The sequence below is a fragment of the Nostoc sp. DSM 114159 genome (genome assembly GCF_053470285.1).
Genome location: NZ_JBPFEH010000001.1, coordinates 2,424,701 through 2,540,043, shown reverse-complemented (window position 1 = coordinate 2,540,043; position 115,343 = coordinate 2,424,701). Strand labels below are relative to the sequence as shown.

Here is a 115,343-nt window from a genome sequence, read left to right as displayed (position 1 = left end):
GTACCCGTATCACTACAAAAATGGGTGTTAGTAGCAGAAACCATGCTGATAACTGGCACTTGTTTAACAGTAGTTTGGGAATTGCGATCGCGCTATGTGGAACTGTTAGTCTTGAGTGTGGCGCGGGGTCACTTGAGTGCAAGCAATGTCGGCTTGCGATTTTTCAAACAGGGTGTAGTCAAAGCTTTAGCAGAAAAAGGCTCTGAGGCTGATAAACGCTCTTGTATTGAACTTTTAGCCCAAATTGACTCCCAAGGCGCGGCGGAAGTTTTAGCCCCGCTACTAGTGAAGTTAACTCCAGATTTGCAGCGCCAAAGTTTGGAAGTGATGCTGATGGGAGGCGTAAACCCGGTTTATTTAGCTGCCATCCGTCCTTTGTTAGAAGAATCCCAAGAAACGAACCCCGAAGTTTTTGCTTTAGCGTTGCGCTACGTTTGGCTGGCTGAACCAAATCCCAATTTAAGCCTCTTAGAAGGATATTTACATCCCCGACAAAACTCACTCATCCGCGCCACCGCCGCCGCTTTAGTCTTACGCCAGGGAACGCCGATGCAAAAGGTAGCAGCTACTCAAACCATGCGTCGGATGCTGACTCATAAGCAAGAACGGGAACGGATGAATGGAGTCAGAGCGCTCAGAGAAGCAGTTTATTTGCAAGCATTGCGGATTCATATCCCGAATTTATTACAAGATGAGTCGTTACGGGTGCGCTGTGCCGTATTAGAAATGATTTCAGCCACTCATTTAGAAGAGTACTATTCGGCACTGATTGCAGCACTTTATTACAAATCAACCCGCAGCACAGCCATGTCAGCCCTAGTGCGGCTAGAAAATGAAGCTTTAGAAATGCTGTTGCGGTTGGCTACCAATATTTACAAACCAGAAGTAGTGCGGATGTATGCTTGGCGTACCATTGCTCAAGTCGGAACCCAGCAAGCATTGGAGACTTTATGGGAAAACTTGGAAATCTCTTGGGGTACTACTAGAGATCATATTCTCCGCAGCTTACTAAAAATCCACAAACAACCAGGAATTAAAGGTTTAGTAGATCGATTTTATGAAAGTCGGGTAGAAAATTTAATTAAGCAGGAATTAAAATTTTTAGGTGAAATTTACGCCGCATACATTGACTTCCAAACACTAGACCAAAAAGAAAATTATCAATCCAATCAAAGGATTGTGATTGTCTCGGAATTATTGCAACGCGCCCTTCTAGAATTGGAATTAGATGTCAAAGAGCGGCTGCTACTCTTACTGAAACTGCTTTACTCGCCAGAAAAGATGCAAGCAGCATCCTTCAATCTGCGATCGCTCTCAGTGGTAAACTTAGCGCGGGGGTTAGAAATCTTAGAGCATACCATAACTTTGCCTTCAAAATCTTTATTGCTGAATATTTTAGACAACCGACCACAAACAGAAAAATTGCAATATCTTGTCGAAGCCAAGATCGTAGAATATGAGAACATGATAGTTAGCGATCGCCTCCACAGATTGCTGATGTTAGGTAATTTTCTTTCTGATTGGTGTCTAGCTTGTTGTTTTCATTATGCTCAAGTGACACGCATCCGACTGACCAGTTCTGAGATACTAATGAGTTTGCGTCATCCCACCGGCTTTGTCAGAGAAGCTGCGATCGCATATTTAAATATGGTTTCATATCGCGTTCTCCTGCAAATCCTCCCCCAGTTACAAAAAGATCCACATCCTTTAGTGTCCGCTCAAGTTAAAGAGTTACTCGAAAAATACCAATTCAAAAATTACAATTGAAAATACCTTCTTTGGAATTTGTGAATTTGACATTTTAATGCGACTTAGATAAAAAGTAGTCAGAAAAAACGCTCAACTGAAACCCTCATTACACCGTTGCTTGATTTTGGGATATATTAACGTGCTTGTGTTGTTTTAGCTAGTTAGAGGTGAATAAACCTGACTTTTCCCGAACTGAGGTTATGGGAATAATAATTTTGAATTTTGAATTTTGAATTCAGAGCAAAGCGACGTGACTTTTGCAATAGGTCTAGTGTAAGAATAATGTGGCAGAACGGATGTGGGAGCGAAGATGATTTATGTTATTTTTGTTTTTTCTGTTTATGCTTCAGCAATAGACCTGTACCACATACACTAGAAGCTAATAGACTTAAAACAGAAGAGGGTTCAGGGACAGAAGCTGGGGGTTCAGTTTCAAGCTGGGCACGGAAAATCCCGAAGCTCCCATCAGCCAAACCAGCTGCAAACGCGAGTTGGTTAGAATTATTCAGCCCCTTAGTACTAAAAGCAAGATATGTCACCGTGGAACCGAAGAGAGAATCGCCAGTAGCGATAACTTTATCTGCCACTGGGTCTGAACCGATGAAAATGCCTTCGCCCCCGGTTGCTAGAGTAGCCTGAAAGGCTACTGTATTCCTGTCATTGATTGAAGGAGAAGTAACGCCTGTAAAGGCTCCATTGGAATTAACGATGGTAGAAATTGTATCACCGTTACTAGTAAAGATGCCATCACCAGTAAATACGGGACTAGCCACCGCATCTAGCGAAGCATTGAAGGCTACTGTGCCTTTGTTGTTTAAAGAAAGCTCCACTAAAAAGCTAAAGGGACCACTAGAGTCACCAATAGTAGTAATCGTCCCGTTATTGCTGAGGAAAATACCTTCAGCACCGTCCACAGGGACACCCCGAAAGGCAACTGCGCCGTTGTTGTTGATGTCGCTAATCCCAACGTCAGAAAAGCCGCTACTGTCAGCGATAGTAGTGATTGCCCCACCATCGCTAGCGAAGATACCAGCTCCTCCTGCATCTAAAGAAGCAGTAAATGTCACTATGCCTGAGTTGTTAATAGACGGAAACCAACCACCACCCCTACTGAGTCCATAGGGACCATTGGAATCAGCAATAGTAGTAATCGCTCCACCGTTACCGACAAATACACCATTAATGTCGTCTGTATTTAATAAAGCAGAAAAGGCGACTGTACCTGCATTGTTAATGGAGGGACGACGTTGGAATTCTTTAACTGGTAGATTGCGCGAGTCAGCAATGGTAGTAATCGTTGTGCCGTTACCAGTGAATATGCCACTGCCCCCCGCTTTCAGATTAGCCCGAAAGACCACTGTGCCTACATCGTTGATAGAGGGTTCTAACCCTTGATCGCCCTCCAGTAAGGAAAACGGGCCTTTAGTATCAGCAATTTTTGTAAAGGTGAAGGAGGCGGACAAGGCTTGGCCCGTGGTAAGCAAACTCAGGGAAAAACCAACTACTGTTGCCACTGCTAAGTGTTTGATTGCAGTCATAGACTTTTATGGCTCTTAAAGAGTTTTATTAAAAAATATACCGATACCGAATTGCACAGGCGATCGCAAAAATTAGCAATCACTGGAACGCAATGGTAATGATATTTAAGGATAATGCCATTACCAATGTCATTTGGTTGTCCTGATGCTCCTGCCACTCGGTGATAGGCTGTAGATGCGTGGATGCAGTGGGACTGTAAGGTTATAATCTGCATTTGTAAATCCCTGTTATAAAAAAGATTTACTGGGATTTTGTTCAGAGCAATTGGGAACAAAGCTACATCTTCATTTGCTTGTTAATCTATAAAGTGAAACAAGAAGTTACAGAGTATCAAGAACAGCTATGTACGTACTGATTGGTGGAGCGGGCTTAGTGGGCTTAAGTTTAGCGCAAAAACTGGTAGAACTAGGGCATACTGTTGCTGTAATTGACATTGACCCTATTGCTTGCCGCTACGCCCGCGAACAAGTAGGAGCAATGGCTTTTGAAGGCAGTGCTGTGAGTACAGAAGTATTGTTAGAAGCTGGGATTCGCAAAGCCGGTTCCTTGGCAGCAGTTCTGAGAAGTGATGCCTTAAACTTGGCAATGGTAACTCTTGCGAAACACTACGGTGTCACCCATATTTTGAGTCGGATGCGCCACCCCGATTTTGTCGAACCATTGCGGATAGCTGGAGCTAACCATATTGTCAGTACTGTTGAACTATCAGTTTCAACAATGGTGAACGCCATTGAGTATCCACAAGTAGAATCAATGATGCATTTTGAGCAGGGACAGATTGAGGTTCTGAAACTTTCCATCCCCAACAATTGCTATGTTGCTGGTCGTAGCGTTGCCGAAATTGCTCAAGATTCCCAATTCCCTACTGGTTCGCTAATTATTGGCTATCAATCCCATCCCCACGAAGATTTAATCATTCCTAACGGCAGTACAATACTGGAACCTCATTCAACTGTGCTGATTGTGACTAAACCAAGATGCTTACATCAAGTCATTGATTTTATTGAACAAAAATGTTGAGCGCAGTTCCTACCTAAACTGTTTATTAGGTAGGGTTAGCTACACATATAAAAAAATTGGTGAATTTTGATGAAGCTGTATAGATATATTTTTTTAGCGATCGCTGTTATTTTTCTTGTATCTTGTCAATCAACACCCAAGTCACAACCCAATGCCATTCCAGCAGTCCCATTGCAAAAAACAGTGACGCTGGATAAGAATTTTAAGATAGCAAGCGGTGAAACTCTTTATGTTCCGGTCTACTCTCATATCTATCATCACAATCGCCAAGAGATTTTTGAGTTAGCAGTTACGCTTAGTATTCGGAATACAGATTTGACTAATCCAATTATTATTACTTCTGTGCGTTACTATAACTCAGAAGGGAAACTAGTTAAACAGTATTTGGAGCGCCCTATTCAACTTGATGCCCTAGCTTCTACAGATTTTTTTATCAATAGAAATGACACCAGTGGAGGTTTAGGCGCAAACTTCATTGTCGAGTGGGTAGCCCAAACCGAAATATCCGAACCGATAGTAGAGGCAGTGATGATTGGTACTGACTTTCAACAAGGAATTTCTTTTATCAGTCCTAGTAGGGTAATTAAAAGTCAAAATAACAATAAGCGATCGCTTTTAAAATAATTCGTAATCACGCTCTCTACCAGACGCTAAAAGTGTAGCTTGCAACTCTTACAGAGTACGCGGACTCGCTTTACGGGACGTTAACGTAATTCCTAATCAAGTTAATTCCTCGTTCCTATGCTCCGCATGGGAATATATTCCTCTTGACATTGCTCGTTTACAGCAATTAAAGTAAGAAACTTTGTCCTGAATTTTCTTAATTTGAGCATTCAATATTAATTATTTACATATCTTCTAGGCGACACAGAATTGATAGCTTTCTCAGTCAATATATTTAGTTCTGATAGTACCGTCTGGCATGATGGTATCTTTGAAAAGAGTATCTTTGAAAACAACTCTTTCACAGAGTACAAGACTTTCGATATTATCGATGATTTCCAACTGAGTTCCTCTGAAGTTAACTCTAGTCAAATTAGCTTCGGAGAAGTCGGTCTGATAAAACCTGGCAAAACTGAAGTTAACTTCAGTCAAATCAGCACAAAGGAAACAAGTTTGGCTCAAGCTAGAACCGCTCAAATTAGCTTCCCTCAAATTAGCTTTGAAGAAAATAACCTCATCCAAGGTGCCGCCACTCAAATCGGCTCTACTCAAATTGGCGTTGTCAAAACAAGCTCGCCGCAAGTTGGTGTAACTCAAATCAGCCCCGCTCAAGTTGGCTCGTTCAAAATGAGCGTATTCCAAGTTGACACCTCTCAAGTCAGAGCCACTCAAATTGATTCCTTGGCTACAGGTAATAAGTCTTTGCAAGTTGGCATATCTGAAGTTAGCTCCACTCAGATTGATGCCATACATTCCTTCCTCCCTCAATTCCAGAAAAATGTCAACTCCAGTAAAATCTCTTTCCCCAGCAGCATACTGCTCCAACAACTCCTCAACAGTTATTCTCATCTATACACCTCCGCAATCACCAACATCCTCTAAGCTCGACTTTATCCAAAATTAAGAACTCGGTTTTCTTTATCCGACAAAAACCTTAGCTTTTCGGCAAATACTTTTTCAACGTCACAGATTATCGATGAAGTTAAAAAAGCAAAACTACTGTCCTACAAAGGTTTCAGCTTAAGCGATATCGCGTTGTGAAAAAAATGGATAAAGTCGAGCTAAGAGGATGTCTGAAAACTTTTTGGTACTGTTAAAGGTATTTATATTTCATGTGGTTAGAACACTTGAGAAGTTGCTTTCATATAAGTAAAAGTAATTACTCCTCACCTCCGATTTCAGATAGTTCAGCAAAAAATGTATCTCAATTTACAAAATCTTGACGTTCACTCTCTTGGAAAAAACTTTGCGATTTACTGATATTTAATCGTCTTCCAATTTCAACAATTGTTCATCAAGAATTTGTATCCGTCCACGCACAATTTCTTCTGATAGAATTCGCTTCCGCATTGCCTCATTGAGCGCTCCTTTTTCTGCCAGCAGTAAACGGCGGCGAATGGCTTCAAGTTTACTGCTCTTGCCACTTCTACCTTCCACCTCATCAGGGCGACGATTATATAATTCCCGCAGTGTTTTTTCTGCACTGGCAATTCGTACCTGATAAGCTGAACGCATCTCTTCATAAACGGCTTTTGGTAATACCCCTGATTTCAACAGACTATCTAATTCATCTTGTGCTGCTTTACCCGTCATCAATTGGGCTTGCAGCTCTTCAACTTGTTGTTGAATTTCGGAAAATTTAGATAATTTTAAACGTTTTACCACCCAAGGCAAACTTAAACCCTGTCCCACTAACGACACCAGCACACAGCCGAAGACTATAGCTATCAGGACTTCTCGCCCTGGCAGTGTTATAGGTAAACTCAATGCCAGAGCCATTGAGAGTGAACCTTTGATGTTGCCTAAAAACAGTAAATGTTGCCAGCGCAGCGGAATTGGGCGGTCAATCCAACGAACCACTGCTAGTAGCGGATAAACTGTAAGAACTCGCCCGACTTGAAAAGCCAAAACTGCAAGTAGAATTGCAGGTAAAGTTTTCCAAAGCGTTACCAAATTTATTTCTACACCAATCAACAGAAAAATAAAGGTGTTGACAGTGAAACTGGCATATTCCCAGAAACTCAACAAGGTGATGCGGCTAGAAGCAGAAATATTGCGAGAAAGCCCAAAATTCCCGAAAATCAATCCAGCAACAACTACAGCCACAGGGCCTGATACACCGAGAAATTGCCCAGCCTGAAAAGTTCCTAATGCAACTGCGACTGTCAGTAAAAGACTGCCAAGGGCATCATCTAAACGGGCGAATACAGGTATACTCAAGTAGCCCAAGACTAACCCGACAACGCAGCCTCCTAAAGAGATAAATAGCAGCTGTTGGATTCCCTCGATAAATGTGAGTGAGCCTGTTGAATATACTTGCACGATCAAGTTGAAGGAAACAAGGGCAGCAGCGTCATTGAATAAAGTTTCTCCTTCAACAATGGTGGAAAGGCGCGAGGGTACTGGTATCTCCTTAAATACAGCAATCATGGAAACAGTATCAGTGTTTGCCAGAATTACTCCGACAAATAACGCAGGTATCCAACTCAGTCCCAGCCCAAATTTCAATAGGACGGCAATAATCACACTGGAAATCACAGCCCCTGGGCCAGCTAGTAAGGCAATTGGTTTAAAGGTACTGCGTAAGCGGCTGACATCTGTATTAATACCAGCTTCAAAGATCAGAATTGGTAAGAAAAGATCCAAAACAAGGGTTGGATTTAAACCAATCCGACGAGACAATAACTCAGTGATGGGCAAACCTGCTAATACTAAACCAGTAACATAAGGGATTCCCAACCTTCGAGACAGCAAAGCTACTCCTGTAGCCACAACCAAGAGAATAATTGAAACTTTGACTAATTCGGTAACATCCACTATTGCGTTTTAGAGAGTTAGTTTGACTTGACTGATAGATTCTCTCTTCATTCATGCCAAATTAGCAAGTTCAGGGTGTGGGTTCAGAATTTCTAATTTCCTCCACTTGACCAACTTCAAAAATTAGAGTGAATGGTTGCCTCATCTCTCGTTTGATAAATTCTTCTAATAACTCCACTTGCCGAGGTGTGACAGGTTCTCTTGCTCGGACACTCAAACGCAGTTCCCGCTAAACTACCAGAGATTTTTGTCTCAATTTTCGCGTAGCCACTAATACCACCAGCCGCTATCGCAATTCCCAAATCTAACAGCGTTGGTCTCGATCGCGCTAACACTTCACTACCATAGCTGGGCAATCCCACCAGCAAACCCAGAATCAAGGCGATCGCCACCGCTAACATCGTGCCTACTGCTACAGCAATTATCCCCTTGCAAAGCACCAAAAGCTAACCCGCGAATTGGCAACATCAGAGGGGTAACGATCGTCGCACCGATAATAACGGCTGCACTGTTGGAATAAACCTAAAGTAGCGATTGCGCAGGAGCTAATAATCAAAATTATGTAATGAGTCTAGGGTAGATTCTGCCAGCAAGTCTGTTTGTAGCTCAGGTGCCAACCGAAAAATAAATGATGATGCGATCGCTCCCTTAACGGGAAAACATTTTCAACATGAATATCCAAAACTTAATGGAGAATATTTTCAACAGTTTTTGGACTGGTTATCTCAGCAATTAAGTAAGTCGATGCAATAAAACCAAACTATGTAAAGAAAAGTAAATAAGGCTCAAACTCTTTCTCCCCCTGCTTATTTCACGAGGATCTCACTTTTTCGCGTTGCTCCCGTTGTTCTCTTTCACTAGGAAGACGCGATCGCACTATTGCTTCCGTAGGATGGTAAGAGTTAAAAGCTTGTAATTTGAAGATTATGAATCAGACGTTGACCCGTCCCTTGGCCGTTGTAACAGGTGCACTGATTGTTGCCAAAGGAAATAGACAATGGCGTTGAATATCAAGGATTTACAGATTTCCAGTCCTGCATTTACTTCTGGTGAGCGTATCCCGAAACAGTATACCAGCGACGGTGAAAACATCTCACCTCCCTTGGAATGGAGTGGACTGCCAGCCGGAACCCAGCAATTAGCACTCATCTGCCACGATCCAGATGCGCCCCTGCCACAGGGGTTTACTCACTGGCTAATCTATGGGATTGGGCCAACGGTTAACCAGATTGCCGAGGCGGGTGGTAGTAAATTTACTGAAGGTATGAACAGTACTAATCAGCCAGGGTATACCGGGCCGGCTCCACCAAAGGGACATGGGCCTCACCATTACTATTTCTGGTTGTATGCCCTAGATGCAGAGCTTGACCTGAAGCCAAATATCAACCGCGAGCAACTGCTTAATGCGATCGCTGACCATGTGATTGAGCAAGCACGGCTGATTGGAGTCTATGAGTCCTGACATCATAATTCTAAAAATCCAAGGAGGGTGTAAGCATGGGGAAGATGATAAACAACTATACACCGCAAGAGCAGAAAAACATTGAGCTATTCAGGGTAGAGAACGGGAAATTAGCCGAGTTCATCAAGGAATGGAACAAACTTTCTATGTGGGAGCAGTTCGGATGGCCGATTGAGGAGTGTTTAACCCAGAAGGAATAAGGATGATGACATCAACAAATTTCTCTCTACCAACCGATCGCCTGCAAAGAGAAACAGTCTCAGTTACCCTCCAAATTAACGATCGCCTTTACACGGTCGAAATTGAACCGCGTGTGACATTACTCGATTTATTGCGAGAACGGTTAGAACTTACAGGAAGTAAAAAAGGCTGCGATCGTGGTCAGTGCGGTGCTTGTACGGTGCTGATTGATGGACGACGGGTGAATTCCTGTTTAACGCTAGCAGTGATGCAGGTGGGAAAAACCATTACCACGATCGAAGGATTGGCACAAGGAGACGAACTCCATCCGATGCAGGCAGCATTTATCCAAAACGATGCTTTTCAGTGTGGCTATTGTACGTCTGGGCAGATTTGTTCGGCAATCGGGTTGTTAAGTGAAGGCAAAGCAGACTCGGATGCAGACATTCGAGAACTGATGAGTGGCAATCTTTGTCGCTGCGGAGCGTATCCAAATATTGTCGCAGCAATTCAGTCTGTAGCAGCAAGCGTGAGGGCGGGGGATGCAACCATTTAACTATCTACGTGCATCAGACGCAGCGATCGCGGTGAGAACTGCGATCCAAGACCATCAGGCAAAATTTATTGCAGGTGGCACGAATCTGCTGGATCTGATGAAGGAAGGTGTGGAAACTCCACAGCAGTTGATCGACATCAATGATTTGCCGCGATCGCAAATTGAACGCTTACCCAACGGCGGAATTCGCATCGGCGCACTGGCGCGAAATAGTGATGTTGCATACGACGAGAATATTCAGCGACAGTATCCGGTGTTGTCTGAAGCACTTTTATCTGGAGCATCTCCCCAACTGCGAAACATGGCAACCGTCGGGGGAAACTTATTACAACGAACTCGCTGTTATTACTTCACCGATGCTGGATTTTCATCTTGTAACAAACGTATCCCCGGTTCAGGCTGTGCTGCCATTGGGGGTTACAATCGCATTCACGCCATTTTCGGCACCAGCGACTGCTGTATTGCCACCCATCCTTCTGATATGGCGGTGGCATTAGTTGCCCTGGATGCCATTATTCACACGCAAAACGCGGATGGAACTCGGCAGATTGCGATCGCCGACTTTTACCTATTGCCAGCAGACACTCCCGATCGCGAAACCGTCTTGGAACCCGGAGAACTGATTACCGCCGTTGAATTACCGCCGTTACCCTTTGCGGCTAGGTCACATTACCTGAAAGTGCGCGATCGCACCTCCTATGATTTCGCTCTGGTTTCAGTAGCTGCGGCTTTGGACGTTCAAGATGGTCAAATTACCGATGCACGGATTGCCTTGGGTGGAGTTGGTACAAAACCCTGGAAAGCAACTGAGGCAGAACGAGTTCTCATCGGTTCACCTGCGAATGCATCCACTTTTGAAGCAGCCGCTTTTGCAACAATCCACGATGCTAAACCACAGCAATACAACCACTTTAAAGTAGAACTGCTGCGGCGCACGCTAGTACAGGCATTCTTTAAGGTTACAGGAGGTGAGCAATGAATCCGGTAATTGGAAAAGCAGTCGATCGCGTAGACGGACGGCTAAAAGTGACCGGAGGCGCACATTACTGTGCCGAAATGCCGATTCCTAACTTAGTTCACGCAGTCTTAATTAACAGCACGATCGCCAACGGACGCATTGTGTCGATAGATACAAAAGCAGCCAAAGTTTCTCCCGGTGTACTGGCAATACTCACACATCTGAATGCGCCGCCAATTGCACCTGCAAGAGTTACATTAGATAGTGCCAGTCAAGGAGGAGGTGCGGGAGAGCAGTATATTCCGCTTCAAGATGACCGAATTTATTATAGTGGGCAACACATTGGGGTTGTGGTTGCAGAAACTTTGGAGCAGGCCGATCGTGCCGCATCACTAGTAAAGGTTCGTTATGAAGAAGAACCACCTACGGTAACGATGCAAGAAGCGATGGAACGTGCCTTTCCACCCGATAACGTTTGGGGAAAACCACCAGATATCGTCCAAGGTGATTCAGTAAAGGGACTGGCAGATGCCTTTGTTCGGATCGACCAGATTTACACTACCGCTATGCAGCACCACAACGCCATCGAACCTCATGGCACGATCGCAGTTTGGTCGGGTGATTTCCTGACGTTATACGAACCGACTACCTGGGTTTACGGCATTCGGAATGCAGTCGCACAGTGGCTGCAAATGCCGCGTGAAAAAATCCGCGTGATTCAGCAGTTTGTGGGCGGTTCCTTTGGCTACAAAGGCCCTGCTTGGACGCACGTAGTACTAGCAGCGATCGCTGCTCGTCAGGTCAATCGCCCGGTCAAGCTGGTTCTGACTCGCCGACAGGAATTTGCAGGTGTCGGCTACCGTCCGCTCATTCAACACCACATTCAGTTAGGTGCAACCTCAACTGGGCAACTGACAGCGCTGACACATCACGCGATCGCTCGCACTTCAACCTTTGATAATCGGGTCGTTGCACCAGTCGAGCGCACTAGCCGCAAAATATACGCTTGCCCGAACGTTACCACTACTTACCGTCTCGCTCCCAGCAATCTTAGCGGCCCCTATACTATGCGTGGGCCTGGAGAAACACCAGGGTTGTTTGCCATCGAGTCGGCAATGGATGAACTGGCATACGCCTTACAAATCGATCCAATCGAACTACGCTTACGTAATCACGCCGACGTTGACCCAGAAACGGGAGATCCTTGGTCTAGTAAGTCGCTCAAGGAGTGCTATCAGCAAGGCGCAGAGCGATTCGGCTGGCATCGGCGCAACCCACAACCCGGTTCTATGCGAAATGGCGATCGCCTTGTAGGTTGGGGAATGGCAACGATGGCCTATGATGCCCGCTTTTCTGGGACGACTGCCTCGGCTCAACTGTTTGCTGATGGCAATGTCCTCGTGCAGAGTAGTACCTGCGACCCAGGCACAGGTGCTTACACGGTCATGCAGCAAATTGCAGCAGATACCTTAGGGCTATCGGTGGCATCGATTCGGTTTGAACTAGGCGATACTCAGATGCCCGAAGCTCCTGTTGCAGCTGGGTCTAAGACAACTGCTAGCGTTGGGTCTGCGGTATATGCTGCTACCACATCCCTACAGCGTAAACTGCTCAATTTAGCATTCAACAATCCCAACTCTCCTCTTTACGGGCATACCGAAGCTGAGGTGACGGTGGATAATGGACGTTGCTACCTCAAGGATAATCCTACTCAAGGACAGACCTATGTAGAAATTTTGCAGCAGCACCAAATGGAATCGATTTCAGCACAGGAACAGGTTCAGCCTAATGAAGAAACCAAGAAATTTACTCACTACTCCTTCGGCGCACATTTTGCCGAAGTACAATTTCATCCAGGATTAGGCGAACTACGAGTCACCCGTTATGTCGGCGCATTTGCTGCCGGACGGATCGTTAACCCCAAAACTGCCCACAGCCAGTTGATTGGCGGAATTATTTGGGGCATCGGTATGGCATTGATGGAGCAGAGCATCGTCGATCCGCATTCGGGACGAATTGTGAACTCGAATCTCGCTGAGTACCTGATTCCGGTGAATGCTGATATTCCCCCCATTGATGCCTTTTTTGTCGAGGAAGAAGCTTTGCATCTCAACCCGATTGGCACCAAAGGAATTGGCGAGATCGGCACGGTTGGAGCCGCAGCCGCGATCGCCAACGCGGTCTATCACGCTACAGGCAAACGGATTCGCGATCTGCCTATTACATTAGACAAGCTAATATAACAAGGGTGCTTTCAAGATGACTTGGAGTTTTGATAGAAAAAACCAGCAAATAAGCACGCACAACCAATGACTAGTTCAATTAACCAACAAATCTTACTCAAAAGCCGTCCGATTGGAGAACCGAAAGAAAGCGACTTCGCCCTTGTCGAAACACCAATTCCAGAACCAGGGGAAGGCGAAGTTCTTAATCGGACGATCTGTCTGTCCCTTGACCCTTATATGCGCGATCGCTCATACGACCGCGAGTCTTATGCTGCTCCAGTAGAACTGGGGTCTGGGGTCTGTGATGGTCGGTGGCACAGTTAGCCAAGTGATGAAATCTAACCATCCCCAATTTTCAACCGGAGATTTTATGCTTGGTTATGACGGCTGGCAAGCCTATGGCATATCGAAAGGGCGTTGTTGCATGAATAGGGAAAATGGTAAATTTTACCTATCGCCTATGTTCTCTCGCCGCCTAGCCCAGTATGATTATATTTTGATTGATTGCCCGCCTTCTCTAGGAATTCTAAGCATTATGAGCTTAGTCGCTGCTTCACACGTTATTATTCCTGTTGAAACACAATACAAGTGCTATCTCGGCACCAACCAACTGCTAGAAACGACAACATAAGAAACCCCGGAATGGAGAATTAAGTGCAGAGCAAAAAGCCGAAAATAAAGTTTTTTCTAGTAATCGGATTTTTGTTGAACATCTGATTCGACTCCTCAAGGTTTTTCGGATAGCTTCTGAGAGATTTCGACTTCATTGTGATACCTACGAACAGATAATCCAGCACTTTCGGCAGAAATTGTACCGTTATGGAGTTCAACTAAGTGACGGGCGATCGCGCTAACCGCCTATGCCTCAGACGTTGCTCGGCAGCGGACACTGCAAGTCAGATTTCAAGCTCACCTGACCAAACCTGTCGAGCCAGAAGAGCTAGTAAGGGCGATCGCAAGCTTGCTGGAATGCAACTAACTTTCTGGCTTAGGCATCCAACTAGCGATGTTCGAGCGTTTTCGCAAAATGCTAAATGTGGATATAATTGTGGCAGCTTTCGTGGACGGCTATAAGGTTGTTTTGCCATCAATTCCTGGAGTCTTTTTCCCAGCGTTAAGCTGTGATACTTGACGGATTGCCAGTAATCTCGCTGAGGTGGATTTCAGAATGCTTGTTTGCAGTTTCGTTGCAATTATTGTGGTTTGGGCCGCAATTATTGTGGTTTTGAGACCACCTCTAGTTGCAATTTATTGTGGTTTCAAATTTGCCTTGATTGCAGTTTTGATGATTTATGTTTGCAGTTCGCCACACATAATGGTAACAGTCGTAGCAATAATTGTGATGCGGGCAGTTGGTATTTACATTCTCAGCAAATTGAGTACTAGCATCACCAAATCGGAAATTTTTTACCAAAACAAACTATCCTCTGGACTGAAAAAGATATCAAACCTATTCATGAATTGCCCCAGAGCGCGTATAGTTCCAATTTGAAAAAAGAATGCAACACATAGACCATTTGTAGAGACGCGATGAATCGCGTCTTTACCCAAGGATGTGTTGCAATCATCAATTGAATTGGTATTTAGTTTCGCGTCAGTCCTAATTTTACTCGAACCCAATAACTCCCGGAATTTCAAGGACAAAATCTGCCCCATATACAGATGCAGGAGTCTGGAATCCTACCTTAACTTCGCCTTTAATTACCCGTTTGATAACTGCTACAGCCGCCAATGCCGTAAAATCGTATGCTTCCGGCCCTAAGAGTTTTGCACTTACTTGTTGACCAGTTTCATCCTCAGCAATACCAATTACTCTAACTTGCCCCTTGGCTCGTTCTGCTGCCGTTGGCCCAGTGGGTAGAGTTTTAATTAAACTTGCTAAAGCACTTTGGAATAAAGACGAGTTAAATAACCATTCCAAATACTGGCTCAACTCCATCAGGAAGCGCACGGGATTAGGAAATACGGTATAAACCTCAATATTGGGAATACCCGTAGTCTGAAACGCAGTAATAATATCAGCACGCCAAGGGTTTGTTACTGCTGTCACGGGTCCATAACCAAAATCAACTTTACGTCTTTTCGATGCTGGACGAGATGGGATGAGCTTACCTGCTTCTCGGACTACCCCGATATGATGTAAAGTTGGCAGTACTGTATTTGCAGTTCCCTGAGATACACCGCCCACTGTTTCATAGATTAAAATCAGTCGCGTTGCAACTGCTAACTTATCTTTGAGGTAAGCAGCTACACAATCAGTAGGGACAACTCCAAATCCCACACCAGGGAGAAGCATTATCCCTGCACTTTTAGCCTCAGCATTTCGTGCTTGTAGCGCCTGAAATTCAGGTACTTCGCCAGCTATGTCTAAATAGTGAGTTTTAGTTTGGAGGCAAGCATCGACAAGTGGCTTTGAGGTTTTGGAGAAAGGCCCAGAGCAGTTGATGACAGCAATTATATCCTCAAGAGAGAGAGCGAGCGATCGCGGATCGTCTAAGCCAAAAACCCGAAAGTCCAAACTTAATTCATTGGCTACAGCTGCTAGTGAACTTTGATTGCGTCCAGCTAAAATTAATTCCAGTCCGTTATTTTTAGCAGATTCAGCAATGAGTTTTCCAGCATAGCCAGTTGCACCATACAATAACACCCTTGATGTCATTCTTATCACCAGCTAGGAATTAATTGTTCGCAATCTGCTGCCATAACCTGACTTCAGGTGGTTCAACCAAAAATTGTCCTGACTTTTCGTTCAAAGCTTTAATATACGGCTGCTCTAAGTGTTGAGCCAAAATTTCTTGGCTGACCCAGTTTTCATGCAACAGAAACAAAGATGGCTCTTCAACAGATTGATGTAAATCGTAATTAATACAACCTTCTTCTGCAAGTGTAAGAGCTATTACAGGTTGAAATTCCTGTTTGAATCCCTCCTCCAAACCTGGCTTTACTTTTAATCGAGCGGTGACTGTTACTTGCTGATTTGACATTGTTATACCTCTTTTTTCTGAGATTAATTCAACGGGCCGCCTTCAAGATTCTCCAATTTCAGCGAAGAAAAGTTTTGGATCGAAGTGTCCCCAATTCCTAATTCCCAATCCAATACAGTTCGGTTAAGGTTTTTGATGAAAATTCTAGCTCGCTAAACCCCCATCTCTAAAAAAATGATTGTAGAGACGGCGATTCATCGCGTCTGATGATTGTAGAGACGGCGATTCATCGCGTCTCTTGCCTTAACCAAAAAGTATTGATTCGCAATCCCCAGTTCAAGTATTAATGCTATTAATAATTTCCGAAGGTTTGAAGTAGTTATAAGGTATGGGACGAGTTTGATTTCTAATATCTATTTGCCGTTCTATTTCATGCAAGTTCTGTTGAAATTGCACCACAATTTCTTGCGCCAAGGGATCGGCAAATTCCTCATCATAAAAACCCAATTTGTCATAGTGGTACGATGTTAAAATCTCAGTCCACATCACCTGATCGGCAGCTTGTTTAAAGGGAGGAAGTATCTTCATGATAGTTTCCAAGTCCACACCCTTAGTTTCTGGAATTGGGTGGTAGGCTGCATAGGGCATATTGGGTACAAAAGCCATATATTCGTACTGAGAAAAATTCAAAGCAGAGTGTAGAGGAGCGCAAGTGAATACTACCACACTGATGATTTCAATCAGTTGTTCTAGAGTCTCAATCTTGGCTGGCATTCCCTTGACTCTACCACCATCTTGAGCTACTAATTCTCTAGCCCAATTTTGCAACTCATAGTCGTCACTGATATCCTGTGAGGTTTGGTAATAGAGTTGCAAGTATTCAGCCACAAACTTTTCGACGGCATTCCAAATTAATATACCATCGTCCCGGAAAGGAAAGTGCGGTAGAAGTTCTGGGTCATCCGTTCCGCGACTTTTTATTAACCGAGGGAAGGTAAATTTTTCAACACTCCATTCTTCATAAACCTTCGCCACAAATCCAAGAGACTCCGTTAATGAACCTGCCATAAACTCATCAACCGGGCCTCCAGGCTGTAAAAACTGAGTGCGTCCTAAATCGTTATCAAATAGCATGAAACGGAAGTGGGGTTTTAACAGTAAAGCGATGGGATGATTTTCTGCTAGTTGTCGCGCAGTAACAATCGCGAACGGAGCCATAACTGCATGGGTATAGGCGAAATGACTACCCAATTCTTGATGGTTGCCATCAGCAATTTGAACGCAGGTTTTTGCCAAAAACCAATCTAAATGGGGGTCATCTGGTGTATAAATTACGCTTTTTGCGCCAGAGTCATGATTAATCTGAATCGCAACAGGTACTAGAGAACCACCATTAGAACTATCATTACTTTGCCAGTAAAATAGAGCTTGTGGCTTGGGAAGGTACTTTTTAACATTCTCGTAGACACCACCTTTAATCTCAGATAACAAAGGATAATCTAAGAAATACAGCTTACCTTCCTTGAGGGCTTTTTCTAAAGTAAATTCTGTTCCTGCAACCTTCTGAAAATGTGCATCTGTGACAGCAAAATTCTCAGGTAATACATCAATTTTTTGGATAGCTAATGGGTTCGCTCCAGAGAGTCGTTGTTCTGCAAAACAAGAGTCTGTTTTGTAATTTTTTATGACATCGGGTTTTGGTAGGAGTGACAAAAGTTCTTCATATTCTTCCAATTCATCTAGTGGGTCTAAGAAGTTTCTGGCTTTGGCAGCTAGCATATTTGGCGCAAGAGTTGCCATACTTGCCAAACGTTTAGCAGTATATTCCGCCGAGAATATTTCCTTATGAGGAACTTTATCAATTACTGGTAGAGGAGCTAGATAATCGTAATTAAATTTGTACTCTTCTCGATTTTTATCTAGCCAATTGATTCGGACATTAACATCAGGGTCTTTTTGTGGTAAATATGGTTTCACGATGATCTCCAATTCGGTTTTTGAGCGATTGCTAGTAAATGATTAACGTCAGGATTTAGCAAACAAACTTCATTACAGAGTTTTCAGATATTCAATCAAAGCTTTTTTATTCTCATCAGATAAATCAGTGCCATAAATATGTCCCTGATTGGAATTAGCAGTTACCTTGGTATCGTATTTAAAACCTATAGTTTTGGCTTCATCTCCTTCAGTAATAAAACCAACTTTTTTCGGGTCGTAGACATCATATCCCCGATAGAAAACTTGAGGACGATTCTCTGGTTTTTCTAACAAATCTTGTAGAGATGGGACTGAACCATTGTGTAAATATGGCGCTCTTAACCATAATCCATCTAGGGAAACAGATACATAGCCATTGGTTTTGCGTAAGTTTTTGAAGTCCCAAGGATAGCCATCACCAAAATGATTGTAAGTATCTGCTCCTTCTTGCGTCCACATATCTAACCGATGGCGGTCAGTTCCCACTTCTTCCACAGGGATAACAGTACCCGTTCTTTCCCCACCAAAAGCGTGACAAGATGCACAAGTATTAGCAAAAATTTGGCTTCCTTTTGCAGCCACTTGCTCATCAATCGCAAATGGATATTTAGGAGGTGGTAGTTCTTGAATAAAATCTTCTACTCGTTGTAAATCTGCTACAGGAAGTGATTTTTTAGTAGCACCATCACCAATTGCTCCAGTTTGAACAGTTTCTGTTAGTGAAGTTTCTAACCCATCCCAATGGAGTGCAAACCCTTTGTGCATCTTTTGATTCCAAAGAGGCATCATATCAGAGTTGCCAATAGTGTTATCTTTGGGCAACTTTAAAGTATTGAATTTAACTGGATTAAAAGGATCAATTCGACCAGGGCCCCAGTTAGGACGAGAATCTGTCCAACTATAGTCTTCTTTTTGTTGCAGCAGTGCTTTCTTAGTTTGAGGAATTAGCAGATAGCGATAAAGTAAATTTTCTAGCCAAGAAAGGTTGTAATTATATTTGATTTCGTCAAGGATATAATCTGCTGTAAATCTGGCATCACCAGCAGTTGCACTCAAAAATCGTAAATAGCCTTGTGAATCAAACTTATTAGCAGGAGCAGCGGCCACAATTGTGGGTTTATCTTTCTCTGTTGTTCTATAGGTAGCAGTATGGCAAACAGCGCAAGTTATACCGACACGAGGGAAGCCAATGGTTTTTTTCGTAAACCCAACTGGCATTTCTTTACCCTCTTCCCATGTGATTCCCAAGGAAGTATAACCACCTGCTCCTGGTAATTTATCAGGGAATATTCGTGGTAATACCAGCCAAATCCAATAGGGAACACCTTGCGCTTCTTCTGTGCCAATAGAACCATATTTAAAGTGTTCTTCAGACGATTCATAATATGTGGGAACCTCTCGAAAAAGGTTGTACCATCCCACATACCCAACTACACCAGCTAAAAGAACCACAATTAAAACAATGCTTGTGATTACCCTACCTATTTTATTTTTGAGTATTGTCATGGCACTTTTTTGCTCCTTTGCAGAAGAATCTGTTTGTAGTGCAGGAAATATACCCACACTAGACTAGGGATAAAATTAGGAGAATTGCTTCACTGGAATTGCAGCGATTGCATTTTGCTACGCATTGCTAAGGTCAGAAGAATTAGTTCCGTTAATCCAAAAAACAGGTCTACAAAGGCAATGGATAAAAATCCTTTATCTTGCCCAAAGAAAAGTACTGCACAAATGAAAAATGTTGAACCAAAAGCTCTTGAAGGAAATATTGATATCCAGGCAGTTGCCTGATATCGGTACGGGTCAAGTGCCCCAGGAATATAAAATGCACTAATAATAAACAACAGCATTCCCGCAGCGCGAACCCAGATAATTGGCTCTGGTATATGCATTTTAAGGAACGTCAGCATTAATTCTGGAAAGAAGCAAGAAGGAATGACAAAAAGCATATTAACAATAATGCCAACCCAAGTAACACGACTAAACCATTTAGCGTAATTATTCATTTTTTTCTCCTTTTAAAGCTTTTTCATGTACTCAACTAGTGCATTTTTATCTTCTGTAGGAAGATCGGTACCATATAAATGACCGCTGTTACTATTTCCAGGTTTTGTAGTATCGAACTTAAAGTATTGCTTACCGTTTTCTACACCGACATCGGATACAAAGCCAACTTTTGCTCTATCAATCACATCGTAGCCACGATAGAATTCTTTAGGTCTATTTTCTGGTGTTTCTAGTAAATCCCGTAAGGTCGGAACTGAGCCATTGTGCAGATAAGGACTACGCAACCAAACACCATCAAGTGGCATATTTGCATAGCCATTCGTCTTGCGGAAATTTTTAAAGCGCCACGGATACCCTGTATACAGAGTATTTTGGTTAGACATCGTTTTGTAGGTATATGAGTCAAGACGATGAGGGTCTGTACCAATTTCTTGAATTGGGACAACTTTGCCTGTATATGCACCACCAAAAGCGTGACAACTAGCACAATTGCTTTCAAAAAGCTGTTCTCCCTTCGCTGCTGTAGTTTCGTTCACTTCGTAGGGATATTTTGGTGGTGGTAGTTCCCATAACCAATCAGCAACTCTCTGAATTCGAGGCAAATCAATTGTTGTCGGAGTAACTCCAGCGCCTAAAGCTGCACTCTTATTTCGTTCATCAACTGAAGTGTTATTACCATCCCAATGTAACTGCAATCCCTCACGGGGTTTTTGATTCCAAACTGAGGGAAAATCAGAAGTACCAATCAGTTCATCCTCACGCAATTTATCCATTGGGAAATGGAATTGAATTGCTTTATAAGGATTAAAAGTATCTACTCTTCCTGGCCCCCAATCTGGTTGTTTTTCAACAAACTTAAGTCGAGATGCCTGATTAATTAGTGCATCTCTGGTTTGAGGAATTGCAATGAAGCGATAAAGTAATTTTTCAATGGGATTAAGACCACCACTGATTTTTTCAATTTCTGGCAACATCCGGTTAGCAGTAAAGCGCTCATCTACACCAACTGTTGATAAGAATTTGATATATCCCTGCAAATTAACTACATTCGCAGGCATTGCCGTGATGACTTGATGTTCGCTATTAGGGGTATTTCGCAGCGTTCCTGTATGGCATACAGCACAATTCAACCCAACTCGGTCGATAAAGACTCGCCGTTGCGAAAAACCTATAGGTAAATCTTTGTCAGCTTCTTTGATAAATCCCAGAGAAGTATAATCTTTTCCAGGTAATTTATCTGGGAATAATTCGGGTAAAACTTTCCAAATCCAGTAAGGGATGCCATTGACCGGTTCGCTACCGATTGAACCATATTTAAAATGGTTTTCAATATCAGCATAATCCACTGGGGAGTTGGACAAAACAGGCCAAAGGAAAAATACTGCTACTGCTACAATACCTACAATTACAACCCAAATCCGCTGGAAGATTCCCTTGATTGAGGTTGGAAGTAGGGTAGGGTTTGTTTGTTCAGTCATGAAACACTCCCCATATTTTCGAGATTATTTGTAAGCGAAATTGTCGATGCGATACGCATCGCTTTTTTATCTAGATAAATTTGCAAACTGAGTTTCATGAAAGACTGACATTACTTCTTCCATCATCTCCTCATAGCTATTGAAGCGATCCTGCTCGTAACAACCCAAGGGATTTTCAATGACATTTAGCAGACATTTATTGCAATAAGTACAGGGTTTATCTGCCAAGTCTTTACCTGCTTGAAAAGATTTAACTAAGTCATTATTAGCAATTAGGGTACGAGCCATTGTCACCCCATCACAATAATGTTCGCTAATTGCCTGACGAATATAAGAAGCTTGCTGTAAACCACCTGTACATAATACCGGAATATTAACGTGCTTTTTAATTTCTCTGGAATCTAGTAAGTTTCTACCTTGGTTCTCTATTAGTAGCTGCTTGATTTTAGGGTCTTTTACATCGTCACCACTAAATGCTTGAGGAGGCAATTGCTTTTTCACGCGATTCCATAAAAAACTAAACAGTGGATGCAAAAATGCTTTGCGAAATAAAATGTAGTTGCGTGTAGTTTCGACACCACTTGACAACATGGAATCATAGGTTTTAGTAATGATATCGAAATTAAAATCACCAATGGGATTGAGTGGGTGAGGAAATAAGCTACCAGTTGACACATGCACGGCATCAGCCCCAGCTTCTTCTGCCCATTGACAAACTTGGATAGAATCTTCTATGGTATTACCTGGTTTTTCCCAAAAGGTGACGGCGTTGTTATAGTCAACGGCACTAATTTTGAATTGCAGATGAAAGTCGTTGCCTACTTCTTTGCGGATTGCTCTAATTACATCTAGCAAAAACCGCGCTCGATTCTCTAATGAACCACCATATTCATCTTGACGGTCGTTAATTCCAGAACTGAGAAATTGATTAAAAAGATATCCATTAGCACTGTGCAATTCCACCCCGTCCAAACCTGCTTCACGGGCACGTCTAGCACCATCGGCAAAATATTGAATTGTTTCTTTAATCTCTGTTAGTGTCATCGCTTGACACAAAAAGCCGTGGAATGGCTCAGTTTGGCTAGTGGAACTTAAGGCTTTTTTTCCTAAGTTTTCTACACCACCAATATCTTGCTGTCGCCCTGAATGACTTAATTGCAAAATAAATTTACAGTCATATTCGTGGACTCTTTCTCCTACTTTTCGCCAAAATGGAATGCGCTCATCACAGTTAATGGTGGCGTAATTGGGCATAATTCGTCCCCGGATGGCGACTGGGACAAAGGAACTAATAATCGCTCCTACACCACCACGAGCAAACTTTTCTTCCCAGTTGATTCGGGCTTGAGTACCTGAACCATCATAGTTATCCCATCTGCCAGAAATACTAGAGCGAAATATCCGATTTTTTACTGTGAGATTACGGAATCTCAATGGCTCAAATATAATATCGTTTTCCATGTGTTTCTCTGTGTTTCTCTGTTGTTTCGGCAATAAAATTACATATCGAAATTATTCGTAGCGCTAACAGTCTCGCCAGAGAACTATTATTTCTAGTGTCTCTGGGAGAGCAGTTTTTTATGTCTACAAATCTACAGTGGAAGTTTTCGGATGGGAGCGCTAAATATTAAGTTTTTGTTACTTAAATTTACTTAACCAGTTTCAGCATGGATATTTATCCTTATTGGTTTTTACAGTTATATAAAGACTTTTGCAATTTGTAAACCTACGGTATTTACAGAGCAATTCTTAAAAAAAGTCAAAATTTCCGTCTTTTATTTTTCTTAAAAGGTTAAGGCAACCTTAAAAGTAACTAAAAGTAGCTGCTAACAATTTGTTACAAACCTAACCAAGTAGGTAGGAAATCGATATAACCATAGCAAATTGGTTATTGAAGACCATTGTAAATTTACAAATTTTTAAAGTTTTGATTGAGAAATGTATAAAAGTTTATTGATGACGTTTTACAAATTTGTGTAGTAACTTCATATATAACGAACCTCAGTAAGGTACATTAATCATCAAAATATCCCAAGACTAAATCTGGAAAATGGGAAATTGGTGATGAAGCATTAGTGTACCTCTGCAAATGTGAGGTGCAATGGAAAAGGTTTAGGTGTTATAACCAGAGAGTTTTATGAAAAAGACAAGTCTAATTTTTAAGGGCTGTCTGCTCCTCCTATTCGTGACTGTGTTTATAGTCTGCGGCTTTTATGGAACGCCTACAGCTCTAGCCGATGAGTATAGTGAAATACCTACGTCCATAAGTACCGAGTATTCAGATACGGGTGTATCTGAATATCCTGATAACTGCGAGGGTATCGGTTATCTCCCAGAGTACACAAAGGAGAATTTGACAGATGCCGAGAAACGGGGTCGTTGCACTTGGTACTTATGGACTGGCGGTAATTCTAAGTACTATCGCGATTTAGCCAAGCGAACGCATGGTGGTGTCGATCTGTTAAAGCTGATTGACTCGCGCGTGCATGACGAGCGATTGCAACGTTATGGTGCAATTAACGATCCTGGATGTGAAAAGGCGACAGCACCAGATGAATACGGTTTGTGGCTAGATAAATGTAAAGATCCGCTCTCAACTGGCGTTATTGGGTTGCGTAAGTTCCAAAACCCCAACTTCGACTCGACAAAATGGAACCCTGTTGAATATGCCAAAACTTCACAAGTTGAGCCTCCATACGTAATCGGGCAGTCCTGCGCCATCTGTCACGTAGCATTAAATCCCCTCAATCCACCCAAAGACAAGGAACATCCAAGATGGGAAAATTTGGTACCAGCATTGGGTAATCAGTACATCAAGGAAAACAAATTATTTGGAAGCAGCGTTGCGGATAATAGTTTTATTAAGCAAGTACTTGACTCTCAAAAACCTGGTACATCTGATACTTCTCGGATTGCCACCGATCATATTAACAATCCGAATGCGATTAATGCCATTTTTAATTTAGGCGATCGCCCCAAATATCCAGAGGTAATGAACGATGGTTCAACCAAGGATGTTAATCATATTCTCAAGGATGGTGCGGACTCTACAGGAGTGGCAAATGCCTCACTACGCGTTTACGTCAACATTGGGATGTGCGGCGATTACTGGACAAGTCTCCATGAGCCTTTATTAGGCAGAACTCCCCAAAAACCTTTTGATATCGAAAAAGCGCGGAAGGAGTGCGAAGGCTGGAGACAGACAGAAGCACGCATGGCTGATGCCGAAGCATTCTTAAAAACCATCAAGCCGATGCACCTGAAAGATGCACCAGATGGTGAAAAGTTCTTGACTAAAGATGAAGAAGTTCTCAAACGTGGCAAGCTAGTTTTTGCCAGCACTTGTGCTAGTTGCCATTCCAGCAAAAAGCCACCTGCTGCGATCGCAGCTGACCCCGAACAGGCTCAAAAATGGTACGAAGAGTCTGTACTCAGTAGTAATTTCCTCGACCACAACTTCTTGTCTGATGACCAGCGTTATCCAGTTACTTTAATTGGTACTAATGCGGCGCGATCGCTAGGGACAAATGCCGCTAAGGGGCATATTTGGGATCAGTTCTCCTCGAAGACGTTCAAAGAACTGCCATCACCAGGGACTTTGACGTTGTACAACCCCTTCGATCGGGAAAAACCCATCGAATTTAAGATACCTGATGGCGGTTTGGGATATTACCGTACACCTTCACTAGTGAGCATTTGGGCAACAGCACCACTTCTTCACAACAACACACTAGGACTTTACAACGAAGATCCTTCAGTGAAAGGACGTGTAGAAGCCTATACGGATGCGATGGAAAAGCTGCTGTGGCCTGAAAAGCGTGAGGGAATTATCAGCAGAACATCTCAAGATACTAAATTAGAGCTTCCCCCAGGAGATCCGAATCCGAGATTTAAGCTTCCTGTTCCTAAAGGTACACCTGTGAATTTGCTGGCAAGCATCAATATGAGAGAAGCGATTACATCTCTCAATCTCGGCAACCTTTTTCAAGACTTGAAACCAGGCGGTGGAATTAAGGGTAAATTGGCACGCGTACTTTTAAGAGCCAACAAATCTCCTGACTTTGTAGAAGATGAGGGTCATTATTTTGGCTCAAATCTCCCAGATGAAGACAAGAAAGCCCTAATTGAGTTCGTGAAAACTTTCTAAGTACAGCTCCCATGTAATATCGTAGTGTTTTAAACGCAGAGAATTCGCTACGAATTAATAAAATGTTTGTACTAAGACAACTTGTCTTGATATTCTGCACTCGTTTCCAGGTTGAATCTGGGAACGAGAAAAAATATTGATTAAATAGCAAGGATATATATGCAGTATTTACCAATCGTCTTCGTTCGTGGATATGCAGGTACACAAAAAGACGTTGAGCAAACAGTCAACGATCCATTTTATGGATTCAATAGTGGTTCAACTCATATTCGAGTAGATGAGAAGGAAAATCCTCAGAAGTTTTTTTTCGAGAGTCCATTGCTGCGGCTAATGACCGATCATGGTTATCAACCGATTGTTGATAATCAGAATGTGAGCAATCAAATTAAAAGATTGTCCGATCGACTTCATAAAACTATTTGGATCTATCGATTTTATGATATATCTACACCTAGCTTTGGCTCCTCAAGTGTAGTCCGGCAGGAGATGGAGGAGATAGCTAAGGGTTTAAGAGACTTGATCCAGAATGTCAAAAAAACGACGGGTGCTGATAAAATTTATCTGGTTGCCCACTCAATGGGCGGCCTTGTTTGTCGCAGTTTGATTGAAAAGATTTATCCAGAACAAGGCGAGCAAGCTGGCGATAGCATTGACAAATTCTTTACCTACGCTACACCTCATGGCGGTATTTATTTTGAGGTCGGGGGTGGCTTAATTGAAAATCTTAGGGACAGGTTTCAATTGAATAATTCTGATGACTTTGGCCCTCAGCGGATGTACCAGTATTTAACACCTAATATTAAACCAACAGCTGAGTTACCCGATAACTTTCAGCTACAACAATTACAAAGTATAGATCCTGCATTTTCGCCAAGCCGCGTTTTTTCTCTAATCGGCACGAATGCACATGATTATGAAGAAGCTTTTGGTCTTTCACGCAATCTTGTTGGAGTGAAAAGTGATGGTCTAGTTCAGATTGATAAAGCTTATATCCTTGGATCTCATCGTGCTTATGTTCATCGCTCTCATGGTGGGCCTTATGGCATATTGAACTCCGAAGAAGGTTATCAAAACCTGCAACGATTTTTGTTTGGTGATATCCAGGTAAAACTCTCTTTGAGCAATGTTGAGTTAAAAGACCTGGACAAAAACTTTTATCAACTGGAAACTAGAGTGGCTTTGCGTGGTCTTCCTATTCCAATATATGAGCAAGCGATCGCTCATTATTGCCCAATTACACAAGAGTTAACCCGAACAGATAAACCTATTCCGCTATTTACAGCTTTCTTAATCCCCAGAAACTCAGTCAATGATGATAATACCTGTAGATATGCCCTGCGTTTAGCACTGCATTCCTTTACAAAACAAGAGACGAATTGGTTACGCGACCATCATCTCGACCAAGTACCTTTGTGGTCTGACTATCTAATTACTGATGTTGCCGAATCAAATAGCACTTATGAGGCTAAATACAGTTGGAATTCTGAAGAAAAAGAGCCAGTAACAAAATTAAATCCGACTTCAGAATCTAGTTCAGATGTATATGTTGCGTATGTTTCTTTACCTGAACGCGGTCAAAAAGTTTTAGGAACAAATGCAGCAGTTCGCTTGGAAATTTCCCAATGGCAATGAAGGGAGCAGGGGGCAGGGAGCAGGGAGCAGGGAGCAGGGGGAGCAGGGGGCAGGGAGCAGGGGAGAATAATAAATAACAAATGACAAATGACAAATGACAAATGACAAATAACAAATAACAAAAGGAAAAATTATGCAGACTAATCGCAAACAAACGGCTCTTATTACTGGTGCATCTGGCGGCATCGGTTATGAATTTGTAAAATTATTTGCTCAAGATGGTTACAATCTTGTGTTGGTAGCTAGAAGCCTGGAAAAGCTGAATAAAATTGCCGATGAATTGAAAAAGAAATTTGGCATTGATGTCAAAGTTATTTCCAAGGATTTGTCTAACCCATCAGCCCCAGAAGAAATTTTCGCTGAGCTAGAACAAGCATCGATTAATGTTGATGTGTTGGTGAACAATGCCGGGTTTGCTACCTACGGATTATTTAATGAAATTGACCTGAATGCTGAAATGCAATTGCTACAAGTCAATATCTTATGTCTGACACATTTAACCAAGTTATTTCTCAAAGGTATGGTTAAACGGGGGTCTGGAAAAATATTAAACCTGGCTTCCACGGCTGCTTTTCAACCGGGCCCGCTGATGGCAGTATACTACGCTAGTAAAGCTTATGTCTTATCATTTTCAGAAGCGATCGCAAATGAATTAGAAGGTACAGGCGTTTCTGTAACGGCGCTTTGTCCAGGGCCTACCGAATCTGGTTTTCAACAAAGAGCCGCAATGGAAGACTCAAAGCTAGTAAGCGGTCAAAAAATTATGACTGCGGAAACAGTAGCCGAAATCGGCTATCGTGGTCTATTTGAAAACAAAACTGTTGTCGTTCCTGGAATTAAAAATAAGTTACTTGCTGAATCTGTAAGATTTACTCCCAGAAAGCTAGTGACTAAACTAGTTAGAAGTATGCAGGAAAGTAAGTAATAAGTAGGTCGGCGTAAATAATTAAAGCAGGGGGAAGAGGACTTAGAGACAAGGAGAATTGGGGACAAGGGGAAAGACTTGTTGCAAGTTCTCACCTTTCGTCCCCTTATCCCCCTGTCCCCCTTGTCTCCCTTGTCCCCCCTGCCCCTCTGCCCCCCTGCCCCTCGTTCACTGAGCGTAGCCGTTCGCGGAGCGTCTCGCAGAGAAGTGCTGCTCCCCTGCTTTTTCACTAATCCCCCTGTGGATGCTCATCCCACAAGGTTGTCAGTTCCCGTAAACTTTGATGATTGCCATTGCCCAAAATCAGATGATCTAGTACCGGAATGCCCAAAAGCTGCGCCCCTGCTAATAACTGACGCGTCAATTCTATATCTTCCTGGCTGGGTTCAAGGTTCCCAGAAGGATGGTTGTGGGCAACTATTACCCGCGTTGCGCCTTGACGAATAACTTCTCGAAAAATATCACGGGGAGAGGCTAGGGTTTCGGTTGCAGTGCCAATGGTAATTACTTGCGTACCCAATAAGCGATTCTTGACATCTAATAACACCACTGCAAAACGTTCTTGTATCTGCCACATTAAATCTTGGCTGAGGGTAGCAGCAGCAGCGAGTGGGCTATCAATTAATGTGCCATCATTGGGACGTGATTGAAAGGCACGTTTACCCAATTCAATTGCTGCTAAGATACTTGTCGCCTTCGCCGGGCCAACACCAGAAATTTGCATCAATTCAGCAGGGCTAACTTCTCGCAGAACTATTAAAGGATCGCGTTGGTGTTTGGCTAATTCGCTCAAGATATATTGTCCCAAACCCACAGCAGATAGTTTTCCTGGCCCTTGACCAGTGCCTAAAAGAATTGCGATTAACTCCGCTGTGGCTAAAATTTTTGCACCATGCGTCATTAATCGCTCACGCGGACGCTCATTTGTAGGTAAGTCGGCAATTCTGAGGCAATAGGTCATATTAAACTAAGAAAATAGCACCACACATCGAACTATCCTTAGTTATCCCTCGTTTGCTCTCAAAATCATCTTTATTTGAGAAAATCTTTAATTTTACCCGCCTGCCGTAGGCGATCGCACTTCCACAAGCAACCAATAACAAGTTACTCAAGATTATTTGGGAAGAAAGCAGCAGGTGAAATATGAAAAAATTTCGCCAGTTCTTCAATGTGTCTAGTTGTTAATTTACGCTGCTTTTTCAATATGGCCGATATAATAGATTCTGTTTTGAAAATGGGTACTAAATCTTTTTGAAGTAGCCCATTTTCTTCTATCAAAACCTGAAGTAAATCTATTCCAGAAATATCAGGCACAGGCTCTTGTGTTTGTTCAAACTCGTAAACTAGAGTGCCTAAAATATTAAGATAATCTTTTTCATCTAATGTTAGCGGAGCGCTATCTATCAAAGAATTAATAACTTTTTGAGTAGCAAATAACTCATCCTCAGTCTTGATAGGACGAGGAGGAAATGCTTGCAGCAATTCAATGTAGGTAGGACGTTTATTTAAACCAAGGGTCATTTTTCCATTTATCTGTATCGTACTCTGTATGAGTTAATACGTTGCGAATAAATACTTTTTGACTTTGATAGTCAATATAGGTAATAAGGCGATACTTGTTTCCTTGAATATTAAAAACTGTAAGCTCACCTACTGGATCGGCAGAGTTAAAAGCTTGACGAACTTCAAGTATACTTTGCCACTTGGCTAATTTTGCAACTTTGTTCCAACCACGTAAACTAGATTCAGCATCGGGATACTTTTGATAAAAAAGTTTTAGTGCTGTATTGGAAATAATATGCATAATAAATGAATTTTTTCAAAATAAAGCTCATAATAATGTCTCTCGAAGTGTCAAATCGTAGTTATTCAAACTTAGCAATTTGCTAAGTTGATGTCAAGAGTTTAATGATTAGGTTTTTCGCTTTACCCCTAACGACAGTAGACTTTCAGTGAAAATATGCTTGTTACCAAGTTTAATAAGTGCAATTATGTACCTGCTGCCATAGGCGATCGCTATGTTCGATGATTTATTCAACAATCTCAAAGGTTTTATTGACGCTAAACTTCAAGAAGTCGGTAACGATCTGCAAAAACGCTTCGGCGTTCCCGAACCCGCAGAGCCATTTGTGCTGATTCGTCGATTCACACCTGCCGATTCCACAGTGACAAAGGGATGTATTGCAATTGTCGGAGAAAGCTGGCAAATTGAAGCTTATGACGATAATAATCAGAGCTTTTTTACGAATAGTGCAGATCCTTTGCGAAATGTCATCTTGTTTGAAGTTGCAGAACCCGATGTCCAAGAGTGTGTTTTTACTTGTCAATTTAATGCCAAAGCGCTAAACACAGAAAAACCAATTAAAGTTAGCTTAGGTTTTCAAAGAACGGGACAATGGGGCGGAAGAGCCACAACATCATGGTTTACAGAAGTTTTACTAACGGAAGATTTTCAGCCTTACGAAGTGCGTGCCCATTTTAAAAAAGAAGCAGATGTTGCCACAGTTCAAATCAGTGTGCAATTTGAGAGTAGTGGCATTCTTCAAATTAAAAATATTGAATTGTTGCAAGCGTCTGTAAAGTAACAATCATAAGCAATACTTGAAATTTAAGTAATTAGCAAAGTACGCTATGTTTGACGAGCTATTCAACAATTTGACAAGTTTTATTCTCTCTAAAGCTAAGGAAACCCTTAAGGAGCTAGAAAAACCCTTTGCTATTCCCGAACCCGCAGAGCCATTTGTATTGATTCGTCGATTCACATCTGCCGATTCCATAGTGACACAAGGAGGCATTGCAATTGTTGGAGAAAGTTGGCAAATTGAAGCTTATGACGATAATAGTCAGCGCTTTCTAACTAATAGTACAGATCCTTTGCGAAAAGTCATCTTGTTTGAAGTTGCAGAACCCGATGTCCAAGAGTGTGTTCTTGCTTGTCACTTTAATGCGAAAGCGCTAAACACAGAAGAATCAATTGCAGTAAGTTTGGGTGTAGCTAGACCACCAGAATCGAGCGGAATGAGAGCAATTTCATGGGGTACAGGAGTTTCACCAACGGAAAATTTTCAGCCTTACAAAGTGCGTGCCTATTTTAAAAAAGAAGCGAATGCTTCCAAGATTCAAATAGGCGTGCAATTTGAGAGTAGTGGCATTCTTCAAATTAAAGATATTGAATTGCTGCAAGCCCCTGTCAAGTCACAATTATGAGCATCTAAGTTTAGAATCACAATTATATTACTTTGTCAAGATAGTTTTGAGGGTTTGTAGTAAGCACTTTAGTGCTTAGAAGATAAGGACTTTAGTCCTTACTATGAACTTGCTTACCATCAATTAAAATTTGACAGATTAATAGTACGCTCGCATAATTTAATAGCCCAACACACACGCGATCGCAAACCATTTAAACCCCTTTCTTTTCGCTAATTACTGATGAATTTGCGTTGCTTTGAGCATGTGGTAGGTAATGATCAACTGAGTCAAAGCCAGAGGATAACTTTGCAGTGTTTCTCCAGTTGTACCAGCAATTTTACCCAGTTCTGGGTTACTTTCGCGATCGCAAATACTTCTTAAATGGGGCATATCAGAACAAATAATATGCTCTAGCTTATTCACCTGGTCTAAGGTGGCATGACCATCAACTTCTAAGACATCTACAGGCTTACTCATATCCCTGTCTAACCCTAGACGGATCGCTGAGTCAGAATTACCATAGCCAGAGTTGACAATCTGGGTAAAATCTGGGTGCGGAATTGTTGGACGAAGTACCAAACGTACATTCAGGTGTCCATTGGTTTCATCATCTTCCCCAGTGGGTGGATAAAAACTAATGACTATATCAGACCATTGTCGCTGCGGACGGATAAACTCTGCTGAGTCTGGTTCGCGCTTTTCTAATTCTGCTAGCACCTGTTCATCTGTGTAGCCGCGCTTTTGGGTATCCCGCTTGACTTTCCACTTTCTGCGTAGTTCTTCAGGGGGTGCAAGGTAAACTTTCACATCGTAGGAATCACGAGCACCACGGGTAGAATAACCGAGTAACCCCTCAATGATTACGAATTTATTGGGCTTGATATACTGCGGTGGCTCGAATGTGCCGGTTTTATGGCTGTAAACTGGCTTAAGAATTGGTTGTCCTGTACGTAGCAGCGACAGATGTTGCTGCATAATATCTAAATGATTGCAATCGGGGTGGAGAGCAGTGATGCCAATTTCTGCACGTTGTTGGCGATCGTAACGGTGATAATCATCTGTACAAATGAGCGTGACATTTTCTGGGCCGAGTACCTGAGCGATTCCTCGCGTTAGCGTTGTTTTACCAGCCGCGCTGTCACCGACAATACCAAGAATTATTGGACGGCTCATCATAACCTCCCACAATAAAAACAACTTTAGTAATAAAATTACCTACAATAGTTTTTATTCTAGAAGGGTTTAAGCAAGTAACTCAAACAAACACTTGGTATGCAATATCTCTACACATACATAGAATAGACCTCTTGCAAAAAGCACTTTTGCAAGAGGGGGAAAAGGGTAAAGGTTAAAGGGGAAAGGGACTTTTGCAGAACCTTTTCCCCCGCCCCTTATCCCCAGAGGGGACCCCACCTTCCCCTTTTCCCTTTTCCCGACAAATGCCAAGAAGTCTAATGTTTGTGAGATGCCTACGGCGGTAAATTACGCTTTTTGCATAAGAATTACAATCTAAATGATTGTTAGAATATCTGTAGGCATAAAAACTAAATATTCCCTGTTAATCCTACTCTCAGCCGCAGATATTCAATTTTGATACAAGCATCCATAACCACATTAAGTCCTGCATCTATAGCTTTTTGTGCTGATGGTTGATGCCAGATACCCAGTTGTGTCCACACAGTTTTAGCAGTGATGGAAATTGCTTCATCTACAATTTCTGGCAAGTACTCAGAACGACGAAACACGTTAACAATATCCACAGGTTCGGGTAATTCTTGGAGTGCAGCATAACTGGGTTGACCGTCAATTTCTTTAATTTGCGGGTTGACGGCATAAACTGTATAGCCTTTGTGCCGCAAGAATTGGGCGATTTGATAACTGGTGCGTTCGCGTTTATCAGAGTGACCCACAACAGCGATGATTTTGGCTTGGGTCAACACCTCGCGCAGAGCGTTATCATCTTCTTTAAGGTTTGGCATGATTTAAAATATCCTGAGCGTAGGCGTAGCCCGTTGTAGACATCGTTTTGTTTATCATACTGAGTTGCATTTAAATATAATTTTGGCTTTAAAAAAATCATTTACGAATATCAAAGACTCGTCTACGAGTAAAAAAGATTCGTCCACGAGTATCAAAGACTCGCCCACGAGTATCAAAGACTCGTCCATGAGTATCAAAGACTCGTCCACGAGTAAAAAAGACTCGTCCACGAGTAAAAAAGACTCATCCACGAGTAAAAAAGATTCGTCCACGAGTATCAAAGACTCGTCCACGAGTATCAAAGACTCATCCACGAGTAAAAAAGACTCATTCACGAGTATTAAAGACTCGTCCACGAGTATTAAAAACTCATTCGCTATTCTCCATGCCCAATGCCCAATCCCTAATGCCCAATCCCCAATTTCCATGACAACTAAAACACTAGGACTCGAACAAAACCTCCACGACTATTTACTGTCAGTCTCTCTTCGAGAACCGGAAATTTTAACCCAACTCAGACACGAAACAGCCCAGTATCCCATAGGTAGAATGCAAATTGCTCCCGAACAAGGGCAGTTTTTGGCATTACTGGTGCAGTTGCTAGGAGCTAAGAAAACTTTAGAAATTGGGGTATTTACAGGTTATAGTTCCCTGGTGGTGGCATTGGCGTTACCGAATGACGGTAAAGTAGTAGCCTGCGATATTAGTGAGGAATTTACCACGATCGCTAGACGTTATTGGCAACAAGCTGGAGTGGCGGATAAAATTCAACTGCATATTGCCCCAGCTTTGCAGACTTTGGATCGGTTACTGGAAACAGGAGAAGGAGAAACTTTTGATTTTGTCTTCATCGATGCAGATAAGAGCAACTATGATGGCTATTATGAGCGATCGCTGCAATTAGTGCGTCCGGGGGGATTGATTGCGATCGATAATGTTCTCTGGTCAGGTAGGGTTGCCGACCCCGAAGTGCAAGATAATAGAACTAAAAGAATTCGTGCCTTTAATCAAAAACTGCATCAAGACCAGCGAGTTAGTCTTAGTGTAGTAGCGATCGCCGATGGCTTAACTCTGGCATTGAAAAAGTAATACCAATAAAAAAAAGAATGCGACAAATACACCATTTCTTGTAGAGACGCGATTCATCGCGTCTTCACCCAAGAATGTATTGCAATCATTAATTGAATTGGTATGCGTTTAGCGAAAATAGCTCTTATTGCTCTAACATTTGGGAAAATCGGGTAAAGTAATCTGGAAAAGTCTTGGCTGTGCAACCAGGATCTTTAATTACAATCCCTGGAACCTTCAAGCCAGTGACAGCAAAAGCCATCGCCATTCGATGATCGTGATAAGTTTCAATCGCTGCTGGGGTGATTGGGCCAGGCTCAATTTTCAGTCTATCTGCGAATTCTTCAACTTCAACTCCTAGCCGCCGCAACTCTGTAACCACAGCTTTAATTCGGTCGGTTTCTTTATATCGAATATGTTCCACGTTACGAATGGTAATTGGTGAACTGGCGAAGGGGGCGATCGCTCCTAATGTTTGCACTAAATCCGAGATATCATTCATATCAATGTCGATGCCTTGCAATTGCTTCGGCCCCGTCACTTCGGTGTAATCATCCGCATCCTTAATTTCGCAACCCATCTGTTCTAAAACATTCAGCCAGAGAATATCACCTTGACAAGATTGTTTGGTCAAATGTTTTACCCGCACCCGTCCACCCGTGACAGCAGCGGCGGCAAAAAAGTAAGAAGCATTTGACGCATCGGGTTCGACTGTGTAATGTCGAGCTTGGTAACGTTGACCTGCTTTAATCTGAAACTTATTATCGCCAATTTGCATCACCTCCACGCCAAAATCTGCCATCAGACGACAGGTCATTTTCACGTAAGACTGAGAAACCAGCGTACCTTCAACCTCAACAATTGTGTCTTGTTGAGCATAAGGCGCAATCATCAGTAATGCCGAAAGTTGCTGACTTGTTTGGTTTGCTTTCAAGCGAAAATTTCCGCCAGCGAATTGCCGACTATAGACGGTGTAGGGCATAAACCCTGAGTGTCCTTCAAAGTTAACAGTTGCTCCACCCGTTTGCAGTACCGTCAACAAGTCGCCCATCGGTCGTTCTCGCATCCGGGGAACGCCATCGAGGCGATATTCACCATTCCCCAGTGCCACCAGCGCCGAAATAAAGCGTGCTGCTGTACCTGCCAAACCCACAAATAAATCTGCCTGTTTAGCTGGAATTTCGCCTCCTCTTCCCGCCACTTGAATTTGCGCCAGTTGAGGATTCAAAGTAATGGGAATGCCCAATTGCTCTACACATTTAGCAAAATACTCGCTGTCTTCACTAAATAAGGCATTTTCTAAAATGGAGTCACCTTGCGCCAAAGCTGCGACAAGCAACGCCCGATTGGTAAGACTTTTAGAACCAGGAATTTCTACCGTGGCATCCACTGGCCGATTTAGAGCAGGAATTGCAATGGTATCCACTTTAAACCTCTACGTAGGCAGTTAGCTACAACTTTATAATATTCCCATATCTTGAGCAAAAGGAGCAGGGGAGTAGGGAGTGTGAGTTACAAGTAAAGTAGTGAGGAATAAGATTTTAAAACTTATAATTTATAACTCGCCTATAACTTAGCACGGGCTAAACCCTAGCTATCCGCTAACAGGACTCTAGAAAGATGCAATTTATCGATCAAGCAAAAATTGAAGTTGAAGCTGGTAAAGGCGGCGATGGGATTGTCGCTTTCCGGCGAGAGAAATACGTGCCGGCTGGCGGCCCCTCTGGTGGTAATGGGGGAAGAGGTGGTTCGGTATTTTTCGTTGCCGAAGAAAATCTACAAACTTTGTTGGACTTTAGATACAACCATCGCTTCCAGGCAGAAAAGGGTACTCGTGGCGGGCCAAATAACTGCACTGGGGCAGCCGGAAAGGATTTAATTATTGAGGTTCCCTGCGGTACAACCATTTATGATGCTGAAACTGGCGAACTGCTAGGGGATTTAATTGAACCTAAGCAGACTTTGCTGATTGCCCAAGGTGGTAAAGGCGGACTGGGAAATCAGCATTTCTTGAGCAACCGTAACCGCGCCCCAGAATATGCCCTCCCAGGATTACCAGGAGAAATAAAGCAGCTGCGCCTAGAGTTGAAACTTTTGGCAGAAGTGGGGATTATTGGCTTACCAAATGCTGGTAAATCCACTTTAATTTCATCTTTATCAGCAGCACGTCCGAAAATCGCAGACTACCCCTTCACTACCCTGATCCCAAATTTGGGTGTAGTGCAAAAACCTACAGGCGATGGTACTGTTTTCGCCGACATTCCCGGACTAATCGAGGGCGCGTCTCAAGGTGCAGGACTGGGGCACGATTTCTTGCGCCATATTGAGCGCACGCGAGTGTTACTTCACTTAATTGATGCTACTAGTGATGATGTGGTTAGAGACTACAACACAATTAAGGAAGAATTACAAGCTTATGGACGGGGTTTAGCAGAACGTCCGCAAATTTTGGCGCTGAATAAAATTGATGCAGTCGATCGCGAAACTGTCGATTTGGAGGCGTTGGCCACCCAACTTAATCATCTTTCCTACGCGCCGGTTTTTGTGATTTCAGCAGTTACTCGCACCGGGTTAGAGCCGATGTTACAAGAAATCTGGGGAATTCTCGACCAAATGAAGGTTCCTGAAGAAGTGGAAGCATTTAGATAATTTGTAATTTGTAATTCGTAATTACTACTTTGATATGAATTATAAACGCTACGCAAATTTAGCTGACTGCCACCTTGGCTTGCTGTTGCCATACCGCGTCTGCATACAATAACGTGTCGAAGTCCGGCGAAATGTTGCCGCTAGCGATCCGGGCTTCGTGTAATGACCAGTCAGCGAAGAACAAGTCATGACTGATGCCTGCCACTACTGCTGGCACATCGCGTCGGATGCTGGGTACGTCGCCGATGGGCAGACCGAAGCTTACGAAGCCAGCAGGATTGAACACATGGATATTTTTCAGGTACGGGGCATTGCCAGGTACTTTCTCTTGGTATTCATGGGCGCTGCCAAGGTAAGGGTGGGTGCTGAGTCGCTCGTCACGTTGGTCGGCTGGGGCTTCATAGCGATCGCGCCAAAGTGCGATATGATGTGCAAATTCGGCGAGTTCCGGGCGCTTTGTCGGGTCAACAAAGTAGCCAGTACCAGCGATCGCAAAATCAAACTCGAAAACATCATCATTTACCTGAGCGACGATGCGATCCCCCTGGTTATGAGCAGATTTCCACGGTGCGGATAGATGCAGGTGGAAGTTAGAGAACGCTATTACCCGCTCGATTGCATCTGGTGGTGGCGTAGAGCCAACTTGATGAAAGCGCCAAGCTTGGAACCAGCGAGCTGCATCAGGTAGTTGCGGATAGTTATAGTAAGCGCCAGGATAACCTCGCACGCGATTCACTGCTACAGATGCGATCGCTGACCGTCGTGCGAACAAATGTACTGCTTTAGCGCCTGATTCAAGTGCCACTCCTGCCGCATCAAAGGCTGAGGCCGCAGCACCCAGCACTGCTACTGTTTTGCCACGCAGATTGTTGAAGTCGATTTCATCGGCGGTATGTGCATATAAGGTGCGTGGCAGAGATGCCAATACAGGCGGTATGTTTGGGCCACCAGTGCCAGCTACACCGTTGGCGAAGATAATTTTACGTGTGGTCTCCACTTGGGCGATACCGTTCACTTCTAGGTGTAGACGAAAGAAATCTGCGTCTGGCTCAATCCGCACCAACTTCGTCTGATACCGAACTGGAATGCTCAGAAAATGCCGATACCAGCTGAGGTACTCAGCCCACGCCACTCGTGGAATCCGGTCAATGGCTGCGTATGCCTCAACACCGTGCCGCGCCTCGTACCAAGCTTGAAATGACAGCGCCGGAATGCCCAGTTCTGGCCCTGGCAGGTTTTTCGGTGTGCGTAGCTTTTTCATCCGCGCCCGCGTCAGCCACACGCCTGCATGGGCTTCGTCAAGAGCCTCATCGATGACTGTCACGCGGCCAATGCCGACACGCCGCAGGGCAAATGCAAAGGTGCTGCCACTGCCACTACCGCCTACTATTGTCACATTGTGGTCAATATCTGCGCGATCGCTCACCCAGTTTTCGGGATCGGGGCCGAGTAGGCGCAACGCCTCACGTGCAGCAAAATCGAGGTCAGTCGTTGTTGTCATGTCGGTATTTGAAGATGAAATGAGATTTTATCGAGATTAGTAGATACTGAAAAGCATAATATCATGAGTAACTAATAATTAGCTTACCTAATATTCAGTTTTACGAATAAATAATGATTGACTGTTAGCGAAGCGGTGCTGATGTCATCCCAATACTTGAAAGAAGCTACCCCGGTAAAGGTGTACTGCACATTGCAAATTAGTTGAAATTTTCTATTAGTTTGAGTAGCTGATAATGCTTATCTTTATTTATTGGCGATAGCCTTTAAAGAAAAACTTTTTAGTTTGCTAAAAATCCCAAACTGTTTTATCTCCTGCTTAAAAACACGCTCGCGATCGGCAGATTCTTGTGGTGGAAATTCCCAAATATCACGGATCTCATGTTCTTGCTCATCTAATAATTGCAGATCATGTGGGAATTGAGACTGTTGCCCAAATAACCAAGGTACTCCATTTAATAATTCTCTTTCTATTCCATGAAACATATTTTTACCCTGATGAAAAATAAGGTGATGTTGACATTTAGCTTTTTACTTATTGCTGCAATTATTGGCATTTGGCGATATCTTCGTTAAAACTGCTGTCCCAAAGTTGTTTAACATCAACTTTTGTGGAAATTACACCCGCTTGAAAAAAGGTATCAGCAACCTTTTGCTGAGAAGCAATAGCCTCGTCAGAAACAGGAAGTAATTCTTGACGACGCTGTTGTTGTCCTTCCTTGGCATCCTGATAAACGATGCCTTCATCAACATCAATGGTATTTGCATAATTCTTCGACCATTGCTTGAGATTAGATTCCCGCCAAGTTTGGGATTTCTGCAAACGACAGAGAAAATCGGCGATTGCAACTTTCTTTTGGGGATCGGCGATCGTATTGGGTGAAGCAATAATTACGAAGTTACCGCTCAAAATATCTTTTGCAGATTCCAGCACCCGCGCCCCTTCTTTTTTGGCTTGGGGGATGGAGTAACCGTAGGTAGCCCAAGCATCAAGCTGTCCTTTACGAAAAGCAGCTAGTCCATCGGGTATCGATAAAGGAATTGTATTGATATCCTTCATCGTTAGCCCGACTTTTTCCAACATCTTAATCAGGAAGTAGTGGGCAGTTGTAGCTTTAACGTAACCCACTTTCTTACCTTTGAGGTCAGCGATCGTTTTGGCAGTCGAGTTTTTGGGTACGAGTACAACTTGACCAACCGTGGGCCCTTTGAGAGTGGCAATAATTTTTACAGATGCTTTCGATTCAATCGCAAAAATCGGCGGAATTTCACTAGCTGAAGCCAGGTCAATCGCACCAGCATTGATTGACTGTACCATCAAATTACCCCCAGTAAACTCAGTAAATTGAGTTGTGTAAGGGAAATTATCTAGTTTAGCTAACTTTAAATTTAAGTCCCAGCCACCTTTAAATTTAGCAACATGCAGTTGAGTTGTATTCGATAGTGCGACTTGGGATGCACTAGGATTAGTAGCGATCGTTGCCGGACTGGTAGACTTAACCTCTGAGCAAGCTGTTGTTGCTATTAACAAGCAACCCAAAGAGAAGAAAAAATTTTGCCGCAGCCAATTGGTAAACACGTTAATTTTTGGGTATAAAAAGACAATCAAGAAAAATAACCATCAACTACTCTAGTAAGCCTGGTTCTTCGCCTACAATTCGGTCGTAGAGCGGCTGAAAGCTAAACCAACCACCGGAATGGGTTCCTACTTGGTTATGAGTAAAAGTTGCTGTTTCGTGGTCAATGGGAAGTGGTTTACCAGCTGCTTCTGCAAGCAGTTGGGCTTGAGCCGATCGCTCAAAAGAAATGTACCAAAAAGCAGCTTCGTCTACTGTCTGTCCCACCGTCAAAAAGCCATGATTCCGCAGGATGACAGCTTTCTTATCTCCCAAAGATTCAGCAATTCTTTTACCTTCTGAAGTATCTAAAACTACTCCTTTATAGTCATCAAATAGAGCGTGGTCTTGATAGAAAGCACAAGCATCTTGAGTTAGGGGATCGAGCAGGCGACCAAGACTTGACCAAGATTTACCATGCAGAGAATGAGCATGAGCAGCTGCAACTATATCAGGTCGCGCCTCATGAACCTGGGAATGAATCGCAAAAGCGGCGCGATTGACAGGAGCATTACCTTTGACAACTTCGCCTTCTCTATCGACCAAAATCAAGTCAGAAACTCGGATGTGACCAAAGTACTTGCCAAGGGGATTTACCCAAAAATGGTCGGTAAACTCTGGATCTCTAGCGGTGATGTGGCCTGCGATTCCCTCACTAAAGCCAAAACGAGCAAATAGCCGAAATGCAGCCGCAAGGCGTTGTTTGCGATAGAGTCGTTCTTCTTCAACTCGTTCAAAGACTGGCGGTTGTGGTCTAGTGAAATTTGCCATGATTTTCTCTTTCTTGTTTTATAAGTACATTGGAATATCCAGAGCGTAAAGACCGCAGACTCTTTTGTTGGGGATGATAATAATGTCGCCAAATATTACCAGTATCATTACTTACGATATGGATCAAATACTGTATCTTTCCTACCTAGCGGCGGTAGTTTCTAACGGACACACTGCTGTCGCAATATCTACTCGTTGCGGAATAATTTTTTGCTCTAGTAACCAGTCAGCTGTTTTCTGAAGCTTGGCGATATCTTCAGTATTAGGAAATACGTAAGACTCTGGGCCTCGATTTTTAGTCACCTGCTTGGCTACCGCATCAGAGACTTTTAGCTCTTTAACTAAAAAATCTGATGCAGCATTAGTATGTTGATTTAACCACTCACCATCCTGACTCAAAGCAGTAAGAGCAGCTTTTACAGCTACAGGATTTTCTTTAGCTGCATCAGTACGAACAATCATAATGCCGTAGGTAGGAGCAGGGTGTGTAGTGGTAATTCTCCGTGCCTTATGCTCTAATTCTGCAATGGAAATATAAGGTTCCCAAACTGCCCACGCATCAACAGAACCTTGATATAGAGCAGGTGCAGCATCATTCGGTGATAGATAAACTCGCTGAACTTTATATGAAGGAATCTTTTCTTTTTCCAAAACTTTTAATAACAGATATTCGCCTGCACCACCTTGATTAACAGCAACTTTTTTACCTACTAAATCAGTCGGTTTTTGAATAGGAGAATCACCACGAACTAAGATGGCACTACTCAAAGAATCTGGACTAGGACGCTGTACAGAGCCAATACAAAGAGGTTGTCTGGCAGCGATTCCAGAAATCGAAGGAATATCACCACATCCACCAATATCTGCCCGATTCCCATTGAGAGAACTTAAAAGCGTAGCACAACGGTCAAATGGGCCACTCCATTCAACTTTGATATTTTGCGTGGCTAACTGACGCTCTAACTCACCTCGTTGACGCGCAATGGGAATAATCCCGCCTTTTTGGTAGCCCAAGCGAATCACATTGTTTTTCTCTGTAGTTTTGGTAGTGAGAGTTTTTGAGGAGGAATCTGAGTTTGCTACGACGTTGATAGCTTTTTGTTGACTGCAACCAGAAGCTATCAAACTCAGAAGAGACACTGCAACTACGAAGATTGTACTAGCAGAACATTTTTCTTTGTACTGAAAACGGTGTTCATTGAAATAATTCCCCACAATGGACTCCTTGATATCAATTATCAATTTTTAGGAGTTTAAGCAGCCATATCTATGATGATAGGGACTAAATTACACTAAGTCGACTGACTTACCGTAGTATAAGATATAAATACCACCTTTTAATGGGCTGTTCAAATCCAATCAATATTTCTTTATCTTTGACTATAAGAATTTAGTGCAGGTTAAATTTCAACCCCCAATTCCCCTTAAAATCTAAGTCCAGCCTGTTTCAATAGTGGTAGAACGCACTTACCGAAGAAATCCAGATCGGGTTCAAAATCATAAAAGGCAAGCTGGAAACCATCGACACCAGCTTTATTTAGTTGCAAAAGTTGTTCGGTGATTTGTTTGGGTAAACCGATTAACTGCACATTACCGCCGATCGCACTACCAAAGCCATGACGCAGATTTCCCTTTTGATGCCCCCTCCAGGCATGTGCATCGCTGCTAATGCTAGAACGTGCAGCAATTGACTGATAATCGGCACGATCGATAATCGCCTGAGCATATTCTTCTGCCTCTTTTTCAGTTTCCCGCACGACAATAAGCGGATTTAGGAGAGTGCGGACAAGTCTACCATTAGCGATCGCCTCTTTACTTGCTCTCAAAGAAGTAGTATCAATTGCACTCATAGTTCCTCTCAACGGTTTCGGTTGCCAGCAAGATCCCCGACTTCCGATCAATTGCTACAAGTTAGAAGTCAGGGGTCTGAACAAAATTAGAAGAATCCGCGTTGCGGCAATGGTGTACCGTTTATCTCGTAGTCGCCGATCGCACGAGCCTTAAAATGATTTGGGTTGTGTGAGGATAAAGTGCGGGCGTTGCGCCAATGACGATCAAAGTTGGAGCTTTTCTTTGTTGTAGAAGCCCCACCCACTTCAAACAACAAAGTAGCCGAACGTAGAGCCAAATCATCGACAATCAATTTGGCTTTGGCTGCACTCAGAGAAGCTGCCAGTGCCGCAGCCGTTTCTGCCTCTTCACCCTGAGCTTGGGCAGCAGGGAGGCGATCGAGAGCATCAGCTGCTGCCAAAACGATTGCTTCGGCAGCAAAGGCATTGGCGGCAATCTGCCCGACAGTCTGTTGCAAGATTGGGTCTTCTGAGGCTTGCTCGGATACAGCATGGTAGAAAGTCCTCTTTCGGGTACGGATGAGGGTTGTTGCATCGCGCAGAACGCTGCGAATAATGCCGGCGTTGATTGCTGTTAAAAATAATTGCGGGACGATGTTGTAGGGTAGGTTGTCTTTGTCTGTATCTGTCTCAAAAATTACTTCATCTGCCTCTACACGTGCATTCGTGAAGGTAGTCGTTCCCGTACCTGTGAGTCTTTGTCCAAAGCCGTCCCAGTCGTCCACAAGGTCAATCCCCTCGCGGTTAGTAGGAATCAGTATAAACGCTTTAGTGCCATCAGGTACTAGTACACGCACAAAAATCAAGTCTGCATAAAGGCTGCCAGTGCTGTAATACTTCGTCCCATTTAGACGATAGCCGTTGCCATCGGGTGTTAATTTTGTATTCGCGACTTGACCACCACCAGATCGCTTGACTTCTAGTTCGGTGGAAGCGAGTCCAATAATCGCGCCATCAGCAACGGCTTTGAGCCAGCGACGATTCCTTGGGGTGCGTTCTGAACGCAAAATCCGCTCTGTGACAGAGAAATGATTCCGCACAATGTGAGCGACGTTCGGATCGGCATCCCCTAAGCGAATTACGACCTCGAATAGTTCGCGTGCGGTGCTACCGCCACCACCTTCAGCTACGGGGATTCGCAATGCACCTAATCTGGAACGCCGGATCAATTCAACCACATTATAAGGAAGGATGCGATCGCGATCGCGCTCACTTGCTCCTATAGCAATGAAATCAAAAAGCTGCTGGAGTTCCGGCGAGTTTGCTCTCACCGGAGCTGAAAACTGAATTGTCGTATCTGCAAGTTTCTCTGGACTTTTAATCATTAGTTTCTATCTCCGAATATCCTGTGGAAAATCTATGTTGGTGAGTGGTGAGGCAATTGCTAATTTCTAGGTGACGCGACTTTAGCACTGCAAAATTGAAGAATGTTTCCAGCCTTGAGGCGATTACATCTGGTAACATATTCAAGCCACCGACTGCACTCGACAAAAACCAGCCCTCTGTAAGGGTTTTAGATGTATTTAAATCTTATAAAATACTAAAAATCTACCTACTTGCCGTAGATTGATACTCCCAAATTTTCCCCAAGTTGTCAATATGTTTTATGCCAAATTTGTGAACTTCTTCAAGGACAATTTTTATCCTACTCAAAGAAGTTTAAAATCCCATACACAATGGGTGTTTGTGTTGGGGTAACAGTGTAAAAAATGCACTTTTGTGCATACGCTGTTAAGTTTATCTCCGATAAGCTATTGAGATAAAGAAGAATTCAGTTATTCTGAATTCAGGAGCAAAGCCGGAGACGTTTCCGTTGCCCAGGTCAGAATCAATTTAGTATGGTTTTACACCACGCTTAATTGTATACCGTTATAGAGTCAGGGATATTAAACCCTTTTGTGATTTACTAGTTACACAGAATATTCAACTGAAATTTTTAAAGTAGGAGTATAAAATTTATGGTTGAAATTGGTGTGAATAAGTTAGCAAAGAACCAAATACAATTAGAGTCTCAAAACTTCAAATCCCAAAAAATCTTGGTTGTCGATGACCATCAAATGATTTTAACTGGGACCCTCGATGTACTGAAGCGACAATATCCAGACACAGAATTTCTTCAGGTGAAAACTGCACGAGATGCTTTAGAAAAAATAGCTCAAATACAAGTAAAACAGGAAGATAAAGAGCAGGAAAAAGCACCTTTGAATTTGATTGTGGTCGATTTATCGATTCCTGCGAGTGAGGGAATTACTGCGACTACTGATACTGGAATTGAACTGATCAAGCAGCTACTCAAACAATATCCAGAGCAGAATTTTTTGGTACAAAGCAGTTATGTTAAAGCTTTAGTGCGGATCAAACATGAAATCGACAATCATCAGGGGGGATTTGCGATCGCAGATAAAAATTTGCCCGAATCGGAAATGTTAATCCGCACGAATTTAGCACTCCAAGGTGGAACTCATACTAAAGATATTAAAACAGCGATTGAACTGAAACCGGACTGGTTGCAAGTTTTGCGTCTGGCATTTGACGAAGGATTAATGGATAAACCGATTGCCGACCGGATGTATAAATCGGAACGTGCTATTCGCAATTACTGGACGAAGATTCAGGATGTACTTGGTGTATACCCAGAAGATTGTAAGGAAGGTGGAAAAAGTTTGAGAATCCAAACAGAAATCCGGGCGCGTGAAGAAGGATTAATTGATTAGGAGATGAGAGTAAATGCGTAGAGGTTGGGATGAAATTATCACAGAATTAAAGATATGGCGCTATGCAGCACTGCCAGGAATTATTGTGTTGATACTGGTTATCCTTGCTCGTATGGTTGGTTCGCTACAAGTTCTAGAATGGATGTTATTCGATACATTTTTACGTCTGCGTCCACCCGAACCTGTTGATGAACATGTAGTAATTATTGGCATTGATGAAGACGATATTGCTAAAGCCGGAGGATATCCTATACCTGATGGTGAAATTGCATATTTACTAAACAAGTTGGAAACTTACAAACCTCGTGCGATCGGACTCGACCTTTTCAAGAATGTCCCTGTTGAACCAGGTCACAATCAACTTGTGAAAACTTTTCAGGCTCATCCTAATATATTTGGTATTGAAAAAAATCAGAAACCTCAGATTCCAGCACCCAATTTTATTCCTCAAGAAAGAACTGGAATAGTAGATATTCACAACGATAATGATGGTAAAAATAGACGCTACATCTTGTGGACACCAAACTTCAATAATATTCAAGAAGACCGTTTTTCTCTAGGTTTTAAACTTGCCCAATTTTACCTTCAATCACGAGGAATTAGTGATGAAGATGGCGCAAAAGACCGAGATACAATACGATTTGGTAATACTGAATTACCCCGTGTAATACCAAACTTTGGTGGATATATTGATAAAAAAATTACAGGTGAATTACAAATATTAATCAACTTTCGACAGAGAAATCAGCCATTTCGCATTTTTTCACTAAATGATATTAAAACAGGTCAGACATCAGAAGGTAAGATTGACCCTAGTTGGTTGCGTGACAAGATTATTATTGTTGGTAATTTATCTCCCAGTGTCGGAGATAATTTGTATACATTAGCAATTCCTGGAAGGAAAATAACTGGACAAATATATGGAGTTGAGTACCACGCACACGCAACTAGCCAAATTGTTAATGCTGTTTTAAACAATCGCCCGATGTTGAAGTCTTGGACAGAACCTTGGGAATATATATGGATAGTAATTTGGGGAATTACTCCGATCGCAATTGGACGCTTTACCCAATCTATTATGAAAAATCTGTTGGCTGTGACAGTTGTGGGTTTGGGCGTTACTGGTAGCGGTTACATCAGTTTGCTATTATGGGGAGTTTGGATTCCTGTGGTTCCTAGTTTGCTAACTTTGGCAATGAATGGCGTGGGATTAAGTGCATTCGCATTTTTTCAGCATGATAAACTGTTGCGTGAAAAAAATGATCAACAAAAGCGCACAATTGAATATACATTTAATCTTATTCATAATGGACCATTGCAAACCCTCGCCAACGGATTACAACAATTAAGGAAGCAGAATCTACCCAATGAGCAATTAATTTATCAGTTTGAAAAGCTTAATTCTGAGATTCGTGAAATTGGTGAATATTTAAGAGTAGAAGCACTGACTAATTATGAAAGTTTAAGATTAGGAAGTGGATTAAAAATAGATTTAAATCGTCAGATACATGATTTATTTTACGAAGTATATTCCAGCACACTTGAACGCTACGACCTAGAATATTTAAAAACTCTTAAAATAAAAACGCGCACATTTGAGCCAATTAATGATAAATATTTAAATATGGAACTTAAGAGGGAACTATGCTTATTTTTAGAAGAAAGTTTATGTAATGTGGGTAAACATGCACGAGGAGTAAAGTCTATAGAAGCATCTGGGATTTGCGTAGACGGTGAATACTCACTCTGTATCAAAGATGATGGTTCTGGGTTAACTGCACACAGCGAAAACAAGGGTACAAAACAGGCTCAAAACCTTGCTAGAAAATTAAATGGCAGCTTTAAACGCGAGACTGTAAAACCACGAGGTACACTGTGTGAATTGATTTGGAAATTAACTATAAACGTCCAGCAAATAAACACTCAAAAACCTGATTTGAATAAGAAAGAATTCAGAATACAGAATTAAATTCTGAGTTCTGCTTTAAATTTTTCATGTCTACTAGCTTGATAATTAACAACAAATAAAAAACTAAGCAATACCTATGAAACTTCGTAATTTTTCGTTGTTTCAATCGTTGTCTGCAAAAGCTAACCAACGGCGACTGGTAAGTATTTTTACTTTGAGCTTGTTTCTGTGGGTTACGCCAGAAGCGATCGCTAAATTTAAACCTCGCACTCGTAATCCTCCTAGCCCATACTCTCGTGGTGGTGGTTCGCGAGGATGTCCTGGTGATGGAGGAATTCCTCTGACTTTACTAGCACCGCAGACTTATGTGAGTGAAACTGTATCCAAGCGTCCTACATTTGCGTGGTTTATGTCAACAGCAGGTACCGTTGATTTCATGTTGTTTGAGGTGAAACCAAAGCAACTACCGCAGATAGTAATGAAAGCAGAGGAATTAAATTCATTACCAGGAGTGAATAAATTTGTAGTTCCTTCTACGCAACCGGAACTTACGGTAGGAAAAAAATATTTCTGGCGAATTTCGATGCTTTGTCCCAATGGTTTAGCTTTTGAAAGTGCAGATTTTCAAGTTATAGACATACCTTTGGCATTCAAAGGAAGTATTAAATCTGCTAGGAATTCAACTCAAAAAGTTACCTATCTGGCAGAACAGGGACTTTGGTATGATGCGTTTGCAGAAGCATTGAAATATTCCAGTCAAGGTAAATTAGGTAAATTAGGTTCTAATTTAATCCAGGAACTAATTGAGAATGAAAGGGTAGAAGATAAACCTAATGATAGGGAAGCAGTTAATAGGTTTATCAAGAATTTACAACTGATTTATCAGCAATAAAGTTGATGGCGATCGCGTTATTTCTAGAGAAGTTGCAATGTAAATTCTCTACATAGGTAAGATCGCTAATCAATTAAACCCAATTACCAATCAAAATAAACGGCGACCAAAATGCTGGACTTGCAAACACCGATTGCTCTCCAGTTAACTCGATCATCTTAATTTGTGCTTGACGTAAAGCTTCAACTTTTGTCATCCCTGGCTTCTTCAAATTACGATAAAATTCCTCAACTAAAAGCGCTGTTGATTTATCCTGAACTGACCATAATGAAGCTACTGCACTTTTAACACCAACTTGTAATGCAACTCCCGCTAAACCCAATGTAGCGCGATCGTCTCCTAGTGCTGTTTGACAGGCTGTGAGTACTAACAATTCTAATGCATTTGCTTGACCGCGAAGGTTACTTAAAGCAGCTTCGAGTTCGCTAATTGTGAGTTTACTATTATTTCCCGTGACAATAAATGTATCTTCAGGAATTGTGCCAAATTGTGCGTGACTGACTATATGAACGACAGGGAAAATGTTTTTATTACCTAGTTCTGTTTTAAGAGTTTCTGGAGTAAATTTTGTATCAATAAAAAATCTACTTTTGGGAAAAACTTGTTTTACTGCTTCAATTTCTTTCTGGGCATAGTCTAATGCTTGAAACTCTTGTTTATCTATAATTGCTGCTTTCGTTAAACCCAAAATTAGAGCTTGTTCTAGGGGGCGATCGCTCGATTTTGGTGCAGTCAAGCGAAGACTGGGAGTAGTTCCAACTGCGTATTGTTGTATTAAATATTGTTGTGCTTGAGCATCGTAAAGTGCAGCCATTGGAATGCTACGTAGAAAACCATCTTGAACAAACACTAATGTTTTGATATTTGCTGCTTTTAAATTTTTTACAAAAGGGCGAATTATCAAATCGTAGAGTTGACTTGCTAAAGTGCGATCGTAACCATCGGGACGAGCTTGACCTAAGATTAGCGACTTTTGAAATGCTTTAATTTGGTTTTGTAATTCTTCTTTTGGGAGGATTTGATTATTTGCTTGCACCCAACGAGTCAGCGTTTTTCCCGCTTGATTTTCCCCTGGTGGTAAAGTCAGCAGCAGTGCTATCTTATCATCAAAAATAATTGAACTCAAAACTGCGGTGTTCTTATCTACTATCTCATCTACTCTCTGAGGATTGAGTACATTAATAATACAATCACCACCGAAGTAATTTTGTAATTCTGCCAATTTCAGAGAATCAATTGTTTCTAAAGCATCCGATACATCAGATTTTGATATATCTGACTTTACTGATGCTTGCAATATTTGCTGAAGTTGAAATTCTGCCAGTTCGCGATACAAAGGTTGAACAACATCACGAAAGTCAAATTGAACATCACGTGTAGTTGTCATAATATCACTGCGAATTGCTTCTAAAGTTTTAAATGCTCTTTGGTATGCTTCTAGTGACTCTTTTTCCTGATTCTGCTTTTTCAATATTCTTCCTGCTTGCCATTCCCACAAATACAAGCCATCTTTTGCTGCTAATTTTTGGTCTGCTGCTATCAGTGCTTGTTTGGTATACTTGAGTGCTTGTGCTTCATCACCTCGACATTCCCAGAAATGTCCTAATGCACCGTAAGTATATGATTCAATACGGGAATTTTGAATTTTTTTACTGATAGTAATTGCTTTATTTAAAATATCAATAGATTCTGTATTTGATAGTTTACCTAATTCACCTGTTTTCGAGCATTGAGCGATCGCAGAAGTAATTGTGAAATCACTTGGTAATAGAGCTAAATCAATTGCTGCGTAGACTTTTGTCGAAGAATCGGGGACTTGTTCAATTAAACTTACAGCTTCTCGGATTTTACTATCAATTGTCGCGTTAGAGATAATATTTAAACCGTGGCTTCTATAACCAACTTGAATTGTGTTAAGTAAAGCTTGAAGTTGCCCAATAGAATTGTTTTGTTTGCGTGCTAATTCTAAACTAATATTAAAATAGCTAATTGATTTCTTAAAATTTACTATAGCATTTTGTTTAAATTCTCCAGCTTTGTAACCATTAGTTTGTTCTGCGGACTTTGACCGTATATACCAAAGTTGTCCTAAATTGATATGGACATTTCCCAAACTATTATTGATGAGAATTTCATATCCCGAATCTTCGACTTTTGCTGCGTATTCTAAATATTGAATCGCTAAATCATAACTACCTACTAAACGCAGTGCTTCACCTAAAATACCTAATGCTGCAACTTCTGTATGTCTATCTTTATTTTTCAGAGCAATTTGTAATGCACTATTGGCATCGCAGGGTTGTTTTTTATCTGACTTAATATCAAATTTATTACTGCACAATAAAGAAATTGCTTTTCTTACTTGTCCTTGGTTGTTGTATGTCTGCGCTACTTCCGTCAGCATTCGTCCTACCTGACGCAAATCCTTAGCTGCACTGTAGTGGGTTATTGCTTCATTGAAGAATGCGATCGCCTCTTTTATATCACCCAATTGCCGATAAGCCCTAGCAAGATTTTCGCTGACAATCGCTGCATTCTGGACATTGTGAGCTTTTTTATAAGTATCTAAAGCTTTCTGCCAAGTCTCTATAGCACCCCCAATATCTCCTGCTTCATAACTTTTAACACCTTGTTCCACCTGTTGGCTAATATCAGTATTTTGTGATGTTGCAATATTTGCCATCAAAGGTAGGTGAGTCAACCAAGTAAAAAATATGAGGCTACATAAGAAGAGAAATCCGAGAAATCGACGCTTGTTCAATTGGCGATCGCGATTTGACACAGCCTAACTCCTGCAATATCCTACCTCAGATTCCCGACTTCTTTGAGAAGTCAGGAATCTTGTTGTTTACAAGCTCATTCATTCAGTATTAATTCTTGTTTAACAGAATACCAAATTTTTGGGTGTTGCTGAATTTATATATGATTCAGGATTTTTCAGAATATCCAAACCTTTGCAGAAACATGAAATTTTGCGTTTCCATACTCAGATTCATACTTCAAATCAACAACGCTATAGATCCGGCTCAAGAATTACCAGTGTTAGGGAAATAATGAGGCTATCTGTAACAACAATATAATTGCTGCATGAGCCGCATAGGCTGGACTGAAAAGAACTAGCAGAAAATACACAAGTCCTAATACTACTACAAATGTTGTCGCTATCAATAGTAATGGCGGAATAATTATTCCTATTATGGTTAAGATAGCCAAAATTAGATCGATAATTGGCATTCCGAAAAGCCATATCAAAAACTGGTAAAGCATTCACTTACTCCTAAATAGCAACATTTCAACAATTAGATTCTTCTTTCATAGCATTTTTCCAAATATTTGATACTTATTATTTTCCTCAGTTCCCCTAAAAAAGGAGGACTAAGGGATATGATATGTTTCAAAGTTCAAGAGAAATTGTTTCAGTTAAGGTAAAGTTACTAATACTTCTGAAACTTCCATTCATTGCTTTGTCTGTCCAACTCGCAAGTTGCTGAATTTGAACCAAACGTCTTGCACAATTCTGATTGTCTATTGTAGAAGAAGAACCACCACACAAGGAGTACTGCAAGGATGGCTAGAGGTACGTATGTTTTATTCATAGAAAATTGCCTCATTACTTGATGAACAGGGGTTGTTGTATCTAAACCGTTCACTGGTTAAGGGATAACGTCCGCGTTATGCAAATGACTGTTTTCTAATTCTTGAGCGCGATCGCATTTAGTACTACAATGATTGAATTGCGAATTCATGGTGAATATTCGTCACTTTGAGAAAATGTAGTAAACTATGAGTGCGAAGCACACGCTGCTTTAGAATCTTTACTATTGACCAATCACTTGTCTTTGAGCAATGTAATTATTTAGATTTGCAAAGTAGTTCGTATACTGTAACTCCATAGCGTAGCAAGTAGAATCGGGAATGTAAGGGCTGTTGTAGCAATTTGCTACTACAATATTTGCTTGTCGCAACTGTTCATTTCTCAAGATTATTAATTCTTGCAATGATAGTCTATCAAGTTGTTCGCGTGTAACAGTTTGTGCATTTGCGGACATTTGCATATTAAAAGAAATCCCAATAGTTGCTAAAAAAACTAGTGTTTTTTTGACATGATTAAAATGCAAAGCCATAGTGAATGTACCTCATGTTTAGAAAAATCAGATATTAGCAACAACTAAAGACAAGTCTGCAAAATCAACCAATTTTGATATTTAAGTTGTCTAATGGATTGCTACCAGAGAAAATTGAAGTAAACAGAGTGATTCCAAAACGATTAAGTCATTTAAAATTAGAATGATTTATTAATCGTTCCTGATAGTTTTTAGATTAAACTGATTTTCAAAAAAAATCCTTCAACTCGTTGCTCATGTAATTGCAGATTTTGACTAAGCAGACTGCATAAAACTGCACTTATAAATGCGCAGAAAATTTCTGTCATGAATGTTTCCGAGAAGAAAATCATAAATTTCTTCTCTAAATAGCGGTATACTACAAATCAAATTAATTATTTTCATCACATATGATAAAGCGATCGCCACAGCGTCAAGTTATTACTGTGCAACTATCCCCATTGATAACAACACAATCTTTTAATCAAACTGCTGCGGGCGACAAAAAATTTTTTAATCTGTGTTTGAAAATAGTAAGTGCGTGGAGTTTATATGGAATAGCCGCATTTGTTCCAACTCCTGTTTTTGCCCAAAGTGCGATCGCCCCCGACAACACATTAGGATCTGAAAATTCTCAAGTTGTAACTAATTTTAACGGGTTCCCAGTTGAAGTAATTACTGGTGGTGCAACTCGTGGAATCAATCTGTTTCATAGCTTCCGAGAATTTAACGTCAGCGAGGGACGGGGAGCTTATTTTTTCAGTCCCAGTGCAGATATTCAGAATATTTTGGCACGGGTAACGGGAGGAAGTCGCAGCGAGATTTTGGGAAGATTGGGTATTTTGGGAGAATCAAAACCCAATTTGTTCTTGATGAATCCCAATGGAATTATTTTTGGTCAGGATGCAAGTTTAGATTTACAGGGTTCGTTTGTTGCGACTACAGCTAATGCTATTGGATTTGGAGAGAGAGGAAATTTTAGCGCAACAAATCCCCAAGCTCCAGGTTTATTGACGGTGAATCCTAGTGCATTGTTTTTCAATCAAATCACCCGCAGTGAAATCATCAACCGCAGTCCTCAAATTGGCATACCGGGAAGTTTGTACTTAGTTGGGGGAGATATTACGTTTGACAGTGGTATAGCGGGTTCAACTGAAAATCGTTTGGAATTAGGTGCGGTTGCAGGAACCGGAACTGTTGATTTGATTGGTAGCGGGAATCAAATGCAGTTAGGCTTTTATGAAGGTATATCAAAAGCGGATATTGTGCTGAAAAATAACTCGTTTGCTGTGACAAGTGGAGGAGGTGCGATCGCCATTAATACAGAGAATCTAAATCTTTCTGAGAATAGTTTAGTTGTTTCTGGTGGAACATCAAATGCGTCAGGAAAATCAGGTGATATTAATATTGGAGCGCGTAATATTAGCTTAAATAATCAATCTATAATTAGTTCTGCAAACCTTGGTCAGGGAGAGGCGGGAAAAATTACTTTGACAGTTCAAGATTCTATTTTATTAAGTAACGGAAGCAATATTAACAGTAGTTCTGCGGCATCTACAGTCGGTGGAGTTAACAACTTACCTAGTGGAAATATTGAAATAAAAACAAAAAATCTAGTACTTGATGGTAATAACACTTTTATTAGCTCTTCAAACCTTGATCGCGGTAGTGGTGGTAATATTAGAATTTTTGCAGATGATTCAATTTTATTAAATAATTACGCTTCAATTTCCTCTTCTAGTGATGGTCAAGGCAAAAGTGGAAATATTGATGTAAATACGCGATCGCTTACACTTTCCAATGGTGGAAAAATTGGAACTGACTCATCTGGAGGTGGCGACAGTGGTGATTTACTCGTTAATGCATCAGAATCAATTAATTTGAGTGGAATAGCAACATTAATAAATCCACAAACTGGAGGAGAATTTACTATAGGAAGTGGATTAACGACTAGTGCATTTGCTGCTGGGAGTGGTGGCAAATTAACAATTAATACGCCAAGATTGAGGATTAGGGATGGCGGATATATTACCACTGCTAGCTTTCAATCTGGTCGAGGGGGAGATTTAACTTTAAATATCGGAGATTCGATGGAAGTAGTTGGAGGTTCCCCCAGTGGTTCGAGTACTGTTTCCACTAGCGCAGTTGGTTCTGGGAATTCTGGCAACCTCAAAATTAATACCGATCGATTAAGTATCCGCGATGCAGCAACAATTACAACCTTAGCACGAGGGTCAGGTCAAGCTGGAGAGTTAAGTATAGATGCGAAAAACTCCGTAGAGGTTATTGGAGGTGCCAGTATTATCTCTGCTATTGCTTTTGTTGGAGGTGCAGGAAATATAAAAATTAACACTGGTAGTTTCCATCTTATTAATGGAGGGCAAGTTGCTACTTCAACTTTTGGTAGAGGTAGAGGAGGTAATTTGATAGTCAATGCAAGTAATGCAGTAGAAGTAATAGGGACATCAGGGAATGGTTTTATCAGTAGCTTGAATACTGGTGCAAGCCAAAATTCGAGTGGAGATGCAGGAGACTTGACAATTAATACTCGAAACTTACTAGTTCGCAATGGAGGAATTGTTGTTAGTGCAACACAAGGTGCTGGTAAAGGAGGAGATTTGATTGTCAATGCTTCCGAAAAAGTTGAAGCGATCGGTACATCACCAAATGGTCAAACTTTGAGTGGATTGAGTAGTTCAACAAGAAATTCAACTGGAGATGCAGGAGATTTGACAATTAATACTCCAGATTTGCTTGTGCGTGATGGGGCACAAATTGACGCTAGTACATACGGTAGAGGTAAAGGCGGTAATTTAACTGTTAATGCTGCAAACAAAGTACAACTAATTGGTACATCTGCTGATGGTCGCATTCTCAGTGGTTTGGGAGCTTCTGCTCAAGCTGGTATAACGGGAGATGCAGGAAGTTTAACGGTCAAAACCCAAGATTTACTCGTGCGCGATGGAGCAAGGGTATTTACTGGAACACTTGGTACGGGTAGAGCAGGAAATTTAACAGTCAATGCAAACAATAGTATACAATTGATTGGCGCATCCCTTAGTAACCCGAATTCTGTAAGTGGCTTAGTAGCAGCTTCTTATGTCAATTCCACGGGAGATGCAGGAAATATTGTCGTCAATACCCAAAATTTGCTAGCACGAGATGGGGCACAGGTATTTAATGGTACATTTGGTGCGGGAAAATCGGGAAATTTAACTGTAAATGCTTCACGTCAAATTGAATTAATCGGTAGGTCTGGCAATAATATTTTTCCCAGTGGTTTAATCGCTTCTGCCGAGCCAAATTCAACTGGAAATGCAGGAGATATGGTAGTTAAAACTCCCCAATTAATTGTAAGGAATGGTGCAGAGGTGTTAGCCAATGCTAAAGGAACGGGTAACGCAGGTATTATGACCCTAGACACCAATACCATCCGTCTCGACAACAAAGCTTCCATCAACGCTAACACCCGCAGCCCAAATAAAGACCCCAACCGTGAACAAGCAACTATCAACCTCAACACCCAAAATTTAACCCTCCGTCGCAACAGCAGCATTACTACCGAGGCCACAGGCGAAAACGTCATTGGTGGTAACATTAACATCGACACTGATTTATTAATCGCCCTCGAAAATAGCCGTATTAGCGCTAACTCAGATAATTCTCGTGGTGGTCGAGTTCAAATCAACGCCCAAGGCGTATTTGTCGGTACTCAACCCAGTGATGTCTCAAAATACATCACAGCCACTTCTGGGGTCGGCTTATCAGGAACTGTTAATGTTAACTCGCCCGACAACAGTTCAATTCAAAATAGCCTTACCGAACTCCCTACAAATGCGATTGACACCAACGCGCTCATTGCTAATAGCTGCGTAGCCCGCGTCAATAAAAAACAAGAAAATAGCTTCATCATTACAGGTGGAGGTGCTTTACCTAACCGTCCCGGTGATATATTAATGTCCAACTATTCTACAGATAGAGTGCGCGGTGTCAATAATGAAAATACATCGCGTCCTTGGAAAAAAGGCGATCCAATTATTGAACCAACTGGTGTATATCGACTCTCAAATGGTCAATTAGTAATGAGTCGAGAATGTCAAAATAATTGATAAAGTATCATCCTACTATAAACGTTACTAAATCGAAGTAAGAATTAGGATGCAGAAACGTTACATATAACGTCTCTGCAAGGATTTTATTATTACGTAAAATTAGTTGGCAGTAACCGCCCAAAGCTAATCTCTTCGAGTTTCATTGTGTTTGTCTTCGTACTATTGTCGTACAAACCAATCTATAAGCTTTATAGCACCGTCGATTATAGCTTTTCTATTTTGTTGTGCTTTTTGTTCCTGTCTATCTGCTTTAAGTTGATCGTTCTCCGATTGTAAGTAAGCCATCTTACCTTTGAGTTGGGAAAGCATAATTATCATCGCAACTATTATCAGACCTAAAATATATGGAAGCCCATTTTCCGCAATTCCCAAAGATGCGATCAGCCAGTGACAGAATGTAGCAATGCCATTGAATAGCCACTGTAAGGAAGTAATTAACCAGTAATATGCTGCGATCGCTACTCTCACTACAACAATATATAGAAAGTAAACTATAGAAGCGATCGCCTGTACACAAATAATACTCCAACTCAATATACTTTCCAACGCACTGACCAGCCAATGTAGGGACATATTAACGAAATCGGTTAAATTTTCCATTGTGTTGAGTTCCTATCTATTTTCATTCAAGCTTGCAATTAGTTTGCTGAAAATATACTTCTAGAGGCTGTATTCTTTATCGAGACTAGCTTCTTTTAGTATGCGATCGCACTTAGCGATACTGATAAACAGTAATATCTCTAAATTACAGAATGGCTTGTTTGAGTTGACATTTGTTTCTTTTTGATTTGAGTAATTTAATTAGCAACTCAATTGTTTTTGCTTTACTTGTAGATTACAGTTATCGGCAAATAAATTCATGCACAATTTCTGCTTATTAATGTGCATAACTTTACTACTTTAACTGCAATTTTATGCACATCAATATTTAATAGCAATAAATAGTTGGGCAAGTTTTTGAAAATTTAAAATACTTAAAAAGGTTGATATTGCAATGAGAAATTAAATCCATTATCTTGCAGAGAGTCACCTTTATTATCGACTCCAAATAGTGGAATTCCGTAGTCTACGCGTAAATTTAAGCCTTGAAATGGTTGCCATCGCAAGCCTAAACCCAAGCTTGTAAGGGTTTGAGGACTAGGATTACTCATGCGATTATTCCACCCAGTACCAAAATCGAAAAATGGTACTAACTGTAGGGTATTAGTGTTAGATGTCAGGGGAATACGAGCTTCAATAGAGGCAATTATCCCATTGTCAGTAACGACTTGATTCTGGTTATATCCGCGAACTGTTTCAACTCCGCCAATGCTAAATTTTTCTAAAGAAAGTAGAGAGTCACCAGTTAGTTGCGCGTCAATTTTTGCTAGTATAATCGTGCGAGGAGATAATTTTTGCACCCATTGAAATTGCCCCAACCAAGTGAAAAATCGCCCGTCTGTGCCTGTATCATTTACTGTTGCGTCGAATGCACCTATACCTATATTAAATTGCGATCGCGCAGCTAAAACCCTATTTGCATCTCGCTGCAACCAATCCTGAGAAAACCGAATTGCTGTAACTTTCGATTCTCCTTCTTTGGGGCCTTCAGAAAATGAGAAGGGGATATCATTAAGTAAGAATGTCTGACTGCGACGTAAATCAAATGCTAAACCAAGGGCAAATTCGCTATTGGGAGTACGCTGTAACGGTTGACGAATATTAAATGAAAGGGTACGACTTTCGCTGCGAATATTTAAATCACGAAAGTCGTCTTCAATAATTTTACTATCACTGTTGTTATAACGGACACCAATTGTTCCATCTAAAGCGTTAAAAGGAACATTGTAGCTGAAATCGTAGAGGTTTAACCCTTTAGTAATTTCATATTCAGCGTAGAATTTATCACCAAAACCCAGTAAGTTTTCATGTTCGATGAATACACTTCCTTGTTCAGAACCGATGCTGGAAGATTGGCTATTAGCAACTTCCATTCCAGCGTGAAATGCAGGTGCTTCCTTGAGTTGCAAGCGTAAAATATTGCGCCCTGGAGTACTTCCAGCTGTCAGTTCGGCTTTAACCTGTGCAATTAAAGGGTCAATTTGTAATAATTGCAATGCTTGTTCAAGTCGTTTCTGATTGAGGGGTATCTGCGTAGCGCGAGCAATTCGAGAACGCACATATCCTTCTTGAAGCCTTTGCAGTCCGCTTATTTCTATAGCTTCCAATTCCCCTTCGACTATTTGGATTTTAACTATACCACTGTTAAGATTTTGGTTGTTAAGGAGAAATGCCCCACTGGTGATGTAACCTTTTTTGATGTAGCGTTGGGTAATTTGCGATCGCAATTCTAACAACTGCTCGAACCGAATGTATTTATTTTCTAGGGATCGTTTTAATTTAGTGATTTCTTCTTTTAAAACAGTATTGCCGATAATTTGAATTTCTTTCACAAAAAAGCTTTCACCTGTGGGAATTATATCCAATGGATTCTCAGTTGAATTTGGAGATAGAATGGGATTACTAGGAGATGGGGGAGTGTAAATTGGTGATGGGGTCGATTGGGGAATTGTTTGTTCGACTTTACCGGGAGTATTAGGAGGAATAGTTACACCTGATGGAGGTGTAGATTGGGCAAATATTGGATGGTGATTATTAATGCATGAAAAAAATATTAAAACAATAGTTTTAACTCGGAGATATAAATTCATTTTTGTTTTTTGAATTACTTTTTTAATTTTAATTTCAATGGTTATTTGGGGTTGACGAACATAATATCAGTGGCGAGGCTGATTAAGTATAAATTTTACTCTTCTTACTCGAACTTCACCAGTTTTTACCAAGACTTACGCAACTGGGATAAGCAATGGCGTGGCTTTTGGGAGTAGCACAATTGATACAAAACCTTAAAATGCTTGCGGTATCGTCAAATTCGTAGATTAGACTAGAACCACAGGGTAACAATCAAAGGAAGATTATGATGAGCGATCGCGACTATACCTTAATCATTGACAAAAGCGGTAGTATGTCTACACCCGACCAAGTGGGTGGTAGAAGTAGATGGGAAATCGCTCAAGAGTCTACTCTTGCTTTGGCCAGAAAGGCCGAACAGTTTGACCCCGATGGCATCACCGTTTACGTGTTTTCTGGTAGATTTAAACGCTACGATGATGTCACCTCAGCCAAAGTCGCCCAGATATTTCTCGAAAATGACCCTGCTGGCACAACAAATTTAGCTGGTGTACTCCAGGATGCCCTCAATAACTACTTTCAACGCAAAGCAGCTGGTAAAACCAAGCCAAACGGAGAGACAATTTTAGTGATCACCGATGGTGAACCAGACGATCGCAAAGCTGTGTTTGAAGTCATAATTCATGCTACTCGCCAAATGGAACGTGATGAAGAATTAGGAATTTCGATTATTCAAGTAGGTTTAGATGCCCAAGCAACTAAATTCCTCAAAGCCTTGGATGACCAGTTACAAAGTGTTGGCGCTAAATTTGATATTTGCGATACCGTCACTTTAGACGACTTAGAAGAAATGAGTCTTGTAGATGTATTGACGAACGCCATAACTGACTAATATGTTTGGCGATCGCCCATAGTTCAGTAACTATTAATTCTTAATTGGAGAACCGAATAATGCTAGAAAATCGTGATTATACCTTGATTATTGACAAAAGCGGTAGTATGGCAACCCAAGATCAAAAGGGTGGTAGAACTAGATGGGTTGCAGCCCAAGAATCAACTTTAGCTTTAGCTAGTAAATGTGAGCAATTTGACCCAGATGGCATTACTATCTATGTATTTTCTGGCAAATTTAAGCGATACGAAAATGTCACTTCCAGCAAGGTGTCACAAATTTTTCGAGAGAACGATCCCTCTGGTACAACTGACTTAGCAGGTGTGTTAAAACATGCAACTGATGATTACCTTCAACGCAAAGCAGCCGGTCAAACCAAACCAAATGGTGAAACAATTTTAGTAGTTACTGATGGTGAGCCGGACGATCGCAAAGCAGTCATGAGGGTAATTATTGAAGCTTCTCGCCGCATCGATCGAGATGAAGAATTAGCTATTTCTTTTATTCAAGTTGGCACAGATCAACAAGCTACCCGCTTTCTCAAAGTCTTAGATGATGAACTCCAAAGTGCTGGTGCTAAGTTTGATATCTGTGACACCATTACTATGGAAGACATGGAAGATTTGAGTCTATCGGAAGTGCTACTCAATGCTATTAATGACTAGCTATACTATTTTTTAGGAATTGCAAAAATGGATTCCCTTGATAAGCTGTTAGCCCAACTCGAAACTGAATACAAAGAAGTACAACCCCAACCGCAATCAAAATCAGCCACAGCCAAATCGTTTATTCCACCATTGCCCAAGTCGGCATCTTTCATGGATAAACTTTTAGCAGAAGTTCAGGCTGATTTTGCCCAAGAGGATGCTGCTATTGAATTAAAAAAACAGCAAGAACTAGAACAAGAAAGGATTCGACAAGAACAACTCAAAGCCAAACAACTAGAGGCTTTGAAAGTGCAAGCAAAAGAATGGCTAGCCAAAGTAGATCCACTTTCATCCGAAGGACTTTGGTTTGAAAGGTTTGCTGAAAGTTACCCTTCAAAATTAGAGGCAGCGATTGAATATTTAAAAAGCAATGAATAAACTTAAAATTCAAAATTTAAAACCCCATAGATAAATCTGCTCGCTAAAATTGAAAATTAGCAAATTTAATGAAAGTAAGCGCAAATAATTCTACCAATTTGAAAAACGAATCCGACAAATAGACCATTTGTAGAGACGCGATTCATCGCGTCTTTACCCAATGATATGTTGCAATCATTAATTGAATTGGTATTAGAAGATGTGTTGGCTGTACCGCATTAACGTAACGCACCAAAAACCTCAAATGGTGAGTTACGAAAGCCATAAACTACCATACATATCAAAGTTAAGTTAGCAATTATTGTTTATTCACTATAATTAATATTAATGGTGATTTGTTCTAGCTAAATGCTGGACAGCCCATTCATGCATAGCATAGAGAATTGGTTGCAAAGTTTCTCCTAAAGGCGTTAGTGAATATTCTACCTTGGGTGGAATTTGGGGATAAACTTCTCGATGAATAATACCGTCTTCCTCCATTTCTCTGAGTTGCTGGGTTAGCATCTTTTGCGTAACTCCAGGTAAAGCCCGTTGCAGTTCACCAAAGCGTTTGACACCAGTCATTAATTCTCTAATAATCAAAACCTTCCAGCGTCCGCCAATCACTTTTAGGGTAGTTTCTACTTCACAAGTCAGCCTGAGATGGTTTTCTGCTTCAGCTTTCATAGTTTTTTTATAGGAATAACCAGAAGGAAGGTTTGCTCGGTAGTACCGCTAGTTATCTGATTATTACTTGTTTTATTTATGTCTTTCATAATTAGTGTAGCAGCTGCGGGAATATGAAAAGTTTTCACAAGGCTAGACTTGTTCCTGCTTTGCCTGTTGTTAAATAATTGCAAATTTCTTTCTCAGTTCGTCGTCAGATGGCCAAGGTTTTACCCGACCCTAACCCTCCCCGTATGTATTGGGGAGGGAACCGGAAATCTTATTTCCCCCAAAATATCGGGGGGATTAAGGGGGGTAATTCAACTTGTGTGTACACGATAGTCCTAAAGCTTCAGGGAGGGGTGTTAGGAACTTTTGCAAAAGACTCCATGAGTGGAACTCACAAGCAACAATGAAAATATTTCTTCCTATTCCCTATTCCCTATTCCCTATTTTCAAGGCAGGTCTACTCAAGATATCTATAGTTACGTAGCTACCAACTCAGAATCAATTTCCGACGGCGCACTATCTTGAACTAGCGATCGCGTTTCGCCGTTACGCTGGAGGATACCGCCAACCATTGCCAACAAAGCATTCACCTTGCGGGTTCGCCACATATCTACGAGGTTTTGCACTTCAGTTGCAGACATCCGGCGCATCATCGCTTCGTAGAGATAAGCAGCATGTCCAGTTTCATCTTGAGCAATACAAAGCATTCCTAACTTCAATTTACGAGCGGTTGACTCGTTGTCAGGTAATACTTTCGCCATTCGCGCAAAGTCTTTACTAGCATCTAACTCCAGAATATATGTGCTAGCCATAAACACATCCCAGTCAATGACAGCCGGTTTTAGCTGTTCTTGGGTGTAGCCTTCAAAGAATGCTGCGAAAAAAGGACTACGCTGTTGTGATTTTTTTGTAGATGTAGTTTGGGGTTGACGCTTAAAATCTATAACTTGTTTATTCAGCTGTTGTAAGGCGTGGGCAAAAATTTGACCATGCCTAGTTTCATCTGATGCATGTTTTGCTAGTTTTTCGGCTAGCCATGTATCGCCTTCAGCAGCTGCGCGATCGCTAAGTGCGGATAAAAATGGCACAGAGCCAGATTCCGCCAACTGAAACCCCGCAAGGATGTTGGGACGGGTTTTAGAATCACGAATTTGAGCAGCAGAGTAATAGGCAAAGACACCTGAACCAGCTAGATGCAGAAGGTTAGTCAAGAAGTTCATCAGAAATTCCCGCCGACAATTGGAAGGTTACAATTCTTATACTAATCCGCATTTTCTATTCCTTTGCCGCCAGAGGGTTTTATCATTTTGAATTGCCTGTGGGAGTATCTCAACAGTTAACAAATATATCTTTTCATTTTGTTAGTATCATCCCACAGAGATAATTTGGTAATTTTGGATGGAGAAATTAATTAAACCAGTGCGATTTTGGCTTTGTGCAACTATCATAATTTTAAATTTGATGGGCTGCGATCGCTTTATCGGGAATTCTGGAGAACCAGTTGAGCGAGTCAGTGATGGCGATACTTTAGTAGTAAAAGATGCTGATGGTAAAAATCTGACAGTCCGCTTTGCTTGTGTAGACGCGCCAGAAATAGCTCATACTAACAAAGAAAAGCAGAGTAAACGTACTAGCGATCGCAATCAATTTACTTGGGGTGTAAAAGCTCAAGAACGGGTGCAACAACTGGTGCAACAAGGAGGCTCGCGCGTAACTTTGAATATCACCGATAGCGATCGTTATGGACGCAAAATTGCCGAAGTCCGTTTAAAAAATGGTACTTTTGTGCAACAGGTATTGTTGCAAGAAGGTTTAGCAAAAGTCTATCGTCCCTATTTAAACAAGTGTCCTAGTAAAGATTTAGTTCAACAAGCCGAAGCTAAGGCTAAGGAGCAACGGCTCGGCGTTTGGAGCGATACTAAATTTATAAATCCTTGGGAATATCGCAGTCTATATAAGAAGTAGAAACTCGGCATTGCATATTTGCGCAATAACTTAGCAACTTCCTTTCATTCCCCCCTGCCTCCCCTGCTCCCCTGCCTCCCCTGCTCCCCTGCCTCCCCTACTCCTCTCCCCAAGTTTGCAGTTGCAAATAAACTAGTACCAGCGTCACTGCTAATAATACAGTCGCTCCTGCTGCTGCATAACCAAAATCAAATTGACCAAAAGCCTCTTGGTAAATGTAGTAAACCAGCAGATTAGTTGAATTTAGTGGTCCACCGCCAGTCATCACAAAAACTTGCTCAAAACTCCGCAATGTAAAAATTGCGGTAGTAATGACTGCAAATATTATAGTCGGGCGCAATCCGGGCAGAGTAATATACCAAAATTGTTGCCAAGCATTTGCTCCATCTAAGTCTGCTGCTTCATAACGACTGGGAGGAATTGCTTGCAACCCTGCTAAAAAAACTACCATATTGAAACCCAGTTGTTTCCAAATACTCATTAAAATAATTACCGGCATTGCCCAAAATGTGTCTCCTAGCCAAGGTATTTCTGAAATGCCAAAAAAATCTAAAAGTCCGTTAACTGGCCCTGATGTCTGAAACAGCCAGCGAAACCCCAAACCCGCTGCCACAATTGAAATAATTGAGGGTAAAAAATAAGTACTTCGCAGGATGCCCCGCAAGGGAATGGAGCGGTTTAATAGTATTGCCAATGCTAAGGAGATAACTAAACTAGGAATGATGGTGGCAACGGTAAAATAGAAGGTGTTACCTAGAACTTGCAAGAAGTCGGGGTTGAGTAGCAAGCGCCAATAGTTTTTTAAGCCTATCCAATAAATACCTTTTAAGGTGAAACTACCAGCAGTGAAACTGAGATAGAACAAATAGGCAATCGGCCAAATGATAAAAACACCCAGCAAAATTAATGCTGGTGTGAGAAAAATCCACGCGGCTACTGTATCATTATCCAACCACGACTTAGTATATATTTTTGGCATCTATAATTAACCTTTCTAGTTGTTATGACTCTTTGGCTTGATTCTACCCTGAGCTTAATTTCTCCCAAACATTAGCGATGTCTACGACGGGCTACGCCTACGCTTGGGTAAGCTCTTGGTTCATACAGCGGTTTTCAGTTGAGTAGACTACAAAGATAATAAACTAGAGAGGCAGTAAAAATACTCATGTAACTTATGCCTGCTGCCTATTCAACTGATCTACGCCAACGTGTGATAGAGGCTTATAAAGCGAATGAAGGTTCGCAACGACAACTCGCCGACCGTTTCAAAGTAAGCTTGTCGTTTGTTCAACGGTTGATACGTCGCCATAGAACCACTGGGCAAGTAGCTCCCAAGCCTCATCGAGGTGGAGCGATCGCCAAAATAACAGTTGAGAGTTTACCAATAGTGCAGCAGTTAGTAAATGAACAGCCAGATGCTTTATTGGCAGAATTATGCGAGCGCTTCGTGGAACGAAGTGGATTAACAGTCAGCGTACCAACCATGCACCGCGCAGTTCATCGCTTAGGATTGACCACTAAAAAAAACGCTATATGCTAGTGAGCAAGATAGCCCACGAGTCGAACGGATGCGTTTTGAATATCGAGATTGGGTACTGGGCGTTGATCCACACAATTTGGTGTATGTAGATGAGTCTGGTCTTAACTTGGGGATGACGCGACTTTATGGACGTGCTTCTAGTGGTCGACGGTTGTATGATTCTTGTCCTCGGGATCGAGGACAAAACATATCCTTAATCGGGGCACTGAGTTTGGATGGACTGATTGCTACGATGAGCATTTCAGGTAGTGTCAACACCGATGTATTTCTGACCTATGTTCAGGAGATTTTAGCACCTCAATTGTGGGCGGGAGCCGTTGTAGTGATGGATAATTTGTCAGTGCATCATGCACAGGTGATTCAAGAAGTAATTGAATCTGTGGGTGCAAAAGTTGTATTTTTGCCTCCTTATTCACCTGATTTGTCCCCCATCGAATTATGCTGGTCAAAACTGAAGCAGTGTTTGCGTACCGCAAAAGCTCGAACCCACCAAGCTCTTAACCAAATTTTAACCGAGATTGTTACTAAGCAAATCTCATCTGATGATGCTTGGGGCTGGTTCGCTCATTGTGGTCTATTCATATGAAAACCGCTGTAATTATCTCTACTTGGAGTCTTTACTTAAACATCGCTATTTTTCTGCAAACTCAAACCAATCCCAAATGCAATTTTAACGCTGCATCAATTAGTACCATCATCTCTTCGTTTAAACTACTTAATACTTCACCAGTAATTCGTTGCTTAGAAATTGTTCGCACTTGCTGCGCCTGTACTTTAGAAGACTTTGTTAAACCACTAACCTCTGGATTAAGCAGAACTTCAAAGGGATAAACACGGCTCACATTAGAAGTAAGCGGTAAAATTGTCACAGTGGTAGCAGCACTATTACTTATATTATTACTGACAATTAGCACTGGACGACGTTTACCCATTTCTGAACCCATCACCGGACTAAGATTTGCGTAATAAATATCACCACGTTTCATCTGTTAAACCATCTGCCACTGTCACATCCCAATCGTTATCAACTTCAGCAGATGCTTCTCGGTAAGCTGCCTCTAATTCTCGGTTTCGCAGCAATTCTAATGCTTCTTCAATTACTTGAGAACGAGATTTACAGCCTTTATTGAGCTTGTAATTTTCGACAAACTCCACTAAAGACGGTGGCAAGGAAATAGAGAGTTTTTCTACATTCATCTTCCTACCAATAAGTAGCAAAAATAATTCCTACTAATATACTAGCCTAATCTCAAAGCCTAGCAGATCGATCCGTTTGGCTAAGTGGCTGTAACATACAGATCGTGATGATTTAACCCGCATTATTTCTGCAAGAAAGGCAACCAAATATGAGCAACGAATCTATTTCGACCAACTCTCAGACTGATTGGCAACGGCTTGATGTTATGAGCGATGAAGACATTGATTTATCAGATTGCCCGGAAATTACACCAGAACTGTTTGCCAAGGCAACAGTCCGACGGGGTTTACCTGGGGCAAAAATAAAGCACAGGTGACGTTACGCATTGACAGCGATGTATTAGAGTGGTTTAAGTCGCAAGGACGGGGTTATCAAACGCAGATAAATACCTTATTGCGAGCATATATGGAAGCTCATCGATAGTCAATAAAGCAATATTGTGGAATAGCTGAACTTCTGAGGCGATCGCTTGGGTAAGCTCTTGGTTCATAATTATCTCTAGTTGGCGTCTTTTTAAGTGCCTCAATCGGCATCGTGTCCTCATTCCGCAGCCCCAAAATTTGCTAGGGATGAAAATTTACCCATTTCTATTTATGTAATAAAAATCTCGGATGCTACTGTATCGTTATCCAATCACGACTTAGTATATATTTTTGGCATCTATAATTTTCCCTCTTAGCTGTTTATGACCCTGTGCCCTGATTCTACCCTTAGCTTGGTGTCTCCCAGTATTAGCGATGTGTATCAACAAGTCGCTCCTTTAAAACTGGGAATTATGGCTTCTGGAAATGGCAGCAATTTTGATGTAGTTGCCCAAGCTATCGAAGATGGGCGGCTAAATGCCCAAATTCAAGTTTTAATTTACAATAACCCCTCGGCGAGAGCAGCCGTCAGAGCAGCGAATAGAGGTGTAGAAACTGTTTTATTAAATCACCGCAACTATCAAAACCGAGAAGAGTTTGACGAAAAAATTGTGCAGACATTGCGGCACTACGATGTAGAATGGGTGATTTTGGCAGGGTGGATGCGACTATTAACGTCAGTTTTCATTGATGCTTTTCCTGAGAAGATTATCAATATCCATCCTAGTTTGTTACCTAGTTTCAAAGGAATCCATGCTGTAGAACAAGCCTTGGCATCTGGGGTAAAAATTACTGGTTGTACAGTGCATATAGCTTGCTTAGAAATGGATAGCGGCCCAATATTAATGCAAGCCGCAGTACCAGTACTGCCGGATGATACAGCAGAAACACTCCACGCCAGGATTCAAATTCAGGAACATCGAATTTTACCATTAGCGATCGCTCTAGCAGCTTCGTCAAAAGTTACACTAAGCGTAACGTAAAAATACATATATCAATTCAGGCGCACAGCTAGCTGCGCGCCTTTACTATTCCTCAGAGTTAGCTTCAGCAGTTTGATACGCTTGTAGGAGCCTAGCATGATCGAGAGTAAATCCGACTTGCATCGCTATCTGGGCAAATAAATCAATCTCAGATTGTTGCCAATCGCGGGGTTCAGAACACTGATGTGCAATTAACAAGCCAAATAGCTGCTCATCTTTGATAATTGGTGCTACTAAATTTGCTTTCACACCAAAAGATTCGAGCAGTTTAATGTGACAATCAGCCAAACTAGACTCATAAATGTTGTTGATTGCGACAACGCGACCAGATTGGTACTTTTCTACATAACTTTCAGTAAAACAAGGGTCGTGAATTTTAGACCGCAAAACTTTGGGATAACCCGGAAGCACTGATTCAGCAATAATAATTCCGAACCAATTAGCGTAAAAGCTATAAATCAAAACTCGGTCAGTACTAAGTGCTTTGCGAACCTCTTCCACAGTAGTTTTGATGATATCCTCTTCCTTGAGGGATTGGCGAATGCTGCGGATAATATCCACTAGTAACTGACTTCGCATTCTTTCTGCTTCGATTCTTTGCAGGAGTCTTGCATGGTCGAGAGCAAATCCGACTTGCATCGCTATCTGACCAAATAAATCAATTTCAGTTTGTTGCCAATCGCGGGGTTTGGAGCATTGATGTGCAATTAACAAGCCAAATAGCTGTTCATCTTTAATAATGGGGGCTACTAAATTTGCTTTCACAGCAAAGGATTCGAGCAGGTGAATGTGACAATCAGCTAAACCTGCTTCATAAATGTTGTTGATTGCCAGAACGCGACCAGACTGATACTCTTCTACATAGCCTTGACCGAAACATGGGTCTTGGATTTCAGCTCGTAAAACTTTTGGGTAGGTGAGAACAACTGATTCAGCAATCACTGTTCCAGACCAATTACCATCAAAGCTATAAACCATCACTCGGTCAGCACTCAGAGCTTTGCGAACCTCTTCCACAGTGGTTTTGAGGACATCCTCTTCGTTGAGAGATTGGCGAATAATGCCGATAGTATCTGCTAACAACTGACTTTGCACACCCTCAGCCTCGATTCGTTGCAGGAGTCTTGCATGGTCGAGAGCAAACCCGACTTGCATCGCTATCTGAGCAAATAAATCAATCTCAGATTGTTGCCAATCACGGGGTCTGGAGCAATGATGGGCAATTAATAAGCCAAATAATTGTTCATCTTTGAGAATTGGGGCGACCAAATTTGCTTTCACAGCAAAGGATTCGAGCAGGCTAATGTGACAATCAGCCAAACCAGCTTCATAAATGTTGTTTGTGGCTACAACGCGACCAGACTGATACTTTTCTACATAACCCTGACCGAAACAGATGTCTTGAATTTCAGACCGCAAAACTTTGGGATAACCTGGAACCACTGATTCAGCAATGATAATTCCAGACCAATTAGGGTAAAAAGTATAAACCAGTACTCGATCGGTACTTAAAGCTTTGCGAACCTCTTCCACCGTCGTTTTGAGGACATCCTCTTCGTTGAGCGATTGGCGAATGCTGCGGGTAATTTCGATAAATACTTGAGCTTTATCTGCCTTAGTATCTACTTTTTGTAGAAGGTTGCCGTAGTCAAGGGCAAATCCTACTTGCATGGCTATCTGAGAGAACAAATCAATCTCAGATTGTTGCCAAGAGCGAATTCTAGAACATTGATGTGCAATCAACAAACCGAATAGCTGTTTGCCTTTGAGAATAGGTGCGACTAAATTAGATTTGACAGCAAATTGCTCCAGGAACTCAATATCAGCATCACTGAGATCGGCTTGATGGATATTATCAATAGCATGGATGCTACCATTCTGATATTTGTCTATATACCCTGCCTCAAATCCCGGCTCAAAGACTGTAAACCCTAATATTTTTGGTAAACCAGGTGCTACTGATTCGGCGATAAAGGTTCCAGTTCCATTATAGTTGGAGTCGAAGCAAAAGATGGTAACGCGATCGATGCTTAAAGCTTTACGAATTTCTTCTGAGGTAGTTTTGAGAACATCTTCTTGATTGAATGATTCTCGAACCCAACGGGTAATTTTGATTAATATTTGGGAATAATCGGCTTCGGCTTCTTTGTCTTGTACCAAAACCGAAAGCAGGTCTGTGAATAAGGTAATGTTTCTCTCTAACATCACTAATTCATCTTGGCTAGCGATGAAGACTTGAGTAAACTCGCTGTCTGGACGTAGCCTCTTTTTAATATTATTAGAAATTGTAGCTGCCTTGCTGACTCGACTCATAACTCGATTCGTCACAAAAACAGCGATCGCACCTGCTACAATTGCTGTCACCCCCATACCAGTTAACAAGAGTGACAATTGTCTTTGTAGAGCAAGTTCAGTTTCTGTTGAACTTTCTGTATTCTCTTGTCTGATTTGCGGAGTTTGTATGTTAATTAAATTAATCCCATAGTTGTAAGTAGCTGTTCCAATTGCAACTACAGGAAGGACACTGATACTTAGTGCCCAAATTATTGCTTTAGTCTTTAAACTCCATTTTTGTTGCCAGAGTCTCTGTTGACGATTTCGTCTTGCTTGGTTTTGAGAAAAAGACTGACTCATAAATGAAACCTGGATTGCTGCAAGTGAGAATCAAGTAAATAACCTCACCACCAAATTCTACATAAAACTTATAAAACAAGGACTGGCTTTCAGGAGTATTTTAAGGCACTAATGTTCTAGGTCATGTCCCATAATGCTTTTGTTTGCTTAAAATTCAAAAAAATTGGGTCTGATTAACAGGTTTGTCAACAATTTTATCGCGATCGCTTGGTTGTAATGCCTTATTTTCTCATTAGGAGTTGTAGTTTGCTGGCAAGGCAGCCAAACAATCTTTATTTTTTAACAAGGTTTACAGACTTCTCACAGTTGCCTTTACCCGTAGTATCCTTTTTGCTTGATTACTGACAGCAGTTTTCAAGTAGATCAGATCGAGAGTGCTGTACATGGATAGCGGGGCGTTGAGCCAGTGCTGAGTTAGGAGTTAGGAGTTAAGAGTTAAGAGTTAAGAGTTAAGAGTTAGCAGTTAGGAGTTTTGTTTATCTCCTTGTCCCCTTGTCCCCTCACTCCCTCACTCCCTCACTCCCGGTTGGTGAGCGCAGTCGAACCACATCTCCCTGCCCCCTGCCCTCTATAGCCTAATCTGCAATCAACTCTACTGCATCTCGTCCATCACTATTTTGTAAGTAAACTTTGACAATTTCTTCTTTAGCTGTAGGCAACCTCTTGCCAATAAAATCTGGGTGAATTGGCAATTCTCGATGGCCTCTGTCTACTAACACAGCTAAACGAATCACCTCTGGCCTACCGTAATCGTTGACTGCGTTCAAAGCCGCGCGAATCGTCCGTCCTTTGAAAATCACATCATCCACCAGTACAACCGTTTTCCCCGTAAGATCGAAAGGAATTTCGCTTTTCGTTGGAGTCCGCAATCCAATTTTGTCGAGGTCATCTCGATAAAATGTAATGTCCAAAGCACCCACTGACACTGCTACACCTTCTAGCGTCTCAATCTGACGCGCCAATAATTCGGCTAATAACGCACCCCTGGTATAAATACCAAGAAGCACCAGTTGAGACAAATCACGCGTCCTTTCGACAATTTGAGAAGCAAGACGAGTCAAGGTACGACGGATTTCTTCTGATGAGAGAATTTCAACTACTTTGGCAGACATAATGAGTGATAAGTTAGGAGTGATAAGTTAAGAGTTAGGAGTTTTTATTCTTAACTCCTGGAAAGACTTGGGTTAATCGCGTCTCTAACTCCTAACTTTATATTTCTCATTACCTATTTGGGAACATTACGAATATTGCGATCGCTATCCCTAACCATAGCAAAAAACAATATCGAGTCAGCTGTAAAGCATTCTGAATAGAAGTTGCAGTAATGGCATAAAGAGCATCTCCTAGCAGTGGTTTGTACTTAGCTATCCCCCGATACCAATTTGTACCCCCCATCTGCACACCTAAAAATGCAGCATAGGCACACTCACTCCAGCCAGAATTGGGACTAGGATCTTTAATTGCATCCCGACGACAAATTTGCCAAATATGCATCGGTTTACCTGATAGCAGCGCCACAGTCACGACTGTTAACCGACAAGGTAGCCAAGTCAAATAATCTTCTAACCGCGCACAAAACCACCCTAAATAAGTATAGGGTGCTTCCCGATAGCCCACCATTGAATCAAGGGTACTGCTGGCTTTATATGCTAAAGCTAAAGGAGTTGGCCCCACAACTGGTATAAAGACACCAACAATTGCATAAAAAAGCGGAGCCGTTACCCCATCGGTGGCATTTTCTGCAACCGTTTCTAAAACAGCTCGGTAAATTTCTGCTTGTGAGAGGTTTTGGGTATCTCGACCAACGTAATTACTTAAAATCTTTCGAGCCTTCTCTAAATCTCCGACTGTTAAAGGTTGTAAAACAGCCTCCGCTGCTACTCGCAAACTTTTGCCAGCAAAACAACTAGCCAAAAGAATGCTATCTATGGCAATTCCTAAAAGTGGATGAACCCATCTGGCAATTTGAATCATCAAAAAGCCAACAAGACCGCTACCAATTATCAAGATAATGCCTAGTACAATTCCAGCTAGGCGTTGTGTTAGAGAATTTTGACAGAAGTGGAGAAAAAACTTGGTCAGGCGAGAAATTACCCACCCCATAATTTGCACTGGATGAGGCCAATCCCAAGGATCGCCAATTAAGTAATCTAAAAATGCTGCAATTATTAAGATATAGATATTATTAGTCATAAGTCACAAGTCTTAGGTTCAAAGTCAAGGGTCAATATTTAGACCTAGTGATTTTAGATTTTAGATTTTAGATTGTTTCGGTTCATGCCCCGCCCGTTCGCGTAGCGTCTCGTAGAGAAGTCAAGCGGAATAAATTCAAAATCCAAAATCCAAAATCTTCAAGCCTTGTCCCCTACTTCGACTACGCTCAGTACAAGTTGTCGGCGAGGTTAATCCAAAAGACGCTCTCTACGAGACGCTCTTGCTAGCTTGCTTCCCTGTAAGGGTACGCGGACTCGCTTGCCGCCGACACTATCGCAAATCCAAAATCTAAAATTGGTTGACTATTGACCGGAGGCGGAGCGTCTTTGCTTTGCTCTTGACTAAACCACAAAACTAGCTTCTTCTCCAAGGGAAGCTTGCCGACTGCGAGCATCGTAATAAAGGTCTGCCAGGGTAATACTGTATAAAGCTTCTTTGAGCTTTTGGTTGAGTCTGTGCCAGAGGCTAAACGTTACCCAATCTTCAGCTTGTGTCGGTGCTGGGGTGTGATGAGGTAAATGGCTAGTCTCGCCAACAGCTTCTAAAATTTCTCCTATAGATATTTGTGCAGGCTCTCTTGCCAATTGATATCCGCCGATGCTACCACGAATTGATTTAACTATTGACGCACGACGCATTTCTATTAGTAGTTTTTCGAGGTAAGGAGCGGGGATATCTTGGCGTTTTGCGATCGCTCTCACAGATGCAGGCCCATATCTTGGCTGTAAACTTAAATCTAGCAACGCCTTTACACTATAGTGTCCTCTGGTAGTTAATTTCATTTTGGCAAGTTTTGTTGTTTGTCCTTTGTCTTTGTTGGCACTGCATCTCCCTGAAAAGAAATTCTGATGGTCGGCTTCCGACTCTGAGACTTCTTTAGTTTGTCGTTTCTAAATAACCAATGACTAATTACCATTGACCAATCACTAAGGATCAGTTTTGCTTATCATTTTGTGACTCAGTTCTCATCCTTCAGAAATAGAAAACCTCTTGAGGTTAGTTTAGAAAACTTAAAACTTATATGGTCTAGCAGTAATTCACAAACTATATATATAGTTAAGTTATCAGCATTGCCAGCATTTTCTAAAATAGATTGTCTTGCCAATATTGGTAATGGCATAACAATTGTGCATCTGAGTGTAATATACTTGGCTAGGTTGAGATAAAAACTAAAGGATTATGTTCCTGTTAGCTCAACCTCAGCTAAAATAAAATCGATTCAAACACTTCAAACATTCATTTTCGACCTAAGTTGATGCCTAAACAGAAAAAAATTGAACCCTTACTCGGCGAAGAACTGCTCAAAAAAGTCAAAGAGCTAGAGAACGAGAGCAAAGAAGACAAAGCTAAGAAGTGCGGCTACTATACCGTTACCAAAAATGGTATAGAGCGCGTCAATATGATGAAGTTCTTAAATGCCCTAATTGATGCTGAAGGCATTCAGTTAGACAGTACACCCAGTGCTAATGGGCGTGGTGGACGTAGTGCTAGCTATAGAATTAGTGTGCAATCGAATGGTAACTTACTGATAGGTTCAGCTTATACAAAACAGATGAATCTTCAACCAGGAGATGAGTTTCTGATCACTTTAGGCAAAAAGCACATTCGTCTGAGACAGGTAGATCCAGAAGATCGTGAAGATGATGAAGCCATAGAAGCCACGGCTTAATAAATGGTCATTAGTCAATTCTCCTTTGTCATTTGTCACTTGTACTGAGCGAAGCCGTTGGCGCAGCCTCTCGTAGAGAAGTATTTGTCTTTTGTGAAAAACAATGACTATAAACAGTCATTAGTCAAGCGTCCTTTGTGAAAAATAATGACTAATGACTAATGACCAATGACCAATGACTAATGACTAATGACTATATCTGTAGTAGGTAAGACTGGTAAATAGTGGCGAAGTGCCTTGCGCGTAACTGCTAAATTACAGGTTAATGCAATTTGCTCTTTTTCTAATAAACCCAAAATGCGATCGGGTTTGTCTCGTGCTACCACTGGTAATTGATGTAGACCTCGAAGACTCATCCGGTCTAAAGCCTCAGATAAAAGTTCATCTTGCCATGCATAGAGAATTTCAGTAGTACAAATGTCTATGAGGGTTTGACTAGATAAATTATCGGGAATTTCGGTTAGGGGATTTGGATATGTTTGCCAAATAGCAAGGGCACGGTTAATATCTTCCAAAGAAAGTATACCAACTAATTGCTCTGCTTGATCGAATACTAAAGCACTACGAACGCGATCGCGGGTCATTTCCACAGCAGCATCTAATACTCCCAAAGTTGCAGGTAACTTTTTGGGACAAGGGTACATGGCATCTTCTACCAAAATTTGCTGCACAATTTCCGATTGTTCATCTTTCAATTCCGAAAGACCAATTTGTTGTAGATTAGAGTTAGAGTTAAAAGTTGGTTTAATCCTTTCTACTAGCCAAACACTTAAACCCACAGCTGCCATCAACGGTAAAACAATTCGATAGTCGCGGGTTAATTCAAACAGCATTAAAATAGCCGTTAACGGCGCTCTCACACTAGCAGCTAATACTGCTGCCATTCCCACCATTGCATAAGCTGGGGGAGCCGCCATTTGATCGCAAATTGTCGGGAATGCTACAGCCAACATTTTGGCGTAAGCCGATCCAAAAGAAGCACCTAAAAACATTGCTGGTGCGAACAAACCACCAATGAAACCACTACCTGCACTAATTGCAGTCATCAATAATTTCACCACCAACAACGCCACCAATAAATAGAGTGGAAACTCCACATCTTGAAGCATTGCTTCTACAGTTTCATAACCAACGCCTAGAATTTGCGGAAAGTGTAAAGCAACAGCGCCAATAATCGCACCGCCAATAATTGGATGAATCGGCTCAGGAATTCGTCCCAAAAAGGCAAAACCTGGAACCTTCCCAGCAAAGCAAGCTTTTGCCAAACGAATTAATTGAGTATAAGCCAGAGAAACTAGGCTGGCCCCTAAACCTAAGCCAAGGTAAAGAGGTAATTCCAAAGGACTGCGAACCTGGTAAACAGGTAAATCAAAAGCAGGTTGGGCCCCCAAACCAATTTGGGCAATTAATGCTGCTACCACCGCAGCTAAGAGTACCACACTGACAGCAGAAGTAGCAAAAGATGTCGCTCCCATCACCACCTCTAGAGCAAAAAATACGCCAGCGATGGGAGCATTAAATCCCGCCGCCAGCCCCGCCGCCGCGCCAGCACCCAACAGCAAACGTTGTCGTTCCTGAGATACATTTAGGATCACAGATAACAACATCCCAAAATTTGCGCCAATTTCGACACTCGGCCCTTCTGGCCCCAAAGAAGCACCGCTCCCCAAAGTAACAGATGCAGCCAGCATTTTGGTAACTGGTCTTAGTGGTCGCTTAATCTCTGTTCCCTGAGAAGCGGCGATGAGAGATGAAAGTCCAGGCCCAAAGTCTTGAGTGCGCCAGCGCATCAAGCCAACAATTAATCCGCCAAGGGTGGGAACGCAGGCTAAAGTCCATGCACCCCAGGCCCCAATTTGACCCATTAAATTTTCCAGCATCAACTGGTGAACCAACTGGATTAAATAGTGAAAGGTGACTACACCCATACCAGTACCACCGCCAATGAGCATGGCTAAAAACAGCACAACTGTTTCTGGGGATGGTTGAAAACGATTAATTAAGTGAGCTAAACGAGCGGAAGGTGTAGGAAAGGCAGGTTGTTCCGTTACCTTCCTCAGTTGAGTGGGAGGCAAGAGAGTCATTGAGAGGCGGGGTAAATGTAAGAAAAAATTTAAATTTTTATCTGTTATTTATCATTGTGAGCCATTATTTAGCAACCGGACAAGTAGACTTTATTTGCTTAACTTACAAAGCTTTAGCGAAAAATGTCATTGTGCAAAATTTGTGTGGGGAGAACGGTTAAATGAGAGAGAATTATTATTTAGGGGTCAGCAATGCCTAAGTTGGGCGTAGCTGCGGCTAATAGAGTGCGAACGAGCACCAACACTATTTTTTCTAGAGACAACAAAGTTTTTTCGATTGGGTGGACATATCCGTAAACATTAACCATGAGTCATCCTTGTTTAAATCTAGCTATACTCGTGTTGCGACTATTGAGGCATCCTTGGTAGTAATAGAATGTATGTATGATTGATGCCTGATGTCAGATCGGACATTGACCCCAATTCAATATAGCTATTGTTATAGAGCGAGTAAATGGACTAGGCGGATGAGGTAAATGAATATACACACTTTTGATAATCATTATGTTACTTGCCCAATTTGCCAAAGAAATGCCACGCCAAAACCAGTTAAAACACGCATGGGTTTGTTTTGCTGTCCCTATTGCCAGGAAAGGCTAGTAGTTTGCCAAAGTGGTCATTATGTCCGCGATCCGTTTACTTGGAGACAATTGATGATGTCTTCATCGCTACGTCGTCAAAGCCGACCTTTAGCGAGGATTCTCAGAGATTTTATCCTACTCAAGCGTCCGATGGTAGCCTTGGCTGTAGGTAGTGCGATTTTCTTTGGTGCGATCGCTCTGACCCAAGAAAAGACAAGTTACGACCGCCAAATTCTTCCCACAACAGAGAAAGTTAATGAACCAGGAAACAAATCCCAGTAAATCGATTACTTTGGTATAAATCAAATTCTACTTTGATTTTTGTAATATTATAACTAAATACTTCGAGCAAACCGTGTCTTCTTGCCCCAAATAAGACGCGGTTTTATATGATGTCTGCTTAAAGAGCGATCGCTGATTAGGTAAGTAGTTTCAGCACTAAAGTGCTAACTACAAACTATTGTTTATTTATGCTTATCTAATTATCATCTCGATTTGAAAATCGGGACACTACAGGATCTAAGATTTACTGTCCGGCAAAACTTGGGGTGAAAACATTGCCTGCAACGACTCATAGTAAGCGAAAAAATAAGCAGCCTGTTCTGGTTGCAAACGAGAGCGGATTTCAGTACCGAGCAAGTAAATTAATTGCCGCACCAATTCCCAGCGCACCTTTAATCGAGGATATAACATGACACACAGGGGAAATAGCTCTTGTTGTATAGCACTAATGTTGTTCTCTAAAATACAGACCCATAGATATACCTGGAACATCTCTATATCACGGACACTGGAAATGTTAATGTTAGTATCGCTTAAGCGACCTGTATGGCATTGATAGTTGGGATACATCTGCATCACCCGTTCTGCAATCTTGGTCGCAATCTCGCTGCACAAGGGCAAAAGTTGCTGGACAGCTTGTAATGGTGGCGCGTCGTAAGCATATTCTGCTGCTGCCTGGTAAGCACGCTGGAGCGGCATATAGAGATGATCGTCAATCACTTTGAAGTAATCCCTCAGCGATGCTTGCTGCACTGGTGGTGTTAAGTTCAGTAGTATTTGTCCGCTGTAGTGAAACTGCATACTAATGAACCCAATTACTCTAGGATCGTCTACTGTGTATTTGTGTCGAATTTTCCCCAAATCCCTAGCAATCCATGTAGAAAACTTTGCTGGGGAAATCTGTTCAGCATAGGCTGAGAGGGCAGTTTGATAAATCTGGTGGGTATCCTTTGCAACTTCCCACGGATCGATTAATTCAGGGTCAATTTGATGCCGAATCACCTCTTGAGACAAAAGCGCTTCTGTTCTTCCCCACGCTTGAAGACTTGTGGTTCGCAGTGCCTGCGTTAACGTTTTTGCAACCTCATTTGCAATTTCACTGACCTTGAGAACTTCGATGCGATTGTCCTGTTCAGCTAAATTTCGCAAATACTTCTTCGCCCACGCTTCTGAAAATGGTTGATTTGCTTCTATCTCAATCCTTCTGATTGGTTCTGGTAACGATGAAAGATTTTGCGGCACTATAAACACCCAATTGCTAAATTTAATGAATGAAATATTTCGTAATAAATATTTCAAGCATAGAGAAATCAATCTCGCCAGCAAAACCGCAAAATTACGCAGTTTATCATTTCTTCAAAGTAAGTCGCAGGTTTTTTACACTTTTTGGAAGAACGCGATCGCTATAAGATGATCGTTACCTTTTGGGCAACGATCTGATTTTTTCCTGATAAAGAGACAAGCAGGGGAGCAGGGGAGCATACTTCGACTCATTTCGGCTACGCTCAATGACCAACGCTCAGTAACCGGGGGAGCAGGGAGATGTGGTTCGACTGCGCTCACCAACCGGGAGTGAGGGAGTGAGGGGACAAGGAGATAAACAAAACTCCTAACTCTTGTACAGACGCGATTAATCGCGTCTCTACTGTTAACTCCTAACTCCTAACTCAGCACTGGCTCAACGCCGAGCTTCGCTAACAGCACTCCTAACGCCCTGTTTGCCCCATGCCCCATACTTACAATCTATTGATATCTTTTGTGACTAATTTCCAACCTTCAGCTTGGTCAATTAGCTTCATCGACTCTAGTTGAAGATTGTTGAAATCAGATAGATTCAGCAGGAAGTAGGGTTGGCCGTTGTAGTGCCAATAATATTCTAGTTCACCAACAGAAGCGGGAATGATGGTGCGATCGCTATAATAATCCAACGAGGGACGATGGTAAGGAAAAGATGTGTAAATCTTCCTCGTGGCTGGATTTGCCCGGACAATCATAGCGGCGACTGGTTTAACTGGATAAGCTTCAGATAATTCCCAAACCCAGTAGTTAGATTTCATTAACAGCAGCAGCGAAATATAACTTCCCCAAAACAAAATCTTTAAAAATTGTCCGTCACCTCGTTCTGCCAATATGGCTGCTAAAGTCATAGTTAAAGCTACAGCGGCAAAAATCAGTTGTAAGTCTGTTTTTGGTGTTGTACCCGAACTGAAATAAATACTACCAGTAGAAGCAGCCACAGCAAGTATTGCCAAACCAGCAACCCAAGCACGGGGATAAGATGAGAGTAAAGGCGAATTTTCCGTATCTGATAACTGGATACCAAAAGCTAAAGCTAAACTAGGGTAAATCGGGAATAGATACCAGGGAACTTTGGTAATCATGAAGGAAATTACCAGTAGATAAACCCCACTCCATGCCATTACTAGTTTTGCCCAGCTAAGGTTGCGATTTTCCCAGGTTAAGCGGACAGTTTGTGGTAAGAATAATAACCACGGCCATGTGTATTTGAGAAGTTCAATTACATAGTACCAAGGTGGTTCAGAATTACCTTCTACAACTGAGCCTCGGCCTAGTGATGGGTTGGCAATACCAATTTGGGCGAAAGTATAACCATAGTGAATTAGTTGGGCACCATACCAACCAGCCACAGGTAGAATGCCAATTAAAATTGCGATCCAGAGATAGTAACAAGTGAGCAATCGTGGCGTATCCCAAAATAGAAATACAATTGCGATCGCACCGAGTAATACGCCTAGCAGTCCTTGAGTTAAACAAATAAACCCAAAGCTAATGCCAACACCAAGACAATAACGTAAATCTCGGCGCGATCGCAACACGCACAACATCATCACCATCAAAAAACTTACAATCGCCCCATCCAACATTGCCAGCCGCCCATGACGCACCACAGGTAGCATTGTTAGATAAATCAAGGCGCTATAAATAGCAGCCCAACGTTGGCGAAATATCTCTCGAGCAATGCAATACAGTAAAGGTACAGATGTTGCTGTTAAAATTGCTCCAGGTAAGCGCGTTGTCAACTCATTTTCGCCTCCTAGAGAATAAGCCCAAGCTATCAGCAAATGCATCAAAGGCGGCTTGTTGTGATATGGTTCGCCTCCTAACGTTGGGTAAAGCCAACGCATTGAACCTGCTGGGGCGTGCCAAATTTCACGAGCAACCTGTGCCACAGTACCTTCATCCCAATCTCGCAGTGGCAATCCTCCCAGATTGATGCTAAACAGTAATACTGCTGCCAACAGCAATACTATTAGCCATACCCAATCAATCCATTTTCCAACCGTGCGATGCTGTCTTTCCAGATGACTCCAAATAAAGCTTCCTTCTTGCATATTCTCTGGTAATCATTTTACTTGCTGGTTTGATTACATAGAGACATCTAGCGAATCTCCAATGTTGCCACCCAGTAACAACGTATGTTTTTAACAATTGCTAGTTTCCAAGATTAACTCAATTTTTTCTAATTAGCGCTATTTTTTGAAAAAATTATATTGGTTGTTTAAATAACATTTAGATTAACAACTGAGAAAAATAATACAAGTAATCAATAATTTTTTACATACTATATAGTCCGTAAATAAACTTGTATGGTATTTTGAAGGTAATGCTTAGTTGAAATTTTATTTACTTATTTTTTCCTGGTTAATTTCCTAAAATTTGGAACTAATTGCTACAGTTATTAAATAGTATACTTAATGTTCGAAAAAAAATATTTATAAAATTTTTGAATAGTAGTTTTACGAAAAACATAATTATTTATTTTTCAAAAATTGTTAATAAAATATTATTTAATAAAATTATTTAAATATACTAATTTAATTTTTTAATTTTAATTAAGCAATTATTGAATTTTAATATATACGATCTACAATACTTTAAGAGTTTTTGATAACAATAAATAGCTAAGAAATATTGGAGACTGTCAATGAATTTACCTGTAGTTGTAGATATTACTCTTGGTTTGGTTTTTATTTACTTGATTTTGAGCTTGCTAGCTTCGGAAATTCAAGAACTAATTGCCACATTATTACAATGGAGAGTTAAACATTTAAGAACTTCAATTGAATTACTTTTATCAGGTGGTAGTGAAAGTGAAAAATCAGATATTATTAATGCAATCCATCTAGTACAGAAACTTTATAACGATCCTTTAATTAATACTTTGAATCAACAAGCTAAGGGTAAATTAGAAAAGCATTTCCAGGAAATTACTAAAAAACCTGATAAAATAGTGCTAGAAAAACAAAGCGGCCCTTCCTATCTACCTTCTGAAACATTTGCAGTAACTTTATTAGATACCTTAAAAATTCCCCAGCTAATTAATTACGTTAAACATCCTAGTGAAGAAACAAAAACCAACTTGCAGATGATATTAAGTTCTTATAAAGAACTTAAAAAAGGTATTAATAATCCCAATAGTGCAAGTTACACAAAAATTCAAGAAATTTATGGAGAGATTGACCAGAAATTTATAGATTTTGTTAATAATGAGTTACCTGATGAAGTTCCTAATAATTTAATTAAGAGCCTTAGTGTAATTGCTCAACGTAGTAGGATAAAGATTGGCGATCTCAACGAAGAAGTAAATCAATTTAAAAATGAAGTAGAAACATGGTTCGATCGCTCGATGGATCGAGCGAGCGGTGTTTATAAGCGAAATGCCAAAGGAGTTGCTATTTTAATTGGAATATTAGTTGCCTTTTTAACTAATACTGATACATTCCACTTGGTTAGAAGACTATCGGAGGATTCGGTTATCCGCTCTACTATTACTCAAAGTGCAAGTCAACGAATCGATTATATCAATGATGAAGCAGCCAGAAAAAATATTGAAAAACTATTAGGAAATTCTTCTATACCAATTGGATGGCAAAATATTAATCAACAGTTTGAGTTATTAGATACGAATAAATCGAATCTAATTTACATCAGGATTTCACAGGTTTTTAAATTAATTTGCGGTTGGATAGTGAGTGGTTTTGCTATTGCTATGGGTGCGCCTTTTTGGTTTGATATCCTGAATAAAGTTATCAATGTGCGGAATGCAGGGCCAAAACCTGTTGCGTATACTAAAGATCAACCGTCTCAAAAATAGTGTTTCAATTAAATCAAAAAATAAAAATAACTTGGAGTTTTAATTCTTTATTCTGACAAACAATCTCAATTTGTCTAATAAATTCTCGAAAGTAAAATCTTCGTTCTGTTTCCGATAAATCTAACCAAAATTGTGGTATGGAAACAGCTTGAGCAACAGAACGCAAGTTAACTGGAGGGAGAATTGCCAACTTTGCTTCGAGTGCAGAAATTTCTGTGCGAAGTTTGTAAGCCCTTAACTTTGCTGTTTCGTCATCTAAAATTCCAGTTTCAATTAAAGCGGGTAACTGAGCAAGTATTTCTTGCTGACGAGCGATCGCTTGCCCTAAGCTATTCTTGAATGCATCCAACTGAGGAAAATTCATTCCTGCTACCGCCAGAGGTAAATCACGGCAAACGGTTTCAATGGTATATTCCAACACCTCTTGATAGGGAATAGCCTTACATTTGGGGCTTTGGGGACAGCTAGTAGAACGTAAATAAAGATACTCCTTATCTTGGTTGCGTTGAGTAACACGGGTAACTGTCAGATGCGACTGACACTCAGCACAGACAACCAACCCAGCCAGAGAACGCGGTGCGCTAGCAGTTCGGGATGGTAAACGGCTGTTACGGCGCAAAAGTCGGTCAACTTGGGCTGCTTCTTCCTTAGAAATTATCGGAATATGGGTATTGGAGATAATTTCACCATTTTGGTAAGCTGTATTGCCGCGATAAACTGGATTAGTCAGCCAGCGTCTTCCTGTAGTGACAGAGATTTTCTTGCCGTATTTTTTCGCCAAGTAACGCACTGAACCCCGCAGGGAACCATAAAGTAAAAAGTGTTCAAAAAAATCTTTTACCACTGGTGAAGTACTGCGATCAATGGTATATTTTCCCTTACCTCTGCGATAGCCGTAGGGAACTTTGCCGGGTGGCGGTGCAACCTCAAGACGATTACGGGCGTGTCCTTGGCGGATGCGGCGGCTGCGTTGCTGACGTTGGATTGCGTGTAGCAAATTCAGCAAGTCAGCGCCCAGAGGGTAATTTTCGGAAGTGTAGGGCTGTTCAGTGGCGATTACTGCGATTCCCATGACTTCGAGTTGATTGAGGCGATCGCTAATTTCCTCTACAGTATCTCCCAATTCTTCCAACCGACGAATCAGGAGATAATCTGCTGGTTCAGTTTGGCAATCTTTGAATAATTGTTGTAATTGCGATCGTTCAGAAGAGTTTGGCTTGCCCAAATCTTCATAAACCCGATCCACCTCCCATCCCCAATCGGCTCGATCGGGAGAAGATTCTAATAGCGGATCGGTGTAAGAGTAGGCAATTATTTTCAAAGGTTTAGCACAGCCTCACAAAGAAATGGTATCAGTTGTTTTGAGTTTAGCGTTCTGGTTGTCCGACTTGGTTCATCACATTTTCCCCATTGTCTGAATCACGGATTGATACGGATTACTAGATTACACGGATGATTAAAAGGAAGTAGCTACTGAAGTAGAGTAGATAGGTTATTAGTGAGATTATTTTCTGTGTAAGTTTTTTCGGTGTGATTCTTTAATCAGTTTAATCCGTGTTTTACATGACAAGCCTTTTGAATGTTAGGCTTTTGCTACCAAAGTTTATCAGTAATCCAACTTCTAATCTATAGGCTTTTAGATAGTTGAGGGCTTGGGCTAGGTGGACATCTTCGAGTTGAATGACGGCTTTTAATTCAACGAGTATTTTGTTTTAAACTACAAAGTCGGCTCTGCGTGTACCGATGGGTTCGGGTAGGTTTTTATAGTAAATATGCTGTTCTATTTCGCGGGCAAATTCTAGTCTTGCTTGACGCATTTCGTAGGCTAGGGCGCGTTGATAGATTACTTCTTGAAAGCCGTTGCCTAGAAATTTATGGACTTCAAATGAAGCTCCAATAATTTTTTGGGTGATGTCAGCGTATTTTAGGCTACTCATCGTCTTAATCACAGATTAAACAGATTTAAGGATGGCACGGAGTTATAATCTGTGTCATTACAGATTGGGGCCCCATACAAATGCACGTCACCGATTTAAGGATGGCACGGAGTTATAATCTGTGTCATCTCGTAATCCATGAGAATCCGTTTAAACAGATTTAAGGATGGCACGGAGTTATAATCTGTGTCATTACAGATTGGGGCCCCATACAAATGCACGTCACCGATTTAAGGATGGCACGGAGTTATAATCTGTGTCATCTCGTAATCCATGAGAATCCGTGATTCAAATGTTTGAGGGGTTGCAGGATACATAATAACTAAGCGTTCTCCCTTATGGGTGACGTATTTTCAAGCTGTTTTGAAAGGAGTGCTGCGATCGCACGCAAAATACAGCTATTTTATAGTAATGTAGCCTCTGGTTAGGTGAAAATAGCAAAACATGAGGTAGTAGATTTTTGTAATTACACTTAAAATAAAGTGCTTTTAAGCTACTTTTGTAACTAAAAAGCCTTGGCTTGCTTTAATATATTAAATTAAAGGCTAAATATATATCGAAGTTTTACACGTTGATTTTGGACAATAATTATTTAAAAGTGATTTGATTGTTGAAAGCTACGAAAATACGTAACTTATGTCCCTATACTTCGTAAAACTGGACATTAATTCTTTAAAACTGACAATAATTATTTAATGATGTAGAGCGACAAATTATTTGACCACAGCGACAAATTATTTGTCAAAAAATTTTATTAACTACGAATCCTTATATATCAGGGCTTTCAGGAATTAAACCCGTAAAAAGCTAATTCAGGCTTTGGCGACAAATTAAGCGTCCTTTTTTAAGCTTTTCGACTAATTAGATGACAATTCTTAATTTAGCGAAGAATTAAATGTCAATTCTTCGCACCTTCATAGTAGTATAAATGTACCCAAATAATCAATGAAAAATTACATCTATGAGTCCTTTAGATGTAGATGGCCAGTTTGAACTAGAAGATGAAGACAGCTTCCTATCGGATGACGAGTATACAGACACACTCGACTTTTCAATGGAAGTTGAGCCATTGAGTGAGAATGATAACTCTGTAGAAGAAGACAAATCAGTTGAGTTTTTAGATCAGAGATTTTTAGAGGACTCAGAACTCAGACTCTCAGGTGAACAAAGACTCAATCTGGAGATAATTCGCTATCTACGTGAACCCTGCGATCGCCTAACTTACGGCAAAAGGTTGAAAGAAGCAGCCAAAAAGCTTGGTAAATCTGAACGAACCGTTAGACGTTTGATTAAATCTTGGGAAGAAAAAGGTATGGCTGCTTTAGCGGAAGTTCCTAGAGCAGACAAAGGACAGGTGCGAAAAAGTGAATACTGGTATAACTTGAGTCTAAAAATTGATAAAAAAGGAAATAAAGGAAGCGATCGCATGACTCGCACTCAGGTCGCCGAGAAGATTGAGACTCAAGCTTACGAATTCGCCAAAAAAGAATTAGAAGCAGAAATATCAAGGTTAGAAAGTCAGGGATTTCGGGAAGACGACTTAGATCGGCAGTTAAAAAAGCTGATAAAAATAAAGGAAAAAGCAGAAGGATTTAAGTATTGGTCAAAGTATGGAAAACCTCCCAGCACTAGAACAGTAGAAAGATGGCTCAAACCAGTTGAGGAGAAAAGGCATAAATCTCGCATTAGCCTTAGCCCAGGATGGCACGGTTCCGAACATATAATTAAAACCCGTGATGGTCAAGAAATATCTATTAAGTACAGTAATCAGGTTTGGCAAATTGACCATACTAAAGCTGACATCTTATTAGTGGATCAGGATGGTGAGGAGATAGGCCGTCCTCAATTAACGACGGTTATAGATTGTTACTCTCGCTGTATTGTTGGATTACGTCTAGGCTTGGCTGCACCTAGTTCTCAAGTTGTAGCTTTGGCACTGCGTAATGCAATTATGCCGAAACGGTACGCTTCGGAGTATGAACTCAGATGTCAGTGGAGTGCTTACGGTGTACCTAAATATGTTTATACCGATGGTGGTAAAGATTTTCGCTCAAAACATTTAGTGGAATGGATTGCTAACGAATTAGATTTTGAGCCAATCCTGCGAAGTCAACCATCAGATGGCGGCATTGTGGAACGACCCTTTAGAACCATAAGTGGGCTGCTTTCTGAAATGCCCGGTTACACGGGGTCAAGTGTTAAAGACCGTCCAGAGGGAGCTGAAGATAAAGCTTGTATAAGTCTTCTTGAACTAGAAAAACTAATTATTGGTTACATTGTCGATAGCTATAACCAAAAGCCTGATGCCCGAAGTCAAGCTAACCCTCTAACTCCAAAGCAAAGTCGGATTGAGCGTTGGGAAAAAGGACTGCAAATGACTCCTACTTTGCTAAACGATAGAGAACTTGACATTTGCTTAATGAAGGCAGCAGAACGGGTGGTGTATGACAATGGCTATCTGAATTTTTCTGGTCTTCGTTACAGGGGAGAGAATTTGGGGGCTTACGCAGGCGAAAAGGTTGTCTTAAGGTTTGACCCCAGAGACATAACTATGATGTTAGTGTATGGTCGCAAAAATAATAAAGAAATATTTTTAGCCCGTGCTTATGCTGTTGGTTTAGAAGCAGAAAGGCTGTCAGTTGAGGAAGTTAAATACGCGCGTAAAAAAGCAGAAAATAGTGGCAAAGGTATCAATAACGTTTCAATTTTAGAAGAAGCAATTAGACGCAGAAACTTTTTACAAAATAAAAAAAGTAAAACTAAAGCTGAACGTCGCCGAGCCGAACAAGAACGTAGAGAGCCTATACCACAAAGATATGAAGAGAAGGAAAATGAACAGATTTATAAATTAGCGTCTAAAACGGAAGTAGATGAGCCAATAGAAAAAGTGGATTTCAAGCTATTGCGTGAAGAACTAGGGTTGTAAACTATGACTGACGAAGAAATACAGTTAGAAATTGAACGTCTTAGACAAGCAGATATTTTAAATATTGAACAAGTAATAAGATTCAGTGCTTGGTTAGATGAAAGGCGGAAGTTACGAAAACCTGGCAGGGCAGTAGGAGATTCAGGTCTGGGAAAAACTACAGCTTCTCTCTTTTATACCTACCAGAATAGAGCGGTTAAAATACAAAATCAAAATCCAGTGGTTCCGGTATTATATATAGAGTTAACGGGTAGCTCTTGCAGTCCATCGCTTTTATTTAAAAGTATTATTGAAACTCTAAAATTTAAGGCAAAGGGAGGTACTGAAAATCAACTAAGAGAAAGAGCATGGTATTTTATTAGGCAATGTAAAGTAGAAATATTGATTATTGATGAAGCTCATCGTCTTCAATTTAAAACACTGGCAGATGTTAGAGATTTATTTGATAAGGCGAAGATCATCCCCATATTGGTAGGGACAAGTAGTAGACTAGATACTTTAATAAGTAAAGATGAGCAGGTTGCTGGGCGTTTTGTTTCTTACTTCAGCTTTGAAAAACTTTTAGGAGCCAACTTTACAAAAACGGTCAAAATTTGGGAACAGGAAATTCTGAGACTACCTGAGCCATCAAATTTAGCAAGTGATCAAGAAATTATAACTCTTTTACAGGGAAAAACAGATGGTCAAATTAGATTATTAGATCAAATTCTTAGAGATGCAGCAGTTAAAGCATTAGAATCTGGCGTTAACAAAATAGATAAATCACTTTTGGAGAGTATTGAAGGAGATTATTCATTAGTAGCAAGCTAAAATATACATCGTCAAAATTATAAACTCAGATGTCAAACGAAATCTATAATTTTGAAACTTGGATAAACACAGTTGAACCATTACCAGGGGAAAGTATAAGTCACTTTTTAGGTCGCTTTGAAAGGGCTAATTTGCTGAGTGGGTATCAAATTGGTAAGGAAGCCGGAGTCGGTGCGATAGTAACAAGATGGAAAAAACTTTACCTCAATCCATTCCCAACTCAACAAGAATTAGAGGCATTAGCAAAGTTTGTTGAGGTGGAAGTTGAAAAACTCACAGAAACTTTGCCTTTAAAGGGTATCACGATGAAGCCCCGACCAATTAAATTATGTGCTGCTTGCTACGCAGAACAACCTTGTCATCGAATTGAGTGGCAGTATAAGGAGAAAATGAAGTGCGATCGCCACCAGTTGGGTTTATTAACAAAATGTACTAACTGTGAGACACCATTTCCAATCCCTGCTGATTGGGAGCTAGGGGAATGCACCCATTGTTCCCTGCCTTTTGCAAAGATGGCAAGGCGTCAAAAATCTCGCTAAGAAATGCCATCGACCCTTTTATGTAATATCAACTAAAGAGCGATCGCACGATAAGAATTTCGCTTGAATCCGTCTCCTTCTCAGCAGCAATTGGAGGCATTAGCTAAGGTTATAGAGGTTGATGCTGATAGGTTAAAGCAGATGTTATTACCTGCTGGTGTAGGGATGAGAATTGAGCCTACTCGATGACGTGCTGTTTGTTATGTTGAGTAGCCTTGTCACAAAATTGAGTGCCAGTTTAAGATGACTCAGGGGTGCGATCGCCACAAGTTGCGTTTGCTTTCAGAATGTCCCTTTTGCAAAGAACGTTTTGCTATCCCGGCGTTGTGGGAACAGGGAAAATGTAACAAATGTCATACGCCTTTTAGAAGTATGAAAAAACGGCAAAAAGCTTACTAAGAATTGCGATCGCACTAAAATCAACAGCCCCTTATGTCAAATCTTAAATGGGCATTCCTCTGTAATTGTCAATGTCATGACAGTGAGTTGCAGAAAAACTGAGGTGCGATCGTACTTTGGAGGCGATCGTTTACAAAATGCACATGATTGCGATCGCACTCGAATCAAGAGCTTATTGTGTCTAATTTTGTATGAGCATTCCTCTGTAATTCTCAATGTCATGACAGTGAGTTGAAGAAAAACTGAAGTGCGATCGCTTACACTGGCGATTTTAATCAAAATGCACTACTTGCGAGACTCCATTGCCTATGCCCGCTAATGTGGATGTAGAACGAGAATAATTAACTGAACTGCAAATTGGTACAATCGTCTACCCACCCAAGATAGGCTGAACCCATGCACTTTACTGATTTGTAAGGATTTAGGTCTAATATTGGGGAAGCAAAGAAGGGCGAGGCAGACAATTATTAGAGCCAGCAATTAAAGCTTGTGCAAAAAATTAACAACAGACCTACCTTGATGGCGGCAAGTCTGCACCACCGTCAGCAAATTAGCAGTGTGTTAAAACTGCTCCATCGAACGGGAACCACCACTAACTTTACGTTTTGTCACAGCCAAACGAAGGGAGCGTTCGGCCTGATTGTTATCAGGAGGAACTTCAGGATTGTCAAGGAAATACCACCATTGATGCGCTTTATCACGCAAAGAACGTAAAAGCTTGCCGGCGCTTGCCCTTGCTAAGTCAATCCATTCATCGAGTGTTTGTTGCACCTTGGATTTGAATTTATTGACCACTACGTTGTAACTGGTAGAGTCAAGTGTCTGGAACCATCGTCCATAACTTCTAAAGGCTTCATCAATTAAATCAGCAAACGCTTCACCAATAGCTTGGTCGTGAAGACCAGGAAGTTGAATTAATTTTTTGAAGTGACGGCGTAGATGCGCTAAACATTTTTGTTGGGCAAAAGCTTGATAGCCATTGTAGACACTATTCAACCTTTCGGGGTTTAGATATTGAGGCAGGGCCGCGATACTCCTCCTTAAGCGTTCTCTTTGTCAAGACTCTGCCAGCTGAATCCTTACATTGATTTAATAAACGCTGAATACACTGATTTAATAAACGCTGAATCTCTTCCTTTGTAAAAGGATTTTTACCAGAACGCAGAGCATTAACCCAACCTTGGTGTTGTGCTTTTTGTTGCTCATCATTAGTTGATGTGATAAATGCCTCAAAGTCTTCAATTGCTCCTTGAGTATTTCCTGTCAGCGCCCTAGCAAGACCGCGACTATTTTGACTATTTGTATCTTCAGGCTCAAGTCTCACGGCTTTTTCACAGGCAAACATGACATTTGCCGCATATCCCCTTAAACTTCCAACCCAACAGAGACTATTCCAAGAATCAGTAGATATTTTCAAGTTGGGGTCGAATTTCTGTGCATCTGCGTAGGCTACAAGAGCTTCCTGAACTTTACCATCTTCGAGGAGTTTCTCTCCCTGAATAACTAGAGCAGAGGCAGCTAACTGTTCTACTTCTGTTTTGCTAGGAATAGCGACATTAGAATCCAATTTTCGGGCTTTATCAAACTTAGCTTGAGCAGTTTTAATATCTCCATCTGCTGAAGCTATGGCTTGACCTTGATTAACGAAAAATTGAGCTTTGTCGCTGTTGCTCCAGTTAGCAAGGTCGAGACAGGTTTGTGCTGCGGCTTTTGCATCTTCAGTCTTAGCTTCTAGAAGTGCTGGATGCTCGTGTAAATTATCGCACCCCACTTTTAGCCAGCCTTGCCAACCACCAAGCCACAACCGTAGCGTATTGTCATCACTGCCACTGACAATGTACTGACCATCGGGACTGAAAGCCAGCGCCCTGACAATATCGGTATGACCGTTGAGGGTGTGGAGCAAGTTGCCTTTTTTATCCCACAACCGTAGCGTATTGTCAAAACTGCCACTGACAATGTACTGACCATCGGGACTGAAAGCCAGTGCCGTGACACCTTCTGTATGACCGGAAAAAATATTGCGCTCACGAACAGCGTCTACTGCTTCCAACAAACTAGATTGAACTTCACTCAAAACTTCCTTGAGTTGTGACTTACTTTCATCAGTTGCCTCAATTGCTGAAATTAATTGCTCTACATTTGTTTGTACTGACAGTGAAGATTTAATACTTGTGGCATTTTCACGCAACGTTGCTTCTGTTGCCAGCCTTTGAGATTTTATTCCAAAAATCGTGGAAGCAACTGCTCCTATAGTTAACACCCCTATAAAAGAAGCAACAGCCCCAAACCTTACCCATTTATTTCTCTTATGTTGCTTGCTTTTCTGGACAAATTCCGATGCTAGATGCGACAGTAAACCGAGATCCCCATACTCTTGCAAGTAATTCTCTGCCTCTGCCAATTTTGACCCTGTAAACAGATAATCTTTCGACTTGCTTTTACTTTCCCACTCCTCTGATGCTGCCTCAATCTTGCGCTCAATGCGGATGGCGGCTCGGTTTTCACTCACCCAAGAACGCAGTTTTGGCCAATGGCGAATCAGTGCTTCATGAGCTACATCCACCACTGTCACCGTCTTTTCACTCTCTCCCCGTGCTTGCAGTTCAGATGTCACGACTAATCTGGCATCTGTCAACTTCATTAGCACCTGTTCCACCACTTCTGCCGATTGCTGGGAGTTGACTAAATCTGTTTTAAACACCTGTCTGCGGGTGTCTTCTGTTCCTTCTCCTAACTGGGTTAATTCTATGAATATCCGCTTGGCGGCCAATTGTTCTTCTTTTGAGTCGAGAGCATCATAAACTTCATCCGCCCGTTTTTGTAGCGTGCCTTTGACTCCACCAAGTCTGCTATATTCTGCCAGAGTTAAGCGATTCACCTCTCGCTTACGCCACAATTCCGTTAGGGTATATTGCAACAAAGGTAAGCTACCAGGGCCTTCGACATCCGCTAGCATTTGTTCTACTAGTTCCCGTTGCACCTCTAACCCTACTTGATAAGCTGGCTGGGTAATGGCTTGTGTCAACTCCTTTTTATTCATTGGGGTGACAGTAATCAGATTCTCTTGAATTTTCTGTGCTAATCCTGCATATTCCTGTTCTGCACATTTGCCAAAAAAATCTGCCCGCATCGTCATTACCACCGTCAACAAAGAACTATTTAATGCCCCGAATAAACATTCAAAAAACTCCTGTCGCTCGCCTTCATTTTGACAGAGAGTAAAAACTTCTTCAAATTGGTCAATGACGAGGATGAGACGATGGGAAACTGGGGTTTGCAAGGATAGAGTGTTTGCATCAGGCTCTAGCTCATGTCCTACCGGTACTGATTGCAATGTCGCTTGGACTAATTCAGTTAATCCGCTTGCACCCTTGTTGAGTAATTCTTCTGTCTTTTCTAATTCAGATTTAGGTTTATCTGTCTGTGCTTGAGCATCCTGAACCTGGCGGGGAGTTATGTGATGCCCAAATACTCTAGCTAAACTCTTGAGGGGATGCTCTCCAGGGCGAAAAATCTTGATTACCCATTGGTCACTTCCTCCCAATCTTTTGCCTAACTTCAGTTGATGCAGTAAACCTGCCTTAACTACACTAGACTTACCACTTCCAGAAGCCCCGACAACCGCCAAAAAATTCCCTTGCCTGATATTCTCCAAAAGCGAATCCGTTAAAGCGGTGCGTCCGTAGAAATATTTGGGGTCTGATTCGTCAAATTCAAAAGCTGCTAAACCCTTGTAAGGACATAACTCTGACATTAAAACAGCACGATCAATTTTTTCTTTTTGTCCTGTAAGGATAATTTCTCCGCCAGTGTTGTGAAAAATGGGACGCTGACGGGCGGTTTTTAGCTGCTGCTGAATTAAGTCAACCAAGGAGTAGTTTGTCACCCAGCCTTCAGAATGACTTTCAGGTTTTAGTGCTTCTACTAATGCGCCACTCAAAATCCCATGATTGCCACTCAATTCTTCGTATGCGACTTCAAATCCACGAGAAGCGGCAATTAAACATCTATCCTTTGTCTCAAAACTCCCAGGATCGGCATCATCGAAATTGAATAACTCACCGCTATAACAACAATCTAACCAAACAATTTGCTGACGAACCGGAGAAGATTGTAAAAGTTTGCGTAACCAGTCTAGCGAAAGTCCCCACTGTCCAATCACAGGACAAGTATCGCTGGCAGCCAAAAAGCCTTCTGTGACTCCACCTATATCTTTGCGTAAACCATGACCTGCAAAAAAGAGCAACGCTGTATCAGGAATGCTGCGTCTAGGGGGGTTGAAAAGTTGGACAATAGCCGTTTCTAAATCTTTGAGTGTTACCTGCTGCTGAGGATCGACAAAGCAAGACCCATCCTGATTATAAGCTGCTGGTAAACGCTCGACATGGAATTTACCATAAGTTTCGAGGATTTGGGCTATGGTTTCGGCATCAGTTGCTGGTGCTTTGAGATGTGGGGGGCGATCGCTAGATTTTTCTATCAGGGTAGGATAACGATTAATGCCGATCACCAGTGCTTCTCTTTCCATAACCGCCAATGATATTTGAGTATCAGGTAAACTTAATTAATCATGTACCCAAAAAATTTGAGTAATATTCCTTATGGAAATCACCAATCTTAACAATACTTTATTAGCTCTGTTACTAGCCCTGAAAGATTCAGAAATTCCTCTGAGTGATACGGAACAATCTGACTTATCCCAAGCTGCTGAACAACTTTCTGCTAACCCAAAAGCTTGGGAGGTACTCATCGAACCCCGTTTGTTGGTGATGATTCAAGCTAACGAACCTTTAAATCAACGGTTTCAAGCCGCTAAATCTCAATTAGATAATTTAGGTGATACAATTCCGCTAAATTTACTACCTAGCGAGGCTGAACTAGAACAAGCTGTACCAAAGCAGAAACCTCAACCAATAACCCGCGCAATTCCACAAGTTAGCTCCTCAGACTTGAGAAGCAATGAAATTACTAATATGGCTATCAAGGTTTTGGCAACTCCCAACCCTTCTGAAACTGCTAAAAAATTAAGCAGCTTTGAGCAATTCCAACAATTTTTAAACCAAAATTTTGTACAAAAATAACACTATTCTAATTCATATATATTTGCCTTAGCCGTAGTGCTTAACTTCATTCTCCCTAACCCTCCTAATTCAAAGGCGGGGTTAATTCATACCTTTCCTTGGGGAATTATCAATAGATGACTACACTAATGGCAAAACTTTAGAAAAATTGATTAACCCGATCACCGAGAATCGATTTAAATCGACTTGAGTCATCAGCCAATAGATAAATTTATTGGCTGACTGAGTGAAAAGAAAATAGCCTTTTACTTAAAGGAGAATAATTTTATTTATCTGTGTCTACCATCCAGAACTAAAAATCTAAAATTCTTTCCTTGAATGAGTGACATCATCTATCCCACTATCGACCTCTTTCTCTATGACTTGAAGTATAGTTTAGGCGATACTCCAGAAGAGATTAAGCTGAATCAACAATCTTTTTACAATAAAATTCCTGAATATATTCGTCCATTATTATTAGAAAATGGGCAGGATTTGCAAAGCGAATACGTTCATCTCCTCAAAGATGTATATGCACAGACAAAACATCATAATGAACAATATGAAGGTTATTTCTATCCTGTGCTACTCGGTGATAGTTACGGTTTACTTGTAGAGTGCGCTTTCAAAAATACAACTAATGCTCAACCTGCTAAATGCTTTGCAGATATCAAAGCTGAAATTGAGCGAATATTGAAGGGTCAAACAGCTACTATTGGGCAAACCTGGATGCTCTCTGGCTGGCTACCTTCTTCTCAACCCAAAAGCCAGGAAGAGATTGCTCAAGCTTGCTATCAGGCATTAATGCCTGGTTTAGATTGGGAAGGAGATTTACAAGGTCAAGGACACTTTCTAGAAGCAAATATTTTTGAACTCACCCAAAATAATCAGCATTTTATTATAATTATATATCCCGACGAAGCTACTTCAAACCAATCTGGCAAATTTTATTCTGACTGGATGCGTTTATTTTATTATCGTCATAAAATAGTTTGGGCTTATAGTCAAAGTCGGCTATTAAAACATTCTCTACAAACTTATTTTACTAAAATTAAAGTTGGAAGTAATGCTATTGAACAAGCTACCAGTCAGGGAAGTGAGTTAAATACATTGCATAAAACATTAGTTGATGTGCAAAATACACTTAATGAATATACAATAGACTTAACCATACTTGATTTTCAAGGTGGTACGATTGATATTAATTTAAGCAATTATGAAAAGCGCCTGGGTAGAATTAAACAAAAGTCTCACAAAATCCAATCAAATCAAGAAACAGAAGTTAAGTTTTTAACAGAGTTTAGTAAATTAGTTAAAGACAAATATCGACTACAGATAACTAAAGACTCAGAAAACTTGGAGCGAGGTTTAAAATTACTGTCAGATACCATTAATGCAGTTCGCAGTCGAGTCGAAGTAGAAAAAGCTGAACGCGATCGCAACTTTCAAACTTTCGTAAGCCTTCTAGCTGCGGGATGGACTTTTGGCTCCTTTGTTGCTGCTTTACCAGGGCTAGATAAAGAAAACGACAACCCTGTAAGGTCTAACCTCATCAAAACATTCAAGGTTCAAGTAACCCCAGAAAAGGCAACAAATACACCACAGATAAAAACCACGCAGCCAGCAACAAGTACACAACAGACAACCCCAAAAGAACCTTGGTGGCTAATCCCAGCTACTAAGGGAATATACACTTTCAGTGGATTTATCATCGCTATTTTAGTGCTTTTGCTTTGGCGGCGTTTATGGAAGCGATACCGTTAAGGCATTGACTACAAAAATCGTTTTACTGTTATATAAAAACGAAGCGATAAAATATGCCGGAAAGTCGAACTCAATAACTTCCCAGGAGGGAACGGTTTAATTCATCCTTGTAAAATTTCCAATTTGGCATAATTTTATTCATCAAAGCCACGAAGCGATCGCACTCTAATCAGCAGCCCGTTATGTCAAATATTATATGGGCATTCCTCTGTAATTCTCAATGTAATCACCGTGAGTTGAAGAAAAACTGAAGTGCGATCGCGCATCTGAATGTGGCGATCGCACTTTCCAAGCCAAACTCTATAGCATCAAGCGATCGCTTCATAAATTTGTGTTCCTAGTACCTGCTTCACCAATAAAGTTAAGGTAGTGTATGGTCTTAACTGGTGCAGAGATGGCAGAATATCAAAAGCCGATGCGCGTCTACACCCTTCTACCTCACCAAAAGTTTGCCTTTACTTTTCGCTGCTGCGATCGCACCACTATTTGCAGTAAAAACTTTAATACCTGGGACAGTCACATAATCACCATCATCAGTAATTACTTTTGTGACTCCTGCTTTGTCCATCACATTCAGTATCAGCAAGTCGTAACCGTCAAGTAATTGGGTTTGGAATCTGGTAAGCGCTGCATTGCTTGTTTCTTAGACCTTTTTAGTGAATGGTATGGCTTGGCTAGAGAATTTGGGATTGTAATCGGTAGTCGCAAGGAAGACGATGGCTCCATCTCAGTTCAAGAGAATACTGGTCAGTGGTTCCTCTTTGAGGAGTTTTCCTCGAAATGGACACTTCAGTACTTACGCTCAAAGATGGTGAGATAAGAAGAAATATAATATCGCGTCTAAATTATATTACAAAATATTAAGCTTCAATTGACTAAAATAAGAAAATAAGCCAATTTGGTTTACTAGGATATACGAGTAAACTAATGAGGGGTGTATGGTTGTTTCCTTGCTAGAACAAGCATTTCATGAGTCTTTTTCAAAAGATTGGTGTGTAGCCACGCTTAAAGCCGTCGGAAAAGCTTTTCAAAAATCAAGGGAACATTGCGTTCCACCCCTGTTTGGCCCAGATGAAGCACGCGATCTGAAGTCGCACTATTGCAGAGGAGTATTTGAGACAGAATGGCGGAGATTATCAAACCAATATCCTGGTATAAAAGCAGAAAGCCGACGTAATAAAACCGGAAACTACTCTCATACATACGTTAAGGCAGGAAAGATATTTTTAACTGCGTCTGCCGTCACAAGTCCTGAAAATAAGCCAAGACCTGCATATTTTAGAGATATTTACAACGGAAATGGTCAATTAAAGATTTTTGAACAAAACAATCTTATAGATGAAGCAAATATTTACGCTATTTTACTCTATGGGCCGCCACAATCCGTGTCCCCTGGATTTGTTACGATCGCCTTCCCAAGCAATCACTGGCACTCATACGTTGAACGCATTAACTTATTAGCGCTACATCCAGGTATTATTAGTACAGATGTACCAAAAGCAGATCCGATTGAGGTAGAAGAGCCGATTATTCAACTAATCGGAGTATCACCAGAAGAGAAGATTCAAGAACCACAACAACCTCAAATCCGTCGCTTTGACAAGCAAGTGGGAGAAGAAGGGCGATGAGACCTAGTACACCAGGCTTTATTGGAACAAATTTAAGAAGAGCGAGAAAAGCAAGGAATGTCACGGCTGTATCTCTTGCTGAAGAATTAGGAGTAACAAAGCAAGCAATTTCAAACTACGAGAGTGGGCGGCAAACTCCTAGTCCAGAAATAGCAGAAAAAATCTGTGAAATACTCAATTTCCCTATGTCTTTTTTTCTGCGACAAAAAAAACAAATAGCTGCGGTAGAAACGCCTTATTTCTATCGTTCAATGAGTGCGGCTACAAAATCAGCCCGCGAAATGGCAGAAGAAAAACTTCATTGGTTGTTAGATTTTTTAGCATTAACAGAGATGTTTATAGAATTTCCTTCTGTAAAGTTCCCTGATATTAATCCGCCTGCTGATCCTACTAAAATCTCAAATGAATATATCGAAGAAGCATCTTTTAAAGTACGTCACTATTGGGGACTTGGCGATGGGCCAATCAGTAATTCGGTTTGGTTACTTGAGAATAATGGAGCAATTATTGTTCGACGCTCTTTAGAAGCTGAAACACTTGATGCTTTTTCATTATGGTTTTCAGGGCGGCCATATATAATACTCGGAACAGATAAAAACTGTGCTGTCCGTTCTCGGTTTGATTTAGCCCATGAGTTAGGTCATTTAATACTTCACCGAAATATATCTGATATTTACTTGAATAACCCTAAATATTTCAAGATAATCGAAGAACAAGCTAATAGATTTGCGGGAGCTATTCAATTTCCATATACCTCGTTTAGCAAAGAGGTAATGAAAACAAATTTAGAGATGTTTCGTCTATTAAAACGCCGATGGAAGTTATCTATAGCTATGATGATTAAAAGGGCAGAACACCTTGATTTTTTAACTGAAGAGAAAGCGCAGTCTTTATGGCGTAGTTATACTAGGAGAGGTTGGCGAAATCATGAACCTTTTGATGATGAATTGGAAGTTGAAATACCAAAGCTAGTCAAGAATGCTGTAGACCTTTTAATCAAAGAAGGTATATTAAGTCGCGCAGATATATCAAATGAGTTAAACATTCACCATTTTGATATTGAAGATAGTGCTGGACTACCCATTGGATTCCTCAATCCTCAATCTGGAGAAGTTATTAATTTACGTTCACGATTGACTCAAGAATCTAAAAATGCTGTCGATGGAGAACTAGGCGAAATTATTCAGTTTCCATCTTTAGATAGGTTAAGGAACTAAAGCAAACGGAACAGTAGTAAACCCTACTGTTCCGTTTGTTAGCTTATGGACGGCGCGTGTTGCTGGGCGTGACTCTTAATCTCGGCTCCAAGGGGTTCAACTCCCCTGCCGTCCACAAGTTTGCATACTTATCGTAATACAAATTGACTTTTGTTACTACCATGAACAAGGCTATCAAAGTTGACTTTTTTAAACTGGTAATCTCTGGTAATCAGAATTTATTGTTTGAAGAAATTTTGCAAAAAATACTAAAATTATCCTCTAACCACAGATTTCGGGATATTCAGTTTCAATCTATATCTCTACACAATGCTAGTCTTGGGTGGCAACAGATGTGGGAAGGAGAGATAATCCGTCTACGTATGGATAATATTCCTGTAAAAGGTGATCGTTTAGGTAATATAGAAGACATAACCTTAGCAGATAATGAAGGAATTGGTGAGCTAACAGCTTTCCTTTATAATCCAAGCACTAAAATATTGCTTTTCCAAAACAATCAACATGGTATCTCGCCTGGAGCTTTTGCTAAGTATTTTGAACAAATGAGTGACACCAATAGTTCTATTAACTTAGAGCCAGTTATGCAACTAAATTTTATGGAAAGGCTGGCAAATCTTAAAACTATTAAAGAGCTAGATATTCGTATTGCTGGAATTGATAATATTGATTTTGGAAAAAACGATTCTCTCAAAGATTTTATTGATTTTGCAGATTATCTCCGTGCTCCTAATTTAAAATTACAATTAACATCAGGACGCAAGAGAAATCACTCTTTATCATGTGATAATGTCCTTGAAACAATTAGTAACGTGTTTAAAAATTCTCGTAGTCAGCAAAGTATTAAGCAACTCAAAGTTTATGGGACTAATGAAGATAACGATAGAATTATGATTGATATTCTCAAAGATAGGATGAAGGAAAGCATTGACATTAAAAGCTCAAGCCCTAAAAGGAATGTTCCATACCCAGAAAGACAACAAGCTTTAAGAGACGCTTGGAACTTAAGATCAGATGAGATATTAAAAATGTACAAATCATAAACAAAAAAATAGTAGCAAAGCTTTTTGTGCTAGATTAGCTACTGTTTGTAAAAATATTGCTTATATTTAAATCTTAGTATTCGCAGTTGACTTTAATATATCGGCGAACACATCGATTACTCTATATGAACTCAGTAATGAAGTGATAGAACAAAATATCCATAAAGCAAAAATAGCAGATTGTATTCCCTGCATTGTTTTTAATTCAAAAAAGAGGCATATAAAGCTGAAAATAGCAACTATAAAGCACCATTTTACAGCATCCATGAAATAATTGATTAGACGATTAAAAGCGCCATTTTGCTTTATTTTATCCAAAATATAGCTATTACCAATAGTAAACAGAATTGACATTGCAGTAGCTAAGAATCCTATCGAAATACTACTAATAGTTATTGCAGCAGAAAAAACATCTTTTAACACACTAGGTAAAGCTTTACCTTGTAAGAGTACATATACTAAGATTGCGAGAAAGAATCCGAGTACTATTGGATAAAATTTTTCAGCGTTGCCGTTCATGTTCATATCACCTCAAAGAGACTGCACATGACTGGATTTGATGCCATTCTAGCATTTTATAGTTCATTTGTACTGTTTTTGTCTAAAAACATTAGCTTCTAATATTTTCCGATAGATTCTGCTCATATTTTGTTTTATCTCAATCTTCCTCGACTTTTCTCTGATAGATTCGTAAAGTCCAAAGCAGATTGTGCCAATTTATAGTTGAAAGACAATATCGTTATTGACATATCAACAAAGTAAAAGCACTTTGTCAGCTAAGTTTTTGTGTTTTAGCTTTCAAGGGGCGACAATCGCCGCTAAACCTAGCCAGCTAAAGGTTTGAGAGTGCCAGACCCCTTAAAAAATCTAGGTGCTTATTGAGAATGAACTGTACAGTTATTAAGCAGCTACCTGTAGGGTACAGTTTAATGGTAAAAAAGAACGGTCTCGTAATTTGATTAAGACCGTCATTAAAAATGCTGCCCTCATTCTATCAAAAGTTATTAGAGAAATACCTGAATAAAGCGCAGTTAATCACGCTAAAGATGTTGGTGTGGTTACTCCAAAACCAGAAGCAAGTCAGGATAGAAAGATTAGCCGCGACCCTACCTTTACCTATACAACAAAACAGCCGTAGACGACATTTACAAAGATTTCTAACGCTAAATGCATTGAGTGTAGTCTTGTTGTGGTTTCCTATCATTGAAGCAATAATTAACCAACATTTTAAGGGAGGGTCACAATTAACTATTGCGATGGATAGAACACAGTGGAAAGAAAATAATGTGTTGATGATAAGTGTAATTTACCAAAAGAGAGCGTGGCCTATATATTGGTGCTTATTAGAAAAAGATGGTAGTAGCAATCTAGAAGAACAACAAAAAGTATTACGTCCAGTAATTCGTTTATTAAAAAAGTACAAATTAGTCATTATTGGGGATAGAGAATTTCACAGTGTAGAACTAGCACAGTGGCTCCACAAGCAGAGTATAGGTTTTGTACTCCGTCAAAAAAAGGATACTACTTTTCGAGAGAAAAGACAGAAATTTCAGCCTTTGAGTAGCATTGAGGTTTATCCTGGTGTCCGTCAATTTTACACCAATGTCAAGGTTACTCAAAAACGGGGCTTTGGTCTGTTTAATTTAGGAGTCTACTGGAAAAGAAAGTATAGGGGTAAACAAGAGAAAGATGCTTGGTATTTATTAACTAATTTACCTAACTTAAACACTGCTCTCAAAATATATGCTCAACGTTTTGGGATTGAGGCGATGTTTAAAGATTGTAAAACAGGTGGTTACAATTTAGAAAGTTCTCAAGCCAGTCCTGATAGACTTGTACGAATAATATTCTTAATTGCTTTAGCTATGACTAGTGCTTGGTTACATGGGCAAAGAACTAAATTTCAAAAACAAGGATCATATATTTGTCGCCAAGAAGAAAAAAATAGAACTCAAAAACGTCATAGTAATTTCTGGATAGGTTTATATGGTTTCAATTGGATAGAAGCTTTGCATGGGTGTCAAGCGTGGGTCGAGGAAATGGTCAGTTTCATTCGCAATAAGCAGGCATATTATCAACGAGGTTTAAGGGCTATGACGCTTATACAGCAAGCACTTTAGCTCGATTGTCGCCCCTTGAAGTTTTAGCTAAAGATAAAATAAGATTGTTGATCGACGGGATGACTTTTGGGCTAGCATTTCCAACAAACAGCTAAACGCCAGCTAAACTTTCTTCAACACCTTAAAACCCTGCTAGCCATAAGCACCTTACCTGTTGACATTCTAAAACTGATGATATTTATAAATATAGTCACGATTCGTGAGTAAGTGTGGTACTCAAATCAAGTAGGGTGATAGACATCATTCGCCCAAGGGCTGAATATAGAATCAACGCGCTTAGTGAAAAGCCCTTGGAGCCTCTGGAATACTGTAAAAAATGGGTTGATATGTCCCCTGATGACCGGGGGTACAGAAAAGCCTGCATAGCCTCTCTCACCGAAGCAACTGGGCTAAGTCCAAGGACTATAGGTAATTGGGGTTCCAACTTTGAGAAACGCCCAAATTATGTAGCGCATATTTTACGAATGGCGGATAAACTCAACCAAATCAAAAAAATAGTCTTACCTCCTGACTTCCCTCAAGAATAATTTACTCGTGATCCGTGACTAAAATACTTGTGCTAAGAGCAGATATTTCTTAAGTTGAGGTCAGCAAGTATGGGTTTTGCGTGCAGTAGCTTGATGCCTCCACAATTCTCTATTGCTGTCACCTTTAGTAACTCACGAACGCTCAAGATGCAAACTGGGAGGCAATCCCACCAAAATAAACATCAAATTGATACCCTCTGTCAGTTGCCCCTAGAACCGATGGAGTATTGCCGTCGTTGGGTTACTCACGAACCAGGACGTAATTATCGCAAAGCTTGCATTAATGCGATCGCAGAAGTTACAGGTACTAGTCCAAAAACTGTTAAAGATTGGGGGACAGACTTTGGCCGACGGCCTAGATACGTTACCCGAATATTACGGCAAGCTGATTTAATCAATCAATTTAAGCAGCTAGTAGTAAGGGGAATTATTGTCTTACCTCCAGACTTTCCTCAAGATTAAGCATAAGCGATCGCTACTCACGACCAACTGCCCCAAAAACCCCTTGCTGTTACCCCAAAGAGAATCTTAGGCTGACATACGAAGTACTAGCTGTAACGAGTAGCCGCATTTTTCTTGATGACAAAAATGGCAGAACATCAAATGAACTCAATCTCTACCTTTGACATCACTAAATATTTTCTCCTCGATGTCATGAAAGACATTAAAACTGGACGTATCCAACTTCCAGATTTTCAACGAGATTGGGTTTGGGACGATATCCATGTGCGTCGTCTGCTTGCCAGCATATCTCTGGCTTACCCAATTGGCGCAGTAATGATGCTTCAGCAAGGCAACCAAAGCCAACAATTCAAACCCCGCCCGCTTGATGGGGTATTAAAACCAGAAAATTATGTTCCAAACCTACTAATCCTTGACGGGCAGCAACGTCTAACAACTCTGTTTATGGTGCTACTATCTCAACTACCTGTCACCATAAAAGACCAAAAAAGCCAAAAAAGTATTAAAAAGTGGTACTACCTGGATATCAAAAAATGCCTTGACCCAGAATGCGATCGCATTAAGGCAATCGTTGCCTTACCTGAATCCAAAATTATCCGAATTTTCTCACGTAACTTAATTGATTGTTCTACTGCTGAAAAAGAATATGAGGCGTTCTTGTTTCCTTTATCCAAGGTTTTCTCTTTTCCTGAATGGCGTAGCAAATTTTCTAGGTATTGGCGATACAATCCTCAAAAACTAGAACTAATTGATACTTTAGAACTAGAAATTGTGAAGAAATTTGAGCATTATCAAATACCTGTAATCCAATTACGTGACTCCTTACCAAAAGAAGGCGTTTGCCAAGTATTTGAGGATACAAATACTTCTGGCTGTGACCTCAATTACTTCGACTTAATGAGTTCCAGCTATTGCACTGCTGACTTCAGTCTGAGAGATGATTGGAAGCAGCGAAAAAACCGCTTCCAATCATTGAAAGTGTTGCGAAAGCTACGAAGCACTGATTTTGTACAAGCAGTTACTTTGGTAGCTGGCTACGTAAAGAGGATAGAAGCTTTAAAGCAAGGGTGGAATGTCGATAAATTACCAGGTGTTGCTTGTGGTCGTGCTGAAGTACTAAAACTCACCAAAGAAGAATATCAAAAATGGGCTGACCCAATTACCAGAGGTTTTGAAGAGTCTGCTCGTTTCCTTTATAGTCAAAAAATTTTTGATGCTGATGATTTAGCTTACCCCATTCAATTACTCATTCTCAGTGCAATTTTTACTGTTCTTGGAGAACGTTCCCGCTCTTTTCAGGTACGTTCTATGCTGGAACGTTGGTTATGGTGTGGGATGTTTGGTGAAATATATACACGCTGGTACGAGGCAAGAGCCGGGAGAGACGTTATAGAAGTAATAAATTGGTTAGCAGGTGGCTCACTTCCATTTACCATTGTTCAAGCGGATTTCTCCTTTGATAGGCTGATTAGCGTTAGAAAACGTTACGGCGCAGTGTATCAGGGTTTGGCAGCTTTATTACGACGCGAGGGGGCAATTGATTGGTGTACTGGGGAACAAATCAATGATGTGATTTATTTTGAAGAACAGATAGATTCGCACCACATCTTTCCAGTGGCATGGTGTCGCAAGCAGGGCATCGATCCCAAAAAGTATAACTGTTTGATTAACCGCACGCCTTTAAGTGCCAAAACGAACAAGAAGATTGGTAGTAAAGCACCTTCCCTTTATTTAGAAGAATTTGAACTTTCTGGGACATCAACAAAAAGGCTGGATGAAATGTTGCGATCGCACGCTATATCTCCAAAAAGTTTACAGCGAGATGACTTTGAAGCATTTTTCCAGATGCGGGCAAATAATTTGCTGACTCTAATTGGAAAGGCAATGGGCAAAAGTTTAAGTTTTGAATCCTTAAAGGATTTTGTTGGAGAGTATCATAACGACAATACCAATGAGTATAAGCTTCATCCCGAAATCATAAATAATTATTGAATTGAGCAATCACCGCCAAAATTGTTACTTCCCTCAACAGTATAAGTATTTTGACAGCAAACTAAATCGATAGCAAATGCGTCCCTCAATCCTTCTAGTGCTGTTTTTCAAAGGACTCTTTCTTTTTCAACCAGTCTCTAATCGCCTCCTCCAAGGCTGCTGTCTGTGTGACTTCCAGACGAGCGCAGGCGATTTCAAAAGCAATTTTTAAATCTTTAGGGACTCTCCCTCTAACCTCTCTAGTTTCTTCTGCCATCCTAATTTGAAGCTAAAGTTTGCGGCTTTTATTTTTGCACAGCCTCTTAGGAAAAAAACATTTGCGGCATTGCGCTATTGCGTAATTGCGCTATAGTAAAAAGGTAAAATACAGTAAAAACCCTATCAGTTTCATCGAATCTGCAAAGCTGAGGAAGGACACTATGAGCGTTATTACAATTCAATGTCGCTTGGTTGCTCAACAAGATACCCTCCGTCAACTGTGGGAACTGATGGCTAACAAAAATACACCACTTATCAATGAATTGTTGCTACAGGTAGGAAAGCACCCAGGATTTGAAACCTGGCTAGAAGAAGGCAAAATACCTACTGAATTACTCAAAACACTTGTTAACTCCCTCAAAACTCAAGAGCGTTTTGCTGATCAACCTGGACGCTTTTACACTTCTGCGATCGCTTTAGTGGATTATGTATATAAATCCTGGTTTGCGTTACAAAAACGCAGAAAATACCAAATAGAAGGGAAAGAGCGTTGGCTGAAAATGCTCAAAAGCGATCTAGAACTCGAACAAGAAAGTCAATGTAGCTTAAACGTAATTCGTACTAAAGCCAGCGAAATTCTTACCAAATTTACTCCCCAGTCCGAGCAGAATAGCAACCAGAAAAAGGGCAAAAAGACTAAAAAATCTACAAAGTCTAAAAAATCTTCACTTTTCCAAATTCTCTTAAACACTTACGGAGAAACACAAGACCCTCTTACTCGTTGCGCTCTCGCATATCTGCTCAAAAATCAGTGTAAAATCAGTGAACTCGACGAAGATCCAGAAGAATTTACTAGAAATAGACGCAAAAAGGAAATAGAAATTGAGCGATTAAAAGACCAACTTCAAAGTCGCATACCTAAAGGTAGAGATTTGACAGGAGAAGAGTGGTTAGAAACTTTAGAAATTGCTAGAGCTAATATACCTCAAAATGAAAAAGAGGCAAAAGCTTGGCAAGCAGCACTTTTAAGAAAAACTGCTGATGTCCCCTTTCCTGTGGCTTACGAATCTAACGAAGATATGACATGGTTAAAAAATGACAAAGGTCGTCTCTTTGTTCGGTTCAATGGCTTGGGAAAACTGACCTTTGAGATTTACTGTGATAAGCGTCATTTGCAGTGCTTTCAACGCTTTTTAGAGGATCAAGAAATTAAACGCAATAGTAAAAACCAACATTCAAGCAGTTTGTTCACTCTGCGTTCAGGAAGGCTTGCTTGGTTCCCAGGTGAGGGAAAAGGTAAAGTCTGGAAAGTAAATCAGCTGCATCTTTACTGCTCTTTAGATACTCGGATGTGGACTACTGAAGGAACTCAACAGGTAGTTGAAGAGAAAGTCACCACAATTACCAAAACTTTAACGAAGGTAAAACAGAAAAATGACCTCAAAGATCAACAGCAAGCTTTTATCACTCGTCAGCAATCAACGCTAGATCGAATTAATAACCCTTTCCCTCGTCCCAGCAAGCCTAATTATCAAGGTCAACCCTCAATCCTAGTTGGCGTTAGTTTTGGTTTAAAAAAGCCAGTCACAGTAGCGGTGGTAGATGTTGTTAAAAATGAAGTTCTAGCTTATCGCAGCGTCAAACAACTACTTGGTGAAAACTACAATCTTCTCAATCGTCAGCGACAACAACAGCAACGCCTATCTCACGAACGGCACAAAGCTCAGAAACAGAATGCGCCAAACTCCTTTGGTGAATCAGAGTTAGGGCAATATATAGATAGATTATTAGCAGATGCAATTATTGCGATCGCCAAAACCTATCAAGCAGACAGCATAGTTATCCCAAAACTCCGTGATATGCGTGAGCAAATCAGTAGCGAAATCCAATCCAGAGCAGAAAAGAAATGTCCTAGTTACAAGGAAGCTCAACAAAAATATGCTAAAGAATATCGTATAAGCATTCATCGCTGGAGTTACGGTCGATTAATTGAGAGTATTAAATCCCAAGCTGCAAAAGTCGGAATTTCTACTGAAATTGGTACACAGCCAATCAAAGGTAGTCCACAAGAAAAAGCGGGAAATTTAGCCATCTTTGCTTACCAAGAACGTCAAGCCGCTTAAATTTAATTCACTAATCCGAACCTAGAAAATATAATATTTTTATAACAGCGCCGCAGTTCATGCTCTTTTGAGCCAATGTACTGTGAAAAATCTGGGTTAGTTTGGCGGTTGTCAGACCGTCATGCTTTCTGACCCTGGTAGCTGCCCGCTTCTGATGCTGCTGTCGCAAGACAGGATAGGTGCGCTCCCAGCAATAAGGAGTAAGGCTTTTAGCCATAGTCGTTATTCATAACGGTGTGGATTACCACAGTGGTGGCTACTGAATCACCCCCTTCGCCGGGGGAACCCTCCAAATACTTTTTTGGCGTGTCAAAGCGGGGACAAAATCCCTGGAGTCCCGCCAAAACTTTAAAACCCTTATCCAGTCTTGACTTAAGAAACTAATGTGTCAATGCATTTAGTTTTTTAATTTGCAATTCGAGACTTTTTAAGCAGACCTGCCAAATTATGTGTATGGAAAGCTTTTATAGCAAGGGTTCTAGACGGGTAGAGTTTCAACAACCATCCCGGCTAGGGGTGGGTTGAAAGTACCCCCGGCATCTATTACGCCTTGGGGAAGGTTTTGTTTCAACAACCATCCCGGCTAGGGGTGGGTTGAAAGGCGCTGGATAGTTGCAATCTATCTCCCCACAGGGGTTTCAACAACCATCCCGGCTAGGGGTGGGTTGAAAGTTATCTTCAGGTATGCGTGGATGCTCCAGACGTGCTGCGTTTCAACAACCATCCCGGCTAGGGGTGGGTTGAAAGGCGCTGGATAGTTGCAATCTATCTCCCCACAGGGGTTTCAACAACCATCCCGGCTAGGGGTGGGTTGAAAGGTTAAAGTCCGCCTGTGACCATCAATCGTTTCGGTTTCAACAACCATCCCGGCTAGGGGTGGGTTGAAAGTACAAAATCTAACGCAGGAAATAGAGTATTTTGGAAGTTTCAATAACCATCCCGGCTAGGGGTGGGTTGAAAAAATAAGCAATAAAAACTATGTACTCGCACTAACCAGATTTTAAAATGGTTAAAGAGTATAACTAAGTTATTAGGCGGGTTGAAAGGAGTGCTGCGATCGTACAACAGTTGAAGTAGTGAGTTAAGTAGCGCAAAATTGTAATGACAAATAATTTGTCGATCTAAAAATTTTGACAAATATTGTGTCGCCACGGACAAATAATTTGTCGCTGTACACAAATGGAGAATAACGGATTCGAACCGATGACCTCTGCGGTGCGATCGCAGCACTCTACCAACTGAGCTAATTCCCCTTAATCGGTGCTAAGTCAAGAGTAATATTACTCATTAACTCAAAACACGATCGCCATAGATTATTCTAACATTCTGTTACCGATGGTTGAGGCTGTTTTTGGGAATAAACTTTTTGCACCCGTTCGAGTTCCAAATCACTGAGATAATCAACAGTCCAGTTACAGCAGCGTTGAAGCATGTGGAATGGATAAGTATTCGCTACACCAACAACTTGCATTTGCGATCGCTTCGCCGCTTCGATACCTGCTGGAGTATCTTCGATTGCCAGACATTCTTGTGGTTGGAGATTCAAGTCGGGATATTCTTTATTTAAGCGTTTTACTGCCAGTAGATAACCATCGGGTTCTGGTTTACTGGTAGTGATGTCATCACCTGCGACAATGATTTTAAAATGTTCAGCTAGTTTAGCGCGATTGAGTACCAGTTCTATTTCTGTGCGAATCGCGCCACTAACTAATCCTAGTTTCAGATTGCGCGACCGCACCTGATATATTAAGTCTTCTACACCTGGATATAAAGGCAGTTTCTTTATTTTTTCTAGTTCCACCGTATAAGCTTGGGCTTTGCGGTACAGCAACTGAGTTAAATAGTTTTCATTGGCTACTCTACCACGATTAGCGAGTAGCTGCTGAAAACAAGCGCGATCGCTGCGTCCTAAAGAAGCTTGACGCTCGCTCACCTTTTGGGGTTGGAGATTTTCTTCAATGAGAATCTCATCGATCAGTTGCAGGTGGATTGGCTCATCGTTAATGATGACACCATTAAAATCAAAGAGAACTGCCTTTAAACTCATGCCATTATGCCAAACGCTGGAGAACCAAGTCCCTCCAAATCATTATTATCTACTGATGTGGGAGTATAATGACGGACATTTTCGGTTGCTATTGGTTTTATGCCGCTAGTTACCTGATTTATCCACCATACATCCTGCGATCGCACTGCTTCAAATCCGGCTGCACCCATATTTGCTTCTGTACTACTAGCAGCATACTCACGAATATATGGCTCCTCAAAAACGTCATTGAGCCATTCTAACTGACGCAGAGTCTTCTGATTCCCATCTAGAATTAATACTTGTCCTCCAGTTACCAGCAACCGGAAGCTTTCTCGCAGAATTGCTAGGGACACCGCATCTGGTGTTTCATGGAATAGCAAAGAAGCTGTTACTAAGTCAAATGTTGCATCCCTCAAACCAGTTTTTTCAGCATTTCCATGTCGCCAAAGGATCTCCAAGCCAGCATTTCTAGCTTTATCTTCCGCCCTTACCAGCATATAGGGTGATAAATCCAAACCAATAACTTCCGCTTCGGGGAAAGCTTGTTTTAACATTAAAGTAGTGGAACCAGTACCGCAGCCTAAATCGAGTATGCGTCGTGGTTTCACCTGCACAGCATCAACTAAAGCTTGACGGACAATACTTTCATTAGGCGGTAGAACGTATTGAGTAACCGGATCGTAAGTAACTGCTGCATCGGAATTGAGATATCCACCAGCAATCCCGTGAAAGTTTTGATTACTGTAGTACGACGGAATTATGACATCATCTCGCCGATAGCGATCGCTCTCTTTTTCCCAATTAATACTATCAGCGTAACGCCGTAACCCATCTTCATCAATCAAAAGACGCACTACAGGGGATAAAAAACGTTCCCAGATTGTATCTTGACGCACTGCCATATTGTGTCAGAACTTTAAGGAGCTATTTAAACACAGTGATTTTCTTTACAAATTTTAATACATTAGAGAAACATTTGCTTTCTCCCTGTGGTGATAGATTGACGTTTGTAATCATTTTTGTTACATTTATAATACAAAGTTTAACTCCTAAAAGTAAGTTCTTCAGCTTCACGAAAATTCAAGGAGCCAAATGAAAGACAATACAACATATAAATTGCTACAACTAACTAGGTAATGGGTTATATGTCATACCGATAATTATCACTGCCCTATACCCAATCTAAAATTTAAAATCCAAAATAGAAAAAATTATGCCCTACGAAAAGTTAGAAATTACCACACCAGCACCCGTCTTATCTTGGGCAAATCACTCTTTGGGCCCAGAAGAAACCAAGATGGCCAAGAATGTGGCATCATTACCATTTGTATTTAAACACGTGGCATTAATGCCAGATGTTCACTTAGGAAAAGGTGCTTTAGTGGGTTCTGTAATTGCAACCAAAGAGGCAATTATCCCAGCTGCTGTCGGTGTAGATATTGGTTGCGGTATGAGCGCTATCAAAACAGCATTTACCGCCGAACAACTAGAAGGTAAACTAAAGAAAATCCGCCTAGATATTGAAGCAGCAATTCCGACTGGATTTAACGAAAATAAAGACGTTGAAAAATCCGTCAGCAATTGGCAACACTGGGATGATTTTAAAGAGTTGCATCGCGGCGTGCAAGACCTACAAAGTAAAGCTATGAAACAGATGGGTTCTCTCGGTGGAGGAAACCATTTTATTGAAGTGTGCCTCGATACAGAGAATCAAGTTTGGCTGATGCTGCATTCTGGTTCGCGTAACATTGGCAATAAACTTGCCCAGTGTCATATTCACACAGCCAGAGAATTAGCAAAAATGGCAGGTAATAAATTGCCTGACCCTGATTTAGCTCACTTTGTCGCTGGTACGCCAGAATTCCAGGCATATTGGCACGATTTACAATGGTCACAAAACTATGCGCGTGTCAACCGCGATGTGATGATGGCGCGTTTTAAGCACATAGTTGAGAAGCATCTCGCCGGTGGGAAGGCAACTAAACCTTTATTGCAGGTTAATTGTCATCACAATTATGCCGAAAAAGAAGTGCATTTTGACGAGGATGTATACGTTACTCGTAAGGGTGCAGTCCGCGCCCAGACTGAAGATTATGGGATTATTCCTGGTTCGATGGGGGCAAAGTCTTTCATCGTTAAGGGTAAAGGTAATGCCCATAGCTTCTGTTCTTGCTCTCACGGTGCAGGGCGTTTGATGTCTAGAAATAAGGCAAAAAATGTCTATACACTTGATGATTTGATCGAGCAAACAAATGGTGTAGAATGCCGCAAAGATGAGGGTGTGTTAGATGAAATTCCTGGTGCTTATAAGCCGATAGAACAAGTGATGGCAAATCAAGCGGATTTGGTTGAGGTTGTCGCCACACTCAAGCAAGTTCTTTGTGTGAAAGGGTAAATTAGATAGGGTGGGCAATGTCCACCTTTTTTATTTTTTAAACGCAAAGGCACGCGGAGGTAAGCGCAGAGATACGCTGAGGCATAAATGATTGTTTTAAGTGAATCGACTGAAGAAATAGAGCTATCTGCTAGCGCTAGCGAAAATAAATTAATGACTGAAACTGCCCAATTCTTACTTAATGTAGAGATTGTTGGGTGGTATTATTTATTTATTTATTAAAGTATAAATATATGATAAATTACTAGTGTTTATGGTAAGCTAAAAATATTATCCATTTACATCTTTATTAAACTCTTATATTTTTTCATTTGGGATAATTATTTGAATCATTGAAATACACTTTTGTTGTTTTTGAAGGGCACTTTAATACACCACTTGTGTACTCTGGTAAAGATAAATTTTTTCTAGAAAGATAGGCGGTATTATTCTCTTTGCAAATAACACTCACCATTTTCAGTTGCTTGCTATCAGGGACTTTAACTGCAAAAACAGCACCAACATATAAATTAAGTGTAAAGCCCGGAAAGCCCCAATGACCTTTACAAGCATCTTGAAATGCATAGACGAAAATACTATCAGTAATATAATTAATATTAGTGTTACTCTTAACATTTTGCGCTCTAGTGTAGTATCCATAACAGCTTTGTGGATCGCCAATAACCCAATCTTTGAATGATGGTTCTTGTCCTTTCTGATCGGTAATTATCACAAAACTTTTCTGCTTTGCAAAAACAGCTTCTTGAGTAGTAATCATTGATATTAACTTTTTTTTAGCGTTGATAGTTATTCTGTCTATCTTTTCATTCATCGCTTGGTTTCCACCGTCTTCACTTGAGCATCCAGTCAAGAACAAGCTCAGGAAAGCAATACTAAAAATTAATAATTTATAAGGCGAATAAATAATTTATTTTTAGCCATAAAAAGTAATTACTAACAAAAGTAGAGATAAATAGTTTCTAGTCAAGCACTCGATTACCAGAGTGTCTGACTAGAAAATTTATTTAAATTTTAACTAGGTTATAACAAAAATGTCATTATTACCAATTGTTGGTCTAATTGAAGTGAAGACTCAACAACTAAGTTTATACGGCAATTTAGAGCAAGCTAGAGGATGGTTTCATCAGAGCAAATGGCAAAATTAAAAGCAGAGTATCGTCAAAAAATGCAAGCAGAAGCAACCGAGCAAGGAGCTAGGTACGAAAATTTGACTTTTTTTGGAACTGGTAGAAAGGTTTAGAGCAAACTCTAATTTTCTATTGTATTTAGCCAATTCATTAAATCAGCCTCACTGGTAAAATCCAGTAATACTTCACCCAAGTTTTCTAACTGAGCTAGGGACAACTCTTGCAAGCGAGATTGTAACTGAGAATTAATTGAACCAAGCCGACGAGTTAATAGACGCATCACTAGCCTCAGCTCTGATTGCCTTCCTTGTTCAATACCTTGTTCAATACCTTGTTCAATACCTTGTTCAATGCCTCGTTGTCTCCCTTCTTGAAGTCCTTCTTGGAGAATTTCTTGATAAATGGCAGATTCTCTCATATCTTCTCTCCTCAAAAACTGACGAATTAGTTCTGGCTCGAATACCAATCCTGCTAGAAGTTGGGTACACACCGAGATACTCTGCTTGGTGGCTTCTTCTTCAATCATACTCACCTGAACTGCTATCTGTTGAAGTAACCTTTGAGGAGAATCTGTTCGCGCTAAAGTTGCCAGAGGTAATAAACCAGGGGATAACAATAAGGGTTCTGGATCTTGTTCCCAAATTCGGATGATGCGGTAACGGTGGATAGTATTGCGGGCAGTAAATTGATCTACAAAGACAGCTTCTGAAGTTGTCGGTTTAAGAAAAATTACTATCTGCTCGATATCACAATTGTATTGTCGATATAGGCGCACCCAATAGTCCAACATCCGCAGTGGCAAGGGTGGAGTCGATGCTGGTAAAGTTTGAAACTCTAAATGCAGTATTTGATTGGCAGTTTGCAAAAAAGTTACAGAATCGGCACGAATTGGTTCTTGATTTAATTCTGTTTTGAGAATCTGGATATCCGTTGCTTCAGATGCAAGTAAGTAGCGGATAAAATCTTCTGGATACTGCTCAACCAAATATTTCAGGGTGTTGTCGTATGTCACTGTGATATCAGTTTGGACATAAACTCATGTAGAGACGTAATATCGCTACATAGTTTGTCCATCAAAAATTTAAGTCTAAGTATTGTTTGTTGTTAGCGCTACTCTACGAAAAACTGCTGTTCGCTCATAGCGCTAACATTTAAATTTGGTGTTTTTTCAAAACTACAGTGTCAAAGATTGAGGATTTGTCTCAATCAATTTTGCTAAATCTTGTAAGAACGCCGCAGCATGGGCACCATAAATAATCCGGTGGTCAGAAGTAATATTCACCTGCATTTGTTGTCGCACGCCAAATAAACCGTCAAGTGCTGCTACCACTTGCGGGCGGGATGCCCCGATCGCTAAAATTGAGCCTTGTCCAGGCGGCAAAATCGCATCAAATTTATCTACGCCAAACATCCCCAAATTGGACAGGGTGAAAGTACCACTGTTGTATTCTTGGGGCTGTAATTGTTTTGTCCTAGCACGTTCTACCAAAGACTTCCAAGTACGCGATAGAGAATATATATCCACTGCGTCTGCATTTTGCAGCACAGGTGTAATCAATCCGCCATCATCCATCGCTACTGCTACGGAAATGTTGATATCAGAATGATAAACAATACCTTGGTCTGAGTAGCTAGCATTTAACAATGGGTGTTTTTGCAATGTCACTGCTACAGCTTTCGCCAGTAGCGCTGTCATTGTCACACCTTTGGATTTAATTTGTTTATAAAGTTTGTCTAACCCATCGGTGGTAATTGTATAACCAACACGGAAGACGGGCACGGATATGGTGGCTACCATGTTCCGCACTACGGCATTTTGGAAGGTAGTTAAAGGTACAGTTTGACCAGGAACAGCCGCTGCCACGGGTGCGGGTGCTGGTGTCCGAGGTACTGGGGGCGCAGCTGGAGTGCTGGTTGGTACAGGTGCGGGTGGAGCAACTGGGGCAGGTGCAGGTTGCTTGCCTTTATTAGACAATGCTTCTACATCTTCGGCGACAATGCGTCCGTGGGGGCCACTGCCTTGAAGTGTAGTTAAATCAACTTTGAGTTCTTTGGCTAACTTGCGGGCACGGGGTGAAGCTACAAGCCTTCCTTCTTTGTGGTTAGACCCGTTTTGAGACGCTAAGGCGGGTGTTGCGGCTGAGGCTGTGGCAGCAACTGGTTCAGGGGAAGAGGTAGGAGTAGCAGCCGCGCTGCCAGAATTGGCAAGAGATTTCGCCTGTTCAATTTCAGCTTCCGTTTCAGCGATGAAGGCGATCGCAGATCCTACCGGGGCAGTTTCACCAGCTTCAACTATAATATGGGCAAGAAATCCTTCATAGAAGGTTTCTACATCCATATCTGCCTTATCTGACTCTACAACCACCACTGTTTCGCCTTTTTCCACTTTGTCCCCTGGCGATTTCACCCAGGAGACGATTTTGCCTTCCGTCATAGTGGAACTCAGCGCCGGCATAAATACTTCGTGAATGCTCATAGGGTGGTTTGGAAATCAATGGTTTATGGA

The 115,343-nt window shown here is 41.1% G+C and carries 101 protein-coding genes, 1 tRNA gene, 7 pseudogenes and 1 CRISPR repeat array (1 of these 110 cut by a window edge); of the genes and pseudogenes, 49 read left to right on the top strand and 60 right to left on the bottom strand.

The window, feature by feature from the left end; genetic code table 11:
* Positions 1-1,767 carry the 3' portion of an MFS transporter gene (locus ACR5KR_RS10520; protein WP_448266476.1) on the top strand. 1,239 nt of this gene lie to the left of the window's left edge, so only the last 1,767 of its 3,006 coding nucleotides appear in the window; the start codon falls outside the window, past its left edge; the stop codon is at positions 1,765-1,767.
* Positions 1,768-2,069: 302 nt separating this feature from the next.
* On the opposite strand, the gene ACR5KR_RS10515 is transcribed toward ACR5KR_RS10520, so the two are convergent.
* The gene (locus ACR5KR_RS10515; RefSeq protein WP_448266474.1) at positions 2,070-3,287 is read right to left on the bottom strand and encodes a DUF7453 family protein; all 1,218 of its coding nucleotides are present in this window, start codon (positions 3,285-3,287) and stop codon (positions 2,070-2,072) included.
* A complete protein-coding gene (locus tag ACR5KR_RS10510) occupies positions 3,284-3,502 on the bottom strand; it encodes a hypothetical protein (RefSeq protein WP_448266472.1) in 219 nt (72 codons plus the stop codon). The genes ACR5KR_RS10515 and ACR5KR_RS10510 overlap by 4 nt, the downstream gene beginning before the upstream one ends.
* 128 nt (positions 3,503-3,630) lie before the next feature.
* Between ACR5KR_RS10510 and ACR5KR_RS10505 the strand changes: the two genes are divergently transcribed.
* On the top strand, positions 3,631-4,308 hold the full coding sequence (locus tag ACR5KR_RS10505; RefSeq protein ID WP_448266471.1) for a potassium channel family protein: 678 nt from the start codon (positions 3,631-3,633) through the stop codon (positions 4,306-4,308).
* A gap of 69 nt (positions 4,309-4,377) precedes the next feature.
* Positions 4,378-4,932 (top strand): DUF3124 domain-containing protein, encoded by a 555-nt coding sequence (locus tag ACR5KR_RS10500; protein WP_448266470.1) that lies wholly within the window; start codon positions 4,378-4,380, stop codon positions 4,930-4,932.
* A gap of 261 nt (positions 4,933-5,193) precedes the next feature.
* Here ACR5KR_RS10500 and ACR5KR_RS10495 read toward each other — a convergent pair whose 3' ends face one another.
* The 3 genes and pseudogenes from ACR5KR_RS10495 to ACR5KR_RS10485 all read right to left on the bottom strand — a co-directional run.
* Complete coding sequence (locus ACR5KR_RS10495; RefSeq protein WP_448266469.1) at positions 5,194-5,820, bottom strand: pentapeptide repeat-containing protein; 627 nt, start codon at positions 5,818-5,820, stop codon at positions 5,194-5,196.
* A gap of 414 nt (positions 5,821-6,234) precedes the next feature.
* Positions 6,235-7,788, bottom strand: a complete 1,554-nt coding sequence (locus tag ACR5KR_RS10490) for a cation:proton antiporter (RefSeq protein ID WP_448266467.1) — start codon at positions 7,786-7,788, stop codon at positions 6,235-6,237.
* Positions 7,789-7,858: 70 nt separating this feature from the next.
* Positions 7,859-8,396: pseudogene (locus ACR5KR_RS10485) on the bottom strand (DUF389 domain-containing protein); the annotation flags it as partial.
* A 389-nt stretch (positions 8,397-8,785) separates the two neighbouring features.
* On the opposite strand from ACR5KR_RS10485, the gene ACR5KR_RS10480 reads away from it, so the two are divergent.
* The 9 genes and pseudogenes from ACR5KR_RS10480 to ACR5KR_RS10440 form a co-directional block, all read left to right on the top strand.
* Complete coding sequence (locus ACR5KR_RS10480) at positions 8,786-9,250, top strand: YbhB/YbcL family Raf kinase inhibitor-like protein (protein ID WP_445626645.1); 465 nt, start codon at positions 8,786-8,788, stop codon at positions 9,248-9,250.
* Between the two features lie 35 nt (positions 9,251-9,285).
* On the top strand, positions 9,286-9,450 hold the full coding sequence (locus ACR5KR_RS10475; protein WP_448266465.1) for a hypothetical protein: 165 nt from the start codon (positions 9,286-9,288) through the stop codon (positions 9,448-9,450).
* A 2-nt stretch (positions 9,451-9,452) separates the two neighbouring features.
* Positions 9,453-9,986: a (2Fe-2S)-binding protein gene (locus tag ACR5KR_RS10470; protein WP_448266464.1), complete on the top strand. Its 534-nt coding sequence runs from the start codon at positions 9,453-9,455 to the stop codon at positions 9,984-9,986.
* The gene (locus tag ACR5KR_RS10465; protein WP_448266463.1) at positions 9,973-10,965 is read left to right on the top strand and encodes an FAD binding domain-containing protein; all 993 of its coding nucleotides are present in this window, start codon (positions 9,973-9,975) and stop codon (positions 10,963-10,965) included. The genes ACR5KR_RS10470 and ACR5KR_RS10465 overlap by 14 nt, the downstream gene beginning before the upstream one ends.
* Positions 10,962-13,187, top strand: coding sequence for a xanthine dehydrogenase family protein molybdopterin-binding subunit (locus tag ACR5KR_RS10460; RefSeq protein ID WP_448266461.1), 2,226 nt, complete (start codon positions 10,962-10,964; stop codon positions 13,185-13,187). The genes ACR5KR_RS10465 and ACR5KR_RS10460 overlap by 4 nt, the downstream gene beginning before the upstream one ends.
* A gap of 66 nt (positions 13,188-13,253) precedes the next feature.
* On the top strand, positions 13,254-13,493 hold the full coding sequence (locus ACR5KR_RS10455; RefSeq protein ID WP_445626649.1) for a hypothetical protein: 240 nt from the start codon (positions 13,254-13,256) through the stop codon (positions 13,491-13,493).
* Positions 13,474-13,533, top strand: a pseudogene (locus tag ACR5KR_RS10450) (hypothetical protein); the annotation flags it as partial. The gene ACR5KR_RS10455 and the pseudogene ACR5KR_RS10450, both read left to right, overlap by 20 nt.
* Before the next feature lie 66 nt (positions 13,534-13,599).
* Positions 13,600-13,791, top strand: a pseudogene (locus tag ACR5KR_RS10445) (AAA family ATPase); the annotation flags it as partial.
* A gap of 64 nt (positions 13,792-13,855) precedes the next feature.
* Positions 13,856-14,023: pseudogene (locus ACR5KR_RS10440) on the top strand (hypothetical protein); the annotation flags it as partial.
* Between the two features lie 42 nt (positions 14,024-14,065).
* Here the strand turns inward: ACR5KR_RS10440 and ACR5KR_RS10435 are convergent.
* From ACR5KR_RS10435 to ACR5KR_RS10395, 9 genes and pseudogenes are all read right to left on the bottom strand, one after another.
* A complete protein-coding gene (locus tag ACR5KR_RS10435; RefSeq protein ID WP_445626650.1) occupies positions 14,066-14,257 on the bottom strand; it encodes a hypothetical protein in 192 nt (63 codons plus the stop codon).
* Positions 14,241-14,360 (bottom strand): annotated as a pseudogene (locus ACR5KR_RS10430) (reverse transcriptase N-terminal domain-containing protein); the annotation flags it as partial. The gene ACR5KR_RS10435 and the pseudogene ACR5KR_RS10430, both read right to left, overlap by 17 nt.
* A gap of 415 nt (positions 14,361-14,775) precedes the next feature.
* Entirely contained in the window at positions 14,776-15,828 is a 1,053-nt protein-coding gene (locus ACR5KR_RS10425; RefSeq protein ID WP_448266460.1) for a saccharopine dehydrogenase family protein, read from the bottom strand.
* A 19-nt stretch (positions 15,829-15,847) separates the two neighbouring features.
* The gene (locus ACR5KR_RS10420) at positions 15,848-16,153 is read right to left on the bottom strand and encodes a putative quinol monooxygenase (RefSeq protein ID WP_445626652.1); all 306 of its coding nucleotides are present in this window, start codon (positions 16,151-16,153) and stop codon (positions 15,848-15,850) included.
* A 276-nt stretch (positions 16,154-16,429) separates the two neighbouring features.
* The gene (locus ACR5KR_RS10415; RefSeq protein WP_448266459.1) at positions 16,430-18,070 is read right to left on the bottom strand and encodes a lipoxygenase family protein; all 1,641 of its coding nucleotides are present in this window, start codon (positions 18,068-18,070) and stop codon (positions 16,430-16,432) included.
* A 72-nt stretch (positions 18,071-18,142) separates the two neighbouring features.
* Positions 18,143-19,576 carry a c-type cytochrome gene (locus ACR5KR_RS10410; RefSeq protein ID WP_448266458.1) on the bottom strand — a complete coding sequence of 478 codons (1,434 nt, stop codon included), beginning with the start codon at positions 19,574-19,576 and terminating at the stop codon, positions 18,143-18,145.
* Between the two features lie 89 nt (positions 19,577-19,665).
* The gene (locus tag ACR5KR_RS10405; protein WP_445626655.1) at positions 19,666-20,076 is read right to left on the bottom strand and encodes a hypothetical protein; all 411 of its coding nucleotides are present in this window, start codon (positions 20,074-20,076) and stop codon (positions 19,666-19,668) included.
* A 12-nt stretch (positions 20,077-20,088) separates the two neighbouring features.
* Entirely contained in the window at positions 20,089-21,555 is a 1,467-nt protein-coding gene (locus ACR5KR_RS10400; RefSeq protein ID WP_445626656.1) for a c-type cytochrome, read from the bottom strand.
* 66 nt (positions 21,556-21,621) lie between these two features.
* Positions 21,622-23,016 carry an NADH:flavin oxidoreductase gene (locus ACR5KR_RS10395; protein ID WP_445626657.1) on the bottom strand — a complete coding sequence of 465 codons (1,395 nt, stop codon included), beginning with the start codon at positions 23,014-23,016 and terminating at the stop codon, positions 21,622-21,624.
* A gap of 676 nt (positions 23,017-23,692) precedes the next feature.
* Between ACR5KR_RS10395 and ACR5KR_RS10390 the strand changes: the two genes are divergently transcribed.
* From ACR5KR_RS10390 to ACR5KR_RS10380, 3 genes are all read left to right on the top strand, one after another.
* Positions 23,693-25,702 carry a hypothetical protein gene (locus tag ACR5KR_RS10390; protein WP_448266457.1) on the top strand — a complete coding sequence of 670 codons (2,010 nt, stop codon included), beginning with the start codon at positions 23,693-23,695 and terminating at the stop codon, positions 25,700-25,702.
* Positions 25,703-25,861: 159 nt separating this feature from the next.
* On the top strand, positions 25,862-27,334 hold the full coding sequence (locus tag ACR5KR_RS10385; RefSeq protein WP_448266456.1) for a lipase family alpha/beta hydrolase: 1,473 nt from the start codon (positions 25,862-25,864) through the stop codon (positions 27,332-27,334).
* 133 nt (positions 27,335-27,467) lie between these two features.
* On the top strand, positions 27,468-28,259 hold the full coding sequence (locus ACR5KR_RS10380; protein ID WP_448266454.1) for an SDR family NAD(P)-dependent oxidoreductase: 792 nt from the start codon (positions 27,468-27,470) through the stop codon (positions 28,257-28,259).
* 229 nt (positions 28,260-28,488) lie between these two features.
* Here ACR5KR_RS10380 and radC read toward each other — a convergent pair whose 3' ends face one another.
* From radC to ACR5KR_RS10360, 4 genes are read right to left on the bottom strand one after another with little or no spacing between them, the layout of a single operon-like run.
* Positions 28,489-29,220, bottom strand: a complete 732-nt coding sequence (gene radC, locus ACR5KR_RS10375) for a RadC family protein (RefSeq protein ID WP_448266453.1) — start codon at positions 29,218-29,220, stop codon at positions 28,489-28,491.
* 1 nt (position 29,221) lies between these two features.
* Positions 29,222-29,371: a hypothetical protein gene (locus ACR5KR_RS10370; RefSeq protein ID WP_448266452.1), complete on the bottom strand. Its 150-nt coding sequence runs from the start codon at positions 29,369-29,371 to the stop codon at positions 29,222-29,224.
* Entirely contained in the window at positions 29,364-29,780 is a 417-nt protein-coding gene (locus ACR5KR_RS10365; protein WP_448266451.1) for a helix-turn-helix domain-containing protein, read from the bottom strand. Before ACR5KR_RS10365 ends, ACR5KR_RS10370 begins: the two co-directional genes overlap by 8 nt.
* Entirely contained in the window at positions 29,761-30,063 is a 303-nt protein-coding gene (locus ACR5KR_RS10360) for a type II toxin-antitoxin system HigB family toxin (RefSeq protein ID WP_448266450.1), read from the bottom strand. The genes ACR5KR_RS10365 and ACR5KR_RS10360 overlap by 20 nt, the downstream gene beginning before the upstream one ends.
* Positions 30,064-30,277: 214 nt before the next feature.
* On the opposite strand from ACR5KR_RS10360, the gene ACR5KR_RS10355 reads away from it, so the two are divergent.
* On the top strand, positions 30,278-30,844 hold the full coding sequence (locus ACR5KR_RS10355) for a hypothetical protein (protein ID WP_448266449.1): 567 nt from the start codon (positions 30,278-30,280) through the stop codon (positions 30,842-30,844).
* 46 nt (positions 30,845-30,890) lie between these two features.
* The gene (locus ACR5KR_RS10350; protein WP_448266448.1) at positions 30,891-31,466 is read left to right on the top strand and encodes a hypothetical protein; all 576 of its coding nucleotides are present in this window, start codon (positions 30,891-30,893) and stop codon (positions 31,464-31,466) included.
* 216 nt (positions 31,467-31,682) lie between these two features.
* Here ACR5KR_RS10350 and ACR5KR_RS10345 read toward each other — a convergent pair whose 3' ends face one another.
* A complete protein-coding gene (locus ACR5KR_RS10345) occupies positions 31,683-32,621 on the bottom strand; it encodes a phosphoribulokinase (protein WP_445632137.1) in 939 nt (312 codons plus the stop codon).
* 371 nt (positions 32,622-32,992) lie between these two features.
* Positions 32,993-33,427 carry a CoA-binding protein gene (locus ACR5KR_RS10340; RefSeq protein WP_445626663.1) on the bottom strand — a complete coding sequence of 145 codons (435 nt, stop codon included), beginning with the start codon at positions 33,425-33,427 and terminating at the stop codon, positions 32,993-32,995.
* A 427-nt stretch (positions 33,428-33,854) separates the two neighbouring features.
* On the opposite strand from ACR5KR_RS10340, the gene ACR5KR_RS10335 reads away from it, so the two are divergent.
* A complete protein-coding gene (locus ACR5KR_RS10335) occupies positions 33,855-34,517 on the top strand; it encodes a class I SAM-dependent methyltransferase (RefSeq protein ID WP_448266447.1) in 663 nt (220 codons plus the stop codon).
* A 124-nt stretch (positions 34,518-34,641) separates the two neighbouring features.
* Here ACR5KR_RS10335 and aroA read toward each other — a convergent pair whose 3' ends face one another.
* Positions 34,642-35,922: a 3-phosphoshikimate 1-carboxyvinyltransferase gene (gene aroA, locus ACR5KR_RS10330; protein ID WP_445626665.1), complete on the bottom strand. Its 1,281-nt coding sequence runs from the start codon at positions 35,920-35,922 to the stop codon at positions 34,642-34,644.
* 194 nt (positions 35,923-36,116) lie between these two features.
* Here aroA and obgE point away from each other — a divergent pair, with 194 nt between their 5' ends.
* Positions 36,117-37,145: a GTPase ObgE gene (gene obgE, locus ACR5KR_RS10325; RefSeq protein WP_448266446.1), complete on the top strand. Its 1,029-nt coding sequence runs from the start codon at positions 36,117-36,119 to the stop codon at positions 37,143-37,145.
* Between the two features lie 58 nt (positions 37,146-37,203).
* Here the strand turns inward: obgE and ACR5KR_RS10320 are convergent, their stop codons facing one another.
* From ACR5KR_RS10320 to ACR5KR_RS10290, 7 genes are all read right to left on the bottom strand, one after another.
* Positions 37,204-38,646 (bottom strand): NAD(P)-binding domain-containing protein, encoded by a 1,443-nt coding sequence (locus tag ACR5KR_RS10320; RefSeq protein ID WP_448266445.1) that lies wholly within the window; start codon positions 38,644-38,646, stop codon positions 37,204-37,206.
* 245 nt (positions 38,647-38,891) lie between these two features.
* Entirely contained in the window at positions 38,892-39,131 is a 240-nt protein-coding gene (locus ACR5KR_RS10315) for a hypothetical protein (RefSeq protein ID WP_448266444.1), read from the bottom strand.
* 61 nt (positions 39,132-39,192) lie between these two features.
* Entirely contained in the window at positions 39,193-40,224 is a 1,032-nt protein-coding gene (locus ACR5KR_RS10310; protein WP_445626669.1) for an ABC transporter substrate-binding protein, read from the bottom strand.
* Between the two features lie 46 nt (positions 40,225-40,270).
* Positions 40,271-41,032, bottom strand: coding sequence for a class II aldolase/adducin family protein (locus ACR5KR_RS10305; RefSeq protein ID WP_445626670.1), 762 nt, complete (start codon positions 41,030-41,032; stop codon positions 40,271-40,273).
* Positions 41,033-41,173: 141 nt separating this feature from the next.
* Entirely contained in the window at positions 41,174-42,247 is a 1,074-nt protein-coding gene (locus ACR5KR_RS10300; RefSeq protein WP_445626671.1) for an aliphatic sulfonate ABC transporter substrate-binding protein, read from the bottom strand.
* Positions 42,248-42,456: 209 nt separating this feature from the next.
* Positions 42,457-42,882 (bottom strand): hypothetical protein, encoded by a 426-nt coding sequence (locus ACR5KR_RS10295; protein ID WP_445626672.1) that lies wholly within the window; start codon positions 42,880-42,882, stop codon positions 42,457-42,459.
* A gap of 86 nt (positions 42,883-42,968) precedes the next feature.
* Positions 42,969-44,207 carry an acyl-CoA dehydrogenase gene (locus tag ACR5KR_RS10290; protein WP_448266443.1) on the bottom strand — a complete coding sequence of 413 codons (1,239 nt, stop codon included), beginning with the start codon at positions 44,205-44,207 and terminating at the stop codon, positions 42,969-42,971.
* A 633-nt stretch (positions 44,208-44,840) separates the two neighbouring features.
* Between ACR5KR_RS10290 and ACR5KR_RS10285 the strand changes: the two genes are divergently transcribed.
* From ACR5KR_RS10285 to ACR5KR_RS10275, 3 genes are all read left to right on the top strand, one after another.
* A complete protein-coding gene (locus ACR5KR_RS10285) occupies positions 44,841-45,596 on the top strand; it encodes a DNA-binding response regulator (RefSeq protein WP_448266442.1) in 756 nt (251 codons plus the stop codon).
* A 13-nt stretch (positions 45,597-45,609) separates the two neighbouring features.
* A complete protein-coding gene (locus tag ACR5KR_RS10280; RefSeq protein WP_448266441.1) occupies positions 45,610-47,565 on the top strand; it encodes a CHASE2 domain-containing protein in 1,956 nt (651 codons plus the stop codon).
* Between the two features lie 76 nt (positions 47,566-47,641).
* Complete coding sequence (locus ACR5KR_RS10275) at positions 47,642-48,397, top strand: DUF928 domain-containing protein (protein WP_448266440.1); 756 nt, start codon at positions 47,642-47,644, stop codon at positions 48,395-48,397.
* A 73-nt stretch (positions 48,398-48,470) separates the two neighbouring features.
* On the opposite strand, the gene ACR5KR_RS10270 is transcribed toward ACR5KR_RS10275, so the two are convergent.
* From ACR5KR_RS10270 to ACR5KR_RS10260, 3 genes are all read right to left on the bottom strand, one after another.
* On the bottom strand, positions 48,471-51,179 hold the full coding sequence (locus ACR5KR_RS10270; RefSeq protein ID WP_448266439.1) for a CHAT domain-containing protein: 2,709 nt from the start codon (positions 51,177-51,179) through the stop codon (positions 48,471-48,473).
* 260 nt (positions 51,180-51,439) lie between these two features.
* Complete coding sequence (locus ACR5KR_RS10265; RefSeq protein WP_445626679.1) at positions 51,440-51,664, bottom strand: hypothetical protein; 225 nt, start codon at positions 51,662-51,664, stop codon at positions 51,440-51,442.
* Between the two features lie 551 nt (positions 51,665-52,215).
* The gene (locus ACR5KR_RS10260) at positions 52,216-52,521 is read right to left on the bottom strand and encodes a hypothetical protein (protein WP_448266438.1); all 306 of its coding nucleotides are present in this window, start codon (positions 52,519-52,521) and stop codon (positions 52,216-52,218) included.
* 389 nt (positions 52,522-52,910) lie between these two features.
* Here ACR5KR_RS10260 and ACR5KR_RS10255 point away from each other — a divergent pair, with 389 nt between their 5' ends.
* On the top strand, positions 52,911-56,609 hold the full coding sequence (locus ACR5KR_RS10255) for a two-partner secretion domain-containing protein (protein ID WP_448266437.1): 3,699 nt from the start codon (positions 52,911-52,913) through the stop codon (positions 56,607-56,609).
* Between the two features lie 162 nt (positions 56,610-56,771).
* On the opposite strand, the gene ACR5KR_RS10250 is transcribed toward ACR5KR_RS10255, so the two are convergent.
* The gene (locus tag ACR5KR_RS10250; RefSeq protein ID WP_445626682.1) at positions 56,772-57,212 is read right to left on the bottom strand and encodes a hypothetical protein; all 441 of its coding nucleotides are present in this window, start codon (positions 57,210-57,212) and stop codon (positions 56,772-56,774) included.
* Positions 57,213-57,586: 374 nt separating this feature from the next.
* Positions 57,587-59,302: a ShlB/FhaC/HecB family hemolysin secretion/activation protein gene (locus ACR5KR_RS10245; protein WP_448266436.1), complete on the bottom strand. Its 1,716-nt coding sequence runs from the start codon at positions 59,300-59,302 to the stop codon at positions 57,587-57,589.
* A gap of 266 nt (positions 59,303-59,568) precedes the next feature.
* Between ACR5KR_RS10245 and ACR5KR_RS10240 the strand changes: the two genes are divergently transcribed.
* Genes ACR5KR_RS10240 through ACR5KR_RS10230 form a run of 3 tightly spaced genes read left to right on the top strand, consistent with a single transcriptional unit; the run spans position 59,569 to position 61,259 of the window.
* Positions 59,569-60,174: a vWA domain-containing protein gene (locus ACR5KR_RS10240; RefSeq protein WP_448266434.1), complete on the top strand. Its 606-nt coding sequence runs from the start codon at positions 59,569-59,571 to the stop codon at positions 60,172-60,174.
* A gap of 59 nt (positions 60,175-60,233) precedes the next feature.
* A complete protein-coding gene (locus ACR5KR_RS10235) occupies positions 60,234-60,839 on the top strand; it encodes a vWA domain-containing protein (RefSeq protein WP_104909152.1) in 606 nt (201 codons plus the stop codon).
* Between the two features lie 27 nt (positions 60,840-60,866).
* Positions 60,867-61,259 (top strand): salt stress protein, Slr1339 family, encoded by a 393-nt coding sequence (locus ACR5KR_RS10230; protein WP_448266433.1) that lies wholly within the window; start codon positions 60,867-60,869, stop codon positions 61,257-61,259.
* Positions 61,260-61,583: 324 nt separating this feature from the next.
* Here the strand turns inward: ACR5KR_RS10230 and ACR5KR_RS10225 are convergent, their stop codons facing one another.
* Both ACR5KR_RS10225 and ACR5KR_RS10220 read right to left on the bottom strand, forming a co-directional pair.
* The gene (locus ACR5KR_RS10225; RefSeq protein WP_322696381.1) at positions 61,584-61,925 is read right to left on the bottom strand and encodes a winged helix-turn-helix transcriptional regulator; all 342 of its coding nucleotides are present in this window, start codon (positions 61,923-61,925) and stop codon (positions 61,584-61,586) included.
* 464 nt (positions 61,926-62,389) lie between these two features.
* The gene (locus tag ACR5KR_RS10220) at positions 62,390-63,133 is read right to left on the bottom strand and encodes a ferritin-like domain-containing protein (RefSeq protein ID WP_448266432.1); all 744 of its coding nucleotides are present in this window, start codon (positions 63,131-63,133) and stop codon (positions 62,390-62,392) included.
* Positions 63,134-63,311: 178 nt separating this feature from the next.
* On the opposite strand from ACR5KR_RS10220, the gene ACR5KR_RS10215 reads away from it, so the two are divergent.
* On the top strand, positions 63,312-63,878 hold the full coding sequence (locus ACR5KR_RS10215) for a thermonuclease family protein (protein ID WP_445626688.1): 567 nt from the start codon (positions 63,312-63,314) through the stop codon (positions 63,876-63,878).
* Between the two features lie 97 nt (positions 63,879-63,975).
* Here the strand turns inward: ACR5KR_RS10215 and ACR5KR_RS10210 are convergent, their stop codons facing one another.
* Positions 63,976-64,857, bottom strand: a complete 882-nt coding sequence (locus tag ACR5KR_RS10210; protein WP_448266431.1) for a carbohydrate ABC transporter permease — start codon at positions 64,855-64,857, stop codon at positions 63,976-63,978.
* Between the two features lie 195 nt (positions 64,858-65,052).
* On the opposite strand from ACR5KR_RS10210, the gene ACR5KR_RS10205 reads away from it, so the two are divergent.
* Positions 65,053-65,418, top strand: a complete 366-nt coding sequence (locus tag ACR5KR_RS10205) for a helix-turn-helix domain-containing protein (RefSeq protein WP_448265194.1) — start codon at positions 65,053-65,055, stop codon at positions 65,416-65,418.
* Positions 65,419-65,446: 28 nt separating this feature from the next.
* Entirely contained in the window at positions 65,447-66,004 is a 558-nt protein-coding gene (locus tag ACR5KR_RS10200; protein ID WP_448266430.1) for an IS630 family transposase, read from the top strand.
* A gap of 61 nt (positions 66,005-66,065) precedes the next feature.
* Here ACR5KR_RS10200 and ACR5KR_RS10195 read toward each other — a convergent pair whose 3' ends face one another.
* The gene (locus ACR5KR_RS10195) at positions 66,066-66,404 is read right to left on the bottom strand and encodes a type II toxin-antitoxin system PemK/MazF family toxin (protein ID WP_448266428.1); all 339 of its coding nucleotides are present in this window, start codon (positions 66,402-66,404) and stop codon (positions 66,066-66,068) included.
* Positions 66,391-66,615: a ribbon-helix-helix domain-containing protein gene (locus ACR5KR_RS10190; protein ID WP_322686507.1), complete on the bottom strand. Its 225-nt coding sequence runs from the start codon at positions 66,613-66,615 to the stop codon at positions 66,391-66,393. The genes ACR5KR_RS10195 and ACR5KR_RS10190 overlap by 14 nt, the downstream gene beginning before the upstream one ends.
* A 149-nt stretch (positions 66,616-66,764) precedes the next feature.
* Between ACR5KR_RS10190 and ACR5KR_RS10185 the strand changes: the two genes are divergently transcribed.
* The 3 genes from ACR5KR_RS10185 (at position 66,765) to purN (ending at position 67,961) form a co-directional block, all read left to right on the top strand.
* Complete coding sequence (locus ACR5KR_RS10185) at positions 66,765-66,932, top strand: hypothetical protein (RefSeq protein WP_448266427.1); 168 nt, start codon at positions 66,765-66,767, stop codon at positions 66,930-66,932.
* Positions 66,929-67,039 carry a BrnA antitoxin family protein gene (locus tag ACR5KR_RS10180; RefSeq protein WP_448266426.1) on the top strand — a complete coding sequence of 37 codons (111 nt, stop codon included), beginning with the start codon at positions 66,929-66,931 and terminating at the stop codon, positions 67,037-67,039. The genes ACR5KR_RS10185 and ACR5KR_RS10180 overlap by 4 nt, the downstream gene beginning before the upstream one ends.
* A gap of 262 nt (positions 67,040-67,301) precedes the next feature.
* Positions 67,302-67,961, top strand: coding sequence for a phosphoribosylglycinamide formyltransferase (gene purN, locus ACR5KR_RS10175; RefSeq protein WP_448266425.1), 660 nt, complete (start codon positions 67,302-67,304; stop codon positions 67,959-67,961).
* A gap of 45 nt (positions 67,962-68,006) precedes the next feature.
* Here purN and ACR5KR_RS10170 read toward each other — a convergent pair whose 3' ends face one another.
* The 4 genes from ACR5KR_RS10170 to ACR5KR_RS10155 form a co-directional block, all read right to left on the bottom strand.
* A complete protein-coding gene (locus ACR5KR_RS10170) occupies positions 68,007-70,595 on the bottom strand; it encodes a GAF domain-containing protein (protein ID WP_448266423.1) in 2,589 nt (862 codons plus the stop codon).
* 575 nt (positions 70,596-71,170) lie between these two features.
* Entirely contained in the window at positions 71,171-71,707 is a 537-nt protein-coding gene (pyrR, locus tag ACR5KR_RS10165) for a bifunctional pyr operon transcriptional regulator/uracil phosphoribosyltransferase PyrR (protein WP_445626691.1), read from the bottom strand.
* Between the two features lie 109 nt (positions 71,708-71,816).
* Entirely contained in the window at positions 71,817-72,788 is a 972-nt protein-coding gene (gene cbiB / locus ACR5KR_RS10160) for an adenosylcobinamide-phosphate synthase CbiB (protein ID WP_445626692.1), read from the bottom strand.
* Positions 72,789-73,150: 362 nt separating this feature from the next.
* Positions 73,151-73,591 carry an Rrf2 family transcriptional regulator gene (locus ACR5KR_RS10155; RefSeq protein ID WP_445626693.1) on the bottom strand — a complete coding sequence of 147 codons (441 nt, stop codon included), beginning with the start codon at positions 73,589-73,591 and terminating at the stop codon, positions 73,151-73,153.
* Between the two features lie 473 nt (positions 73,592-74,064).
* Between ACR5KR_RS10155 and ACR5KR_RS10150 the strand changes: the two genes are divergently transcribed.
* Positions 74,065-74,478, top strand: a complete 414-nt coding sequence (locus tag ACR5KR_RS10150; RefSeq protein ID WP_322696373.1) for an AbrB family transcriptional regulator — start codon at positions 74,065-74,067, stop codon at positions 74,476-74,478.
* A gap of 179 nt (positions 74,479-74,657) precedes the next feature.
* Here the strand turns inward: ACR5KR_RS10150 and ACR5KR_RS10145 are convergent, their stop codons facing one another.
* The gene (locus ACR5KR_RS10145; RefSeq protein WP_445626694.1) at positions 74,658-76,562 is read right to left on the bottom strand and encodes a chloride channel protein; all 1,905 of its coding nucleotides are present in this window, start codon (positions 76,560-76,562) and stop codon (positions 74,658-74,660) included.
* 179 nt (positions 76,563-76,741) lie between these two features.
* Positions 76,742-76,870 (bottom strand): hypothetical protein, encoded by a 129-nt coding sequence (locus tag ACR5KR_RS10140; RefSeq protein WP_445626695.1) that lies wholly within the window; start codon positions 76,868-76,870, stop codon positions 76,742-76,744.
* 168 nt (positions 76,871-77,038) lie between these two features.
* Here ACR5KR_RS10140 and ACR5KR_RS10135 point away from each other — a divergent pair, with 168 nt between their 5' ends.
* The gene (locus tag ACR5KR_RS10135) at positions 77,039-77,425 is read left to right on the top strand and encodes a hypothetical protein (RefSeq protein WP_322673143.1); all 387 of its coding nucleotides are present in this window, start codon (positions 77,039-77,041) and stop codon (positions 77,423-77,425) included.
* Between the two features lie 237 nt (positions 77,426-77,662).
* Here ACR5KR_RS10135 and ACR5KR_RS10130 read toward each other — a convergent pair whose 3' ends face one another.
* Together ACR5KR_RS10130 and ACR5KR_RS10125 are read right to left on the bottom strand one after the other, a co-directional pair.
* Complete coding sequence (locus tag ACR5KR_RS10130; protein WP_448266421.1) at positions 77,663-78,667, bottom strand: hypothetical protein; 1,005 nt, start codon at positions 78,665-78,667, stop codon at positions 77,663-77,665.
* A 494-nt stretch (positions 78,668-79,161) separates the two neighbouring features.
* Positions 79,162-80,778, bottom strand: coding sequence for an ArnT family glycosyltransferase (locus tag ACR5KR_RS10125; RefSeq protein WP_448266420.1), 1,617 nt, complete (start codon positions 80,776-80,778; stop codon positions 79,162-79,164).
* 593 nt (positions 80,779-81,371) lie between these two features.
* Here ACR5KR_RS10125 and ACR5KR_RS10120 point away from each other — a divergent pair.
* Complete coding sequence (locus ACR5KR_RS10120; RefSeq protein ID WP_448266418.1) at positions 81,372-82,541, top strand: hypothetical protein; 1,170 nt, start codon at positions 81,372-81,374, stop codon at positions 82,539-82,541.
* A gap of 13 nt (positions 82,542-82,554) precedes the next feature.
* Here ACR5KR_RS10120 and ACR5KR_RS10115 read toward each other — a convergent pair whose 3' ends face one another.
* Positions 82,555-83,862 (bottom strand): recombinase family protein, encoded by a 1,308-nt coding sequence (locus tag ACR5KR_RS10115; protein WP_448266417.1) that lies wholly within the window; start codon positions 83,860-83,862, stop codon positions 82,555-82,557.
* 238 nt (positions 83,863-84,100) lie between these two features.
* Positions 84,101-84,478, bottom strand: a pseudogene (locus tag ACR5KR_RS10110) (GxxExxY protein).
* A 961-nt stretch (positions 84,479-85,439) separates the two neighbouring features.
* Here ACR5KR_RS10110 and ACR5KR_RS10105 point away from each other — a divergent pair.
* The 4 genes from ACR5KR_RS10105 to ACR5KR_RS10090 all read left to right on the top strand — a co-directional run bounded on the left by ACR5KR_RS10105 (position 85,440) and on the right by ACR5KR_RS10090 (position 88,942).
* Positions 85,440-87,404 (top strand): Mu transposase C-terminal domain-containing protein, encoded by a 1,965-nt coding sequence (locus ACR5KR_RS10105; protein WP_448266415.1) that lies wholly within the window; start codon positions 85,440-85,442, stop codon positions 87,402-87,404.
* Between the two features lie 3 nt (positions 87,405-87,407).
* Positions 87,408-88,214, top strand: coding sequence for a TniB family NTP-binding protein (locus ACR5KR_RS10100; RefSeq protein WP_448266414.1), 807 nt, complete (start codon positions 87,408-87,410; stop codon positions 88,212-88,214).
* Positions 88,215-88,243: 29 nt separating this feature from the next.
* Positions 88,244-88,753, top strand: coding sequence for a TniQ family protein (locus tag ACR5KR_RS10095; RefSeq protein ID WP_448266413.1), 510 nt, complete (start codon positions 88,244-88,246; stop codon positions 88,751-88,753).
* A 63-nt stretch (positions 88,754-88,816) separates the two neighbouring features.
* Positions 88,817-88,942 (top strand): hypothetical protein, encoded by a 126-nt coding sequence (locus ACR5KR_RS10090; RefSeq protein WP_448266411.1) that lies wholly within the window; start codon positions 88,817-88,819, stop codon positions 88,940-88,942.
* Between the two features lie 246 nt (positions 88,943-89,188).
* On the opposite strand, the gene ACR5KR_RS10085 is transcribed toward ACR5KR_RS10090, so the two are convergent.
* From ACR5KR_RS10085 to ACR5KR_RS10075, 3 genes and pseudogenes are all read right to left on the bottom strand, one after another.
* Positions 89,189-89,431 (bottom strand): hypothetical protein, encoded by a 243-nt coding sequence (locus tag ACR5KR_RS10085; RefSeq protein WP_448266410.1) that lies wholly within the window; start codon positions 89,429-89,431, stop codon positions 89,189-89,191.
* A 148-nt stretch (positions 89,432-89,579) separates the two neighbouring features.
* Positions 89,580-90,142: pseudogene (locus ACR5KR_RS10080) on the bottom strand (IS66 family transposase); the annotation flags it as partial.
* Complete coding sequence (locus tag ACR5KR_RS10075; RefSeq protein WP_448266408.1) at positions 90,141-93,683, bottom strand: nSTAND1 domain-containing NTPase; 3,543 nt, start codon at positions 93,681-93,683, stop codon at positions 90,141-90,143. The pseudogene ACR5KR_RS10080 and the gene ACR5KR_RS10075, both read right to left, overlap by 2 nt.
* Before the next feature lie 73 nt (positions 93,684-93,756).
* Here ACR5KR_RS10075 and ACR5KR_RS10070 point away from each other — a divergent pair, with 73 nt between their 5' ends.
* Entirely contained in the window at positions 93,757-94,236 is a 480-nt protein-coding gene (locus tag ACR5KR_RS10070; protein WP_448266407.1) for a hypothetical protein, read from the top strand.
* Between the two features lie 318 nt (positions 94,237-94,554).
* A complete protein-coding gene (locus tag ACR5KR_RS10065) occupies positions 94,555-95,979 on the top strand; it encodes a hypothetical protein (RefSeq protein ID WP_448266406.1) in 1,425 nt (474 codons plus the stop codon).
* A 433-nt stretch (positions 95,980-96,412) separates the two neighbouring features.
* Here ACR5KR_RS10065 and ACR5KR_RS10060 read toward each other — a convergent pair whose 3' ends face one another.
* Positions 96,413-96,565, bottom strand: coding sequence for a hypothetical protein (locus ACR5KR_RS10060; RefSeq protein WP_448266404.1), 153 nt, complete (start codon positions 96,563-96,565; stop codon positions 96,413-96,415).
* Between the two features lie 352 nt (positions 96,566-96,917).
* On the opposite strand from ACR5KR_RS10060, the gene ACR5KR_RS10055 reads away from it, so the two are divergent.
* The 3 genes from ACR5KR_RS10055 (at position 96,918) to ACR5KR_RS10045 (ending at position 99,864) form a co-directional block, all read left to right on the top strand.
* Positions 96,918-97,607 carry a hypothetical protein gene (locus ACR5KR_RS10055; protein ID WP_448266403.1) on the top strand — a complete coding sequence of 230 codons (690 nt, stop codon included), beginning with the start codon at positions 96,918-96,920 and terminating at the stop codon, positions 97,605-97,607.
* Positions 97,604-98,824: a helix-turn-helix domain-containing protein gene (locus tag ACR5KR_RS10050; protein WP_448266401.1), complete on the top strand. Its 1,221-nt coding sequence runs from the start codon at positions 97,604-97,606 to the stop codon at positions 98,822-98,824. The genes ACR5KR_RS10055 and ACR5KR_RS10050 overlap by 4 nt, the downstream gene beginning before the upstream one ends.
* Before the next feature lie 161 nt (positions 98,825-98,985).
* Positions 98,986-99,864 (top strand): DUF6731 family protein, encoded by an 879-nt coding sequence (locus tag ACR5KR_RS10045; RefSeq protein WP_448266399.1) that lies wholly within the window; start codon positions 98,986-98,988, stop codon positions 99,862-99,864.
* Positions 99,865-99,930: 66 nt separating this feature from the next.
* Here ACR5KR_RS10045 and ACR5KR_RS10040 read toward each other — a convergent pair whose 3' ends face one another.
* On the bottom strand, positions 99,931-100,383 hold the full coding sequence (locus ACR5KR_RS10040; protein WP_448266397.1) for a hypothetical protein: 453 nt from the start codon (positions 100,381-100,383) through the stop codon (positions 99,931-99,933).
* Between the two features lie 458 nt (positions 100,384-100,841).
* On the opposite strand from ACR5KR_RS10040, the gene ACR5KR_RS10035 reads away from it, so the two are divergent.
* The 3 genes from ACR5KR_RS10035 to ACR5KR_RS10025 all read left to right on the top strand — a co-directional run bounded on the left by ACR5KR_RS10035 (position 100,842) and on the right by ACR5KR_RS10025 (position 104,965).
* A complete protein-coding gene (locus ACR5KR_RS10035) occupies positions 100,842-101,984 on the top strand; it encodes an IS4 family transposase (RefSeq protein ID WP_448266395.1) in 1,143 nt (380 codons plus the stop codon).
* A 674-nt stretch (positions 101,985-102,658) separates the two neighbouring features.
* Complete coding sequence (locus tag ACR5KR_RS10030; RefSeq protein ID WP_448270153.1) at positions 102,659-102,973, top strand: hypothetical protein; 315 nt, start codon at positions 102,659-102,661, stop codon at positions 102,971-102,973.
* Positions 102,974-103,114: 141 nt separating this feature from the next.
* Entirely contained in the window at positions 103,115-104,965 is a 1,851-nt protein-coding gene (locus ACR5KR_RS10025) for a GmrSD restriction endonuclease domain-containing protein (RefSeq protein ID WP_448266393.1), read from the top strand.
* 94 nt (positions 104,966-105,059) lie between these two features.
* Here ACR5KR_RS10025 and ACR5KR_RS10020 read toward each other — a convergent pair whose 3' ends face one another.
* Positions 105,060-105,221 (bottom strand): hypothetical protein, encoded by a 162-nt coding sequence (locus ACR5KR_RS10020; protein WP_448266391.1) that lies wholly within the window; start codon positions 105,219-105,221, stop codon positions 105,060-105,062.
* 163 nt (positions 105,222-105,384) lie between these two features.
* Between ACR5KR_RS10020 and cas12k the strand changes: the two genes are divergently transcribed.
* Positions 105,385-107,286, top strand: a complete 1,902-nt coding sequence (cas12k, locus tag ACR5KR_RS10015; RefSeq protein ID WP_448266389.1) for a type V CRISPR-associated protein Cas12k — start codon at positions 105,385-105,387, stop codon at positions 107,284-107,286.
* A gap of 491 nt (positions 107,287-107,777) precedes the next feature.
* Positions 107,778-108,247: a CRISPR direct-repeat array (repeat unit 37 nt; unit sequence GTTTCAACAACCATCCCGGCTAGGGGTGGGTTGAAAG).
* Positions 108,248-108,466: 219 nt separating this feature from the next.
* Here cas12k and ACR5KR_RS10010 read toward each other — a convergent pair.
* The 3 genes from ACR5KR_RS10010 to ACR5KR_RS10000 all read right to left on the bottom strand — a co-directional run bounded on the left by ACR5KR_RS10010 (position 108,467) and on the right by ACR5KR_RS10000 (position 110,217).
* Positions 108,467-108,539 (bottom strand) — tRNA-Ala (locus tag ACR5KR_RS10010).
* A 65-nt stretch (positions 108,540-108,604) separates the two neighbouring features.
* Positions 108,605-109,333 (bottom strand): HAD family hydrolase, encoded by a 729-nt coding sequence (locus tag ACR5KR_RS10005; protein WP_445626712.1) that lies wholly within the window; start codon positions 109,331-109,333, stop codon positions 108,605-108,607.
* The gene (locus ACR5KR_RS10000; protein WP_448266387.1) at positions 109,330-110,217 is read right to left on the bottom strand and encodes a class I SAM-dependent methyltransferase; all 888 of its coding nucleotides are present in this window, start codon (positions 110,215-110,217) and stop codon (positions 109,330-109,332) included. The genes ACR5KR_RS10005 and ACR5KR_RS10000 overlap by 4 nt, the downstream gene beginning before the upstream one ends.
* Before the next feature lie 311 nt (positions 110,218-110,528).
* Between ACR5KR_RS10000 and ACR5KR_RS09995 the strand changes: the two genes are divergently transcribed.
* Positions 110,529-111,710: an RtcB family protein gene (locus ACR5KR_RS09995; RefSeq protein ID WP_445626714.1), complete on the top strand. Its 1,182-nt coding sequence runs from the start codon at positions 110,529-110,531 to the stop codon at positions 111,708-111,710.
* A 307-nt stretch (positions 111,711-112,017) separates the two neighbouring features.
* Here ACR5KR_RS09995 and ACR5KR_RS09990 read toward each other — a convergent pair whose 3' ends face one another.
* From ACR5KR_RS09990 to ACR5KR_RS09980, 3 genes are all read right to left on the bottom strand, one after another.
* Complete coding sequence (locus ACR5KR_RS09990; RefSeq protein ID WP_448266385.1) at positions 112,018-112,521, bottom strand: hypothetical protein; 504 nt, start codon at positions 112,519-112,521, stop codon at positions 112,018-112,020.
* Positions 112,522-112,958: 437 nt separating this feature from the next.
* Positions 112,959-113,849, bottom strand: coding sequence for an Rpn family recombination-promoting nuclease/putative transposase (locus ACR5KR_RS09985; RefSeq protein WP_445626716.1), 891 nt, complete (start codon positions 113,847-113,849; stop codon positions 112,959-112,961).
* A gap of 162 nt (positions 113,850-114,011) precedes the next feature.
* Positions 114,012-115,313 (bottom strand): dihydrolipoamide acetyltransferase family protein, encoded by a 1,302-nt coding sequence (locus ACR5KR_RS09980; RefSeq protein ID WP_448266383.1) that lies wholly within the window; start codon positions 115,311-115,313, stop codon positions 114,012-114,014.
* Positions 115,314-115,343 lie beyond the last annotated feature (30 nt).

Excerpts from the sequence above, each read along its gene's own strand:
- ACR5KR_RS10515 (WP_448266474.1), bottom strand. The coding sequence starts at position 3,287 with ATGACTGCAATCAAACACTTAGCAGTGGCAACAGTAGTTGGTTTTTCC.
- ACR5KR_RS10510 (WP_448266472.1), bottom strand. The coding sequence starts at position 3,502 with ATGCAGATTATAACCTTACAGTCCCACTGCATCCACGCATCTACAGCC.
- ACR5KR_RS10505 (WP_448266471.1), top strand. The coding sequence starts at position 3,631 with ATGTACGTACTGATTGGTGGAGCGGGCTTAGTGGGCTTAAGTTTAGCG.
- ACR5KR_RS10500 (WP_448266470.1), top strand. The coding sequence starts at position 4,378 with ATGAAGCTGTATAGATATATTTTTTTAGCGATCGCTGTTATTTTTCTT.
- ACR5KR_RS10495 (WP_448266469.1), bottom strand. The coding sequence starts at position 5,820 with ATGAGAATAACTGTTGAGGAGTTGTTGGAGCAGTATGCTGCTGGGGAA.
- ACR5KR_RS10480 (WP_445626645.1), top strand. The coding sequence starts at position 8,786 with ATGGCGTTGAATATCAAGGATTTACAGATTTCCAGTCCTGCATTTACT.
- ACR5KR_RS10475 (WP_448266465.1), top strand. The coding sequence starts at position 9,286 with ATGGGGAAGATGATAAACAACTATACACCGCAAGAGCAGAAAAACATT.
- ACR5KR_RS10470 (WP_448266464.1), top strand. The coding sequence starts at position 9,453 with ATGATGACATCAACAAATTTCTCTCTACCAACCGATCGCCTGCAAAGA.
- ACR5KR_RS10465 (WP_448266463.1), top strand. The coding sequence starts at position 9,973 with ATGCAACCATTTAACTATCTACGTGCATCAGACGCAGCGATCGCGGTG.
- ACR5KR_RS10460 (WP_448266461.1), top strand. The coding sequence starts at position 10,962 with ATGAATCCGGTAATTGGAAAAGCAGTCGATCGCGTAGACGGACGGCTA.
- ACR5KR_RS10455 (WP_445626649.1), top strand. The coding sequence starts at position 13,254 with ATGACTAGTTCAATTAACCAACAAATCTTACTCAAAAGCCGTCCGATT.
- ACR5KR_RS10435 (WP_445626650.1), bottom strand. The coding sequence starts at position 14,257 with ATGGCAAAACAACCTTATAGCCGTCCACGAAAGCTGCCACAATTATAT.
- ACR5KR_RS10425 (WP_448266460.1), bottom strand. The coding sequence starts at position 15,828 with ATGACATCAAGGGTGTTATTGTATGGTGCAACTGGCTATGCTGGAAAA.
- ACR5KR_RS10420 (WP_445626652.1), bottom strand. The coding sequence starts at position 16,153 with ATGTCAAATCAGCAAGTAACAGTCACCGCTCGATTAAAAGTAAAGCCA.
- ACR5KR_RS10410 (WP_448266458.1), bottom strand. The coding sequence starts at position 19,576 with ATGACAATACTCAAAAATAAAATAGGTAGGGTAATCACAAGCATTGTT.
- ACR5KR_RS10405 (WP_445626655.1), bottom strand. The coding sequence starts at position 20,076 with ATGAATAATTACGCTAAATGGTTTAGTCGTGTTACTTGGGTTGGCATT.
- ACR5KR_RS10400 (WP_445626656.1), bottom strand. The coding sequence starts at position 21,555 with ATGACTGAACAAACAAACCCTACCCTACTTCCAACCTCAATCAAGGGA.
- ACR5KR_RS10395 (WP_445626657.1), bottom strand. The coding sequence starts at position 23,016 with ATGGAAAACGATATTATATTTGAGCCATTGAGATTCCGTAATCTCACA.
- ACR5KR_RS10390 (WP_448266457.1), top strand. The coding sequence starts at position 23,693 with ATGAAAAAGACAAGTCTAATTTTTAAGGGCTGTCTGCTCCTCCTATTC.
- ACR5KR_RS10385 (WP_448266456.1), top strand. The coding sequence starts at position 25,862 with ATGCAGTATTTACCAATCGTCTTCGTTCGTGGATATGCAGGTACACAA.
- ACR5KR_RS10380 (WP_448266454.1), top strand. The coding sequence starts at position 27,468 with ATGCAGACTAATCGCAAACAAACGGCTCTTATTACTGGTGCATCTGGC.
- radC (WP_448266453.1), bottom strand. The coding sequence starts at position 29,220 with ATGACCTATTGCCTCAGAATTGCCGACTTACCTACAAATGAGCGTCCG.
- ACR5KR_RS10365 (WP_448266451.1), bottom strand. The coding sequence starts at position 29,780 with ATGACCCTTGGTTTAAATAAACGTCCTACCTACATTGAATTGCTGCAA.
- ACR5KR_RS10360 (WP_448266450.1), bottom strand. The coding sequence starts at position 30,063 with ATGCATATTATTTCCAATACAGCACTAAAACTTTTTTATCAAAAGTAT.
- ACR5KR_RS10355 (WP_448266449.1), top strand. The coding sequence starts at position 30,278 with ATGTTCGATGATTTATTCAACAATCTCAAAGGTTTTATTGACGCTAAA.
- ACR5KR_RS10350 (WP_448266448.1), top strand. The coding sequence starts at position 30,891 with ATGTTTGACGAGCTATTCAACAATTTGACAAGTTTTATTCTCTCTAAA.
- ACR5KR_RS10345 (WP_445632137.1), bottom strand. The coding sequence starts at position 32,621 with ATGAGCCGTCCAATAATTCTTGGTATTGTCGGTGACAGCGCGGCTGGT.
- ACR5KR_RS10340 (WP_445626663.1), bottom strand. The coding sequence starts at position 33,427 with ATGCCAAACCTTAAAGAAGATGATAACGCTCTGCGCGAGGTGTTGACC.
- ACR5KR_RS10335 (WP_448266447.1), top strand. The coding sequence starts at position 33,855 with ATGACAACTAAAACACTAGGACTCGAACAAAACCTCCACGACTATTTA.
- obgE (WP_448266446.1), top strand. The coding sequence starts at position 36,117 with ATGCAATTTATCGATCAAGCAAAAATTGAAGTTGAAGCTGGTAAAGGC.
- ACR5KR_RS10320 (WP_448266445.1), bottom strand. The coding sequence starts at position 38,646 with ATGACAACAACGACTGACCTCGATTTTGCTGCACGTGAGGCGTTGCGC.
- ACR5KR_RS10315 (WP_448266444.1), bottom strand. The coding sequence starts at position 39,131 with ATGTTTCATGGAATAGAAAGAGAATTATTAAATGGAGTACCTTGGTTA.
- ACR5KR_RS10305 (WP_445626670.1), bottom strand. The coding sequence starts at position 41,032 with ATGGCAAATTTCACTAGACCACAACCGCCAGTCTTTGAACGAGTTGAA.
- ACR5KR_RS10295 (WP_445626672.1), bottom strand. The coding sequence starts at position 42,882 with ATGAGTGCAATTGATACTACTTCTTTGAGAGCAAGTAAAGAGGCGATC.
- ACR5KR_RS10290 (WP_448266443.1), bottom strand. The coding sequence starts at position 44,207 with ATGATTAAAAGTCCAGAGAAACTTGCAGATACGACAATTCAGTTTTCA.
- ACR5KR_RS10285 (WP_448266442.1), top strand. The coding sequence starts at position 44,841 with ATGGTTGAAATTGGTGTGAATAAGTTAGCAAAGAACCAAATACAATTA.
- ACR5KR_RS10280 (WP_448266441.1), top strand. The coding sequence starts at position 45,610 with ATGCGTAGAGGTTGGGATGAAATTATCACAGAATTAAAGATATGGCGC.
- ACR5KR_RS10275 (WP_448266440.1), top strand. The coding sequence starts at position 47,642 with ATGAAACTTCGTAATTTTTCGTTGTTTCAATCGTTGTCTGCAAAAGCT.
- ACR5KR_RS10265 (WP_445626679.1), bottom strand. The coding sequence starts at position 51,664 with ATGCTTTACCAGTTTTTGATATGGCTTTTCGGAATGCCAATTATCGAT.
- ACR5KR_RS10260 (WP_448266438.1), bottom strand. The coding sequence starts at position 52,521 with ATGGCTTTGCATTTTAATCATGTCAAAAAAACACTAGTTTTTTTAGCA.
- ACR5KR_RS10255 (WP_448266437.1), top strand. The coding sequence starts at position 52,911 with ATGATAAAGCGATCGCCACAGCGTCAAGTTATTACTGTGCAACTATCC.
- ACR5KR_RS10250 (WP_445626682.1), bottom strand. The coding sequence starts at position 57,212 with ATGGAAAATTTAACCGATTTCGTTAATATGTCCCTACATTGGCTGGTC.
- ACR5KR_RS10245 (WP_448266436.1), bottom strand. The coding sequence starts at position 59,302 with ATGAATTTATATCTCCGAGTTAAAACTATTGTTTTAATATTTTTTTCA.
- ACR5KR_RS10240 (WP_448266434.1), top strand. The coding sequence starts at position 59,569 with ATGATGAGCGATCGCGACTATACCTTAATCATTGACAAAAGCGGTAGT.
- ACR5KR_RS10235 (WP_104909152.1), top strand. The coding sequence starts at position 60,234 with ATGCTAGAAAATCGTGATTATACCTTGATTATTGACAAAAGCGGTAGT.
- ACR5KR_RS10230 (WP_448266433.1), top strand. The coding sequence starts at position 60,867 with ATGGATTCCCTTGATAAGCTGTTAGCCCAACTCGAAACTGAATACAAA.
- ACR5KR_RS10225 (WP_322696381.1), bottom strand. The coding sequence starts at position 61,925 with ATGAAAGCTGAAGCAGAAAACCATCTCAGGCTGACTTGTGAAGTAGAA.
- ACR5KR_RS10220 (WP_448266432.1), bottom strand. The coding sequence starts at position 63,133 with ATGAACTTCTTGACTAACCTTCTGCATCTAGCTGGTTCAGGTGTCTTT.
- ACR5KR_RS10215 (WP_445626688.1), top strand. The coding sequence starts at position 63,312 with ATGGAGAAATTAATTAAACCAGTGCGATTTTGGCTTTGTGCAACTATC.
- ACR5KR_RS10210 (WP_448266431.1), bottom strand. The coding sequence starts at position 64,857 with ATGCCAAAAATATATACTAAGTCGTGGTTGGATAATGATACAGTAGCC.
- ACR5KR_RS10205 (WP_448265194.1), top strand. The coding sequence starts at position 65,053 with ATGCCTGCTGCCTATTCAACTGATCTACGCCAACGTGTGATAGAGGCT.
- ACR5KR_RS10200 (WP_448266430.1), top strand. The coding sequence starts at position 65,447 with ATGCGTTTTGAATATCGAGATTGGGTACTGGGCGTTGATCCACACAAT.
- ACR5KR_RS10195 (WP_448266428.1), bottom strand. The coding sequence starts at position 66,404 with ATGAAACGTGGTGATATTTATTACGCAAATCTTAGTCCGGTGATGGGT.
- ACR5KR_RS10190 (WP_322686507.1), bottom strand. The coding sequence starts at position 66,615 with ATGAATGTAGAAAAACTCTCTATTTCCTTGCCACCGTCTTTAGTGGAG.
- ACR5KR_RS10185 (WP_448266427.1), top strand. The coding sequence starts at position 66,765 with ATGAGCAACGAATCTATTTCGACCAACTCTCAGACTGATTGGCAACGG.
- purN (WP_448266425.1), top strand. The coding sequence starts at position 67,302 with ATGACCCTGTGCCCTGATTCTACCCTTAGCTTGGTGTCTCCCAGTATT.
- ACR5KR_RS10170 (WP_448266423.1), bottom strand. The coding sequence starts at position 70,595 with ATGAGTCAGTCTTTTTCTCAAAACCAAGCAAGACGAAATCGTCAACAG.
- pyrR (WP_445626691.1), bottom strand. The coding sequence starts at position 71,707 with ATGTCTGCCAAAGTAGTTGAAATTCTCTCATCAGAAGAAATCCGTCGT.
- cbiB (WP_445626692.1), bottom strand. The coding sequence starts at position 72,788 with ATGACTAATAATATCTATATCTTAATAATTGCAGCATTTTTAGATTAC.
- ACR5KR_RS10155 (WP_445626693.1), bottom strand. The coding sequence starts at position 73,591 with ATGAAATTAACTACCAGAGGACACTATAGTGTAAAGGCGTTGCTAGAT.
- ACR5KR_RS10150 (WP_322696373.1), top strand. The coding sequence starts at position 74,065 with ATGCCTAAACAGAAAAAAATTGAACCCTTACTCGGCGAAGAACTGCTC.
- ACR5KR_RS10145 (WP_445626694.1), bottom strand. The coding sequence starts at position 76,562 with ATGACTCTCTTGCCTCCCACTCAACTGAGGAAGGTAACGGAACAACCT.
- ACR5KR_RS10140 (WP_445626695.1), bottom strand. The coding sequence starts at position 76,870 with ATGGTTAATGTTTACGGATATGTCCACCCAATCGAAAAAACTTTGTTG.
- ACR5KR_RS10135 (WP_322673143.1), top strand. The coding sequence starts at position 77,039 with ATGAATATACACACTTTTGATAATCATTATGTTACTTGCCCAATTTGC.
- ACR5KR_RS10125 (WP_448266420.1), bottom strand. The coding sequence starts at position 80,778 with ATGCAAGAAGGAAGCTTTATTTGGAGTCATCTGGAAAGACAGCATCGC.
- ACR5KR_RS10120 (WP_448266418.1), top strand. The coding sequence starts at position 81,372 with ATGAATTTACCTGTAGTTGTAGATATTACTCTTGGTTTGGTTTTTATT.
- ACR5KR_RS10105 (WP_448266415.1), top strand. The coding sequence starts at position 85,440 with ATGAGTCCTTTAGATGTAGATGGCCAGTTTGAACTAGAAGATGAAGAC.
- ACR5KR_RS10100 (WP_448266414.1), top strand. The coding sequence starts at position 87,408 with ATGACTGACGAAGAAATACAGTTAGAAATTGAACGTCTTAGACAAGCA.
- ACR5KR_RS10095 (WP_448266413.1), top strand. The coding sequence starts at position 88,244 with ATGTCAAACGAAATCTATAATTTTGAAACTTGGATAAACACAGTTGAA.
- ACR5KR_RS10075 (WP_448266408.1), bottom strand. The coding sequence starts at position 93,683 with ATGGAAAGAGAAGCACTGGTGATCGGCATTAATCGTTATCCTACCCTG.
- ACR5KR_RS10070 (WP_448266407.1), top strand. The coding sequence starts at position 93,757 with ATGGAAATCACCAATCTTAACAATACTTTATTAGCTCTGTTACTAGCC.
- ACR5KR_RS10065 (WP_448266406.1), top strand. The coding sequence starts at position 94,555 with ATGAGTGACATCATCTATCCCACTATCGACCTCTTTCTCTATGACTTG.
- ACR5KR_RS10055 (WP_448266403.1), top strand. The coding sequence starts at position 96,918 with ATGGTTGTTTCCTTGCTAGAACAAGCATTTCATGAGTCTTTTTCAAAA.
- ACR5KR_RS10050 (WP_448266401.1), top strand. The coding sequence starts at position 97,604 with ATGAGACCTAGTACACCAGGCTTTATTGGAACAAATTTAAGAAGAGCG.
- ACR5KR_RS10045 (WP_448266399.1), top strand. The coding sequence starts at position 98,986 with ATGAACAAGGCTATCAAAGTTGACTTTTTTAAACTGGTAATCTCTGGT.
- ACR5KR_RS10040 (WP_448266397.1), bottom strand. The coding sequence starts at position 100,383 with ATGAACGGCAACGCTGAAAAATTTTATCCAATAGTACTCGGATTCTTT.
- ACR5KR_RS10035 (WP_448266395.1), top strand. The coding sequence starts at position 100,842 with ATGCTGCCCTCATTCTATCAAAAGTTATTAGAGAAATACCTGAATAAA.
- ACR5KR_RS10030 (WP_448270153.1), top strand. The coding sequence starts at position 102,659 with ATGCAAACTGGGAGGCAATCCCACCAAAATAAACATCAAATTGATACC.
- ACR5KR_RS10025 (WP_448266393.1), top strand. The coding sequence starts at position 103,115 with ATGAACTCAATCTCTACCTTTGACATCACTAAATATTTTCTCCTCGAT.
- ACR5KR_RS10020 (WP_448266391.1), bottom strand. The coding sequence starts at position 105,221 with ATGGCAGAAGAAACTAGAGAGGTTAGAGGGAGAGTCCCTAAAGATTTA.
- cas12k (WP_448266389.1), top strand. The coding sequence starts at position 105,385 with ATGAGCGTTATTACAATTCAATGTCGCTTGGTTGCTCAACAAGATACC.
- ACR5KR_RS10005 (WP_445626712.1), bottom strand. The coding sequence starts at position 109,333 with ATGAGTTTAAAGGCAGTTCTCTTTGATTTTAATGGTGTCATCATTAAC.
- ACR5KR_RS10000 (WP_448266387.1), bottom strand. The coding sequence starts at position 110,217 with ATGGCAGTGCGTCAAGATACAATCTGGGAACGTTTTTTATCCCCTGTA.
- ACR5KR_RS09995 (WP_445626714.1), top strand. The coding sequence starts at position 110,529 with ATGCCCTACGAAAAGTTAGAAATTACCACACCAGCACCCGTCTTATCT.
- ACR5KR_RS09990 (WP_448266385.1), bottom strand. The coding sequence starts at position 112,521 with ATGAATGAAAAGATAGACAGAATAACTATCAACGCTAAAAAAAAGTTA.
- ACR5KR_RS09980 (WP_448266383.1), bottom strand. The coding sequence starts at position 115,313 with ATGAGCATTCACGAAGTATTTATGCCGGCGCTGAGTTCCACTATGACG.